The following is a 114,830-nucleotide window of genomic DNA, read 5'->3' on the forward strand; positions in this document are numbered from 1 at the left end:
CTTGCGCACGCGCTCCGGATCGGCACCCGAACGCGACGCGAACAGCAGGGCTTCGGCCACCGCTTCGATATTCAGCGCGACGATGATCTGGTTTGCGACCTTGCAGGTTTGACCCGCGCCGTTGTCGCCGATCAGCGAGATGTTCTTGCCCATCAGTTCGAACAGCGGCTTGGCCAGCGCGAAGGCTTTTTCCGGACCGCCGACCATGATGGTGAGCGACGCTTCACGCGCGCCGACTTCGCCGCCGGACACCGGTGCGTCCAGGTAATCCACGCCGAGCGCGTTGATCTTTTTCGCGAAGTCCTGCGTGTCGAGCGGCGAGATCGAGCTCATGTCGATCACGAGCTTGCCTTTGGTGAGACCGGCAGCGACGCCGTCGTCGGCGAACAGTACGTTGGCGACGTCAGGCGTGTCCGGCACCATGATGATGACGATATCGGCAGCTTGCGCGACGGCCGTCGAATCCGCGACGACGGTGGTGGTCTTGCCCAGATCTTCCGGCACCGGATAGGCGCCGTTCACGAACAGTGAATGACCGCCCTTGATGAGGTTGCGCGCCATGTGCGCGCCCATGATGCCGAGGCCGATGAAACCGATCTTTGCCATGTGTCTGAATCTCCAGTGTGTTTGTTCGGGGCGCCCCGTGCGTTGCGCCGGGGCGTGATACTGCGCGATCGAAGCGCGTGGCGCCGCTCGATCAGGCTGCGGCGTGGGCTGCGCCGCGGGTTTGTCCTGCCACGCTCTGCACCCAGCCGAGGCCGGCGGCGGTGGTGGTACGCGGCTTGTATTCGCAGCCGATATAGCCGTCATAGCCGAGCGAGTCGAGCAGGTCGAACAGGAACGGGTAGTTGATTTCGCCGGTGCCCGGTTCGTTGCGGCCGGGGTTGTCGGCGAGCTGGATGTGGGCGATCTGCGGCAGATTCTTTTTGATCGTCGCGGCGAGTTCGCCTTCCATCCGTTGCATGTGATAGATGTCGTATTGCAGGAACAGATTGTCCGAGCCGACCGCGCGAATCACGTCGAGGCCTTCGCTCGAGCGGTTCAGTGCGAAGCCGGGGATGTCGTAGGAATTGCACGGCTCGACCAGCAGCTTGATGCCCGCTTTTTTCAGCTCGCCCGCGGCGAAACGCAGATTCTCGACGATCGTCGTGCGCGCCTTGTCCGCGTCGACGCTCGCACCCGGAATGCCGACGAGGCAGTTCAGTTGCGGCACCTTCAGTGCCTTCGCGTACTCGATCGCGCGGCCCACGCCTTCCTGAAATTCGCTGACGCGATCCGGCAGGCAGGCAATGCCGCGTTCGCCCGCTTCCCAGTTGCCGGCCGGCAGGTTGTGCAGCACGAGCTTCAGACGGTTCTGCTGCAAACGCTCGCTCAGTTCCGCGATCTGATACGGATACGGAAACAGGAATTCGACGGCATTGAAGCCCGCGTCCGACGCTGCCGCGAAGCGGTCGAGGAACGGGAGTTCGTTGAACAGCATGGTGAGGTTCGCTGCAAATTTCGGCATGGTGCGTATATCTCGCTGGTCGGTCAGGGGAGTGCTTCGCGGGCGCGGCATATCGATGCCGCGCCGCGCTCATGTGCTGCAAAAAAGGCGAGTGGTGCTGCGCAAACTCAGTCGAGGATGCTGATTGCCGTCGGCGCATCCGCGCGCTTTTCGGCCAGCTCTTCGAACTCGTTGATGGCGTCGATCTCGGTGCCCATCGAGATATTGGTGACGCGTTCCAGAATCACTTCGACGATCACCGGCACGTTGAACTCGGAGAGCATGGATTGCGCTTTTTGCAGCGCGGGCTTCAGTTCTTCCGGCTTGAACACGCGGATCGCCTTGCAACCCAGACCTTCCGCCACGGCGACGTGGTCCACGCCATAGCCGTTGGTTTCCGGCGAGTTGATGTTCTCGAAACCGAGTTGCACGCAGAAGTCCATATCGAACGCGCGCTGTGCCTGACGGATCAGGCCGAGGTACGAGTTGTTCACCACCACGTGCACGTACGGCAGCTTGAATTGCGCACCGGCCGCGAGTTCTTCGATCATGAACTGGAAGTCGTAGTCGCCGGACAGCGCGACGATCGGACGTTGCGGGTCTGCGGCGCGCACGCCGAGCGCAGCCGGAATCGTCCAGCCGAGCGGGCCGGCCTGACCGCAGTTGATCCAGTTGCGCGCCTTGTACACATGCAGGAATTGCGCACCGGCGATCTGCGACAAACCAATCGTGCTCACGTAGCAGGTATCGCGGCCGAACACCTGGTTCATCTCTTCGTACACGCGCTGCGGCTTCATCGGCACGTTGTCGAAGTGAGTCTTGCGGTGCATGGTCTGCTTGCGTTGCTGGCAATCGGCAACCCAGGCGGCGCGATTCTTCAGCTTGCCCGCGGCCTTCCATTCCTTCGCCACTTCGACGAACAGTTCGAGCGCGGCTTTCGCATCCGAGACGATGCCGAGGTCCGGTCCGAACACGCGGCCGATCTGCGTCGGCTCGATATCGACGTGCACGAACTTGCGGCCCTTCGTGTAGACCTCGACGCTGCCCGTGTGACGGTTAGCCCAGCGATTGCCGATGCCGAGCACGAAATCGGAGGCGAGCATGGTCGCGTTGCCGTAACGGTGCGAGGTCTGCAAGCCGACCATGCCGGCCATCAGCGGATGGTCGTCGGGAATCGCGCCCCACGACATCAGCGTGGGAATCACCGGCACGCCGACGGTTTCGGCGAATTCGACCAGCAGGTCTTCGGCTGCCGCGTTCAGCACGCCGCCGCCGGACACGATCAGCGGTTTCTCGGCGTCGTTGAGCAGGGTGAGGGCGGCTTCGATCTGCTTGCGCGTCGCTTTCGGCTTGTAGACCGGCAGCGGTTCGTAGGTGTCGATGTCAAACTCGATTTCGGCGAGCTGCACGTCGATCGGCAGGTCGACCAGCACCGGACCCGGACGGCCCGAGCGCATCAGGTGGAAGGCCTGCTGGAACACACGCGGCACGAGTGCCGGCTCACGCACGGTGACGGCCCACTTGGTGACCGGCTTGGCGATCGATTCGATATCGACGGCCTGGAAGTCTTCCTTGTAGAGACGGGCGCGCGGCGCCTGACCCGTGATAGCGAGAATAGGGATCGAGTCGGCCTGAGCGGAATACAAACCGGTGATCATGTCGGTGCCGGCAGGGCCCGACGTGCCGATGCACACGCCGATGTTGCCCGGCTGGGCACGCGTGTAGCCCTCGGCCATGTGCGACGCGCCTTCGACGTGGCGCGCGAGCACGTGGCTGATATTGCCGGCTTTGCGCATGGCCGAATAGAACGGGTTGATCGCAGCGCCCGGCACGCCGAATGCGGTGTCGATGCCTTCTTTTTCGAGCACCAGCACGGCTGCGTCGACGGCTCTCATCTTGGCCATGAATGTCTCCTGAATGTCTTGGGGTGTGCGGAAATCAAGGTGTTGGATGCACTTTAGGACGCCTCCAAAGGTTTGATAAGATCAGTCCGGGTCGCTTATTTCGAAACAAAAAGTATGGAATAGCGGACGCGGCCGTTTGCATGGAAGCGCGGCGGCAGAACAGAGGAGACAGAAAATGGATCGTTTCAAGCAGATCGAAACGTTCGTGCGCGTTGCGGACGCGGGCAGCCTGGCGGCCGCGGCGCTGGAAGAGGGCGTCTCGCCGGTGATTCTCGGGCGTCGTATCGACGCGCTGGAGAAGCGCCTCGGCGTCAAGCTGATGTACCGGTCGACGCGCCGTCTGGTCGTGAGCGAAGACGGCGCTGCGTTTCTGGAGCGCTGCCGCGGCCTGCTCACCGAATGGGATCAGGCGGAAAACGAGCTGAGCGCCGGGCGTCGCGCGGTGAACGGGCATCTGATCGTGTCGGCGCCGGCCGCCTTCGGGCGCAAGCACGTTGCGCCGCTCGCACCGGCTTTTCTCGCCGACAAACCCGAATTGCAGGTCTCGTTCAACCTGACCGACCGGGTGGTCGATCTGGTGCGCGAAGGCTACGATCTGTCGATCCGGATCGGCGGCGCGGTCGATCCGAACTTCGTCGCCGTCAAGCTGGCGACCAACCGGCGCGTGGTGTGCGGCACACCGGAGTATTTCCGGCGGCACGGCAAGCCGAAAACGCTCGAAGACCTGCCGCAGCACAACTGCCTCGCGTTCAATCTGCAGGGCGGCCAGAACCGCGGCTGGTATTTCCGCCGCAACGGCAAACTGGCCACGGTGCGGGTCGGCGGCACGCTCGATTGCAACGACGGCGAACTGCTGCACCGCTGGGTGTCCGAAGGACTTGGACTGGGCTGGCGCTCCACATGGGAGATCCAGCAGCAACTGGCGCGCGGCGAACTGGAAACGGTGCTCGACGAATTCGCTCTGCCGGACTACGACATCCTCGCGGTCTATCCGCAGCAGCGCTACGTGCCGGCCAAGGTGCGTTACTTCATCGATTACCTCAAGGAGGTCTACGCGGACGACAGCTACTGGAATCGTCCGACGTATTAGGCGTGGTGCTCCGGCTTTATCCGCCAGGATGGATTTTTTCGGCAATCTCGCGCCGTGGCGGGAATAAACTCGAAGGGCGGCCGGTTATGAAGGTGAGGGCGGCGTGAATCAATCGCGTCGCCGTACAGCGTAGCCGCAATGCCCTGGAGGGCCGAGGTGGTCCAGATCGATTCGAACGCAAGCCGAAGCGGAAACGCCGGCGCCGCGCGCGCCGCGGATTGCGCGCAGCCGGCGCCTGAAAGCGATGCCGCGCGCAGCCGCCGCTTTCAGCAACTGGCGCTGCCGCATCTCGACGCCGCGTACAACCTCGCGCGCTGGCTGAGCGGCAACCCTAGCGACGCCGACGACATCGTGCAGGAAGCGTTCATGCGCGCGTTCCGTTTCTTCGACACCTTTCGCGGCGACTCGGCACGGCCGTGGCTGCTGGCGATCGTGCGGCGCACCTGGTACACGGAATGGCGCAGACGGGCGTCGTCGCAGGAAGTGGTCGAGTTCGATGACACCATGGACGATGCCACGTTCGAAGGCTGGAGCAATAGCGGCGGCGACGATCCGCAAACCCTGCTGATCCGCGACGAAGACGCGAAACAGGTGCACGAAGCGCTGGCGCAACTGCCGGTGGAGTATCGCGAGGTCATGATCCTGCGCGAGCTGGAAGAGATGGGGTATCGCGAGATCGCGATCGTCGCCGACGTGCCGATCGGCACCGTGATGTCGCGACTCGCGCGTGGCCGCCGCAAGCTGGCCGCGCTGCTCACGGCGCCTGCCGGCGGCAAGTCCGGCTCGGGTCGTGCGAAGTCCGCAGGCTCCGGCGCCGATGGCCGGCCGCCGCGCGATCCACCGCAGCAGGCGCATCACGGCCCGCCTTCGCACGACGCCGCGCGCGCTGCGGGCGAGGGCAAGACGGAATCCGGCGGCGCGGCGCGCGCCGCTTATACACCAACGTGTCCGGGGCCGACCGCCTCGGTCACGCCGCTCCGGGCGGTCTCGAACGCCCGGCCACCCAACACGTCCGGCGGAACGGCCGCCGGCTTCGCTCAGGAGACGCCAGATGGACTGTAACGAAGCGCGGCCGCTCCTCGATGCGAGCGCCGATCGTGAATTACCCGCACCGGATGCGCTGCGCGTGCAGCAGCACATCGAAAGTTGCGCTGGCTGTCGCCGCGAAAGCGAGAGCCTGCAGGCGTTGAGCCGGGCCATGCTCGCCGCGCCGTATCACCGGGCGCCGGAGTCGTTGCGCGCCAGAATCGTCGCGGGGCTGCCGTCGACGGAAGAGGCCGTGCCGGACCCGGAGCCGGCGAGACCGGCGCCGCGTCCGCGACGCCGGTTTGCCTGGCTGGAGAGCTGGCGCAACGGCGGAGGGCGTCAGGGCGGCCGTGGCGCAGGCTTCGGCGGTCTGGGCGGATTAGGCGGTCTGGGCGGCATTAGGGGCGCGGGCGGTTCGGGCGCGCTGGGTGTCAACGGCTGGCTCGGCGCGCTGGTGATCGCGCTCGGCGTGGCGGCCGTGGGCGCCGCGCTGAGCCTGCATCGCAGCGCGGACACTTCGCCGTTCGCCGACGAACTGATCGAGAGCCATGTGCGGGCGCAGGTGTCCGGGCGGGACATCGACGTGATTTCGACCGACCGGCATACGGTGAAGCCGTGGTTCAACGGCCGGCTCGACTATTCGCCGCCGGTCGAGGACCTCGCCACCAAAGGCTTTGCGCTGGAAGGCGGCCGGCTCGATTACCTGGCGCATCAGCGGGTCGCCGTGCTGGTCTATCGCTACCAGAAGCACGTGATCGACGTGTACGTCTTTCCGCAGACGTCCGGCGGCACCGCGCGCGGCCCTGACGGCACCTTGCCGGCGGCGCTCGGGCGGGAAGGCTACTCGATCGCGCACTGGAACGCCGAAGGCATGACCTGGTGGGCGATCTCCGACGCCGCGCCGGACGCGCTGACAGGCCTGGAAAAGGCCCTGAAAGAGCGTCTGCAAAGCGGCAGCGAGCGCACGGAGGCGGGGTCGTAAGGGCGCCGGCGGGCTGCGGGACGACGGGTTTCGAGTGGGGCGCGGCGGGCAGCCACGGCGCAATGCCGTCGTTTCCCGGCCTGCGACCCGTCGTCCAGCTAGTCGGCTGAGTACCTAAACCCTTGAAAACACAACCGAATCGAGCGCTCGATTTACGGGATAACTTGCAACCCGTCCCTATTCGCGTTACACTCTTTGGCTTCTCACTTGCCGCACCGGTTCCGACGCCCGGGTGGCTTTAATCCACAAGGAGTGTGTATGCGTCATTATGAAATCGTCTTTATCGTGCATCCCGATCAGAGCGAGCAAGTGCCCGCCATGATCGAGCGTTACAAGAGCACGATCACCTCGCACGGTGGCCAGATCCACCGCATCGAAGACTGGGGCCGTCGCCAACTGGCCTACATGATCGAGAAACTCGCGAAGGCTCACTACGTCTGCATGAACATCGAATGCGACCAAACCACGCTCGACGAGCTGGAACACGCATTCAAGTTCAACGACGCTGTTCTGCGTCACCTGATCGTCAAGATGAAGAAGGCCGAAACCGGCCCGTCGCCGATGATGAAGGAAGTGCAGCGCGAAGAAGCCAAGAAGTCGGCTGCTACGCAACCGTCCGAAGCGCAGGCTTAAGACACATTATTTAAGCTACCAGATCAAGCGTCGCTTTTGCCGAAGGGTACATGAACCGGTTGCAACTTACGGCCAGCGTCGTCGAACGCGAACCGGTGCGGTACACCCCCGCCGGCGTTCCGATTGCAGGCTGCACGTTGCATCACCGCACGGAAGTCGTCGAAGCCGGGATTGCCCGGCAAGTCGAACTGACCATGCAGGCGGTAGCCGCAGGCGAGGCGAGCGGTAAGCTGGAAAGCTGTCAGATGGGCGTCGAAACGCTCTTCACAGGCTTCCTGGCAAAAAAGCACCGCAACGCAAGAACTCTGGTATTTCACATCACAGCATTGCAGGACATTGGAAAGGACTGAACATGCCCCGCCCGACTGGTAAGAAATTCGACAAGCGTCGTCAGCAACAAAATCCGCTCTTCAAGCGCAAGAAGTTCTGCCGTTTCACGGCCGCTGGCGTCGAATACATCGACTACAAAGACCTCGAAACGCTGAAGGACTTCATCGGCGAAAACGGCAAGATCACGCCGGCGCGTCTCACGGGTACGAAGTCGCACTATCAACGCCAGCTGGATACGGCAATCAAGCGCGCACGTTTCCTCGCGCTGGTGCCGTACACCGACCAGCACAAGGCCTAACCCGACGACGCGATAAGGAGTATCGGAATGCAAATTATTCTTCTGGAAAAAGTCGTCAACCTGGGCAATCTGGGCGACATCGTCAAGGTGAAGGACGGTTACGCACGTAACTTCCTGATCCCGAACAAGCAGGCTCGTCGTGCAACGAAGGAAGCTCTGGCTGAATTCGAAGTTCGCCGCGCTGAACTGGAAAAGGTCGCTGCTGAAAAGCTGGCCGCTGCTCAAGCTCAAGGCGAAAAGCTGGCAGGCTCGACGATCCAGATCGGTCAGAAGGCTGGCGTCGACGGCCGTCTGTTCGGCTCGGTGACGAACGGCGACATCGCCGACGCACTGGTCAAGCAAGGCTTCGCAGTGGAAAAGGCGCAAGTGCGTCTGCCGGAAGGCCCGCTGAAGATCGTCGGCGAGCACCCGGTTCAGATCTCGTTGCACACCGACGTGGTTGTCGAAGTGAACGTGGCTGTGATCGGCGAACACGTCTAAGCCAGACGCGTCCGCGCATCAAATAGTATTGCCAGCGAAATTCGACCTGGTCGAATTTCGCTGGCGCGAGGCAGGGGCCGGGTAACCGGCCCCTGCCTTTTTTGTGCTTCGTTTTTAGCGTCTCAGTTGCCCGCGCATCGTCGATTTACCCGATAATTCTTCCCATGAACGCACCCGCCAAAGATCCCCAACTCGAGTCGCTGAAAGTCCCGCCGCATTCGATCGAAGCTGAACAGTCGGTGCTGGGCGGCTTGCTGCTCGATAACGCGGCATGGGACCGAATTGCCGACTTCCTCTCGCAAAGCGATTTCTATCGCTACGATCACCGCATCATCTTCGAACATATCGGCAAGCTGATCGCGGCGACGCGTCCGGCCGACGTCATCACTGTGTACGAGGCGCTCGGTACGTCGGGCAAGGCGGAAGAGGTCGGTGGTCTCGCGTATCTGAACGCGTTGGCGCAGAACACGCCGAGTGCCGCGAATATCCGTCGTTACGCGGAAATCGTGCGCGATCGCGCCGTGTTGCGCCGGCTGGTGTCGGTCGCCGATGAAATCTCGGCCGACGCGTTCAACCCGCAGGGCAAAGAAGTCCGCCAGTTGCTGGACGAGGCTGAGTCGAAAGTGTTTTCGATTGCCGAAGACGGGGCGCGCGGCACGCAAGGTTTCCTGGAAATCGGCCCGCTGCTGACGGAAGTCGTCGAGCGGATCGACACGCTGTACCACACGGCCAATCCGAGCGACGTCACGGGTACGCCAACGGGCTTCGTCGATCTGGATCGGATGACGTCGGGCATGCACGGCGGCGAGCTGATTATCGTGGCCGGCCGTCCGTCGATGGGTAAGACGGCGTTTTCGATGAATATCGGCGAATATGTGGCGGTTGAGTACGGGTTGCCGGTTGCCGTGTTTTCGATGGAAATGCCAGGTAGCCAACTCACCATGCGTATGCTCGGCTCGGTCGGCCGCCTCGACCAGCACCGCATGCGAACCGGCCGCCTGACCGACGAAGATTGGCCGAAGCTCACGCATGCCGTGCAGAAAATGAGCGAGGCACAGATTTTCATTGACGAAACCGGCGGTCTGAATCCGATGGAACTGCGCTCGCGCGCCCGCCGTTTGTCGCGGCAGTGCGGCAAGCTCGGCCTGATCATCATCGACTATTTGCAGCTGATGAGCGGTTCATCGTCTGGTGAAAATCGTGCAACCGAGATTTCCGAAATCTCTCGTTCGCTGAAAAGCCTGGCCAAGGAGCTCGACGTACCGGTGATCGCGTTGTCGCAGCTGAACCGTGGTCTGGAGCAGCGTCCGAACAAGCGGCCAATCATGTCCGACTTGCGTGAATCGGGCGCTATCGAACAGGATGCCGACGTCATCCTGTTCATTTATCGCGACGAAGTCTACAACCCGGATAGCCCCGACAAGGGCACGGCCGAGATTATTATCGGCAAACAGCGGAATGGCCCGATCGGACCCGTTCGGCTCACGTTCCATGGTCAATTCACGAAGTTCGATAATTTTGCGGGCGCGCAGAATTTCTATAGCGACTGACGCAGAAGTAAAGAGATAGTTGGCGCGCCTGTTGTAACGGCGCTTCCAAAGTGCGGTCGGGAGCCTGCAACGGTACAATGTGGCGGTTTTATGTCAGCCATAATGTGACCAATTTTCGGGATCCCAATGTTCGGTCGATTCATGCCCACCGAGGGCAAGTTTTTTGAAATTTTCAATGCACATGCAACGTGCATCGTCTCGGCAAGCCGCGAACTCGAGCTGCTGATCGACAACCTGCAGGACGCGGAAACCCACAAGCAGAACGTGCAGAAGGCCGAAAAGGCCGCCGACAAGCTCACGCACGAAACCATCGACCTGCTGCACAAGACGTTCATCACGCCGCTCGACCGCGACGAGATTCACAAGCTCATCACTACGATGGACGACATCCTCGATTTGATGGAGGACGTCGCCACCGCCATTTCGCTGTACGACGTGCAAACCGTCACGTCCGAGGCGAGCCAGCTGGCCCATATCTGCACGGCGACATCCGAGCGCGTGCAGTACGCGGTCAGTCTGCTGTCCGACATGAAGCAGGCAAGCCAGATCCTGAAGGCCTGCGAAGAAATCGACCGTCTGGAATCCGAAGCCGACCGCGTGCTGCGCTCGGCCATGTCCAAGCTGTTCCGCGAAGAAGACAACGTCAAGACGCTGATCAAGCTGAAAGCGATTTACGAACTGCTCGAAACGATCACCGACAAGTGTGAAGACGTGGCGAACATCATCGAAGGCATCGTGCTGGAAAACGCATAATGCAATCGATACAACTCGCTATCTGGGTCGTGGCCGGCCTGGTTGCCGTCGCGCTGATTTTCGACTTCATGAACGGTTTTCACGACGCGGCCAATTCGATCGCAACGGTCGTGTCGACGGGCGTCCTCAAGCCGCAGCAAGCGGTGGCGTTTGCCGCGGCGTTCAACGTCATTGCGTACTTCGTGTTCCACCTCAAGGTGGCCGCAACCGTCGGTAAGGGCACGATCGACCCGAATATCGTCGACCATTACGTGATTTTCGGTGCGCTCGTCGGCGCGATCGGCTGGAACATCATCACCTGGCATTACGGCATTCCGTCCAGTTCGTCGCATGCGCTGATCGGCGGTCTGGTGGGCGCGGCGCTCGCCAAGTCGGGCTGGGGCTCGCTGAATTTCGACGGCCTCATGAAAACGGTCGCGTTCATTTTCATTTCGCCGCTGCTCGGCTTCGTTCTCGGTTCGTTCTTCATGCTCGCGGTGTCGTGGATCTATTTCCGCACGCCGCCGAGCAAGGTCGACCGGCGTTTCCGGCGTCTGCAACTCGTGTCGGCGGGCTTGTATAGCCTTGGTCACGGCGGCAACGACGCCCAGAAAACCATCGGCATCATCTGGATGCTGCTGATCGCCACCGGCTACGCGTCGTCTATCGCCGACTCGCCGCCGCTCTGGGTCATCGGCGGCTGCTATCTGTCGATGGGTATCGGCACGCTGTTCGGCGGTTGGCGGATCGTTCGCACGATGGGCCAGAAGATCACGAAGCTGAAGCCGGTCGGCGGATTCTGCGCGGAAGCGGGCGGGGCGATCACGCTGTTTACCGCGTCGTGGCTCGGCATCCCGGTGTCCACCACGCACACCATTACCGGCGCGATCGTCGGTGTGGGTGCAACGCAGAAGCTCAGCGCCGTGCGCTGGGGCGTGGCCGGGAACATCGTCTGGGCGTGGATTCTGACCATTCCGGCGTCCGCAGCACTGTCGGCGGCGGGTTGGTGGCTGGGCCACCGTTTCCTGTAAGCAGGCAACACCGGTTCGATTCATTCAAGGCACCGGGTTTTCAGGTCTTAGTCGAAACGCACTGAGGCTGCGAAACCCGGCCTTGAAGTCCGCGAGCGTACTGACGTACTCAAGCGGCTCATCTGAAATCAGCGCACGAAGGCGCACTCAAATCAGCGGCGCACTGCCTCCATCCATCGGGATAATCGCGCCCGTCACATAGCTCGCACGGCGGCTCGCCAGAAAAAGTGCGACGTCGGCAATCTCCTCCGGTTTTGCATAACGGCCCAACGGCACTTTCGACTGGCCGCGCGCGAGCGCTTCCGCGCTGTCGATGCCTTGTTGCGACGCTTCCAGTTTCACGGCTTCCTCGACGCGCTCGGTCAGCGTCGAACCGGGATTGATTGCATTGATGCGAATGCCATAGCGCGCGTAATAGTGGGCGAGGCCGACGGTGGCGAGCATCAGCGCCGCGTTCGCCGCACCGCCGGCGATGTGGATATCGCTCGCGATCTTGCCGCCCATGCCGATGATATTGACGATCGTCCCCGGTTCCGCGCCGCTGTCGCGCTTGATGCGCTCGGCCATCCGGCGCAGGACTTCCTGCTGCGGATAGATGTAGGGGAAATATTTGGCTTCCATGGTGGCGCGGAAGGCGTCGGCGTCGAGCGTTTCGGGATCGTAGCGCCGCGCGGCGCCCGCGCTATTGACCAGCACGTCGATCGGGCCGACGGCGGTGCTCACTTCTTCGACGATATCGGCCGCGCTGTGCGGATCGTGCAGATCCGCGCGCGTGCGATGCACGTGCAAGCCTTCCGCCTGCAGTTGCTCGTAAGCCCGCGCGAGATTGGCGGGGTCGCGCGAGACGATCGCGACTTTCGCGCCTTCGGCGGCAAACGCGCGGGCGCACGCCAGGCCGATCCCTTTGCTGCCGCCGGTGATCAATACCACTTTGCTTTTCAGTCCGAGGTCCATCGTCACCACCTGCTGTCGGAAGAATATCGATGACGATAGCAGATCGGTGGCTTCGCTGTGAGAGGCGGTTTTGTCATCAGCGTGGCGCGTGCGGCGTGCCGCGACGAGCTAGAAATTGCCGTTGGCGAAGCGGGCGATCGGATCGTCGTTGGTTTGCGTGGGAGCAGGGAGGGCGCGCGACGCGGTTGAGGCGCGCATGATCTGCACGTTGCCGCTTTCGCCGGTCTGAGTCGTGGAGTCTGCCTGCTGCGCTTGTTGCGCCTGGCGAGCCTGACGGGCCGCCGCTACCGACGACGACGGAGGCGGCTCGAACGCGTCGGCGGCCGCGTCGATCGGGTCGGGGGCGTTGCGGGTCGTAACTGTCGGCGCAACGGGGCGCATCGTCGCCGCTTGCTGCGGGACACCAGCGCTGGTGACGTTGTCATAGCCGTTGCCCGCGGCCGTGGCGCCCACCGTTTCCGGTGACACCGCACCCGCCGCGCGTGCCTGCATTTGTGCGGCGCTCAGACCCGGAGGCGGCGGCTCGAACGGATCGGCCTGCTTCGGCGCAGTGGTCGCCATGGCGGGTTGTGCGTTCGTCGAAATCAAAGGCTCGCGCGGTGCGGTAGGCGCATTGCTGGAATACGCGGCAGCCGCTGCCGGATTGCCCGTCGTGCCGGCATAGGCTGAAGCCGTGCGCGCAGCGGCCGGCGCTGGCCGTTCGGGTTGCGGTGCGGCTGCCTGCAAACTCGGGGTGTCGAACGGAGCCGGTGTAGATGGCGCGGTGGCCGGCGCGGCGACGCGGCGAATGCCGTCGAATCGCTTGGCCCAATATGGGTTCGTCAGATAGTCGAGCCGAACGGTGCCGCCCGTCGACGGCGCGTTCACGAAGCGCAGCTTGCCGACATAAATGCCGACGTGCGAATGCGCGCGCCCGGTCGTATTGAAGAAAATCAGATCGCCCGGCGCGATGCCGTCCGGTTCGATGGATTCGCCGCGGCCGCTCATGTCGGCCGTGGTGCGCGGCAGATTGACCGACGCGGCGCGTAACACAACATAACGAACCAGGCCGCTGCAATCAAAGCCGCTATCGGGCGTATTACCGCCCCAGCGGTACGGAATGCCGACCAGACTCATCGCCTGAATCGAGATTTCTTCACGGCCGACACTGTGATCGACGAAGTTCGGAAAGCCCGGCGGCGGCGCATGATACGCGCCGTTCGCGACGACCACCGACGACCCCGCGCGCGACAACGTCTTCTGCGGCGCGCCGGCACATGCGGCGAGCAGCAGAGCGGTCAGCAGCGAAAAGGCGAGTCGACGCATAAAGACGGGGCGAGCGGTAAACGCTCGTTTAACGGCAGACGATGTCCGGATGGTAGCCCTTCGCCGCGTCATCCGGCAAGAATTCTTCACAACTTACTTGAAGTTCGTGCGCTAAGTGTTGCCCGGAATCACGCCCGTCCGGTGACGGTACAAGAAAAAAGCCGCCTCCGGCGTGAACCGGGGGCGGCTTCGAACTCAAGCCAAGGATGAGGCTAAGGCGTTGTAACTTAAAGGATTTCCGATGCGTAGTCGGCGAGGCGCGAACGCTCGCCGCGCGCCAGCGTCACATGCCCGCTGTGCGCCCAACCCTTGAAACGGTCGACCACGTACGTCAGGCCCGAACTGCCTTCCGTGAGGTACGGCGTGTCGATCTGCGCGATATTGCCGAGACAGATGATCTTCGTGCCCGGACCGGCGCGCGTGACCAGCGTCTTCATCTGCTTTGGCGTCAGGTTTTGCGCCTCGTCGATGATCAGATACTTGTCCACGAACGTGCGGCCACGCATGAAGTTCATGCTCTTGACCTTCAGGCGCGAGCGGATCAATTCCTGCGTGGCGGCGCGGCCCCATTCACCGGCAGCGTCGTCGGTTTTTTGCAGGACTTCGAGGTTGTCGTCGAATGCACCCATCCACGGCTGCATTTTTTCCTCTTCCGTACCCGGCAGGAAACCGATGTCTTCACCCACCGGCACCGTGGCACGCGTCACGATGATCTCGTTGTAGCGCTTGTCGTCGAGGACCTGCGCGAGGCCTGCCGCGAGCGCGACCAGCGTCTTGCCGGTGCCGGCCTGACCCAGCAGCGTGACGAAGTCGATCTCCGGGTTCATCAACAGATTCAGCGCGAAGTTCTGCTCGCGGTTGCGCGCCGTGATGCCCCACACGTTGTTCTTGTGATGGCCGTAGTCGCGCAGCGTTTGCAGAAGCGCCGTCTTGCCGTTCAGTTCACGCACCAGCGCATGGAACGCGGGTTCGCCGTTCTGCGGTTCCAGATAGACGAACTCGTTGACCAGCATCGAGGCGCACAGCGGACCCGTCACACGGTAGTACGTGGTGCCGGTTTTGGTGTCCTGCCAGCTCTCCATGCCCTTGGCATGCTTGGTCCAGAAATCTTGCGGCAGCGCACGGATGCCCGAGTACAGCAGGTCGCTGTCTTCGAGAACCTGGTCGTTGAAATAGTCTTCGGCCGGCAGGCCGAGCGCGTGCGCCTTGATGCGCATGTTGATGTCTTTCGACACCAGCACGACCTGGCGATCCGGCCGGTCGCGCTGCAACGCGCGCACGACGCCGAGGATCTGGTTGTCGGCCTTGCCCTCGGGCAGGCCTTCGACCGGCTCGATTGCGGCGAGCGTGGTCTGGAAGTACAGACGCCCGGACGCTTCGCGGCTGCCCAGACGGGCGAGCGAAATGCCATCGGACATGTTGCCGGCGTTGGCCACCAGCGCGTCCAGCGTGCGGCTCACCTGGCGCGCGTTACGCGCGACTTCCGACATGCCTTTCTTGTGGTTGTCGAGTTCTTCCAACGTCATCATAGGCAGATAGACGTCGTGTTCCTCGAAACGGAACAGGCAGCTCGGATCGTGCATCAACACGTTGGTGTCGAGCACGAACAGCTTCTGAACTTCGACCGGATCGGCCGACGATCCGCGTTTGCGGCTCGTCGTGCGCGTGCCGGGCGCAGCCGCCGCAGTTGCGGTGACGGGCTGCTTCGCGCCCGGCGTGCGGGCAACGACCGGCTCGGGCTGAGCGACGGGTTCGGCTTCCGGCGCGGCCTTGCTCTTCGGACGCGCGGGAGGAACCGGCTGCAACAGCGCGGCGGTCTGCTTCGATTTACGCGAGCGCGACGGCGCCTGTTCAGCGGCTGCGGCTGCCGGTGCGGCAGCGGAAGACACCGGCACGGGACGCAACGTGGTCGCGGCATTGGCGGCGTGCGCCATGGGCGTGGCGACATTCGCGCGACCGTAATCGGCCGACTCTGCGGCAGCCCCTTCGTTGGCCTGTTTCTTCGCGGCGGAGCGCGCCGGCGTGGCGGCTTTGGCCTTGTATTCGTCAGGCGGCAGGAGATTGCCGAGCTTGCTGGGGGGGGTAGGCAAAGGCATGGTTTCCCTCTAAATAATCGGGTCGCATTTCGTGCGCCGCCTGTCGCATTCTGCCGGTGCCAGTGAATGCGCACGCAGTTTGCGCCCGGAGGCGCGCATTCGGTCTAGAGATGCCGGTTCGCCTGGTCTTCGATCGGCTCCTTAACGGAAGCGTTTGGCCGAGTGAACGAACGGCCGCGCGCAATTGAAAAAGCCGCCGCCCCGGCGTACGGGGCAAGCGGCTCGCCTACGGTCATCGCGTTGCGCCTCACGACTTCGACGGCGCCGGTAAAACGGCCGCCAAGTCTGGCGCAGCAACGGAAGGAATGGGGTGGACAGGCACTCATTGCAACCCAATATAACGCGCCTCACAGCGCTTGTACAGCCTCCAGAATGTCGTCGACGTGACCTGGTACTTTCACGCCACGCCACTCCTGGCGAAGCACGCCTTCGGCGTCGATCAGGAAGGTGGAACGCTCGATTCCACGCACTTCCTTGCCATACATTTTCTTCATTTTGATGACGCCGAAGAGCGCGCACAGCGTTTCGTCCTGATCGGAGATCAGCGGGAAGGGCAGTTCGAGTTTCGCCTTGAAATTGTCATGTGAGCGCAGGCTGTCGCGCGACACGCCGAGGATTTCCGCGCCGGCTTTCTTGAACTTCGGATAGAGGTCGCGAAACTGCAGTCCTTCGGTCGTGCAGCCCGGTGTGTTGTCCTTCGGATAAAAATACAGCACCACCTTCTTGCCCCGCAGCTTGGACAGCGTGATCTCGCCGCCGGTAGCGGGGGCGGTGAAGTCGGGGATGGGTTGGTCGACTGCGATGGGCACGAGGTTCTCCGGTTGTTATGGCTCGCGTCGCTGGATTGGCTGCGGCGGCGCGGGCCGGCATCGAGGCTTTCTTGGGGGAGTCCGGCCGCGGCGCGGAGGCTTCTCGCGCGGCGGCCGTTCGTCAGGCACGGCGAGGGCCGGCCCGTCAGGGCTGGACGATCAGTTCGCCGGAGCGGCCTGGAATTTCGCCCCAGGTAACAGGGTACGATGGCAGCGTGTCGCGGTCTAGCGCGGCGTAGTAATCGCCCATGGTCGCGAACGTGTGACCTTGCGCCCGCCAGCCTTCGAGCAACTGTTCGAAAACCGGCGCGAGCTTCTGCCCTTCGAGCTCTGCATGCAGGGTGAACACCTGATCGTGCGGATTATTCCGCGTGCGCTCGAGAATCGAATCGGCCACGTTGTGCAGATCGACACCGTCCACGCCGAGCACTTCGTCGAGCGTGGGCAGGGTGGTGGGCATCTGCACGTGAGAAAGCGTCTTGCCGTCGACCACCGGCAGATACGGCGAGTGACCGCGGCCGTCCGAGGCGTAGCGCATGCCCCAGGCGTCGATCTGCTCGAACGCGTGACCGTTCATCTGCCAGCCCGCCGCGCCGTGCGTGACCGGCGGCGCGCCGAAAATCGCGACGAAGCGGTCATGGCTTTTCTGCATCTGCGCAGCCGTCCACGCGCGGTCTTTCGAACGCACGTTGTCCTGCCAGTAGACGTGGTCCCACGTGTGAATGCCGCACTCGAAACCGGCTTCGTGGATGGCGCGCATTTCCGCACCGGTCTTCGCGCCGATGTCCGGGCCGGGCAGCAGCACGCCGTACATCAGCTGCTTGACGCCGTAATGCTCGACCACCGACGTGCGCGACACTTTCTGCAGGAACCCCGGCCGCAACACGCGACGCATGGCCCAACCGGTGTGGTCGGGCCCGAGGCTGAACAGGAAGGTGGCGCGCGCCTTGAAACGGTCGAAGATACGCGCGAGGTTCGGCACGCCTTCGCGGGTGCCGCGCAGCGTGTCGACGTCGATCTTCAGAACGATACGAGCCAAGGATCAGCCCTTATTGCTGTTCGACGAGTGCGCGTGCTTCGCCGACGTGGCCACGATACGCTTCGAAAATCTTGCGCAGCGCTTCGTCGAATGTCGACTTCGGCGCCCAGCCGAGTTCCTGCATCGTGTTGTCGATCTTCGGCACGCGATTCTGCACGTCCTGGTAGCCCGCGCCGTAATACGCACCCGACGACGTTTCGACCAGTTGCACCTGCTTCGCGGTCTCGGCGTATTCCGGGAATTCCGCGGCCAGCGCCAGCATCTTGTGCGCGAGCTCGCGCACGGAGAAGTTGTTGGTCGGGTTGCCGATGTTGTAGATCTTGCCCGTGGCGACGCCGTCCTTGTTCTCGATGATCTTCATCAGCGCGCCGATGCCGTCGTCGATATCCGTAAACGCACGTTTCTGCGCACCGCCGTCGACGAGGCTGATGTTTTCGCCGCGCACGATATGGCCGAGGAACTGCGTGACCACGCGCGAGCTGCCTTCCTTCGGCGTGTAGATCGAGTCGAGCCCCGGGCCGATCCAGTTGAACGGACGGAACAGCGTGAAGTTCAGGCCTTCCATGCCGTAACCCCAGATCACGCGGTCCATGAGCTGCTTCGAGCACGCGTAGATCCAGCGCGGCTTGTTGATCGGACCGTACGACAGTTGCGACTCTTCCGGGTCGAACTGCTCGTCCGTGCACATGCCGTAGACCTCGGAGGTGGACGGAAACACCAGATGCTTGCCGTACTTCACGGCCGAGCGGACGATCGGCAGGTTGGCTTCGAAGTCGAGTTCGAACACGCGCAACGGTTGCTTCACGTACGTAGCCGGCGTGGCGATCGCGACCAGCGGCAGGATCACATCGCACTTCTTGATGTGATATTCGACCCACTCCTTGTTGATCGTGATGTCGCCTTCGAAGAAGTGCATCCGCTCATGGTTGACCAGGTCACCCAGACGTTCGGTCTGCATGTCCATCCCGAAGACTTCCCAATCGGTCGTTTCGAGAATGCGTTTGGACAGGTGGTGGCCGATGAAGCCGTTCACACCCAGAATCAGGACTTTTTTCATGAATGACGGGGAGTTTGAATGAGCTGGGCGAATTCGGCCGGGGTGACGACGGTTTCGTTACCGCCGTGCTGGCGCCGCAATTCGTGGATGGCGATCGCGCGGCCGTCGCCGCATATCGCGAAAATGGCATTATCGCTTACGTGCAGGCCCGGCGGCAAATCCGAACGCAGCGCGCCAGGCGCGGCCAGCCGGGCGCGAGCGATCACGAAGCGCTCGCCGTCGAGGTCGGTGAACGCGCCCGGATAGGGCGGCGCGACCGCGCGGATCAGGTTGTAGACCTGCTGCGCCGGTTGGGTCCAGTCGATGCGTCCGTCTTCGGGCTTGCGTCCGCCGTAGTAGCTGCCGTGCGCGAGGTCGTTCGGCAGATGCGGCGCTTCGCCCGCCAGCAAAGCCGGCAGCACGCGCCACAGCGTCTGCTCGGCGGCGACCGTGACCTTGTCGAACACCTGGGCCGCGGTGTCGTCCGGCAGGATCGGCACGGGCGTCTGCGCGATGATCGCGCCCGCGTCCGGCTTCGCGGCCATTTCGTGCAGCGTGGCGCCGGTTTCCGTTTCGCCGTAAATCACCGCCCAGTTGGTCGGCACGCGGCCGCGGTATTTCGGCAGCAACGAGCCGTGCATGTTGTAAGCGCCCCGTGCAGCGAGCGCGAGCAGATCGACCGGCAGCATGTGCCGGTAATAGAACGAGAAGATGAAGTCGGGCCGCGCGGCGCTGACCGCTTCGCGCAACTCCGCGCTCTTCGGGTCGGACGGCGTCACCACCTTGATGCCGTGCTCGGCCGCGACCGAGGCGACGCTGCCGAACCAGATGTTCTCGGTCGGGCTGTCTTCGTGCGTGACCACCAGCGCCACGTCCACGCCGCGCGCGAGCAGCACCTGCAGGCAGCGCACGCCGACGTTGTGATACGCGAATACGACGGCGCGTGGCTTCATGGATTCGGGCCCTGATCGAGGAGCGGCGCGGCCTGGACGGCCTGCACGACCGTCTGGCGCGGCGTTTCGGTGACGGTGGTGCCGTCGCGCTGTTCGAGAATGGTCTGCACCAGATAACGCGGACGCGCGCGCACCTGCTGATAGATGCGGCCGATGTACTCGCCGAGCAGGCCGAGCGCGAAGATGATCACGCCGAGCAGGAAGAACATCACGGCGAACAGTGTGAACACACCTTGCACTTCCGCGCCGATGATGAAGCGGCGAATCAGCAGCAGCACGAACAGCGCCGCGGACCCGAGCGACAGGATCACGCCGATGAACGACAGCCATTGCAGCGGCACCACGGAGAATCCCGTAACGAGGTCGAAATTCAAACGGATGAGCGAATACAACGAGTACTTCGATTCGCCGGCGAAACGCTCTTCGTGCGCGACCTCGATCTCCACCGGATTCTGCGCGAAGGTGTAGGCGAGCGCCGGAATGAAGGTGTTGATTTCGCCGCAGCGATTGATCGTGTCGATGATGTGCCGGCTGTAGGCGCGCAGCATGCAGCCCTGGTCGGTCATCTTGATGCGGGTGATGCGCTCGCGCAGACGGTTCATCGCGCGCGACGCCTTGCGGCGCCACAAGCTGTCCTGGCGTTGCAGACGGATCGTGCCGACGTAGTCGTAGCCTTCGCGCATCTTGCTGACCAGCTTGCCGATTTCTTCCGGCGGATTCTGCAGGTCGGCGTCGAGCGTGATGACGATCTCGCCGCGCGATTGCTCGAAACCCGCGAGAATCGCCATGTGCTGACCGTAGTTGCCGTTCAGCAGGATCACGCGGGTCGTGTCGGGACGCGCGCGGAACTGCTCGGCGAGCAGGGCGGCGGATCTGTCGCGGCTGCCGTCGTTGATGAAGATGACTTCATAGGCGGTGCCGAGCGCGTCGAGCGCCGGGTAGAGGCGCGCAAACAGCGCGGCCAGTCCGGCTTCCTCGTTGTACACCGGGATGATGATCGACACTTCCGGTGCGACGGCGCGATGTTCCGAATAAATCATTTCCGCTTATTTTCCGTATTGTTCGCAAATTTCATTGACCGCCTGGCAGACCCGTTGCACGTCGCCTTCGTTCATCAGCGTGAAGAGCGGCAGCGTGACGGTGGTGGCGCCGAAGCGCTCCGCGTGCGGGAACATGCCTTCCTTGAAGCCGCGTGCACGGTACAGCGAGAACAGATGGATCGCCGGATAGTGCACGCCCGAACCGATGCCGCGCTCTTTCAGCTGACCCATGAAGCCGGCGCGGTCGATCGAGAGCCTGTCGAGCGGCAGCGTGATCTGAAACATATGCCAGTTGCTGTTTTCCGTGTCAGCAAACGGCAGGCCGACGCCCAGCTTCACGGCCGCGCCGCCTTCCAGACCCGCGAAATACGCGCGCACGAGCTTTCTGCGCTGAGCGACGAAGCGCTCCAGATGCGGCAGCTGGCCGAGGCCGACGCGGGCGGCGACGTCGGTCAGGTTGTACTTGCCGCCGAGCACGTCGCAGTCCATGCCGTCGAAACCCGTGCGGGTGATGCCTTGCAGGCGGTATTTCTGGGCGAGGACCGCTTCTTCCTCGTTGTTGAGCACGAGGGCGCCGCCTTCCACGGACGTGAGATTCTTGTTCGCGTGGAAGCTGAACGACACGATGTCGCCGAGCTTGCCGATACGCTCGCCTTTCCAGGTCGAGCCGAACGCCTGCGCGGCGTCTTCGATCACGCGCAGCTTGTGGGCGCGCGCGATGGCGTACAGGCGGTCCATGTCGACCGGCAGGCCGGACAGGTACACCGGGATGATCGCCTTGGTGCGCGGCGTGATGGCTTTTTCGAGCAGGTCGAGGTCGATGTTGCGCGTGACCGGGTCGATGTCGGCGAACACCGGCGTCGCGCCGACTTCGTAGATCACGTTGCTGGTCGACACCCACGAGGCGGGGGTGGTGATGACTTCGTCGCCCGCACCGACGCCGGCGATACGCAGTCCGATTTCGAGCGTCGCCGTGCCGGAGTTGAAGGTGCGCACCGGACGGCCGCCGCAGAACTCCGACAGCGCCGCCTCGAATTTCTGGTTTTGCGGACCGGTGGTGATCCAGCCGGAACGCAGCACGTCGGCCACGCCCTGAATCGTTTCTTCATCGATTTCCGGCTTGACGAACGGCAGGAAAGGCAAGGACGGGACGGTTGACTGGCTCATGAATGCTTGGCTCGTTTGAATGGGGCGCAACCCGCGGGGCGCGAAGTAAAGCACAAAATACGCGCAAACCCAAGGTGCGGCAAAAAAGGCGCAACCGCGGAGCATACCGCGGGCTTCCTTACCTCTGGCTTAGCTCGCCGCGCCGGCCGGCTTACCGTGTCTTGCGCCGGGGCCGTTGTGGCGAGCCGCAGTCAGTGCCGGCAAAACTGCAACAATTCGTGTCCGGCGGAACCCGCCGGGGCTTTGTGCGCCTAGCTGCGCGCCAGTACGACCACGCCGATCAGGATGATGCCGATGCCGACCAGCTTCTGCACCGACATCACTTCGCCGAACAGATACCACGCCGCGATTGCGTTGACGACATAGCCGAGCGACAGCATCGGATAGGCGATCGACACGTCGACCCGCGACAGCCCGACCACCCACACCGCCACGCTGATCACATAACAGGCGAGCCCGCCGATGATAGGCGGCTGCGTCGCGAGGCGAAAGGCGATGGGCAGGATGTTCGCACGGGTGAATTCGAAGTGTCCAACGGCATTCGTTCCGGCTTTGAGCAACAACTGCGCGCCGGCGTTCAACGTCACGCCCGCGAGAATGCAAAAGAGGGAAATCGGGTTCATCGAACGGTCAGATCCTGAGATGGGGTCATTGTTGGGGTTTTTCCATGGGCGCGGCGCTCGCAGACTGCGGCGCGGCCGCGGCGGACGTTCCCGACGCTTCCGACGCTTCCGATCCGCCAGCCGCGGCGGCCGGCTTCATCACCACGACCCGGCGGGAATCGCGCGCGACCACCTGCATCGGCAGGCCTTCCTTGAGCAGCCGGTCGTAGGTGGGCGGTGGCAACAGCGCGAGCGCGTAACGCTCGGCCTTCCAGCGTTCCACCCATGCGTCGACGGTCGGCACCCACTTCTGCGGCTCGACCGACACGCCGAAGGCCAGTTCGTCCGGATGTTCGACCATGATCATGGTGTGGTCGACGTAGAACGGCAGTGTGTGATCGAGCACGCCGACCGAATAGAACGGCGTATCGGCCGGTTCCTTCGCCAGCTCGGCCTTGATGGCGGGAGCGAGCGGGGCGCCGGAGCTGAGCTGCCCGAATACGTCGTGGCCCGTGCCGGCAATGGTGCCGAGCAGCAGCCAGCCTGCGCCGAAGGTCGCGATCGCGCCGAGAATGCCGGCGCGGCTGCGGCGGTTCAGCCGCAGGGCGGCGAGCGTCAGCACGAAGGCCACGCCGAGCGCCGCCAGTACCCAGACGCGGTATTCGATATACAGCTCGGTCGGATTGCGGGCGTTGCCCAGTCGCGACAGAAACAGCGCCGCAAACGCCGCCGCCACGAAGAACAGCGCATAGCCGGCCAGATGGCGGCGCAACTGGTCGCGCGACACGAGCGGCAGATACATGCCGATCAGCAGTGCGATGGGCGGCGCGATCGGCAGCGTGTAGGAGAGCAGCTTCGAATGCGAGGCGCTGAAAAACAGGAAGATGAAGACGCTCCAGACCAGCATCAGCGTGACCGGCGCGAAGCCGTTCGGCTGACGCGGCAGGCGCCACGCATGCCGCACGCTCTGGACGGTGACGGAGAGCCACGGCAGAAAGCCGACCAGCAAGACCGGCACGAAGTAATAGAACGGCCCCGGGCGGTTCTGTTCCGGCGTCAGATAGCGCTTGAACTGCTGGACGATGAAGAAGAAGTTCAGGAATTCCGGATTGCGTTGCTGCACCAGCACGAACCACGGCGTGACGATCACGAAGAAGATGATCAGACCGCCGATCAGATGCAGACGCTTCCAGAGCGCCCAGTCACGCGCGAGGAACGTGTACAGCACCAGCACCGCGCCCGGCAGGATCAGGCCGACCAGCCCTTTGGAGAGCACCGCCAGCGCCATCGAGCCCCAGCACACCCACATCCAGACGCGCACGCTGCCGGTCGGCAGGTTGGGGCGCTGGGCGAGCAGCAAGGCGCACAGGGTGAGTTCCATCCAGAACGACAGGCCCATGTCGAGCGTGTTGAAGTGCCCCATCAGGTTCCAGTAGGGCGACGTGGCCAGCACGATGGCCGCGAACACGCCGGTGGCCGCGTTGAACACGCGCGCGCCCGTGAAGCCGATCAGCAGCACGCCCGCGAAGCCCGTGAGCGCGGTATAGAGCCGCGCCTGCCATTCGCCGACGCCGAACCACGCGAACGTGAGCGCGTTGGCCCAGGTCTGCAGCGGCGGCTTCTCGAAGTATTTGTAGCCGTTGTAGCGCGGCGTGATCCAGTCGCCGGTGACGAACATCTCGCGCGCCATTTCGGCGTAGCGGCCTTCGTCGCTCGGCAGCAGATGGCGCCAGCCGAGCGGCACGAACCAGATCACGGCAAGGGTCAACACCAGCAGCAGGATCGTGGTGCGGTTGAGCGGTAGCCGGGTCGGCGTATCGTTCATGAATGTCAGCCTGTTGGGCGACGCCGGATGGCCGGCGCGGCGGGGTTGTGTGGCAGGGCGGACGGCGGCTTGCGCCGCCCGCATTGCGGCAGTGCGGCGCCCGGACGCGAGCGCGCGACGGTGACGCGGGCTTGCATCCGGGCGCGGGCGATGCGCCGATGGCGCGCAGTGTACGTGATCGTTCGTGACGCGGCGAGCGTGCGGCATCCGGTGCTACGGTCTCGTCGCGCCGGTCGGGCACGTACGCGGCCCCGGCGGCGCGCCGTTCGCGCTGCCGGCCAGACCGGCGCAAGCCGCGCGGCGACGCTGCCCGCTATGCCTCGATCAGCAGGGCGGCCGCGACTTTGCGGCCTTCGGCCATCAGAATGTTGTAGGTGCGGCAGGCCGCCTTGAAGTCCATGGTTTCGACGCCGATCCGTTTGGCGGCCAGCGCGGCGGTGAGACGGGGATGCGGAAAGCGCAGCCGTTCGCCGCTTCCGAACACCACCACTTCGGGCGCGGCGTCGATCAGCATGGCAAAGTGCTCGGCGCTGAGGTCTTCGAAAGACGAAACCGGCCAGGGGACGACCGGCGTCTCGGGCATCACGAGGATGCTGCCCGTATGGCGGACCAGATTGATCTCGACGTAGTCGGCGCCGTAGCCGGTGACGGTGTTCAGGGCGCCGCTGGAATCCTGATGTAATTTCAAATTGATTGTCCGAAGTCGTCGTGAGACATCATGCGGGTTGACGGCCTGACCTGCGACAATGGCAGTTGCTCAGCGCGATGCGCAGGACGCGTGCGGATCGCGTGATGAACATGCCGCGAGCGTGAAGCGAGCATTGAACCAACGCCGCGCGGCACGCAAACCGGGCACGCGAGCGACAGAAGCGGCCAAAAAGCCTGCCGATGGTGTTGGTGCATTGCGGAAGTCGGCCAAAATCCGCTAAATTATAACTTTTTAGCCGCCTTGCGGCGCCCCTCGCTTCATGCGCCGCCACAAGCCGCGCCGAGGCGACCGGCGCGGCCCACCGGCTACCTGCCCTGGTTCCGACCGCGTTTTCCCGCTTTTCGCGGGCTTCGTCCAGTTTCGTCCGTTCTCGGGTCTATCCGGCGCAATCCGCCGGCAGTCACGCGAAGCGGCAGACGAAGGCGGCTCTATCCGCGTCTGGCAGCCATGTTATCTGGCGGCCGCGCACGCCCGAATTCTCCGTAACGGCGAACTGGCCCGGCCCGGCGTGATGGCCGCCCAGCTTGTTCGCCCAAGCCTACCAACCAGGATGAAGTGCCCGCCGTGAAACCCATTCTCAAATCCAACAAGTTGTTGAATGTCTGCTACGACATCCGCGGGCCCGTCCTCGAACACGCCAAGCGGCTCGAAGAAGAAGGCCACCGCATCATCAAGCTGAATATCGGCAACCTGGCGCCGTTCGGTTTCGACGCGCCGGACGAGATCATTCAGGACATGATCCTGAATCTGCCGGGTTCGTCCGGCTACTCGGACTCGAAGGGCGTGTTCGCCGCGCGCAAGGCGATCATGCATTACACCCAGCAGAAGGGCGTGCACGGCGTCGAGCTGGACGACATCTACATCGGCAACGGCGCCTCCGAGCTGATCGTGATGGCCATGCAGGGCTTGCTGAACGACGGCGACGAAGTGCTCCTGCCCGCGCCCGACTACCCGCTGTGGACTGCCGGCGTGAGCCTTTCGGGCGGCACGCCGGTGCATTACATCTGCGACGAATCGAACAGCTGGATGCCCGATCTCGACGACATCCGCGCGAAGATCACGCCGAACACGCGTGCGCTCGTCGTCATCAACCCGAACAATCCCACGGGCGCGCTGTATTCGGACGAACTGCTGCTCGGCCTGATCGAGATCGCGCGCCAGCACGGCCTGATCATTTTCGCCGACGAGGTCTACGACAAGATCGTCTACGACGGCAAGGTGCACACGTCGATGGCCGCGCTGTCCGAAGACGTGCTCACCGTCACGTTCAACAGTCTCTCGAAGAGCTACCGTTCGTGCGGTTATCGCGCGGGGTGGATGTTCATCTCGGGCCTGACCGGCGAAAACCGCCGCACCGCCAAAGACTATTTCGAAGGGCTCGGCATTCTCGCCTCGATGCGCCTGTGCCCGAACGTGCCGGGCCAGTACGCCATCCAGACGGCGCTCGGCGGCTACCAGAGCATCAACGACCTGATCGTGCCGAGCGGGCGTCTCTACAAGCAGCGCGAACTCGCCTACGACATGCTGACCGCCATTCCCGGCGTAAGCTGCGTGAAGCCCGAGGCGGCGCTGTACATGTTCCCGCGCCTCGACCCGAAGATTTACCCGATCAAGGACGACCAGCAGTTCATTCTCGACCTGCTGCTCGAAGAGCGCGTGCTGCTCGTGCAGGGCACGGGTTTCAACTGGAAAACGCCGGACCACTTCCGCGTGGTGTTCCTGCCGAACGTCGACGATCTCGCCGATTCGATCAACCGGATCGCGCGCTTCCTCGACGGTTACCGCAAACGTCACACGGCATAGCGCACAATGAGGCATGCGGCGCCGCTTCGGGCGCCGTGCGTCGCGCTCGCCACCTGTTTCTTTTAATCATCTACTCGAAAACACACGCTGCATGGAACCGATCAAAGTTGGACTGCTGGGCTTCGGCACGGTAGGCAGCGGCACCTTCACGGTACTGCGCCGCAATCAGGAAGAAATCAAACGCCGCGCCGGTCGCGGTATCGAGATTGCGCGCATCGCCGTGCGTAACCCCGCCAAAGCCACAGCGGCGCTCGGCAGCGCCGCCACCAGCGTCGCGCTCACCGACGACTTCAACGCCGTGGTCGACGATCCGTCGATCGACATCGTCGCGGAAATGATCGGCGGCACCGGCATCGCGCGCGACCTCGTGCTGCGCGCGATCAACAATCGCAAGCACGTGGTCACGGCCAACAAGGCGCTGCTCGCGGTGCACGGCACGGAGATTTTCGAAGCGGCGCGCGCCAACGGCGTGATGGTGTCGTTCGAGGCGGCGGTGGCGGGCGGCATCCCGATCATCAAGGCGTTGCGCGAAGGTCTGACGGCCAACCGCATCCAGTACATTGCCGGCATCATCAACGGCACGACGAATTACATCCTCTCGGAAATGCGCGATCGCGGCCTCGATTTCGCGACCGCGCTGAAGGCGGCGCAGGAACTGGGCTATGCCGAAGCCGATCCGACCTTCGACATCGAAGGCGTCGACGCCGCGCACAAGGCAACCATCATGAGCGCGATCGCGTTCGGCGTGCCGGTGCAGTTCGACAAGGCCTACGTCGAAGGCATCAGCAAGCTGGCCGCCATCGACATCCGTTACGCGGAAGAACTCGGCTACCGGATCAAGCTGCTGGGCATCGCGCGCCGCTCGGATAAAGGCATCGAATTGCGCGTGCACCCCACGCTGATTCCCGAGAAGCGGCTGCTTGCCAACGTGGAAGGCGCGATGAACGCGGTGGTCGTGCATGGCGACGCGGTGGGCACCACGCTGTACTACGGCAAGGGCGCGGGCGCCGAGCCGACGGCGTCGGCGGTGGTTGCGGATCTGGTCGACGTGACGCGTCTGCACACGGCCGATCCGGAGCATCGCGTGCCGCATCTGGCGTTCCAGCCGGATAGCCTGTCGAGCACGCCGATTCTGCCGATCGACGAAGTGACGAGCGGTTACTACCTGCGTCTGCGTGTGGCCGATGTGACCGGCGTGCTGGCCGATATCACGCGCATCCTCGCCGACACCGGCATCTCGATCGACGCGCTGTTGCAGAAGGAATCCGAGCAGGTCGACGCGAACGGCAAGGGCGAGACGGACATCATCCTGATCACGCACGAGACGGTCGAAAAGAACGTCAATGCGGCGATCCAGACGATCGAGGCGCTGAAGACCGTTGTCTCGCAAGTTACCAAGCTGCGCATGGAAGCGCTGAACTAGGCCGAACTATGAACTACCTCTCCACGCGCGGCGCCGGAGCCGGCGAGCGCCACACGTTTTCCGACATCCTGCTCGGCGGTCTCGCCAAAGACGGCGGGCTGTATCTGCCGGCCGAGTATCCGCGCATCAGCGCCGACGAACTGACGCGCTGGCGCACGCTGCCGTACGCCGATCTGGCGTTCGAAATCCTGTCGAAATTCAGCGACGACATTCCCGCCGAAGACCTGCGCGCGCTCACGCGCAAAACCTACACGGCGCAGACGTATTGCAATGTGCGCGACGAAGAAAGCGCCGAGCAGATCACGCCGCTGAAAACGCTGGGCGTCGAAAACGGCGCGCCGCTGTCGCTGCTGGAACTGTCGAACGGTCCGACGCTCGCCTTCAAGGATATGGCGATGCAGCTGATCGGCAATCTGTTCGAGTACACGCTCGCCAAGCACGGCGAGACGCTCAACATTCTGGGCGCGACGTCGGGCGACACCGGCAGTGCGGCCGAATACGCCATGCGCGGCAAGAAGGGCATCAGTGTCTTCATGCTGTCGCCGCACAAGAAAATGAGCGCGTTCCAGACCGCGCAGATGTACAGCCTGCAAGACCCGAACATCTTCAACATCGCGGTAGAAGGCGTGTTCGACGACGCGCAGGACATCGTCAAGGCCGTCTCGAACGATCACGCTTTCAAGGCGAAGCACAAGATCGGCACGGTCAATTCGATCAACTGGGCGCGTGTGGTTGCGCAGGTCGTGTATTACTTCAAGGGCTATTTCGCCGCCACGAAGTCGAACGACGAACGCGTATCGTTCACTGTGCCGTCGGGCAATTTCGGCAATGTGTGCGCGGGTCATATCGCGCGCATGATGGGCTTGCCGATCGAGAAGCTGGTGGTTGCCACGAATGAAAACGACGTGCTGGACGAATTCTTCCGCACCGGCATCTATCGCGTGCGCAAGGCGGCCGAGACGTATCACACCACTAGCCCGAGCATGGACATTTCGAAGGCGTCGAACTTCGAGCGTTTCGTGTTCGATCTGCTGGATCGTGACCCGGCGCGTGTGCTGCAACTGTTCCGCGACGTCGAGGAAAAAGGCGGTTTCGATCTGGCCGCGAGCGGCGATTTTGCGCGCGTGCAGGAATTCGGTTTCGTGTCCGGCCGCAGCAGCCATGAAGACCGCGTGGACGCGATCCGCGACGTGTTCGAGCGCTACGACACGATGATCGACACCCACACGGCCGACGGCCTGAAGGTGGCGCGCGAGCATCTGCAAGCGGGCATCCCGATGATCGTGCTGGAAACCGCGCAGCCGATCAAATTCGGCGAAACGATTCGCGAAGCCTTGCTGCGCGAACCGGAACGTCCGGCCGCGTTTTCGGGGCTGGAGTCGCTGCCGCAGCGTTTCGACGTGCTGCCGGCGGACGCGCAACGCGTGAAGGACTTCATCGTCGCCAAAGTGGGCGCCTGATGCAGCAATAACCGGAGAGGACCGGCGAGAGGCGGGTCCTCGACCGTATGGCGGCGCGCAGCCTGAGGCCGGCGCGCCGTTCACGTTTGTTCCGGACGCTACACGTTGCGACAGGTTTCCACCGGTTCCAAGCGTCTGCGCAACGCGAACCGTAAGCGCAGACGCAAAAACCGGCAGCACCCGCCGCGCTCAAAGCATAAAACTCCTCCATAACGCGCCGCTGCCCAGGCCATGCCCCTCGACCGCTACAATATTCTTTTAACCAGCGGCTCGAACCAGCGATGTCCACACCCACGCCACGTGCGCCGATGCTCTCCACCGCCGAAGCCCTCGCGACGCTGCTCAGCGCCGCGCGCCCGATTGCGGGCACGGAAACGATCTCCACGCTGGATGCGTTGAATCGCGTGTTGACGGCCGACGTGACGTCGCCGCTCGACGTCCCGCCGATGAACACGAGCTCGATGGACGGCTACGCGGTCCGCGTCGCCGACCTCGCGAATCCGACTGGCGCGGGCGATGCCCAGTTGCCGGTCTCGCAACGCATTCCTGCCGGCCACGCGCCGCAGCCGCTGGCGGCGGGCACGGCGGCGCGCATCTTCACGGGCGCCACCGTGCCGCCCGGCGCCGACGCTGTCGTGATGCAGGAGCAGGCCGAGGCGGCGGGCGACGCCGTGAAAATTCTCCACCAGCCTCAGCCGGGCGAATGGATCACGGCGCAGGGCGCGGACATCCGCCAGGGCTCGGTAATCCTGCCGGCCGGCACGCGCCTGACGCCGCAGGCGCTGGGGCTGGCGGCGTCGGTGGGCTGCGCGCAGTTGCAGGTGCGGCGGCGCGTCAAGGTGGCGGTCTTTTTCACCGGCGACGAACTCACCATGCCTGGCGAGCCGCTCAGACCGGGCGCGATCTATAACTCGAACCGTTTCACCTTGCGTGGCTTGCTCGAAAAGCTAGGCTGCGACGTCACGGACTACGGCATCGTGATCGATAAACTCGACGCGACCCGCGCGACCTTGCGCGAAGCCGCACAAGCGCACGACCTGATTCTGACGTGCGGCGGCGTGTCGGTCGGCGAGGAAGATCACGTGAAGCCGGCAGTCGAGGCGGAAGGGCGTCTGGCGATGTGGCAGATCGCGATGAAGCCGGGCAAGCCGCTCGCCTTCGGCGCGGTGCGGCGCGCACAGCAAAACGTGTCGGGCGGCGGAGCCGACGCGTCGCAGGAAACGTTTTTTATCGGTTTGCCCGGCAATCCGGTGTCCAGTTTCGCCACCTTCCTTCTGTTCGTCCGGCCGTTCATTCTGAGTCTGGCCGGTGTGCAAAACGTGGCGCCGCGCGCGCTGTCCCTGCGCGCCGATTTCACGCAGCGCAAGGGCGACCGCCGCAACGAGTTCCTGCGCGCGCGTGTCAACGAGGCGGGCGGTCTCGATCTGTTTGCGAACCAGAGTTCCGCGGTCCTGACTTCGACCGTCTGGGGCGATGGGTTGATCGACAATCCGCCAAATCACGCGATCAGCGCCGGCGAGACCGTGCGCTTCATTCCTTTTTCCGAATTGCTGAACTGAGGCCGCGCGGCCCACGACGTCCCGATGAAAATCCAGCTGCGATATTTTGCGAGCGTGCGCGAAGCGCTCGACACCACCGACGAAACCGTCGACCTGCCCGACGGCATTGCCACCGTGGGCGACGTGCGCGCCTGGTTGCGCGTGCGCGGCGGCATCTGGGCCGACACGCTCGCCGAGGGCCGCGCCTTGCGCATGGCGTGCAATCACGTCATGACGGACGCCGGCACGCGCATCACCGACGGCTGCGAAGTCGCATTCTTCCCGCCCGTCACCGGCGGCTGACGTCGGTTGTCGATCAACGACAACCGGCTGTCGGCGTTGTTCTGCGTTGCCATTGTCCCTTCGAAGGAAAGACCCATGCCCGTTCGTGTTCAAACCGAAGATTTCGATCTCACGACCGAGGTGGCCGCCCTGCGGGCGCGCAATCCGAAAGTCGGCGCGGTGGCGTGCTTCGTCGGCACCGTGCGCGACCTGAACGAGGGCAGCACAGTCGAGACGATGGAGCTCGAACACTATCCGGGCATGACGGAGAAATCGCTGGAAGCGATCGTCGTGAGTGCGCGCGAGCGCTGGCCGGGTGTCGAGGTGCTGATCGTGCATCGGGTCGGCAAGCTCTATCCGCTCGACCAGATTGTGCTGGTCGCGACCACGGCGTCGCATCGCGGCGAAGCCTTCGCTTCGTGCGAATTCGTGATGGACTATCTGAAGAGCGAAGCGCCGTTCTGGAAGAAGGAAAAGACCGAGCAGGGCGAGCGCTGGGTGGACGCGCGCGTCACCGACGACGCCGCGCTGGCCCGCTGGGGCATCGAGTCGGGCAATCGGCCGGCTGAATGAGCGGCCGGGCGCACGGTCGAAGTGCGGGTGATCGTCACTCGTCCCGTGACTTGCCGATGATGCGCGTAGGGAACGGTTCGGCAGGCCGCCGGCCAGCGGCCGTAGCACCGGGCGCAGGCTCGTCGTTCGCACCTTCATCGCGCGGACGACGGGGCGCCACGCGCTCGAGCAACGCCTGTTGCTCGTCGGGAATCCGGTAATCCCAGCCAAATCGGCTCAATTGCAAACTCTGCGCGATCCGCAGCGCCGGTTCCATGAAGCGGACTGCCGCCGCCGGCACGTAGCGCGACTCCACGGTATCCAGGAACAGATAGAGCCAGCGGCTGAAATGCTGCGGCTCAATGCCTTCGAGCGGCTGGTGCGCCTGCTGCACATTGCCGCGGTACTGCTTCGCGCCGAGCACGAGGCTCGCCCAGAAGGTGCACATCTTCGGCAGATGATCGTCCCAGCGACCCGCCAGACTCGCGTCGAAGACGGGGCCCAGCAAGGGGTCGGCGCGGACGCGGTCGTAGAAGCCGTAGACCAGCTCGCGGATATTCGCTTCGGTGGGTTCGGCGGCGCGTTCGCTGGCCGGGGCAGGTGGAAAAGACGGCTTCATGCGGATTCCAGAAAATGCTTTAATTCAATGAGCATAGCCGCGGGCTCGGTTTATTCCTTCGCGAACTCATGCAAAAAGCGTTGAATCCGGGCGAAGTAGACGGTATATGCCCCGCTTATCGTATGAATGATCCTGACAGGAAGCGCTACCATCACATTTAGAAAACCAATCCCGGCCCGTTGGCGCAGAATAATAAATAATGCGCGGCGCCTGCATCTTATGGCGAAGCGGCGGTCTCCGGCAACCCTTGCATCGACGCGGTTATCCCGGATCGCGGCTTGCGCTTAACGCGATACGTGGACTTATGAGACTGACCGATTACACGGATTACTCACTGCGCGTCTTGTTGTATCTTGCCGTGCGCGGCGAGGGCTTGTCGACAATCCAGGATATCTCGGATGCGTACGGCATCTCCAAGAACCATCTGATGAAAGTCGTCCAGCAACTGGGCGAACTCGGCTGGGTCGAGACGGTGCGTGGGCGCAATGGCGGCCTGCGCCTTGCCGAGCAGACCAGTTCGCTGACCGTCGGGCAGATCGTGCGCGCGACCGAAAGCGATTTTGCGCTCGTTGCCTGCTTTCCCGACCAGCACGGCGAGCGCCGCGCCTGCGTGATCACGCCGCAATGCCGTTTGCGCAATGCGCTGGAGGCGGCGCGTCATGCATTCTTATCGGAACTCGACCGGCACACCATCGGCGAAATGGCCACGCCGAGCGGCCCGCTGGCGGCGCTGCTCGGGCTGAGCACGATCATTCCGGTGATTCCTGTCGCGGCGCCGGTCAGCGAAAGCCCGGCACCGGCAACCTGAACAGGGCGGCGCGGAAGCCCGCGCAAGTTCCGACGCATCAAATGTCAAATAGTTGTTGTCCAATGCAAAAAAGCGCTTGAAACCTGCGTAAAACGCCTCATTTTGGTGGTAATTGAAATTGGAGGTCTCTTGATGAGAATCGACAAACTTACCACTAAGTTCCAGGAAGCACTGGCCGATGCGCAGAGTCTTGCCGTCGGTCATGACAATCAATACATCGAACCCGTTCACGTCCTGTCCGCGCTCGTCGCCCAGCAGGATGGTTCGGCTCGCTCGCTGCTCTCGCGTGCCGGCGTGCACGTGCAGGCCTTGCAAACCGCGCTGAACGACGCCATCACGCGCCTGCCGCAGGTGCAAGGCACGGACGGCAACGTGCAGATCGGCCGCGAACTCACCGGTTTGCTGAATCAGGCCGACAAGGAAGCGCAAAAACTCAACGACACCTTCATCGCGAGCGAGATGTTCCTGCTCTCCGTCGCGGACGACAAAGGCGAGGCCGGCCGCATTGCGCGCCAGCACGGCCTGTCGCGCAAGTCGCTCGAAAGCGCGATCGCGGCGGTGCGCGGCGGCTCGCAGGTGCATAGTCAGGACGCCGAAAGTCAGCGCGAAGCACTGAAGAAATACACCGTGGATCTGACCGAGCGCGCGCGGGCCGGCAAGCTCGACCCGGTGATCGGTCGCGACGACGAAATCCGTCGTTCCATCCAGATCCTGCAACGCCGCACCAAGAACAATCCGGTGCTGATCGGCGAGCCGGGCGTGGGTAAGACCGCCATCGTCGAAGGTCTGGCGCAGCGCATCGTCAACGGCGAAGTGCCGGAAACGCTCAAGGGCAAGCGCGTGCTGTCGCTCGACATGGCGGCCTTGCTGGCGGGCGCCAAGTACCGCGGCGAATTCGAAGAACGCCTGAAAGCCGTGCTGAGCGACATCGCTAAGGACGAAGGCCAGACCATCGTCTTCATCGACGAAATTCACACGATGGTGGGTGCGGGCAAGGCTGAAGGCGCGATGGACGCGGGCAACATGCTCAAGCCGGCGCTTTCGCGCGGCGAGTTGCATTGCGTCGGCGCGACCACGCTGGACGAATACCGCAAGTACATCGAAAAGGACGCCGCGCTCGAGCGCCGCTTCCAGAAAGTGCTGGTCGACGAACCGACGGTGGAAGCGACCATCGCGATTCTGCGTGGCTTGCAGGAGAAGTACGAACTGCATCACGGCGTCGATATCACCGACCCGGCCATCGTCGCCGCGGCCGAACTGTCGCATCGCTACATCACGGACCGTTTCCTGCCGGACAAGGCCATCGACCTGATCGACGAAGCCGCTTCGAAGATCAAGATGGAAATCGATTCGAAGCCCGAAGAGATGGACCGGCTGGATCGCCGTCTGATCCAGTTGAAGATCGAGCGTGAAGCCGTCAAGAAGGAAAAGGACGAAGCGTCGCAAAAACGCCTGCAACTGATCGAGGAAGAAATCGAGCGGCTGAACCGCGAATATTCGGACCTCGAAGAAATCTGGACCGCCGAAAAAGCAGCGGTGCAGGGCAGCGCGCAATTGAAGGAAGAGATCGAGAAAACGCGTGCTGAAATTACGCGTCTGCAGCGCGAAGGCAAGCTCGAAAAAGTAGCCGAGTTGCAGTACGGCAAGCTGCCGGGTCTGGAAGCGCAGTTGAAGGAAGTGACGCAGGCGGAGGCTCAGGAGCAGAACAATCCGACCCGTCCGCGTCTGTTGCGTACGCAGGTGGGCGCCGAGGAAATCGCGGAAGTCGTGTCGCGTTCCACCGGCATTCCGGTGTCGCGCATGATGCAGGGCGAGCGCGAAAAGCTGCTGCAGATCGAAGAGAAGCTGCACGACCGCGTGGTCGGGCAGGACGAAGCGATCAGCGCCGTGGCTGACGCGATCCGCCGTTCGCGCGCGGGTCTGTCCGATCCGAATCGTCCTTATGGTTCGTTCCTGTTCCTCGGACCGACCGGCGTGGGCAAGACGGAGTTGTGCAAGGCATTGGCCTCGTTCCTGTTCGATTCGGAAGATCACCTCATCCGTATCGACATGAGCGAATTCATGGAGAAGCACAGCGTCGCACGTCTGATCGGCGCGCCGCCGGGCTACGTGGGTTACGAGGAAGGCGGCTATCTGACTGAAGCCGTGCGTCGCAAGCCGTACAGCGTGATCCTGCTCGACGAAATCGAGAAGGCTCACCCGGACGTGTTCAACGTGCTGCTGCAGGTGCTGGACGACGGTCGCATGACCGATGGCCAGGGCCGCACCGTGGACTTCAAGAACACGGTGATCGTGATGACGTCGAACCTCGGTTCGCAGGTGATCCAGTCGATGGTGGGCGAGCCGCAGGAAGCGGTGAAGGACGCAGTGTGGGAAGAAGTGAAGCTGCACTTCCGGCCTGAATTCCTGAACCGGATCGACGACGTGGTGGTGTTCCATGCACTCGATCGCTCGAACATCCAGTCGATTGCGCGGATTCAACTGCAGCGTCTGCACGAACGTCTGGCCAAGCTCGACATGCAACTGGTCGTCTCGGACGAAGCGCTGGAGCACGTCGGCAAGGTCGGCTACGATCCGCTGTTCGGCGCGCGGCCGTTGAAGCGTGCCATCCAGCAGGAGATCGAAAATCCGGTCGCGAAGCTGATTCTGGCCGGCAAGTTTGGTCCGAAGGACGTGATTCCGGTCGAAGTGGAAGACGGCAAGCTGGTGTTCGAACGCGTCGTGCATTGATCGGCGCGCGGGTTTTGCGGTAACACGCAAAACCGTCAAACAAAAACGGCAACGAAGGCGACTTCGTTGCCGTTTTTTTTCGCCCGCGCGATGGTGCGGAGCGCAGGTATGTGCGTGAACTAAATGGGACTTAAGCGTTGCCCTTGCCGAACAGCGCCGACAGGCCGCCGAGCGCGCCGAGGACGGTAGTCGAGTTCAGCTTGCCTTCCGCTGGAACTTCGCCTTCCGGCGTGGCTGCGTTGACGACGTGCGGCAGGATTTGCGAGAGCAGACCCGTGACCTGGTCGGGCTGCACGCCGGCCTTGGCGGCGAGATTCGTGACGGTATCGGAGCCGAGTACGCTGTGCAGCGCGTCCGGCGCGATCGGTTGATTCTCGCCGTTGCTGACCCACGAGGTCACGACGTCGCCGAGGCCTTTCTCCTTGAAGCGGTCGATCAGACCGTTCAGGCCGCCCGGCTGATTGTTGACGAATTCCAGTGCCGCGCTGACCAGGGCTTGCTGGCCACCGCCTTCGGGCGATTTGCCGATCAGGGATCCGATGGTGTCGAGTAGGCTCATGACGGTCTCTCTTGAATGCCGGTTCGTGGATGACGAATCAGCGGGTGAAAACGCCACGCGGTTGCGTGGCGTCGGTGGAGGAAGGCGGGCGGGCAGCGGGCGGTTTCGTCGATCGCCGGTCACGACGCGTGGCCATGACCTGTGTTCGACGGAACCGGCGTCGCGCTGCCTTGCGCCGACCCGTTTCAGGCGCCCGAGGCCGCCGCGGCCGATGCGGCCTTGCTCTTCTTGGCCTTTTTCTTCGAAGCCTTGGTGCCCGAGGCGTCGGCCGGCGCGCTTGCGGCTGCGGTCGGCGCGGCCGTGGCCGGCGCCGTTGCGGCTGCATCGGACGCGGCCTTGCTCTTCTTCTTCGACTTCGATGCTTTGGTGCCCGAAGCTTCAGCGGGAGCGGCAGTCGTGGCAGTGGTGGCGGGCGCGGTGGCGGCAGGGGCCGCGGCCGGCGCGGCCTTGGTGCTTGCCGTGGCCGATTTTGCAGCCGGCTTGACGCCGGCCGGCGGCGCGGACGAGCCGTTGATCGTCAGGCCGGCGGCCTCGAGATTGGTCACGGATTTCGTGCCGATGCCCTTGACGCGCGCAGCGAGGTCGTCGGCGTCCTTGAACGGTCCGTTCTTGGTGCGTTCGTCGATGATCGCCTTCGCATGGACGGGCCCGATACCTTTCACCGATTCGAGCGCGGCCTGGTCGGCGGAATTCACTTCGACTGCGGCCGCGAATCCAGCCGACAGCGACAAAGCCAAAGCGACGCAAAGCATTAAAAGCTTCTTCAGCATGGCAAGTACTCCATTGAGGGCAAAAAAGTTAGCCGCAAAAAGACAACAAGCAAAGAAAAAGCGAACAGAAAAACACGCAACAAAACAGACGAATTAGTTTGTCAGGGGCGCTGCGCTTAAGCATAGGATAAATTGCGCGCCCTTAATTGCAATCGCCGACGATTTATACCGGCCGATTCATGACAAGTAAATCAGCGTGGACAATATTTAACCTTTTGCCCGGAAGCGATAAGTGTTTATACGTGCGCGATGAATGCGCGCGCATTTCGAAAAAATGACAACGGTGTGCGCTTGACTTAGAGTGCACTCGAAGCCCTAACCTGAGTTCCGTCATGTCGAAAGCACTCACCATCGGTCAGGTCGCCGAGACCATCGGCGTCTCCACTCACACACTGCGTTATTACGAGCAGGCGGGTCTGATCCGGGCGGTCGGGCGCACGCAGGCAGGTCACCGCCTGTACTCGCCCGCCGACCTCGACTGGCTGCAATTCGTGATGCGTCTGAAAGCGACCGGCATGCCGATCGCCGGAATGCAGGCTTTCGCGGCGTTGCGGGCTAACGGTGAGCCTACGGTGAGCGAGCGTCGCCAAATGTTGGTGGCGCATCGCGACGCGGTTTTGGCGCGGATCGCCGGGTTGCAGAGCAACCTGGGCGCGATCGTCGACAAGATCGCGTACTACGAGGCCATCGAGCGGGCCGCCGATCGCGATTCGACAGGACACATCGACGACAATCAATCGCCTACGGAACAGGACAGGGAATCGCCATGGAATACGCACACAACGAACGCTACGCCCGAGGCTGGGACAAGCTGAAGGAAATCGACGGCTCGACCGGCGAGCAGGTGATCGCCGCGCTCGCTCCGATCGCCCCTGACTTCGGCCGTCTGCTGATCGAATTCGGTTTCGGGGACATTTACAGCCGTCCGCAACTCGATCTGCGCGCGCGGGAAATTGCGACGATTGCATCGCTCGCGACGCTCGGTTGCGCGCAGCCGCAACTGAAGGTGCACATCGAGGCCGCCTTGAACGTCGGATGCACGCGGGAGGAGATCGTCGAGGTGTTCATGCAGATGGCGCTCTACGCGGGATTTCCGGCGGCGCTGAATGCGCTGTTCGCAGCGCGCGAGATTTTCGAGCGGCACGATCGGATGGCAGATGAGGTGCAGGCGGCGTGAGATCGGGGAGGGCGGCTGACGGGTTACAGCCGCTTTTTCTGAACGCTTAATACGCAACTAACGGTCGGGTTGACTAGGCGACTGTGAGTGGAGGTTTGCCGGCGCTTGCGGTTGATGTTGCTGCGTCAGTGGGTGTTACTGCGGTTTTGCAGGAAGCGGGGGTGTTGGCGTCAGGCTGTCTCGCCCTTATGCCGTCGTGCTTTCATCCTGCCATGCACCGCCACTCGCCGCGAGCGGCCCAAACTCGTGCCGTCTCCCGCCAACGCAACGCGTCGGCGCTCTCGATCAGACGCTCGAATCCGCCAACGGCGCTTGCGCCGTCAGATATCGCTTGCTCACGGTGCGCCAGTACAACAGTAGGCCGATCCCGGCGATCGCCAGGCTCGCCGTATTCGCGACCCAGAACCCGCGCGCGCCCGTCAGCCATTCCGGCACGACGCCGCCGACGTCGAAGCCGAGCAGATAGCCGCCGCCCAGCCCGACGCCCCACAACGCCACGGCATAGATCACGGTCGGCACGACAGCCACCTTGTAGGCGCGCAGCACGAAGGCCGTGGTGATCTGCAGCGAGTCGAACAGGTGGTAACACGCGACGATCAGCACGAGCGGCATCGCAGCCGCCGCGACCTGCGCATCGGGCGTGTAGCCATGGATGACGTACGGCCGCAGCAACAGCAGGATCGCCGCATAACAGCAGGCGATCGAGACCGCCATGACGATGCCGTGCCGCGACAGCGTGCGCGCGGCTTCGTCGCGATGCGCGCCGAGCGCCTGGGCGACGAGTGTCGACGACGCAATGCCGATCGACAGCGGCGTCATGTACAACACCGCGCCGATGTTGCCGGCGATCTGGTGTCCCGCGAGCGTGGTCGTGCCGAAGCGCGCGATGAACAGCGCCATGAACGTGTACGACGTGACTTCGATCAGATAGGACAGTCCCATCGGAATGCCAAGCCGCAACTGCGCCGCCTGACGGCGCCAGACCGGCCAGCAGAATCGCGAAAAGATCGCGAACGGCGTGAACACCTCGACACGCGTCAACAGCAGCATGCCGAGCGCCGCGAGCGCCCAGTTGATGATGATGCTGGCGAGCGCGCAGCCCGGACCGCCGAGCGCCGGCACGCCGAGTCCGCCGAAGATGAACCACGTGTTGAGCGGAATCTTGAGCAGCAAGGCGCCGATCTGCAGGATCATGACGAGCCGTGGTTTGCCCACGGCGTTCGTGAGCGAACTGTAGACACGGAAGGCGAGGCTCGCCGGCAGACCGAACGAGAGAATGCGCAGATAGGCGACCGTGCGCTCGTGCAGCGCCTCGGACACGCGTGCAAGACGCAATGCCGGTCCGGGAAAATACAGGATCAGAAAGCCGAGCACCGTCAATGCGAGCGCGAGCCAGAGTGCCTGGCGCACTTCCTCGCCGATCTCGGTGTAGCGCCGCGCGCCGTAGAGTTGCGCGGTAATCGGCTGCAACGCGGTCAGGATGCCGGTCAGCCCGATATAGACGGAAATGTAGATCGACGAGCCGAGGCCGAGCGCAGCGAGATCGACGGCCGAATAGCGGCCGACCATCGCCGTGTCGATCACGCCGAACGCGATGATCGCCAGTTGGCCGATCAGCACGGGCCAGGCCAGCGCGGCGATTTTCCGGACGTCGGAGAACATGGTCAGTCGGGCTTCTTGTGCCAGTTGCGCCGTTTGACCGGCACGGGCGGCTTCGGGCGATCGATGCGCACGTACAGGCGGAAGCGTTCGTCGCGGTCGGCCACGCGGCGGCCTTCCCACACCAGCTTCCAGATGAAGTCCGACATCGCGCTCGGGTCGCCGAAATCCTGCGTGTCCTGACGCAGAATCACGTCGCAATCCTGATTGAACGAGAAGTGCATGTCGCCGAAATAAGCGAAGGTCGCGATCTGCGCGTTACCCAGACGCACCGGCGAGATGCAGGTGTAGTCTTCGGGCAGATGGCTGGCGATCTGTTCCGCGACGTCCTTATAGGTGCGGCTATAGTTGACGACCGGCAGCCACAAGGTCATCAGCAGCACCCACATCAGCGTCGTGCCGGCGCTCGAGAGCACCACGCTGCGCCACAGAACCTTCGGGTGACGCGCGAGGCGCCATTGCACCAGCACGAACCAGCAGATCGTCACGGCAACGGCGCAGACGAACGACAGGATCTTGAACTGCGGCGCAAATCCCGGCGCGAGACGCGCGAGGTTGCGCGCGATCGGATGCGGGAAGCCGGTCAGTCCCGCGATGTACACCAGCCACACGAAGCTGCCCAGCACGGTGAAGCTCATCAGCGCGAACCAGTCGATCGCGTTGATCGCGCCGCGCTTGAGCGTAGGCAGCGCGAACGCTGCCAGCACCGCGAGCGGCGGCAGCAAGAGCATGTAGAGCCGGTTCGACTGATGGCTTTGCAACACCACCAGCGCCAGCAGCGGACCGACCACCGAAAGCGGAATCGCGACGTGCGGCGCGCGCCGCAGGCCGGCCCAGCTGAACCAGGCCCAGATGGCGAGCGGCCACGCCGGCCACGTGAACAGCGGCAGGTTTTTCAGCGCATACGCCGCCACGGATCCGGGCGGCCCCGCGAACGACATCACGCTCACGTGCACCCACTGGTTCAGATACCAGACGGCGTCGTCGGGAAACGCGGCAAGCGCGGCGATCGGCCACGCGACCGACAGCACCAGCGCCACCGGCAAGCCGGCCAGCAGCAGCCAGCGCGAGCGGGTTTCGCGCACGATCAGCGTCATGGCCAGCGTGCCGAGCAGCAGTGCGCCGACCAGCACGGGACTGCTTGCCAGCGTGACGAGTCCGAGTGCGAGACCCCAGATCAGCGCGCCCTGGATGGGCTTGTCGATCATCCGCACGAGCCCGTACACGAGCATCGCAATGCCGACGAACTGCGCCAGCTGCGGCGTGGTTTCGTGACCGCGCTCGGCGAGACCGAAGCAGGCGAGCAGGATCAGAAGGGCGCCGTCGGCGAGGGTGCGGCCGTAGTCGCGCGGCTCGGGCTCGCCGCCGAATGCATATTTGAAGGGCTGGATTTCGGCGCGCCGGCCGAGCAGGTAAGCGGCGTACCAGACGAACGCGCAGGCCGCGCAGAACAGGATGCCGGTGAAGACGCGCGAGGCGTTGCTGGCGTCGACCCACGGCGCGAGTGCGCGAATGGCGCTGGCGCCGAGCCAGTAGCCGAGCGGGCCGTCTTCCGTCATGTATTTGCCGACCAGGTTCGGCAGCAGCCAGTCGTGGGCGCTGCCGTTGGCCATGGTCCACATGACGCCGAAGCCGGCTGCGTCCTCGTTCTTCCACGGATCGCGGCCGAACAGGCCGAAAAAGGCGTAGACGATACAGATGGTCAGCAGCAGCCAGCGCGGCAAGGCACTGGTCGCAGAGGCAGTGAGGCGAACGGCAGGTCTCATGCGGTATGTTGATCTTGGATAAGCAATGCAGCCGGGACCGGACGGAATGTCCGGCTGGAATGGCCAATTCTGAGCATCCGGCATTGTAGTCGTGCCGTGCGATGCGCGTCACGGCCGGTAACGGCGCGCAACGAGGTTGACACGTCAGAAACACCGCCCCGGACGTGGGTGAGGCAGCGTGCGCGCGCGGGGCGTCTGGCGGCGCAAACGCGTCACGTCGACAGCAACCGTGTCCTTCGACAGGCGACAAAAAAGGGCAGCTCGCGCTGCCCTTTTTTGTTGCTGCTTCGTTGCCGGTCGAAACCCGCAACGAGGCGCGTATTACTTCGCTGCTGCCTTGCCGGTAGCGCGCGAACCGAACTTCTTGTTGAACTTCTCGACGCGGCCAGCCGTGTCCATGATCTTTTGTTGGCCGGTGTAGAACGGATGCGATTCCGACGACACTTCGATCTTGGCGAGCGGGTAGGTCTTGCCGTTGAATTCGGCGGTTTCACGCGTCAGGATGGTCGAGCGCGTGACAAACTTGAAGTCGATCGACATGTCGACGAACAGGACTTCGCGGTAATCCGGGTGAATGCCTTCTTTCATGGTCTTTCCTTTAATCTGGCGGTAGCCAACCCGCGTGCAGTCACGTTGATGTGAACCGCATCTAGGCGCGAGCCACTTGCCTATGGTCGAAAAACGGCGATTATGCCAGAAAATCAGTCGGTTGGCGATCTTTCCGGCACCTTTTTATGCGTTCGCCGCGTCGGGCCGGCGGGCCCGCACGCCAATGGCGGCGGGCCTCAGGCGGGCGCGAAGCTCAATCCGGCGCGCGCCGGGTCCTGACGGTAAAAACGGGCGAGCAACCGGTACAACTCGGGATATTCGGCCTCGAAAGCCTGCGGCTTGACGAACAGCGCTTCGCTGCAAACGGCAAAAAATTCCGAGGGATGGTCGGCGGCATACGGATCGATCAGCGAATCGCGCTCGAACCGCGCCCAGCGCCGCTCCGGCACGGCATCGACTTTCGCGCAGAAATGGTCGTAGGCATGGTCGAACACGTCGGCCCAGGCTTGCGAGTCGAGCGGTGCATGCCAGCGGCGCATCAGCGGCGGATGGCCGTCCGCGTCGCCGTTGAGCATGTCGATCTTGTGCGCGAATTCGTGGATCACCACGTTGTAGGCGTCGCTGCCGTCGGTCATCTGCGCGTCTTCCCACGACAACACCACCGGACCGCCTTCCCATGCCTCGCCGCTCGCGTCGTGTTCGACTTCGTGCACGACGCCGTCTTCATCCTCCACCGTCTTGCGAATCACGAACTCGCCGGGATACACGATCACGCCGACCCAGCCGCGATACAGGTCGAGGCTGAGGTTCAGCACGGGCAAACAGGCTTGCGCGGCGATCGCCACGGTCATCGCGTCGGTCAGTTCGAGTTCGTGCGCGGTGGAGAACTCCTTCTGCGCGATGAAAAGGCTGCTCAGTTCGCGTAGCCGTTCGAGATCCGCGGAATCCAGGTGCGCGAGAAACGGCAGGCCCGTTAGCGTGGTCTGCCAGAGTGCATCGTCGATGGCGTACTCGCGCAGCGCGCGTTCGCGGCGACGCGTGCCGAGCCATTGAGTGAGTTTCGAAAGCATGGCGGGATCACACCCTTAGTCGATCTGTTTTTGCCAGGCGGCGAACACGCCGCCGCAAATTGCAATGCCGATCAGAAAATAGAATCCGTCGAGCGAGGTCAGAAAGCTCGCCTGCTGCGTCACTGTACGGCTCATTTCGACGATCGCCAGCGCGTGCGCCTCGGACGGCGGCCGCCCGGCGCCGGTGAAGCCGCTAGTCAACGTGGCGAGCGCGTTCTGGAACACAGGATTGTACGGATTCACGAACTCGGCGAGGCGAGTTTGATGCAGCGCCTGACGATGCTGCTCGACGATAATCACCGACGCCGTTGCAAACGAAATGGTGAGTTGCCGCACGATGTTTTTTAACCGGTAGCCGTGCGTGAATTCCTCGATAGCGAAGATTCTGAAGGTGAGATTGGCGACCGGCAACACGATGAACAAGAGCAGCAAGCCGCGTAACAGCAATGGCACGAGCAAGGCCGCTTCGCCCACGCCCGGCGACATTTGCGTCATCCAGGCCGCCGCGAACGCGGCCACCGCAAAGCCCGGCACGATGATCCACTTCTTGCGCGGCAGGAGCTTCGCGTAACGCAGATAAACGAAAAGCGCACTTGCGGAAATCAGCGACGTCGCGCCGACCAGGCGGCCTGTATTTTCCACGGGATAACCGAGGCCGCTCTCCAGAAACCGGGAGATCAGATAGCTGAACGCAGTGGAGATGTAGTAGTAAAACATGTACAGCACGAGGCCGGCCTGAAACGTTTTTTCGCGCAACGCGTGCAGGCGCACGAGCGGGCTGGGATGATGCCACTGGTGATAGACGAACCAGCCGAGCGCGCCGATGCCGGCCACCGTCAGCAGCATCAGACCTGGCGAGGCGCTGAACAACTGGAAGCGCACCTGTTGCATGACGATCTGCAATGCGCCCTGTGCGAAAGCAAAGATGAGATATGGCCAGAAATGCGCCGAGCCGCGTTCTTCGGGCAGTCGATTGCCCGAGTTGGGCAAGGCCAGCAGCGCCAGCGCTGCAAACAGCACGCCGAGCGGCGCGGTGCAGGCGAACAGCGCGCGCCAGCCGAAATGCCCCACCATCTGACCGCCGAACAACGGCGCGAGCGCGCTGCTCAGCACGATCAGCAGCAGGAACGCACGCGTCGCCGCGGGGCGTTGCTGCGGCGTGAAACTCATCTGGATCAGGATGCGGCAGGTGCCCATCATCGGACCGATGAAGTAGCCCTGAAAGCCGCGCGCAAAGGCGAGTTCGATCGACGACTCGCAGAGCGTCGCCGCGATCGCGCCGGCGGCATAAAGCAGCATGCAGCCCGCGACGTAGCGCCGGTAGCCGACCCGCTCGACCCACCATTGCTGCTGAAGAATGCCCAGCACCGCGGCGACCGCGTACGTGCTCGACGCCCACACCAGTTCGTCCGGCGACGCATTGACGCCGCCCGCGATGTAGCTCGTGAAAAACGAAAAGATCGCGTTATCGAAATAGTCGAGGCCGGTGACGACGGCCAGCACCCAAGGAAAGAAATCGCCGCGCAGCTTGTCGACGCTGAACAGCGACGCGCGGGACGACGCGGCATTCATGCGGACGCATCCGGATCGGGCGAGCTATCGGGAGTGAGGTCGCCCGCAGTCTTTTTGCGTCGCGCCCGTGGTGTGGCAACGGCCTGAGCGCGGGCATTGCGGCGCTGTTCGAGCAGCGCGTCGGCGTTTTCGCCCGCGAGACGGCGCTCCAGATAGTCGAGATCGGGACTCAGTTCGGCGCGCAGTTTTTGCGCTTCCTTCAGTTCGCGGCGCATCGATTCGATGCGCGTGTCGAGTGCCTGTACCTGCTGCGCAATCGCGTCGCGAATCTGTCGCAGCGACTCCGCGGAATAGCGGTGACCGCCTTCGACCGGTTCCAGTGGACGCTTCAGCATTTCGGTGATGCCTTGCAGCGAAAAACCGAGCGAGCGCAGCCGAAGAATGCGGCCGAATCGCTGCAGGTCTTCTTCGTCGTAAAGCCGGTAGCGGCCTTCGCTGCGAGTAGGCGAGGCGAGGCCGCGTTCCTCGTAGTACTTCAAGGTGCGCGGCGTGACGCCGAGGCGTTCGGCGGCGTCACGCACAGTCAGCAGCGCGGGTGTGTCTTTCGACATGAAATGGACGCATTCGTGGAGGCGAGTCCAAATTATAGTGCAACGTGTACGTTCACGTACAGGTTTGAAGCTAAACGCCGCGTTGATGTTGCCTTGATGCCGGTGTCGTACACGCCGTAGGGACGAAAAAAAACCGCTCGCGTGGTGCGAGCGGTTTTCTGTTCGGTGCGAACGTGGTGGGGTGGCTTAGCTGCCGCCGCCTCGACGCATCATGTCGAAGAATTCGGAGTTGCTCTTCGTCTGGCGGATCTTGTCGAGCAGGAATTCCATCGACTCGACTTCGTCCATGTCGTGAATGAACTTGCGCAGCACCCAGATCTTTTGCAGCACTTCGGGCTTGATCAGCAGTTCTTCACGGCGCGTGCCGGACTTGTTCAGGTTGATCGACGGATAGACGCGCTTTTCAGCAAGGCGACGTTCCAGGTGCACTTCCATGTTGCCGGTGCCCTTGAACTCTTCGTAGATCACGTCGTCCATGCGGCTGCCGGTTTCGATCAGCGCCGTACCGATGATGGTCAGCGAACCGCCTTCCTCGATATTGCGGGCCGCGCCGAAGAAACGCTTCGGACGTTGCAGCGCGTTGGCATCCACACCGCCCGTCAGCACCTTGCCCGAGGCCGGCACGACGGTGTTGTAGGCGCGCGCGAGACGCGTGATCGAGTCGAGCAGAATGACCACGTCGTTCTTCATTTCGACGAGGCGCTTGGCCTTTTCGATCACCATTTCGGCAACCTGCACGTGACGCGCAGCCGGTTCGTCGAAGGTGGAGGCGATCACTTCGCCAGCCACCGAACGCTGCATTTCGGTCACTTCTTCAGGGCGTTCGTCGATCAGCAGCACGAACAGCACGACGTCGGGATGGTTCTGCTTGATCGCGTGTGCGATGTGCTGAAGCATCACGGTCTTGCCCGACTTCGGCGACGCCACCAGCAGGCCGCGCTGGCCTTTGCCGATCGGCGCGATCATGTCGATGATGCGGCCCGTGACGTTTTCTTCGCCGCGCATTTCACGTTCGAGCAGCAGCACCTTGTTCGGGTGCAGCGGCGTCAGGTTTTCGAACATGATCTTGTGCTTCGAGGCTTCCGGCGGCTGGCCGTTGACCTTGTCCACCTTCACCAGCGCGAAGTAGCGCTCGCCGTCTTTCGGCGTACGCACTTCACCTTCGATCGTGTCGCCCGTATGCAGGTTGAAGCGGCGGATTTGCGACGGGCTGATATAGATATCGTCCGTGCTGGCGAGGTACGAGGTTTCCGGCGAACGCAGGAAGCCGAAGCCGTCCGGCAGCACTTCGAGCGTGCCGTCGCCGAAAATCGTGTCGCCCGTTTTGGCTCGTTTTTTTAGAATGGCGAACATCAATTCCTGCTTGCGCAGGCGGTTCGCACTTTCGATCTCGAGGCCATTGGCCATCTCGATCAATTCGGACACGTGCAGAGTCTTAAGCTCGGATAAATGCATACGGAGAACCCGCAGGAGAAGGTGCGACGAAATGAAATCTGGGAGGAGAGTGAGCGGAACCGCTCAAGGACTTACACGTCTTTTCGACGTTTTGCGGATTCTAGCATAGCACACGCCAATTTCCGTCAGTGCGGCGGCATGGCATCTTATTCCTGGGCGTGTTGTCGTCTGACAACACGCCGGACCGGGCGCGCCAGCGTAAGCGGCGCGCCGATGCTTACGCTATTACAGGTTGCCGTCGAGGAACGCGGTGAGTTGCGACTTCGACAATGCGCCAACCTTCTGCGCGGCGACAGCGCCATTCTTGAACAGGATCAGCGTGGGGATGCCGCGCACGCCGAACTTGACCGGCGTCGACTGATGTTCGTCGACATTGATCTTGGCGATTTGCAGGCGATCGGCGTAATCCTTCGCGACTTCGTCGAGGATCGGCGCGATCATCTTGCACGGACCGCACCATTCAGCCCAGAAATCGAGCAGCACGGGTTTATCGGATTTCACGACGTCCTGTTCAAACGACGCGTCGCTAATATGCTTGATTGATTCGCTCATTGTATGAATACCTCTATCGGATCGAGGCCCGCCTGAATTGCTCGCCACGATACATCAATACCTAGGGAAACTTCTGTTCGCTTTGCCGCAATCACGGCCCGCCGGCACATGCCTGAAAAGCCGTCCGGCTGTTTCAGGCATGTGCGGAAAGCGCGCGATTGCGGGTCATCCGTACATCAGTTTAGCTTAATTCGCTATGCGTTGCCGGTGGCGATAGTAGTCATCAGGGGCGGTGGGGCCGACGGCCGCCGATGAAGTGCCGCGCCGTTCCAATCGTTGCTACGTCTCCTATCTGGTGGCTCGCGAGACGAACTCAAGGGCCTGCGTGTCGCACGGCGAGGTGCCGTGCGAGTCGCCGGCGGCAAGCGGGGGAGTGCGTGCGGACACGGGCGTCGCGACGCTGGTTTGCTCGCGCAGCAGCGCTTTGCTCGTATTAACAGTCGCATTGTCGGCCGCGCGGTGATAGAATGTTTTGTGACGGGCCTCCTCGCATGGAGGGATGGTCAACCTGGTCAGGTCGGGAACGAAGCAGCCACAGCCGTTTTCCACCAGTGCCGAGGGTCAGGCTCGTCACCTTCCTCTTTCTTCCGCTGTACTCTGTTTTATCTCCGGGCGACTCAGCCTTCGGTTCATCTCCATCCTCACTGTACCTCCGGCTTTTCCGTTCGATTTTGTCTTGAGCGTTTGCCCGGCCCAAGCTCGTGCCGAGCGTCTGTCTCGATTGCTAAATACCGGGCGCAGCGGCTATTTTTTTCTATCGGTTCGTTAGCCAGTTTCAATGGGGCGGCGGCGTGCATTCGCGGGCCGTCGAATCGGTTTGGCGCGGCATCGTTACTGATACAATTTCCGGATGACCTATCAAGTTCTCGCACGCAAATGGCGGCCGAAGGATTTCGCTTCGCTCGTCGGACAGGAGCACGTGGTGCGCGCGCTCACGCACGCGCTCGACGGCGGCCGTCTGCACCACGCTTATCTGTTTACCGGCACACGCGGGGTCGGCAAGACCACGCTGTCGCGCATCTTCGCAAAAGCGCTGAATTGCGAAACCGGCGTGACGTCCACGCCGTGTGGCGTGTGTCGCGCGTGTCGCGAGATCGACGAAGGCCGGTTTGTCGATTACGTCGAGATGGACGCGGCGAGTAATCGCGGCGTCGACGAAATGGCCGCGCTGCTCGAGCGCGCCGTGTACGCGCCGGTGGATGCGCGCTTCAAGGTCTACATGATCGACGAAGTGCACATGCTCACCAACCACGCCTTCAACGCCATGCTGAAGACGCTGGAAGAACCGCCGTCGCACGTCAAGTTCATTCTGGCCACCACCGATCCGCAGAAGATTCCGGTCACGGTCCTCTCGCGCTGTCTGCAGTTCAATCTGAAGCAGATGCCGGCCGGCCATATCGTCTCGCACCTCGAACATATTCTCGGCGAAGAAAAAGTGCCGTTCGACGTGCAGGCGCTGCGCCTGCTCGCGCGCGCGGCCGACGGTTCGATGCGCGACGCGTTGTCTCTGACCGATCAGGCGATCGCCTATTCGGCCAATCAGGTCGACGAGGAAGCGGTGCGTGGCATGCTCGGCGCGCTCGACCAAAGTTATCTGATCCGCCTGCTCGATTCGTTGGCCGACGGCGACGGCGCAGCCGTGCTCGCCGTGGCGGAAGAAATGGCGTTGCGCAGTCTCTCGTTCTCGACCGCCTTGCAGGATCTGGCGAGCTTGCTGCACCGGATCGCGTGGGCGCAGTTCGCGCCGTCGTCGGTACTGGAAGAGTGGCCGGAGGCGGCCGATTTGCGGCGCTTCGCCGAAGCGCTCAGCGCCGAACAGGTGCAACTGTTCTATCAGATCGCGACCATCGGTCGAAGCGAACTGGGCCTCGCGCCAGACGAATTCGCCGGCTTCACCATGACGCTGCTGCGCATGCTCGCGTTCGAACCGGCGCCCACGGGCGGCGGTGGCGGGGCGCCGGCGCGTCCGGCCGGGTCTGCGGGAGCCGGGGGCGCGAAGCGCGCCGGCGCGCCGACGGTCGCGGCACAAGGTTCGGCTTCAGGTTCGGCGCCTGGTTCGACGCAAGCAGCGGCACGCGGCGCGGCGCCCGTGGCCGCAGCGGATCGCGCTGGGAGTGCCGCCACGAACGAAGCCGCACCTGTGCCGCGCGCACAAGCTGCCGATAGCGCGGCGCGCAACGTCGAATCCGCTCAGAACACGCCGGCACCGAAGGCCGACGTGGCGTCCGAGCCGGACACCCCGGCGGCCCGCGTAAGCACGCCGACACAGTCCGCAAGTGTTTCGGCACAAACGGCGCCGGACTCGCCGTCAGCCGATGCGCAGCAGATTTCAACTGGGGTCGCTTCAGATCCGACGCCTGCGCGTGAAGCGTCGGCGCAAGCTGCCCCGGCCCGCCCGCTGGCACCCTGGATGGACGAGCCGTCGGCCGGCGCGACCGCGAGCGAAGCGTCCACCGCCGTCACGCAGCAGAATGAAGCGCCCGAGTCGCCGCTCACCGCGCCTGCCGCGGCGGCGTTCGCGCGAGCCGAAGAGGCTGCGCCCGACGCGCCGTCGGTGGAACCGGCTTCCGCGCCGTCCGCAGACGCACCGCGCCGGGCAGGCGGTGCGAGCGCGGCGCTCGACGTATTGCGCAGCGCAGGCCTCAAAGTGTCGTCCGACCGTGGCCGCGCCACGGCTGCCGCAGCGGCGAAACCGGCTGCGCCTGTCACGCCCAAGCCGGTCGCCCCGCGCGTCGTGGTGCCCGTGCCGACACCCGGCGCTCCGCGCCGCGCGCAGCAGGCCGAAGCCGCACCCGCCGCACCCGCAGCGTCGGCTGCACGCTCGCCGTCGCCATCGGCTGCGCGTCACGGCGGCGATCAGAACGGCTCGTCGACCCCGCCGTGGGACGACATTCCGCCCGACGACTACATGCCGCTGTCGCCCGCCGACGAAGGCTATTACGACATGCCCGAAGACAACTTCGTGCCGGTCTTCGATAGCGGCCCGGACGACGTTCGCGTGAGCGCCGCCGCGCCCGCCGCACCGACGCCCGTGGTCGACAAACGGCCGCTGCCGCCCGCCGTGCCGCTCGATTCGTTGGGCTTCACGGGCGACTGGCCCGCGCTCGCCGTCGATCTGCCGCTCAAGGGCATCTCGTATCAGCTCGCGTTCAATAGCGAGCTGATGGCGCTCGAAGGCGACACGCTCAAACTGAACGTGCCGGTGCCGCAGTACGCGGAAGCGTCGCAGGTGGCTAAACTGAAAGTCGCGCTGGCCGACAAGCTCGGCCGCAGCGTCGAGGTGCTGGTCGAAGTCGGCGCGGCGCGTCGCACGGCGGCCGCGCTCGACGCGGCCCAGCGCGCCCAGCGTCAGCAGGAAGCGGAGCGCGAGATCGGCGCCGATCCGTTCGTGCAGTCGCTGATTCGCGAGTTCGGCGCGAGCATCGTGCCGGGTTCGATCCGCCCGATTACGCAGGACGCAAGCGCCGGCGGCGCGTCGTCCGCTCATTGATTCGTCGCGCCTCGCGGCGCACCGATTTCCCGATTTCACGCTATCAAGAAGGAGCATGTCCATGATGAAAGGTCAACTCGCCGGGCTGATGAAACAAGCCCAGCAGATGCAGGAAAACATGAAGAAGATGCAGGAGCAGCTTGCATTGATCGAAGTCGAAGGGCAGTCGGGCGCCGGTCTCGTGAAGATCACGATGACCTGCAAGAACGACGTGCGCCGCGTGTCGATCGATCCGAGCCTGCTCGCCGACGACAAGGACATGCTGGAAGACCTCGTCGCCGCTGCATTCAACGACGCCGTGCGCAAGGCCGAAGCAACCGCGCAGGAAAAGATGGGCGGCATGACTTCGGGCCTGCCGCTGCCGCCGGGCTTCAAACTGCCGTTCTGAACCCGGTGCCGCCGATGGGCGGCGCACGGCGAGCGCGACGGAATAAGCCGCGGCGTGACCCGTGCGTGTCCGTCGCGCAGTCTGCAGTCTGTGCTGTTCGCGTTGTTCGTGCCGTCTACGCGGCGCGTTTGAGTTGGCGCCAGTAGCTACCGCCTTGCGAGCAGCGCGGCGGCTTAACGGCTCATCGGCTGAACGAACGCCAGAATGAATTTGCCATGCGGCAAATTCAGGTCTGGCGTTCCGGCCGGTCTGTAGTTGCAGTCGTAGTCGTCGTTAATTCGTAGTCAATCTGACAGAACCTACCGCGTCGTTCCCGGATTGCCGGGCGATTCCCGGACAAACCACTTCGACGCCGCCGATTCCGCATGAAACAACCTTCCGCCTTGTCGGCGCTCGTCGAAGCGCTACGCGTACTGCCCGGTGTCGGGCCGAAGTCCGCGCAACGCATGGCTTATCACTTGATGCAGCACGACCGCGAGGGCGCCGAAAAGCTCGGCCGCTCCTTGCTGTTCGCGACCGAGCATCTGCAGCACTGCGAGAAGTGCAACACCTTCACCGAGGCGCAGATCTGCGAAGTCTGTCTCGACGAAGAGCGCGATCCGTCGCTGCTGTGCGTGGTCGAGACGCCGGCCGATCAGATCATGCTCGAACAGACCATGACTTATCGCGGCCTCTATTTCGTGCTGATGGGGCGGCTGAGTCCGCTCGACGGCATCGGCCCTAAAGAAATCCATTTCGACCGGCTCGTCAAACGGGCGTCGGACGGTGTCGTCAAGGAAGTCGTGCTTGCGACCAATTTCACCAACGAAGGCGAAGCCACCGCGCATTACCTCGGACAAACGCTCAAGGCGCGCGGGCTCGCCGTCACGCGTCTCGCGCGCGGCGTGCCGGTGGGCGGCGAACTCGAATACGTCGACGCGGGTACGATCGCCCGCGCGATGCTCGACCGGCGTTCGATGTAACGCCGGCGAGCGTCCCGCGCGGCGTCGCGAACAGAACATAGAGGAGACATATGAGCGTCAATTCCGACTCCGGCGCGCGCGCCGCTTCTGAGGCACAAACCAGCGAAGCACAGCCCGGCCAGACCCAGCCCGGCCCTCTCGCCGGCGTCAAGGTTCTCGAACTCGGCACCCTGATCGCCGGCCCGTTCGCCGCGCGCTTTCTCGGCGAGTTCGGCGCGGACGTCATCAAGATCGAAGATCCGAAAGGCGGCGACCCGTTGCGCAAATGGCGCAAGCTCTATCCGGAAGTCGGCGGCACCTCGCTGTGGTGGGCCGTGCAGGCTCGCAACAAGAAATCCGTCACGATCAATCTGAAAGCGGAAGAGGGTAAGGAGATCGTGCGGCGTCTTGCCAAGGAAGCGGACATCGTGGTGGAGAACTTCCGGCCGGGTCTGCTGGAAAAGCTCGGGCTCGGTTACGACGTGCTGTCGGCGGACAATCCGGGGCTCGTCATGGTGCGTCTGTCCGGCTATGGGCAGACCGGTCCGTATCGCGACCGGCCGGGATTCGGCGCGATCGCCGAATCCATGGGCGGCTTGCGTCACATTACCGGCTACCCGGACTTGCCGCCGCCGCGTATCGGCATCTCGATCGGCGACTCCATCGCCGCGCTGCATGGCGTGATCGGCGCGTTGATGGCGCTGCATCACAAGCAGGTGAACGGCGGCAAAGGTCAGGTCGTGGACGTCGCGCTCTACGAAGCCGTGTTCAACATGATGGAGAGCGTGGTGCCGGAGTACGGCGTGTACGGCATGGTGCGTGAGCGCACCGGCGCTTCGTTGCCGGGCATCGTGCCATCGAACACCTATCCGTGCCGCGACGGCAGCATCGTGATCGGCGGCAACAGCGATCCGATTTTCAAGCGTTTGATGGTCGCCATCGAGCGCGACGATCTCGCCAATGACCCGGCGCTTGCGCATAACGACGGCCGCGTGCCGCGCACCCAGGAAATCGACGGCGCGATCGCCGCCTGGCTCGCCACGCGCACCATCGACGAAGCGCTGGCGGTGCTCAATGCCGCCGACGTGCCGGTCGGCCGCATCTTCAGTGTCGCGGACATGTTCACCGACCCGCAATTCATGGCGCGTCAGATGATCCAGCGCTTCAAGTGGCAGGACGGACACGAAATCACCTTGCCGGCAGTCACGCCCAAGCTCTCGCAGACACCCGGCGAAACCCGCTGGCTGGGTCCCGAACTGGGTGAACATACCGATGAAGTCCTGCAATCGCTAGGTTATGATGCAGACCACATCGCAAGGTTGCACGCGCAACAGATCGTGTAAGCGCGGCACTGCGGTAAGAGATAAAAGCACGGCGAAAACGCCGGACCACAAAGTTGGAGACTCGAGACCATGCAACGCCGAACCTTCCTCGCCGGCAGCGCCGCTTTCGCGGGCGCTGCACTTGCCGCCACGCCGCTCTCGTTCGCTCAGGGCAAACCCGAAACCCCCAAAGTCGCGATTGCCGTCGGCGGTAAGAATCTGTTCTATTACCTGCCGCTCACCATCGCCGAGCGTCGCAATTACTTCAAGGACGAAGGCCTCGACGTCGAAATCTCCGACTTCGCGGGCGGTTCGCAGGCCTTGAAGGCGGCGGTCGGCGGCAGCGCGGACGTCGTCTCGGGCGCGTTCGAGCACACCTTGCTGTTGCAGGCGCAGAAGCAGTCGTTCCGCGAGTTCGTGTTGCAGGGCCGCGCGCCGCAGATCGTGCTGGCGGTGTCGAAGAAAACCATGCCGAACTACAAGTCGATCGCCGATCTGAAGGGCAAGAAGATCGGCGTCACCGCGCCGGGTTCGTCCACCTCGATCATGGCGAGCTTCGTGCTGGCGAAAGCCGGGCTCACGGCGAAAGACGTGTCGTTCATCGGCGTGGGCGCCGGCGCGGGCGCGATCGCGGCCTTGCAGTCGGGACAGGTCGACGCGATCGCCAATCTCGATCCGGTCATGACCAAACTCGAGCGCACCGGCGAGATTCGCGTGGTGTCCGACACGCGCACGCTGGCCGACACGCGCAGCGTGTTCGGCGGCGATATGCCGGCCGGTTGCCTCTACGCGTCGCAAAGCTTCATCACGAAAAATCCGACCACCACGCAGGCGCTGACCAACGCGATGGTGCGTGCGCTCAAATGGCTGCAGACGGCCACCGGCAGCGAACTCATCAACACGGTGCCGGAAGGCTATCTGCTCGGCGACCGCGCGGTGTATCTCGACGCGTGGCAGCACGTCAAGGAAGCCATGTCGCCCGACGGCCTGATGCCGGCCGACGGTCCCGCGACCTCGCTGAAGACCTTGCAGGCTTTCGACCCGAACGTGCAGGGCAAGCCGATCGATCTGTCGAAGACGTGGACCAACGACTTCGTCAAGAAGGCGCTCACGACCGTCAAGGCCTGAGCATCGGGGCGTTCGCCTTCCCGATAACCGACCTACCGAAACCGATTTCGAAGCGAGTCGAACGATGACCGTTGCCGCTCTGGCGCTCGAGAACATCACCTGCACGTTTGCCGCGCGCGACAACCGCGCGCAGCGCTACACCGCCGTCAAGGACACGACCTTGCGCATTGCGCCGGGCGAGTTCGTGTCGGTGGTCGGGCCGACCGGCTGCGGCAAGTCCACCTTGCTGAACGTCGGCGCGGGTCTGCTGGGTCCGTCGTCGGGCACGGTCAGCGTATTCGGCGAGCCGCTCGCCGGCATCAACCGGCGCGCCGGCTACATGTTTCAGGCCGACGCGCTGATGCCGTGGCGCTCTGCCATCGACAACGTGATGGCCGGTCTGGCGTTTCACGGCGTGGCGCCCGCCGAAGCGCGCAGCAAGGCCGACGAGTGGTTAAAGCGCGTGGGCCTCGGCGGTTTCGGCGACCGTTATCCGCATCAACTGTCCGGCGGCATGCGCAAACGCGTCGCAATGGCGCAGACGCTGATTCTCGACCCCGACATCATCCTCATGGACGAGCCGTTTTCCGCGCTCGATATCCAGACGCGTCAGCTGATGGAAAACGAGTTGCTCGACCTGTGGGCCGCCAAACGCAAGGCGGTGCTCTTCATCACGCACGATCTGGACGAGGCGATCGCCATGTCGGATCGCGTGGTGGTGTTGTCGGCGGGGCCGGGCACGCATCCGATCGGCGAATTCACGATCGATCTGCCGCGTCCGCGCGACGTCGCCGAAATTCGTGCGCATCCGCGTTTCGTCGAATTGCATGCGCAGATCTGGAGCGTGCTGCGCGACGAAGTGCTCAAGGGTTATCAGCAGCAACTCACGGCAGTGTGAGCGCGCCCGCGGGGCGAATCTCCGCCGCCGGCGTTCAACGGGTCGTGCATCGATCAATCGAGTAAGGCAAACCGAGTCATGTGGAAGACGTTGCGCCCGAACCGGGCGAATCTGGTGATCTGGCAATGGCTGCTGCTCGTACTGTGCTTCGTGCTCTGGTACGTGCTGACGAGTCCGACCTTGCTGCCGGCGTTCTATTTCGACGATCCGAACAAAGCGGCGTTCTTCTTCGGCGAGCCGCAGAAGGTGCTGCAACGCATCTGGGAATGGTTCACCGGCGGCGAAATCTATCTGCATCTCTGGATCACGCTGGTCGAGACGGTGCTCGCGTTCGTGCTCGGCACGGCCTTCGGTCTGGGTGTCGGTTTGTGGCTCGCCTTGTCGCCGCTCGCGAGCGCACTGTTCGATCCGTACATCAAGGCGGCCAATTCGATGCCGCGCGTGATTCTCGCGCCGATCTTCGGCGTGTGGTTCGGGCTCGGCATCTGGTCGAAGGTGGCGCTCGGCGTCACGCTGGTGTTCTTCATCGTGTTCTTCAACGTCTACCAGGGCGTGAAGGAAGTCAGTCCGGTCGTGCTCGCGAACGCGCGCATGCTCGGCGCAAATCGCAAGCAACTGCTGCGTTTCGTGTATCTGCCGAGTGCGATGAGCTGGGTATTTTCGAGCCTGCATACGTCGGTGGGTCTGGCCTTCGTCGGCTCGGTGGTCGGCGAATATCTCGGCTCGGCGCGCGGCGTCGGCTATCTGATCCTGCAGGCCGAAGGCACCTTCGACATCAACACGGTGTTCGCGGGCATCCTGGTGCTGACGGCGTTCGCGCTGATTCTCGATGCGATTGTCGGCATCGGCGAGCGGCGGCTGATGAAGTGGCAGCCCAAGACCGGCGATACCGAAAAGCTGTAGTTCCCCGATCCGCTTCGGGCAAAAAGAACGGCGCACGGTTGCAGAACCGCGCGCCGTTTTTTCAGGCAGCCGGCGTTACGGTGTGATGACGACCTTGCCGATCACGCGGCGTTCAGCCATGTCGCGCAGCGCGCGTGGCGTGTCGTCCAGCGAATAGCGCGCCGACACGTAAGGCTTGAGCTTGCCTTCGCCGATCCAGCCCGTCATCTGTTCGAACGCGGCGTGATTGCGTTGCGGTTCGCGTCTCGCAAAGTCGCCCCAGAATACGCCGACCAGACTCGCGCCCTTGAGCAGGGTGAGATTCAGCGGCAGCTTCGGGATCTCGCCGTTCGCAAATCCGACCACGAGATAACGCCCACGCCAGCCGATGCTGCGAAACGCCGGTTCCGCATAAACGCCGCCGACCGGATCGTAAATCACGTCCGGACCGCGGCCGTCGGTCAGCGCCTTGATGCGTTCGCGCAAATCTTCGCTGCTGTAATTGATCGTGGCGTCCGCGCCGTGCTTCACGCAGACGGCAAGCTTCTCGTCGCTCGACGCCGCCGCGATGACGCGCGCGCCGAGCGCCTTGCCGATTTCGACCGCCGCCAGTCCGACGCCGCCCGCCGCGCCGAGCACCAGCATGGTTTCGCCCGCCTGCAACTGCCCGCGATCGACCACCGCATGATGCGACGTGCCGTAAGCCAGCGTGAAGGCCGCGGCCAGGTCGAACGGCACGCCTTCTGTCAGCGGCACGCACGCCGCGGCCGGCGCGACGGCCTGCTCGGCGAATCCGCCCGAACCGGTGTACGCGACCACGCGCGAGCCTGGCTTGAACTGGGTGACATCCGCGCCGACCGCGCGCACGACACCCGCGACTTCCGAGCCGGGCGTGAAGGGCAAAGGCGGCTTGAACTGATATTTGTTTTCGATGATCAGGACGTCGGGAAAATTGACGGCCGCGGCTTCGACGTCGATCACGACATGGCCCGGCGGCGCCTCGAGATCCGGCAACTCCTCGACGACCAGGCTCTCGGGCGGCCCGTACTGATTACAGCGAATCGCGCGCATCGTGTCTCCTCATGAATGGTGGGCAAAGCGCGGCCGACGCGAGGGGGCCGGCGTCGCCGTCCTGCGCGGGGCAGGCATGTCGAGTGTAAAACAATCAGTACGATCGTGCGGTTCCACGGGAGCGGCGGCCACCGCGCGCATGGACGCGCCGCGTGCACGCCACGCGCTTGCGGCATGCTTACGGTGCCTTCAAGGTGTACTCGCCAGATGCCGGCGACGGCGGCGTGGCGTGCACTTTGCATATCGCGTGCGCGGCGTCCGCCGTGTCGTTCGCGCGTCTTCTTTCCTCGGTTACAATCGCCGCATGCGAATCCTACTCAGTAACGACGACGGTTATCTGGCGCCTGGTCTTGCCGCGCTTTACGAAGCGCTCAAGCCGATCGCGGACGTCACCGTGATGGCGCCCGAGCAGAACTGCAGCGGCGCATCGAATTCCCTCACGCTGTCGCGGCCGCTGTCGGTGCTGCGTTCGGCCAACGGCTTCTATTACGTGAACGGCACGCCGACCGACTCGGTGCACATCGCGCTGACGGGCATGCTGGACCACACCCCGGACCTCGTCGTTTCGGGTATCAACAACGGTCAGAACATGGGCGAAGACACGCTCTATTCGGGCACCGTCGCGGCCGCCACCGAAGGCATCATGTTTGGCGTGCCGGCCATCGCTTTTTCTCTGGTCGACAAAGACTGGGTTCATCTCGACAGCGCGGTGCGGGTCGCCGCGGAAATCGTCGCGCACTACCTCGAACAGCCGCTCAGAGGGCATCCGCTGCTGAACGTCAACATTCCGAATCTGCCGTACGAGCAACTCGGCGAGTGGCGCGTGACGCGACTCGGCAAACGGCATCCGTCGCAGCCGGTGATCCGCCAGACCAATCCGCGCGGCGAGCCGATCTACTGGATCGGGCCGTCCGGCAGCGCGCGCGACGCGAGCGAGGGCACCGATTTCCACGCCGTCGCCAACGGTCACGTATCGATCACGCCTCTGCAACTCGACCTGACCCACACGCAGATGCTGCCCGCGGCGCGCGACTGGGTGCGCTCAGGCAGCGGTGCTTCATGACGAACGAGCGCGCAAAGCGCTTTCCGCTCGGCCTCGAAGACCTGGTGCGCGAACCGCGCCGGCCTGAAGGACGTCCGGGCGAAGTGCGCGCAGCCGCGCTCGCCGCGAGTGCGGCGCTGAACGCGCGCAAGCAGCCGGCAAAAAATGCGCCGCTCGGTTCCACCGGCAAGCCGGTGCAGATGCAGTCGCCGGCGCGGCCGACCGGCACGGCGCAACCGAAGATGCAGCCGCAGGGAAAAGCGCTCGGCCAGCCGCAAGCCAGAACGCAGCAATCCGGCACGCAGTCCAGTCAGGCTGGTGTGAAACCCAGCGCGCAGCTTCAGTCGCCGGGCCGGGCGCAGACGCCGTCGCCCTCCAAAGCCGTGACGTCGGTGACGGGCGCGCGCTCGGCGCCGCGTCCCGCCACCGCGCCCAACGTCGCTTTGAATGGCGCGTTGTCGCTGACTTCGGAACGGGTTCGCGAACGGATGGTCGAACGCCTGCGTGCCAACGGCGTGACCGATCCGCGCGTGCTGAACGCGATGGCGGTCGTGCCGCGCCACATGTTCGTCGATCCGGGTCTCGCGGCTCAGGCTTACGAAGATGCGGCGCTGCCGATCGGTCACCACCAGACGATCTCCAAGCCATCGGTGGTCGCGCGCATGATCGAACTCGCGGCGGCCGGGCGCGCGCTCAACAACGTGCTGGAGATCGGCACGGGTTGCGGTTATCAGGCGGCGGTGCTGAGCCAGGTCGCGCGCGACGTTTACTCGATCGAGCGCATCAAGCCCTTGTCCGAGCGCGCGAAGATCAACCTGCGGCCGTTGCGCATTCCGAACATCCGCCTGCATTACGGCGACGGTCGCCTCGGTTTGCCTTCGGCGGCGCCGTTCGACGCGATCGTGATCGCGGCGGCCGGCCTCGACGTGCCGCAAGCCTTGCTTGAACAACTCGCGATCGGCGGCCGTCTGGTCGCGCCGGTCGGCTCGCAGGAAGGCCAGAACCAGGTGCTGACTCTGGTCGAGCGACTCGGACCCGCGCAGTGGCGCGAGTCGCGGCTTGATCGCGTTTTCTTTGTACCCTTAAAATCCGGAGTGATTTGACACCGATGAGTATGTTGCGCGCGATGCAGAGAACCACACTGAATGTGCCCATGACCGTAACCCAGCGTAGCGTGTGCGTGCTCGCCTTGTCCCTGTTGATGACGGCTTGTGCGAGCCGGCTCGATCAGGCGCCCGTCGTCGATCGCTCCGGCGGCACGGTGCTCGGCACGCAGGCGGCGCAGCAGCCGGCGGTGCCGCTCGGTCCGCCGCCGCCGGGTTATTACCGCGTCAAGCCAGGCGATACGCTATATCGGATCGCACTTGAAAACGGCCAGAACTACCGCGATATTTCGGCGTGGAACAATCTCACGAATCCGAATCAGATCGAAGTGGATCAGTTGCTGCGCGTCGTGCCGCCGGGCGCGAACACCGCCGCGCTCACGCCGGGCGTCGCCACCGCGCCGATCGGCAGCGGTGGTGCGGTGCAAAGCGCGCCGCTCGGCTCGACCAACGGCACGCCTGCGGCAGCCGGTGTCGCGGCGCCGCCGCTCTATAGCTCCGCGGCGAACAACGCCGTGACGCCGCCGCCCGCGAACGGCGCGAGCGACACGTCGACCGGTGCGTCCGGCAATATCGCGTTTGCATGGCCGGTGCGCGGGCCGCTACTCGGCACGTACAACGATTCGACCAACAAGGGCGTCAATATCGGCGGCGCGGCGGGCGATCCGGTGAAAGCTTCGGCGGACGGCCGTGTGGTTTATGCCGGAAATGGGCTGCGTGGTTACGGCAATCTCATTATCATCAAGCATGACGCAACTTATCTCACCGCGTATGCACATAACCGTGCTTTGATGGTAAAAGAGGGGGACGCAGTGACCAAGGGGCAGAAAATCGCCGAAATGGGAAACAGCGATGCCGACCGTGTGATGTTGCATTTCGAAGTTCGCCGGCAGGGTAAACCTGTCGACCCACTGAAGTATTTGCCGCCGCAATAAGCGATACGACCATGCCGAAATCGAAGCGCCGCCTGCCGCAAGCCGAGTCCGAGACGACCAGCCGTGCCACGTCCGCTTCGATGGACGAAGGCAGCGCTTCTGAAGTGGAAGAAGAGATCGCGGAAGAACGCGATCTCGACGAGCGTCAGAGTGGCGCGGACGAGCCCAGCGAGACCCGCGAAGCCGCGCCCGACGCCGACGATTTCCGCGCACTGCTGCAGGCCGAACTCACGGCCGACACAATTCAACACTATTTGAACCGCATTAGCGTCAAGCCGCTTCTCACCGTCGAGGAAGAGCAGAAATACTCACGTCTCGCCAAGGCGGGCGAGTTCGAAGCGCGCCAGGTGATGATCGAGCGCAATCTGCGCCTCGTCGTCAGCATCGCGAAGGGTTATCTGAATCGCGGCGTGCCGCTGCTCGATCTGATCGAAGAAGGCAACCTCGGGCTGATGCACGCCATCGAAAAATTCGATCCGACGCGCGGTTTCCGGTTTTCCACTTACGCCACCTGGTGGATCCGCCAGAGCATCGAGCGCGCCATCATGAATCAGGCGCGCACCGTGCGCTTGCCGGTTCACGTGATTCGTGAGCTTAATCAGGTGTTGCGCGCCAAGCGGCACCTCGAGAAGAACTCGATGAATTCGGGCGAGGCGGCCGAACGCCGCGACGCCAGCATCGACGACATCGCTTACCTGACCGGCAAGACCACCGACGAAGTCACCGATATTCTCGCGCTGAACGAGCACACGGCCTCGCTCGACGCGCCGCTCGATCTCGACCCGGCGAGCAGCCTGCTCGACCTGTTGTCCGACGACCAGAGCCAGTCGCCCGATGCCGAAGTGCAGCACCGCGAGCTGGAAACGCTCACGCGCGCGTGGCTTGCGCGGCTGTCCGACAAGCATCGGCATGTCATCGAACGGCGCTTCGGGCTAAACCATATCGAGCCGGCCACGCTCGAAGAACTCGCCGACGAAATGGGCCTCACGCGCGAGCGTGTGCGCCAGATCCAACAGGAAGCGCTAGTGCGGCTCAAGCGTTTCTTTGCCTCCAACGGTGTTCGGAAGGACGCCGTTCTATAACCTGATGACACCGATTCTTGTATTCGACATCGAGACGATTCCCGATGTCGCCGGCATTCGCCGCCTCGAAGATTTACCCGCCAGCCTGACCGATGCCGAAGTCGCCGAGCACGCCTTTGCCGCGCGCCGCGAAAAAACCGGCGGCAGCGATTTTCTGCCGCACCATTTGCAGCGCATCGCCGCAATTTCCTGCGTGTTTCGCGACAACAACGGCTTCCGCGTGCGCTCGCTCGGCACGCTGGAAGACGGCGAGGCCGCGCTCGTGCAGTCGTTCTATCGCGTGATCGAAAAATACACGCCGCAACTCGTGTCGTGGAACGGCGGCGGTTTCGACCTGCCGGTGCTGAATTACCGCGCGCTCGTGAACGGCATTCCCGCCTACCGTTTCTGGGATCTCGGCGAAGACGACCGCGAGTTCAAGTGGAACAACTACATCAGCCGCTATCACGCGCGTCACACCGACCTGATGGACGTGCTGGCCATGTATCAGGCGCGCGCCAATGCGCCGCTCGACGCGCTCGCCAAGATGTGCGGTTTTCCCGGCAAGATGGGCATGGACGGCAGCCAGGTGTGGCAGGCCTACCAGGACGGGAAGATCGAGGAAATCCGCAATTACTGCGAGACCGACGTCGTCAATACGTATCTGCTGTATTGCCGCTTCCAGCTTATCCGCGGCGCATTTTCGGCGCAGGAGTATGCTGACGAAATCAATCTGGTCAAGAATGCGCTGGCGCTCGAAACCGCGCCGCAATGGGCCGAATACCTGGCCGCGTTCGACCAGTAGGTTCAGGCGCGGCGCCGTGCCGGATGGCCGGCAACGTCGGCGCTTCGTCTACAATCTCGCCTTTCCCCAAGTCTGTCAGGAAGTCGCAGGTGTCCCGAACTGCCCCACAACGTCGCGCGCCCAAGCGCCAGAAGGCGCCTCCGCCGGTCAAGGCGCGCGTTATCACCGGCAACGAGCCGGTCATCGAAATCGTTTCGCTCGATATGGAAGCGCGCGGCGTGGGCCGCATCGAAAGCGAAGACGGTACGCCCGGCAAGGTGATTTTCGTCGAAGGCGCGCTGCCCGGCGAGCGCGTCAGCTATTCCACGCATCGCAGCAAGCCTAAATTCGAGCAGGCCGAGGTCGTGCAGGTGTTTCGCGAGAGCGTGATCCGCACCAAGCCGAAATGCGCGTATTTCGACGTGTGCGGCGGTTGCTCCATGCAGCATCTGGACATTCGCGCCCAGGTCGCCGTCAAGCAGCGCGTGCTGGAAGACAATCTTCAGCATCTCGCCAAGCTGCGTCCGGAAACGGTGTTCCGGCCGATTCACGGGCCGTCCTGGGGATACCGCTATCGCGCCCGTCTGGCGGTGCGTTATCTGCCGGAAAAGGGCGGCATGCGCATCGGCTTCTACGAGAAAAAGAGCAGCTACATTTCGGACATGAAGAGCTGCGAGATTTTGCCGCCGCACGTGTCCGCGCTGCTGATGCCGCTGCGCTTCATGGTCCGCAAGCTGTCCATCCACGACCGCATGCCGCAGATCGAACTGGCGGTCGGCTCCTCGGTCACCGCGCTGGTGCTGCGCAATCTCGAACCGCTCACCGCCGCGGACGAACAGGTGCTGCGCGATTTCGCCGACGAGCACAAGATCCAGTGGTGGCTGCAGCCCGGCGGTCCGGACACGGTCGCACCGTTCCATCCGCTCGACGCGCAACTCGACTACACGCTGCCGGAATACAACATCCGGATGCCGTTCAAGCCGACCGACTTCACTCAGGTCAACCACCAGATCAACCGCGTGCTGGTAAGCCGCGCGCTGCGCCTGCTGGCGCCGGCGCCGACCGACCGGGTGCTCGATCTGTTCTGCGGAATCGGCAACTTCACGCTGCCGCTCGCGCGGATTTCGAAGGAAGTGGTGGGCATCGAAGGCAGTGAAACGCTGACCACGCGGGCGCTCGCCAATGCCGGCCTGAACGGCGTGGCGGGCCATACCTCGTTCGCGTGCCGCAATCTGTTCGAAGTCACCGCCGACGACATGCGCGCGCTCGGCCACTTCGACAAATTCCTGATCGACCCGCCGCGCGAAGGCGCGCTGGCGGTCGCGAAAGCGCTCGCGGAAATCGCGCAAAGCGGCGACGGGCCGCTGCCGAAGCGGATCGTCTACGTGTCGTGCAATCCGTCCACGCTGGCACGGGACGCGGGCCTGCTGGTGCACGAGGCGGGTTACCGGCTGGTCGGCGCGGGCGTGGTGAACATGTTCCCGCATACCTCGCACGTGGAGTCGATTGCCTTGTTCGAACGGGCCTGAGCCTGAGCACGTTGCGCCGGCGCGACCCATAAACCGGCGCATCAACAAAAACGCCACGACTCAGTCGTGGCGTTTTCATTTGCAGCGAGCTTTCAGTGCATGGCCAGGCTTAGAACTGCCACCACGATTTTTGCGCGCCGGGTCGCGGATGACCCGTGACGTACGGGCTGTCCGGGAACGTGCCGGCCAGCACGCGCTTCGTGTCGTCGGCGAGTTGCGGCTGATTCAGCTTCTCGTACGACAGCATCATGATGTGCAGCGCGTCTTCGATGGCCGGAGCGTTCTTGTATTCCTTCAACGCCAGTTGTGCGCGGTTGATGGCGGCGACATAAGCGCCACGGCGATAGTAGTAATCCGCCGCGTGAACCTCGTGCGACGCCAGCGCGTTCACGATATAGCGCATGCGTTGTGCCGCATCCGGCGCATACTTGCTGTTCGGGTATTTGTCGACCACGACCTTGAACGCGTCGTACGACTCGCGCAGCGACTTCGGATCGCGCTCGCTCATGTCCTGGCCGGAGAAGCGGCCGAACAGACCGAGGTCGTCGTTGAAGTGGATCATGCCTTTCAGGTAATACGCGTAGGCGATGTCCGGGTGATCCGGGTGCAGCTGGATGAAGCGGTCGATCGCCTGGTCGGCGGCGGCGTTTTCGTTGTCTTTCCAGTTGCAGTACGCAACGTTGATCTGGGCCTGCTGGGCGAAATGGCCAAACGGGTCGCGGCCTTCGAGCATCTCGAAGTACTTGGCGCACTTGCCGAAGTCACCACCCGAGAGAGCGTCGTTCGCCTCCGTATATAATTTGTTGTTGTTCCACGTAGCCGTTTCGTCGGTCTTTTCCGGCAGGCCGTGACAGGCCGCAACAACGGCAACGGCTGCGGCACACGCAATGTATCCGGCCACTTTCCGGGCCGCCTTCTTGATGGCCGCCAAATTGATCGCCGCTTTAGTGATGGTGTTCAAGGCTCGCATTTTCCAGTCTAGCTTTACGTCCAGGTGACCCAGACTCAATGACCCGCTCAAATACTCCTGGTACCGCAACCGGTGCCGGGAATAGCAACAAAGATTATAGCGTAAGCGCTGACCCCTCCGACGCATTGGACGTCGACTCGATCGACGACGATCTCGGCAGCGACGCGCTCGCCGGCACCGTCACGCCAGGCGTCGCCCAGGCCGTCGAAAGCCGCGTGGCGGACGAATCCCCGCGCAGCGTCGTGGTGCCGGACGAACTCGCCGGCGAGCGTCTGGACAAGGTGCTCGCGCGAATCTTTCCGGAGTTTTCACGCAATCGCCTGCAAAGCTGGATCGAGGCCGAGCGCGTGCGTATCGACGGCAAACCGGCGAAGATCCGCCAGCCGGTGCCGCTCGGCGCCACTATCGAACTCGTGCCGGACCTGCTGCCCGAGCAACTCGCGTTCACGCCCGAGCCGGTGCCGCTCGACATCGTCTACGAAGACGACACGCTGGTGGTGATCAACAAGCCGGCCGGCATGGTCGTGCATCCGGCGGCCGGCAACTGGAGCGGCACGGTGCTCAACGGTCTGCTGTATCGCTACGGCGAGGCCGCGGCGGGGCTGCCGCGCGCGGGCATCGTGCATCGGCTGGACAAGGAAACCTCGGGCCTGATGGTGGTGGCGCGCACGCTCGAAGCGCAAACCGATCTCGTGCGGCAACTGCAGGCGCGCACGGTGAAGCGCCGCTATCTCGCGCTGGTGTGGGGCAACATGCCGGAAGAGGGCACCATCGACGCGCCGATCGGCCGCGATCCGCGCGAGCGCACGCGCATGGCCGTGGTCACGAGTGCGTCGGGGAAAGCCGCGCGCACGCATTTCCGGCGCGTCGATACGGCGATCTGGCAGCGTCAGCCGGTCACCGCGATCCATTGCGACCTGGAAACCGGCCGCACCCATCAGATTCGCGTGCATTGCGCCCATATCGGCCATCCGCTGCTGGGCGACCCGGTGTACGGACGCGCGCGTGGCAAGCGCTCGGTCACGCCGTTGCCGGACGGCTTCGCGCGCCAGGCGCTGCACGCGTGGCGGCTGGGTCTGATTCACCCGCAAACCGGCCGCACGATGCAATGGCGCGCCGATGCGCCGGAAGACATGCAGGTGTTGTCGGCGGCGCTGGGTCTTGGACGCGACGATGCGGGCGAGTTCGACGAGACGTATTACGAAGAAGACGGCTACGAAGACGACGACCTCGACGCCTACGAGGGCGATGACGGCGAAGAGGGCGAAGAGGGCGAAGAAAACGAAGACGGCGGCCACGACCACGACGAGGACGACCGCGCATGAGCTTCCCCGATCTGAGCTTCGACGATGTCGTGCAGCCCGCGTGGAACGTCTCGCCGCGCGTGCGCGCGCTGGTCACGACGCGTGACGGCGGGGTCAGCGAGCCGCCGTTCGGACGCTGGCGCGATGGCGTCGACCAGCCGGGCGGACTGAACCTCGGCATGAAGTCAGGTGACGACCCGGCCGCGGTCGCGGCGAATCGCGCGCGTCTGCTGAAGCTGGCGAACGTTCAGGAAGCTGCGTGGCTCGAGCAGATTCACGGCGCGGGCATCGTGCGCGCCGAAGATGTGCTGGCGCACGCGCACACCAGCGGCACACCCACCCGCGCGGACGCCAGCGTGACCGCTCGCAGCGGCACCGTCTGCGTCGTGATGGTCGCCGATTGCATGCCGGTGCTGCTGTGCGACGAAGCGGGGCGCGCAGTCGGCGCGGCGCATGCGGGTTGGCGCGGCCTCGCGGCCGGCATCGTCGAGCAGACTGCCGAGCGTGTCGCCGAACTCGCGGGTGTCGACGCGCGGTCCTTGCATGCGTTTCTCGGTCCGTCGATCGGACCCGAGACGTTCGAAGTCGGCGCAGACGTGCGTGACGCCTTCATGAACGGCGTCGGCGCCGCACAACGCGAAGCGACGTCCAGCGCGTTCGTCACGCATCCACACAACCCAGACAAATACCTCGCCGATCTTCCCGCGCTCGCGCGCCTGCGTCTGCAAAAACTGGGCGTGACGGACATCGTCGGCGGCGATCTGTGCACGGTCACGCTGCGCGAACGCTTCTATTCCTACCGGCGCGATCGCGTGACCGGACGCATGGCCGCGCTGATCTGGCTCGACGACGCAGCACCGGCCAGCGCGCGCTGATTCTTCATCGTCAAACGCAGGCATCCCATGCGTTCGGGCGCGTGCGAACAGCCGTTCGCCGCGTCTGACGAATCAGCGTATGCGGGTTTGTTGGGAGGCGGCGGCACGGCAAATTTGCTGCGCCGCCGTAAATGTCCGACCACGCACGGATATGCCGGAAAAAGCCCGTCTTCGCGAATGGATGGGCGCGCATAAGCCCATGCAAAATGGGAGTTTTTTCGCCGACGCCGACGCGTCGCCGTGCCGACCTAGAAGCGCGATCTGCTACACAGGGAAAACGATAATTAAAAAACTATCGCACTGCGGCAAAATCGGGAACAAGCATTGACATGGCTTGCGATGGGGAGCAAGAATGTTCCTCACGGCTCCTCGTGCAAGGGACAGGGCGTGACGAGGTCGCGAGCATTCGCCCACGCGCGCACGAACCTGCCTCTCCAACCCGTCCGCAAGGACTTACCGGTCAAAAGCAGGTATGGCAGCATCACATTCCTCAGCTTCCCCCAGCACCGACTCCTCAACGGAGCAGACGCAGCAGACCGGTACGAGCGGCGCTATGCCGGCCGCCGGCATGCAGCAATTGTTCGACGCATGGATGAACGCATGGCGCACGCTCGGCGCACCCGCAGGCGGCAGTGCGCTGCCGGGTTTTCCGGGTTTGCCGGGTTTGCCTTTCGCAATGCCGCAGATGCCGCAAATGGGCATGCCGCCGATTCCGTCCATGCCTTCCTTCGCCGGCATTCCCGGCATGCCCGACTTCAGCAAGCTCGCAGCAGGCGCGCTGCCTTCCATGCCCTCGCTACCGTCCATGCCGCTGTTCGCCGGGCTGAACGTGCCGAGCGCGGCCATTCCCGCCGAGCGTCTGCAGAAGCTGCAAGCCGACTACTCGCGTGAAGCCATGGAGCTGATCCAGCAGTCCACCGGTTCGGCGGTCAAGGCGCCCGAACTCAAGGACCGCCGCTTCAGCGCCGACGCCTGGAGTGCGACGCCCGCGTATGCCTTCACGGCAGCCTGGTACTTGCTGAACGCACGCTATCTGCAGGAAATGGTCGACGCGCTCGACACCGAACCGAAAGTGCGCGAGCGCATCCGTTTCGCGGTCCAGCAATGGACCGCGGCCGCGTCGCCCAGCAACTTCTTCGCGCTGAATCCCGAGGCGCAAAAGACCTTGCTCGACAGCCACGGCGAGAGCTTGCGCCAGGGCGTGATGAACCTGCTTGCCGACATGCAGCGCGGCAAGATCTCGCAAACCGACGAATCGCGTTTCGTGGTCGGCGAGAACCTCGCGAACACCGAAGGCTCGGTGGTGTTCGAAAACGACCTGATCCAGCTGATCCAGTACAAGCCGCGCACGGCCACCGTGCGCGAGCGGCCGCTGCTGATCGTGCCGCCTTGCATCAACAAGTTCTACATTCTCGATCTGCAGCCTGAGAATTCGCTGGTCGCGCACGGGCTCGATTCGGGGCATCAGGTGTTCCTGATTTCGTGGCGCAATGCCGATGCCTCGATCGCCCACAAGACGTGGGACGACTACATCGGCGAGGGCGTGCTCAAGGCCATCGAAACGGTCAGCAAGATCAGCGGGCGCGAGCAGATCAATACGCTCGGCTTCTGCGTCGGCGGCACGATGCTCGCCACGGCGCTGGCGGTAGCGGCCGCGCGCGGCGAACATCCGGCGGCGTCCATGACCCTGCTTACCGCCATGCTCGATTTCACCGACACGGGCGTGCTCGACATCTTCGTCGACGAAGCCCACGTGCAGATGCGCGAGCAGACCATCGGCGGCAAGAACGGCGCGCCGGGTCTGATGCGCGGCCTCGAATTCGCCAACACGTTTTCGTTCCTGCGGCCGAACGACCTCGTGTGGAATTACGTCGTCGACAACTATCTCAAGGGCCGCACGCCGGTGCCGTTCGATCTGCTCTACTGGAACAGCGATTCGACGAGCCTGCCTGGCCCGATGTACGTCTGGTATTTGCGCAACACGTACCTCGAAAACAGGTTGCGCGAGCCGGGTGCACTGACCACCTGCGGCGAACCGGTCGACCTCACGAAGATCGACGTGCCGACCTTCATCTACGGTTCACGCGAAGACCATATCGTGCCGTGGGAAACGGCCTATGCGTCGGTGCCGTTGCTGAGCGGGCCGCTGAAATTCGTGCTCGGCGCGTCGGGCCATATCGCGGGCGTGATCAATCCGCCGGCGAAGAAGAAACGCAATTACTGGGTGCTCGAAGGCAATCCGAAAACGCTGCCGGAGAAACCGCAGGAATGGTTCGGCGAGGCGAGCGAAGTCGCGGGCAGCTGGTGGCCCGAATGGACCACGTGGCTCGACCAGTATGGCGGCAAGAAAGTGAAGCCGCGCGCGGAGCCGGGTTCGAGCGAGTTTCCGGTTATCGAGCCGGCGCCTGGGCGTTACGTGCGGCAGCGTGAATGAGGCAGTGAACAGGACGGTGTACGACGAGTGAGCGCCGGCTGAACGCCTGACGGTTCAGCGGTGCAGAAGCAGCAAGATTTTTTTAACTTGACGGGCAGCGGCGCAGCAGGCCGACATGCCCGGAGGATATGGAAATGACTGATGTAGTGATCGTATCGGCCGCCCGTACGGCAGTTGGCAAATTCGGTGGATCGCTGGCGAAGATCGCGGCGCCGGAACTCGGTGCCACGGTAATTCGCGCCGTGCTCGAACGCGCGGGTCTGAAGCCCGAGCAGGTCAGCGAGGTGATTCTCGGCCAGGTGCTCACGGCGGGCTCCGGCCAGAATCCGGCGCGCCAGGCAGTCATCAAGGCGGGCTTGCCCACGGCCGTTCCCGGCATGACGATCAACGTGGTGTGCGGCTCGGGCCTGAAGGCAGTGATGCTGGCGGCCAACGCGATCATCGCGGGCGACGCCGACATCGTGGTGGCCGGCGGCCAGGAAAACATGAGCGCCGCGCCGCACGTGCTGCCGGGTTCGCGCGACGGCTTCCGCATGGGCGACGCGAAGCTGGTCGACTCGATGATCGTCGACGGCCTGTGGGACGTGTACAACCAGTATCACATGGGCGTGACGGCGGAAAACGTCGCGCGCGAATACGGCATCACGCGCGAGCAGCAGGACGCGTTCGCGGCGCTGTCGCAGAACAAGGCGGAAGCCGCGCAGAAGTCGGGCCGTTTCGACGACGAAATCGTGCCGGTCGAGATTCCGCAACGCAAGGGCGATCCGGTGCGTTTCGCCACCGATGAATTCGTGCGTCATGGCGTGACGGCCGAATCGCTGGCCGGGCTCAAGCCGGCCTTCTCGAAGGAAGGCTCGGTCACGGCGGCGAACGCGTCGGGTCTGAACGACGGCGCGGCGGCGGTGCTGGTGATGTCGGCGAAGAAAGCCGAAGCGCTCGGTCTGAAGCCGCTGGCGCGCATCAAGGCCTACGCCACCTCGGGTCTCGATCCGAAGGTGATGGGCATGGGTCCGGTGCCGGCGTCGCGCCGCTGCCTCGAACGTGCGGGCTGGACGGTCGACGATCTCGACCTGATGGAAATCAACGAAGCCTTTGCCGCTCAGGCGCTCGCCGTGCATCAACAGATGGGCTGGGACCAGTCGAAGATCAACGTGAACGGCGGCGCTATCGCCATCGGTCACCCGATCGGCGCGTCCGGTTGCCGGATCCTCGTCACGCTGCTGCACGAAATGCAGAAGCGCGACGCGAAGAAGGGCCTGGCTTCGTTGTGTATCGGCGGCGGCATGGGTGTCGCGCTGGCGCTCGAGCGGGCATAAGCAGAGTGGTTGTGCGCCACGCGGCGGGTGCGTGGCGCGTGGTGAGCAGTCGCCTCGTCAGCCGGTCGCCCGGCGGCAGTGGAGATGAAGTACAAGGCGAGGAAAGAGGCAGCCGGTCGGCGCCTCGAAAACGAAAAACGGAGTGTAGTTTATGACACAGCGAATTGCGTACGTAACGGGCGGGATGGGCGGCATCGGCACGAGCATTTGCCAGCGGCTGCACAAGGAAGGCTTCCGGGTGGTCGCCGGTTGCGGCCCGAACTCGCCGCGCCGCGTGAAGTGGCTCGAAGAGCAGAAGGCGCTGGGTTACGACTTCGTCGCGTCCGAAGGCAATGTCGGCGACTGGGAGTCCACCAAGGCCGCGTTCGACAAGGTCAAAGCCGAAGTCGGCGAGATCGACGTGCTGGTGAACAATGCGGGTATCACGCGTGACGTGGTGTTCCGCAAGATGACGCATGAAGACTGGACGGCGGTGATCGACACCAACCTGACCAGCCTCTTCAACGTCACCAAGCAGGTGATCGACGGCATGGTGGAGCGCGGCTTCGGGCGCATCATCAATATCTCGTCGGTGAACGGTCAGAAAGGGCAGTTCGGCCAGACCAATTACTCGACGGCGAAGGCCGGCATTCACGGCTTCACGATGGCGCTCGCACAGGAAGTCGCAACCAAGGGCGTGACGGTCAATACCGTGTCGCCGGGTTATATCGGCACGGACATGGTCAAGTCGATCCGCCCCGACGTGCTGGAAAAAATCGTCGCGACGATTCCGGTGCGCCGTCTCGGTCAGCCGCAGGAAATCGGCTCGATCGTGGCGTGGCTCGCCTCGGACGAATCGGGCTTCTCCACCGGCGCGGATTTTTCGCTCAACGGCGGTTTGCATATGGGCTGAGTCGACGGCGCGCCGCTCACAAGGCGGCGCGCCCGGCTCGGATGGTTAGGACGGCGTCTGTCCTGCGCGGTGGCCCGATTGCGCAGTTGGCATGGCGCCGTTTCCGCGCTCAACTCGCGCTCAAAGGCGTTACATGACCACTACTACAAAGAAAATAGCCGAACGGTTGATCAAGAAGTATCCGAATCGCCGGCTCTACGATACCGAGACAAGCACGTACATCACCCTCACCGATGTGAAGCAGCTCGTGCTGGATCAGGAGGATTTCAAGGTCATCGATGCGAAGAGCAACGAGGACCTGACGCGCGCCATTCTGCTGCAGATCATTCTCGAAGAGGAAAGCGGCGGCTTGCCGATGTTCTCGTCGTCGATGCTCTCGCAGATCATCCGCTTCTACGGTCATGCGATGCAGGGCATGATGGGCACGTATCTGGAGAAGAATATCCAGGCCTTCATCGACATTCAGGCGAAGCTCGCCGACCAGTCGAAGAATCTGTACGAAGGCAAGGCGATGAATCCGGAAGTCTGGTCGCAATTCATGAACATGCAGGCGCCGATGATGCAGGGCATGATGACCAGCTACATCGAGCAGTCGAAAAACATGTTCGTGCAGATGCAGGAGCAGATGCAGAACCAGGCGAAGTCGATGTTCGCGACTTTCCCGTTCGTGCCGGGCGGTCCGGCGAATGCCGCCAATCCCGGCAGCGCGCCGCTCACTCCGCAAAACAATCCGGAAGCGGAAAAGAAGTAAGCCTGCCGCGCCGCGCGGTTTCATCGGCGCGTGGGCACGACACCCATGCTGCGTTTTCGTCCGCGTGATCGCCGCGTGATCGTCGTGTCACTGCGGCGGCGGGCGTCAGGCAAGCCACGGCGGCTTCGCGCCCTCGCGCGGTAGAATGCAGGGCTGTGTGCGCGGGGCGTGTTGCGTAGCGAAGGTCGACGATCTTCGCTTGCGGACTCCCGGCGCATGGTCGCCATTCGTCGCCGTCGCCACCGCTGTGCGCCTGCCAGCGTCATTTTCTATGTCATCCGCCATGCACGACACGCGCCCGATGCAGGCCAGCCCGGCTGAATTCGTCCGCGCGGTCGATCCCGACTTTTCCGGCTCTCCGAGCCGCCTTTCGAAGCGCGTTCATACGGCGCTCGCACGCGCATGAGCCGCCTTTTTCTCGCGCCGATGGAAGGGCTGGCCGACTACGTCCTGCGCGACGTGCTGACCAGCACGGGCGGATTCGACGGCTGCGTGTCCGAGTTCGTGCGTATTACCGGCTCGATCCTGCCGGAGCGCGTCTACGAGCGCGACACCCCCGAAATTCTGCATGGCGGACGCACGCCGGCCGGCACACCCATGGTGATCCAGCTGCTCGGCAGCGATCCCGCGTGGATGGCGCTGAACGCGGCGCAGGCCGCAGCGCTGTCGCCGTATGGCGTCGATCTGAACTTCGGCTGTCCCGCGAAAGTGGTCAACCGGCACGGCGGCGGCGCCATGCTGCTGGCCGAACCGGAGCAGCTGAACCGGATCGTGGCGGCCGTTCGCGCCGCGGTGCCCGCCGGGATCGCCGTGACGGCCAAGATGCGGCTCGGCGTGTCCGACACGTCGCTGGCGATCGACTGCGCCACGGCGCTGGCCGAAGGCGGCGCGCAGTCGCTGGTGGTGCACGCGCGCACCCGCGACGACGGCTACCGGCCGCCCGCCCACTGGGAATGGATCGCGCGCATCGACGACGCCGTCGACGTGCCCGTCACCGCCAACGGCGAAGTCTGGACCGCGGCCGACTGGGCGCGCTGCCGCGCGGTGAGCGGCTGCCGCGACGTGATGATCGGACGCGGCGCCGTGTCCGATCCTTTTCTCGCGCTGCGTATCCGGGGGCACATGGAGCCGACGCCGTCGGCGCAGGAATGGCCCATGGTGCTGGGCCATATTGCAGGCTATCTGACGAAGCTCGCCAGCCGCGTTGCGTCGCGTCACGAGCATGGCCGCGTGAAAATGTGGCTCAGCTATCTGAAGCGGACGTGGCCGCAGGCCGCCGAACTGCACGCCGCGATCAGGCGGCTTCACGATTCGCGCGATATTCTCGCGGTGATCGAGCAGGCGCTCGACACCTATGGTCGCGTAGCCGGCCCGCGAGTCGAGGCGGCCGGGCGGGGTGAAACGGTCATGGATCAAGGCTCGCGCGAGGCCAGCGAGCCGGCGATTGCGGGCTAAAATTCAAAGACTTACGAGCGGTCGCCCGGCCGAACCGCTACAATTCAAGGTTTAACGTCTTCAAGCGGTCCCCCCATGTCTGCCTCACCCACGATTGCCCCGAATTCCCCGACCGCCGCGCCGAAAGTCGGTTTCGTTTCGCTCGGTTGCCCGAAAGCGCTGGTCGACTCCGAACAGATCATCACGCAGCTGCGCGCCGAAGGCTATGAGATCTCCGGCACGTACGACGGCGCCGACCTCGTGGTCGTCAACACCTGCGGTTTCATCGACGAAGCCGTGCAGGAAAGCCTCGACGCGATCGGCGAAGCGCTCCACGAAAACGGCAAGGTGATCGTCACCGGCTGCCTCGGCGCGAAGAAAAGCGGTAGCGGTTCGGGGCTGATCGAAGAGGTTCATCCGAAGGTGCTGGCCGTGACCGGTCCGCACGCGGTCGGCGAAGTGATGCAGCATGTCCACACGCATCTGCCCAAGCCGCACGATCCGTTCGTCGATCTGGTGCCGGCCGCCGGCGTGAAACTCACGCCACGCCACTACGCGTACCTGAAAATCTCCGAAGGCTGTAATCACCGCTGCACGTTCTGCATCATCCCGTCGATGCGCGGCGACCTCGTGTCGCGCCCGGTCGCGGAAGTCATGCTTGAAGCGGAGAATCTGTTCAAGAGCGGCGTCAAGGAATTGCTCGTCATTTCGCAGGACACGAGCGCGTACGGCGTCGACGTCAAGTACCGCACGGGTTTCTGGAACGGCAAGCCAATCAAGACGCGCATGACCGACCTCGTCGGCGCGCTCGGCGAACTGGCGGCGCAATATGGCGCGTGGGTTCGTCTGCACTACGTGTATCCGTATCCGAGCGTCGACGAAGTCATTCCGATGATGGCCCAGGGCCCGTACAAGGGTCACGTGCTGCCGTATCTCGACGTGCCGTTCCAGCACGCGCATCCGGAAGTGCTCAAGCGCATGAAGCGCCCGGCCAATGCCGAGAAGGTCATGGAACGCGTCAAGGCATGGCGCGAAATGTGTCCTGACCTGACCATCCGCAGCACTTTCATCGCCGGTTTTCCGGGCGAGACCGAAGAACAGTTCGAAACGCTGCTCGACTTCATCCGCGAGGCGGAACTGGATCGCGTCGGCTGCTTCGCCTATTCGCCGGTCGAAGGCGCCACGGCCAACGAACTCGACGGCGCGTTGCCCGACGAAGTGCGTGAAGCGCGCCGCGCGCGTTTCATGGAAGTCGCCGAAGAAGTGTCGGCCAAACGCATCGCGAAGAAGGTCGGCAAGACCCTGAAAGTGCTGGTGGACGAAATCAACGCCGACGGCGGTATCGGCCGCACAGCGGCGGACGCCCCCGAGATCGACGGCGTGGTGTACATCGCGCCGGCCACGAAGGCTTCGAAGCGCTACAAGGTCGGCGATTTCGTTTCGGTGAAGATCACCGGCGCCGACGGCCACGACCTGTGGGGCGAGGTCTAAGTCATGGCGGTCAGCATGGAACGCACGCCGGAGATTCTCGCGCTCGGCGAGGCGATGATTGAGTTCAACCAGTCGGCCAAAGACCAGCCGAACTATCTGCAAGGTTTCGGCGGCGATACCTCGAACTTCTGCATCGCGGCGGCGCGCCAGGGCGCCCGCACCGGCTTCGTGTCGGCGGTCGGCAGCGATCATTTCGGGCGCCTGCTGATCGATCTGTGGGAGCGTGAGCAGGTCGATACGTCGCTGGTCCGCGTGGACGCACAGGCGCCCACGGGCGTCTACTTCGTGTCCCACGGTCCCAACGGCCACGCGTTCGATTACCTGCGCGCCGGCTCGGCCGCGAGCCGCTACGCGCCGCACGATCTGCCGCTCGAGGCGATCGCCGCGGCCAAGGTCATCCATCTGTCCGGCATCAGTCTCGCCATCGGCGTGAACGCGTGCGACGCGGCGCTTGCCGCCATTCAGCATGCACGCGCGAACGGCGTACGCGTGAGCTTCGACACCAATCTGCGGCTGAAGCTGTGGCCGCTCGCGCGCGCACGCGCCGTGATGCTGGAAGCGATCCGTCACACGGACATCTGCCTGCCGAGTTGGGACGACGTCACCGAACTCACCGGCCTCACGGGCCGCGACGAAATCGTCGATTTTCTGCTGGCGCAGGGGCCGCGCGTGGTCGCGCTCAAGCTCGGCAAGGAAGGCTCGTATATCGCTACGCCCGACGAGCGGCGCGTCGTGCCGGGCCACGCCGTCAACGCGCTCGACGCAACCGGCGCGGGCGACTGCTTCGGCGGCGCGTTCATCGCGCGCATCGTGGCCGGCGACGATCCCTTCCAGGCAGCGCGTTATGCTAACGTCGCTGCGGCGCTGTCCACGCAAGGCTATGGCGCGGTCGCGCCGATTCCGTCGCGCGCGACGGTCGAACACATTCTGGCGGGCTGACACGAAGCGCTGCAACGTACAGCCGGCAGTCCGCCCAAACAGCCAATCTTGAGAGACTAAGGAGGAGCGAACGATGCAACGGGAAGTCGTAGTGGTGAGCGGTGTGCGTACGGCAATCGGCGGATTCGGCGGCAGTCTGAAAGACTTCGCGCCTACCGATCTGGGCGCGCGCGTCGTGCGCGAAGCGCTGTCGCGCGCCAGCGTGTCGGGCGACGAAGTCGGCCACGTGGTGTTCGGCAATGTCGTGCACACCGAACCCAAAGACATGTATCTGGCCCGCGTCGCCGCGATCAATGGCGGCGTGGCGCAACACACGCCCGCGCTCACCGTGAACCGGCTGTGTGGTTCCGGCTTGCAGGCCATCGTTTCGGCCGCACAGAGCGTGCTGCTCGGCGACGCCGACATCGCGATCGGCGGCGGCGCGGAAAACATGAGCCGCGCGCCGTATTCGATGCCCGCCGCGCGCTTCGGTCAGCGCATGGGCGACGCCCGTCTCGTCGACATGATGGTCGGCGCGCTCAACGACCCGTTCCAGTCGATCCACATGGGCGTGACGGCCGAAAACGTCGCGCGCAAATACGACATCTCGCGTGAACAGCAAGACGCGCTCGCGCTCGAATCGCATCGCCGCGCGGCCAACGCCATTTCGAACGGCTACTTCAAGGACCAGATCCTGCCGATCACGATCCCCTCGAAAAAGGGTGACGTCGTATTCGACACGGACGAACACGCGCGATTGAACGCGAGCGCGGAAGACTTCTCCAAGCTGAAGCCGGTGTTCGCGAAAGAAAACGGCACGGTGACGGCCGGCAACGCGTCGGGCATCAACGACGCCGCCGCAGCCGTCGTGCTGATGGAGCGCGGCGTCGCGCAGCAGCGCGGTATCAAGCCGCTCGCGCGGCTCGTTTCGTACGCGCATGCCGGCGTCGATCCGGCCTACATGGGCATCGGCCCGGTGCCGGCGACGCGCAAGGCGCTGGAACGCGCCGGGCTGACGGTCGCCGACCTCGACGTGATCGAGGCGAACGAAGCCTTCGCTGCGCAAGCCTGCGCGGTCAGCAAGGAACTGGGCTTCGATCCGGCCAAGGTGAATCCGAACGGCTCGGGCATTTCGCTGGGCCACCCCATCGGCGCAACCGGTGCGGTGATCACGGTCAAGGCGTTGTACGAATTGCAGCGCATTGGCGGACGCTATGCGCTGGTGACGATGTGCATCGGCGGCGGCCAGGGCATCGCCGCCATCTTCGAGCGCATCTGAAGGCGCGGCGTCACGGCAATCTCGTAGCAGGCAACAAAGGAAGTCACGGATGCAGAAATCGAACGCGATGAAGGGCACGGCAGGTCGGCGTGGTCAGGTTGTTTCACGAGTCCCTGTGCTCCGGCATGCCGTGAGTGCCGTCGCGCTCATGTGCGCGGGCGTGATGACGTTTTTGCCCGCGCAGGCATGGGCCGAAAGCGACGCCGTCAAGGAACTGGCGGCGCCGCCCCCGATCCAGTTGCCGCTCAAGCCGAGCCCCGAATTCGCCCGATTCCCGCGCTATGCCGGCATGCTGGGTTCGCGTCAGATCGTCTTGCGACTCGGCGCGAAGACGGACGACCCCGCTGGCGTTCACGGCGAATATCAGTACACCGATACCGGCGAGGTCATCCTGATCGCGGGCGACCGCGACGGCGACACGCTCGAAGTCGAAGAATCGAACGACGGCACGCACATCACCGGCAACTGGGTCGGCAAATTTGCCGCGGACGGCTCGGTGCAAGGCGAGCGCATGAACGTCGACGATTCCGATCCGCGCGACTTCGATCTGAAACCGCTGGCGGCTGGGCAGGCCGTGCCGCCGCCGGGTGCGCCGGCCGTGGCCGCGTCCGCGCCGGATGCCAAGGAGGGCGCCACGGCGCCCAGGCCGTCCTCGGGTAGCGGGCACGCCGTCGGCGGCGTCAGCAACCTGCAAACCGGCGAGTGACGCGCAGCGCGCGGGCCATTGCCGCTCGCGCCACCGCCGCACTTCGCTTCCGTACGACACTCACCGACCTTCATCATGACCCAATCCAAACTCAAATGTGGCCTGCAAACGCGCATCGTGCGCGCCGAAGACCAGCTGACGCCGGGCTTCGAATCGTTTTCGATGCCGGTCACGCGCGCGTCGACGGTCGTGTTCCCCGACCTCGCTACCATGCGTGCGCTCGACTGGAAGAACGACGCGCAATGGCGCTACGGCCTCCACGCGACACCCACGTCGCTCGCGCTTGCGCAGCGGCTCGCCGCGATCGAGGGCGGCAATCATGCGCTGTTGCAGCCGTCGGGTCTGTCGTCCATCTCGAACGTGTACTTCGGGCTCGTGAAGTCCGGTGACGACGTGCTGATTCCCGATAACGTCTATTCGCCGAACCGCGATCACGGCGACTGGCTGGCGCGCGATTTCGGCGTGACGGTGCGCTATTACGACCCGATGATCGGCGCCGGCATCGACGCGCTGATCCAGCCGAACACGCGTCTGATCTGGCTGGAAGCGCCCGGTTCGGTCACCATGGAAGTCGCCGACATACCCGCCATCACGGCGGCTGCACGCGCGCGAAACGTCGTCACGGCAATCGACAATACGTGGTCGGCCGGACTCGGTTTTCGTCCGTTCGATCACGGCGTCGACATCTCGGTGCAGGCGCTGACCAAGTATCAGTCGGGCGGCGGCGATGTGCTGATGGGCGCAACGATCACGGTCGACCGCGAATTGCACCTCAAGCTGAAGGCGGCGCGCATGCGCATGGGTGTCGGCGTGTCGTCGGACGACTGCTCGCTCATCCTTCGCAGTTTGCCGAGCATGAAGTTGCGCTTCGAACAGCACGACCGCTCGGCGCTCGGTCTCGCCAACTGGCTAAAAACACGGCCGGAAATCGCCGCCGTTCTGCATCCGGCTCTCGCCGACTGTCCCGGCCACGAGTTCTTCGAGCGTGATTTCACGGGCGCGGGCGGCCTGTTTTCCGTCGTCTTCGACGGACGTTTCAGCGCGGCGCAGATCGACACATTCTGCGAGTCGCTCGAACTGTTTTCGATCGGCTGGAGCTGGGGCGGCGCGCACAGCCTCGTCATGCCCTACGACGTCGCGTCCATGCGAACCGCCGGCAACTGGCCGCATCGCGGCACGCTGGTGCGCTTCTATATCGGCCTGGAAGAAGAGGCCGATCTGCGCGCGGACATTGAACACTGTCTGGCTGCGCTCGCGTGAACGGCGTCTGATTTTTCTCTGGCGCACACCATCTGGTGCAGACGCTTCGAAGCCCATCGGCACTCGTGCCCGATGGGCTTTTTTGTTGGACAGTTGATAAGCAAACCTGACCATTCGGCCGACTGGTCGGCGTTCTGTTTCGAACTTACGATAGCGCACATCCTGTTCAACGGCGTGTCACGCAATGGTGAGTATCGATGAATCTGTTCTTCTGGGCGTTGCTGAATCTTTTCGTGCCGATCTTCGGCCCGATCTTTACGCTGGCGCTCATGGCGCCTACACACGGCCGAGCCATCGCATGGCGCTTGATCCGCGCGTCGGTGCGAGATGGTCAACTGTTCTGGTGTGCGATCGGTTTGTGTGCGGCGGCACTTTATGAGGCGATGACGGCGTTCGAACGGGGGCGCGTAGGAGTGCTGGTGCTGGAGGCGAGTGTTTTCGCGCTGGTCATGCTGGCGTTTATCTCTTCGATGCTGGTGACTTCGCTGTCGCTCAAATTATGCGAGGCATATCCGAGCCGCGTAACACAAGGGCAAGCACAACGCGACATCTGGGCCGACCGGTTGCCGGCGATAAAACTCTCGGTCGTGGTGACCTTGCTGGCCTCGATTATCTCCGGCGGTCTTCATTTCTATCTCGACTGATTTTTTCAGGATGAGCCGCCATTTATACTAGGACACCTAACGGAGATGGTTATGCCAAGTTTATATAAGTATCTGCAATCCGAGCGCAATCGTGAGTGCTTCGAGTCGTTCATGATGGGGCTTGCATTTGGCACTGTCATTATGTTTATGGCCGTGCTCATTATCGACTGGTGCAACAGGTGAAACCAGGTCGCGCCGGTCATGTCGTGGGTCATATCGATCCATCGTGGCCGGCGCAACCTCCGATCTTCAGAACAGCCGCAGCAGCCCGTCCAGTCCAACATAGTTGAACGCTACGCTCGCCGCCTCGCGTACCACCGGCTTCGCACGAAACGCTACCGACAATCCCGCCGCTGCCATCATCTTCAGATCGTTCGAACCGTCGCCCATGGCAATCGCGCGAGTCGTCTCAATGCCCAGTTGTGCGCAAGTCTCGCGCAGCGTGCGTGCCTTCACGTCGGCGTTGACTATCTCGCCCAACACCTGGCCGGTCAGCTTGCCGTCCACGATTTCCAGCGTGTTGGCGCGCGTGAAATCGAGTCCGAGTCGTGCCTTCAGTTTCTCGGTGAAGAACGTGAAGCCGCCCGACACCAGCAAGGTCTTCAGGCCGGCGGCCTTCGCGCCTGCCAGCATTTTTTCCGCGCCGGGCGAGAGTTGCAGTCGCTCTTCATAAACCCGTTCGAGTGCGCTGGCGTCGAGACCTTTGAGCAAGGCCACGCGACGCGTCAGGCTTTCGTTGAAGTCCTTGATCTCGCCGCGCATCGACGCTTCCGTGATGGCTGCCACTTCCGCCTTCAGACCGCAGAAGTCGGCGATCTCGTCGATGCACTCGATCGTGATCAAGGTCGAGTCCATGTCCATGGCAACCAGACCGAAGTCGTTCAGCGGGCGTCCCGCTTCGACAAACGCGTAGTCCAGTTGATGCGTGCCGCAATACACGTCGAGATCGGGGCGCTGGGCGATATCGGCATCGGCGATACGAATCGCTTGCGGGTCGATGGCGATTGCATGCGAGCCGCGTGCAAGTGCGACGAGCGCTTTGTGATGATCGGCGGAAAGAGGCGCGGGACTTTGGATGACGAGGTTCATAGGTAAGGCGGCAAAGCGAAAGAGGGCGGGCGCGCGACGCGCGGACAATCCCGCTATTGTAACGGCTCGCCGACGCGTGGTTTGAGGCCAAGGCTCGACGCTGTGGCGGCAAATTGGGCAATACGTGCCGCGTCGCTTAGTGCCATCCTGCTTTTAACCCCGCTGCTCGTCGTTCATGGTTCACCCCCGCCGCGCTCCGTATCTTTTGCCGACTTGACGCAAGTCTTACAACCGCTTGCACGTGCCCTGCGCCCGCCGCTGGCACCGCGCGATGCACTGGCCCGTCTGCGGGTGACGCGTCGTGACCGTGCGATCCATGCCGGCCGCCGTGGCACGCTTGCTGCTTCACCGAAGGTCTTAGGCCTTGGGGAGCGGACGATGGCACACATGATCTGGAAAGGCGCAATCAGCTTCGGCCTCGTCCACGTACCGGTGCAACTCTATCCGGCAACGCAGTCGGAGAAGGTCGGTTTCAATCTGCTCGACAAGCGCACGATCGATCCGATCGGCTACAAGCAGATCAACAAGCGCAGCGGCAAGGATGTGGCGCGCGAGAACATCGTGCGCGGATTCGAATATGAGAAGGACAAGTACGTCGTGCTGTCGGACGACGAAATCCGCTCGGCGAATCCAGAGTCGACGCAAACCGTCGACATTCTCGCTTTCGTCGACGCGCCCGATATCTCGTTCCTCTATCTCGACACGCCGTATTACCTCACGCCCGATCGCAAGGGCGAGAAGGTCTATGCGCTGCTGCGCGAAGCCATGAAGGCATCGGGCAAGATCGGCGTGGCGAACGTGGTGCTGCACAACAAGCAGCATCTCGCCGCGCTGATTCCGGTCGGACCGATGCTGGCGCTCAACACGCTGCGCTGGGCCGCCGAGGTCCGCGATTTCGACGAATTCAAGGTGCCCGCGGACGGCGTGAAAAAAGCCGGCGTGACGAGCCGCGAACTCGATATGGCGAAAAAGCTGATCGAGGATATGAGCGACACGTGGAACCCGTCGGACTATCACGACACCTTCCGCGACGACATCATGGCGCTGGTGGAGCGCAAGATTCACGAAGGCAAGACCGAAGAAATCACGGAAGTCGAAACGCCGCGCGAATCGCGGCAGTCGGCTGATATTCTCGATTTGTCTGATTTGCTCAAGCGCAGCTTAGGACGAGGCGGCAAAGGCAAGCCGGCTGCCGGCTCGCGCAAAGCGGCCGCGGACGACGAGGATGAGGACGAAGCCGACGACGAAGACGACGACACGTCGGATGACGCATCGCCGGCCAGAAAAAAGGTTTCCGCAAAAGCGCCGGCGCGCAAAACGTCCACGCGATCCGCCCCAAAGACCGCGGCCCGTAAAACGTCGGCCCCGGCTACGCGCGGTGCGAATCGCGGTGTTGCCGCCAAAGCCGCGCCGGCGGCGCGCAAGCGTCGCGCGGCGGCCTGATCTTCGGGCACGCGCGCCGGATTCTTCATGAACTCGCCATGAACGACAGGCTCGATCTCTACAAGCGCAAGCGCCGTTTCGATGAAACGCCGGAGCCGTCGGGCGTGGCCGCGCGTCGCAAAACGCGCGACAAGGCTGCCGCCGATGCCGCGTTGTCCTACGTGATTCAGGAACACAACGCGCGTCATCTTCACTACGATTTCCGGCTCGAATTGAACGGGAGTCTGCTGTCGTGGGCGGTGCCGAAGGGACCGAGTCTCGATCCGTCGGTCAAACGCCTCGCGGTGCATGTCGAAGATCATCCGCTGGAATACGGCTCGTTCGAAGGCGAGATTCCGCCGGGCAATTACGGCGCGGGTTCGGTGCTCGTGTGGGACCGCGGAACGTGGGAGCCGGTCGGCGGCGCTGCTCAGGCAGCGAAAGACTACGCCGGCGGCAAGCTCAAGTTCAGGTTGCACGGGGAAAAACTTCAGGGCGGCTGGACGATCGTTCGCAGCCGCATGCGCGGCAGCGGCGACAAGGAGCAATGGCTGCTCATCAAGGAACGCGACGACGAAGCGCGCGACGAAAGCGAATACGACGTGCTGAAAAAGCGGCCCGGCAGCGTACTGGCCGGCAAGGCGACGCGCAAAGCCGCATCCAGAGCGAAAGCCGGTACGACCGCGGACGCGCGCGCCGCTTCCAAAGCCAGCACGAGCGCCAGATCCAAAAAACCTGCGACGCGACGCGCCGACCCCAAGCAAACCGACATCGTCGCCACGCGCAGCACGGATTCGCTGCGCGAGCTGGCCGCTGCGCCCGCCATTCAGGGAGCGGTCAAGGCGGCATTGCCCGCTTCGTTCAAGCCGCAACTGGCCACGCTCGTCGACGCGGCGCCGCCGGGCGATGCCTGGTCGTACGAGATCAAGTTCGACGGATATCGCGTGCTGGTTCGCATCGACCGTGCGGGCAAGCGTGACGCCGTGAAAATTTTCACGCGAGCCGGCAACGACTGGACCGCGAAGTTCAGCAAGCAGGTAAAGGCCTTCGATCGCCTCGATATCGAGCGCGCCTGGCTCGACGGCGAAGCGGTCGTGCTCGACGCGAACGGCGTGCCGAATTTTCAGGCGCTGCAGAACGCGTTCGACGCGCATCGTCCGCAAGACATTGTCATCTATCTGTTCGACGTGCCGTTTCTGAACGGCTACGACTTGCGTGGCGTGCCGCTCGAACAGCGCCGCGCCATTTTGCGCGCGCTGCTCGACGCGGACGACGACAGCGTGCTGAGATTTTCGAACGACTTCGACTTCAGCGCCGACGATCTGCTGAAGAGCGCCTGCGACATGGCGCTCGAAGGCATCATCGGCAAGCGGCGCGATAGCGCTTATACGTCAGGACGTTCGCAGGCGTGGATCAAGCTCAAGTGCCGACGGCGCCAGGAGTTCGTGATCGGCGGCTATTCGGAACCGGCCGGCAGCCGCGCGGCGTTCGGCGCGCTGCTGCTCGGTGTGTATGACGAAGACGGCAAATTGCAGTATGCCGGTCGCGTCGGCACGGGTTTCGATGCGGCGCTATTGCGCTCGGTGAAAAAAGCGCTCGACGCTCACGAAACGCAGCGCATGCCGTTTGCCAGCGCCCCGCGCGAGCGCAGCCGGACGCCGGTGCATTGGGTCGAACCGAAGCTGGTGTGCGAATGCAATTTCGCGGAATGGACCAGCGAGCGCATCGTGCGACAGGCGTCGTTCGTCAGCCTGCGCGACGACAAACCGGCGCGACAGATCGTCAAGGAAGCACCTCGTCAAGGAGCCGACGTGGAACAGCACAACGACACCGTGTCAGATGACGCCGCTAGCGGCGCAGCCAAACCGCGTACAACGAAAAAAGCCGGTACGGTTAAGGCGAAGTCTGTTGATGCGGCTGCGCCGAAGACGACGGCGAGAAAGAGCGCAGCGAAGAAGGCGGCAGTCACCAAGGCGACGTCCAGTCCGACATCAAGCCGGAAAGCAGCCACAACCAAAGCGGCAACAACGAAAGCAGCAACAGCGAAAGCCGCAACCAAAACAGCCACAACCAAAACAGCCACAACCAAAACAGCCACAACCAAAACAGCCGCAACCAAAACAGCCGCAACCAAAACAGCCGCAACCAAAACAGCCGCAACCAAAACAGCCGCAACCAAAACAGCCACAACCAAAACAGCCGCAACCAAAACAGCCGCAACCAAAACAGCCACAACCAAAACAGCCACAACCCAAGACCGCATCGAAATCGCCGGCGTGCGCGTGTCCCATCCCGATCGTGTCATCGACACCCGCAGCGGGACGCGCAAGATCGACCTCGTGCGGTACTACGAATCCGTGGCTGAGTGGATGCTGCCGCATGTGCAGGACCGTCCGGTGTCGCTCGTGCGCGCGCCGGAAGATATCGGCGGCGAACTGTTCTTCCAGAAACACAGCCAGAAGCTGTCGATTCCGAATGTCACGCAGCATCCGGGACTCGATCCGGGACATCCGCCCTTGATCAGCGTCGACACGGTCGAGGCGCTGGTCGGCGCGGCGCAGATGGGCACGGTCGAATTTCATACGTGGAACGGCGTGGTGTCGAACCTCGAAAAGCCCGATCGCATGGTGTTCGATCTCGACCCCGATGCATCGCTCGGCTGGGAGCGCATGATCGAGGCCGCGCAACTCACGCGCTCGCTGCTCGAAGAACTCGGCCTCGTGTCGTTCTGCAAGACGAGCGGCGGCAAAGGCTTTCACGTGGTCGTGCCGCTCGCGAAGCAAGCCGGCTGGGACGAGGTGAAGGAGTTCTCGCAGGCGGTCGCGCAGCATATGGCAAGCACCTTGCCCAAATACTTCAGCGCAAAGATGGGCGCGCAGAACCGCAAACAAAAAATCTTCGTCGACTATCTGCGTAACAACCGCGGGTCGAGCACGGTCGCGGCGTTTTCGTCGCGCGCACGGCCGGGGCTCGGCGTTTCCGTGCCGCTGGCGTGGGACGAAGTGCCTCACACCACGAGCGGCGATCAATGGAACATCGACAACCTGCACGAACGTCTCGCGGATCTCAAGCGTGATCCGTGGGCGGATTATGCCGGCACACGTCAGCGTATTACCGCTGCCATGAAAAAGCGGCTGGCCGGCGCGGCATGAATGTGAATCCTGCCGGTTTCGACCGTGACCCCAGCCGCGTGCAGACATGCCTCACGGCATGTCTGCACCTCATTCCATGAATACAAAAAGGAGCAAGCCATGAAGACTTCCGCCCAATCGTCGGACGGCGACAAGCAAGCCGATCCGCACGCGAAAAAAGAGCCGCGTTCCATGCAGGAGGCGTCCGCGCCGCTGCCGCATGAAGCCGATCAGAATCCGGAGTCGCAACACGAAGACGGTCCACGCGATGTCGGCAAGCAGGCGCATCGCGACCTCGAACGCGGGCTGAAAGACACGGACCGTCGCGGCGGCGACGAGTACCAGAAGAAGACGCAGAACGACGCGCATACCGACGTGAACGCCGACAGTCAGTCGAGCGGCAAGCCGGCAAAAACCGCGGGCAAGCACTGAGCGATGGTCGTGCCGCGCACGGCCGGCTCATGCAGTTGCGGGTAGCGTTACCGTGGCGCTATGCCGCTTGCACGGACTCGCCGCGTCTCATTGCGACGCGTCGGGCTGACGGTCCCAATACGGCGGATCGCCGAAGTGTCCGGCGAGAAACTCGATGAACGCGAGCGTCTTCGGCGGCACGAATGCGCGGCTCGGATAGACCGCCCAGATCGCCACGTTCTCCGCGAGAGGATAGGCGTCGAGCACGCTGACAAGTGCGCCGCTGCGCAAATGCGGCGCCACGTCCCACGTCGATTTCAATGCGATGCCGAAGCCGTCGAGCAAGGCATCGCGGATCACTTCGCCGTTGTCGGTGACGAGCCGGCCGCTCACGCGCACGTCGAGCGGTCCCGCGGGCGTGACGAAGGCCCAGTCGCGCTGATCGGACAGGATGATGCACTCGTGCCGCGGCAATTCCGACGGATGATGCGGCGTGCCGTGCGCCGCGAGATAAGCCGGCGACGCGCAGATCACGCGGCGATTCACGGCGAGGCGCCGCGCCACCAGCGACGAATCTTTCAGCACGCCAATGCGGATCGCCACGTCGATGCCGGCGTCCACCAGATCGACCAGTTGATCGGTCAGTCTCAGATCGACGCTGACGCCGGGATAGCGCCGCAAGAATTCGCTGATGACCGGCGAGACATGCTGACGTCCGAACGAGGAGGGCATCGACACGCGCAGCCGGCCTTGCGGCTCTGCCTGCGCGCGACCGACCGACGCGCGTGCGGCATCGGCGGCGTCGAGCAGGCTCTGGGCGCGCGTCATGAACACTTCGCCGTCCTGCGTGAGACTGATCCGGCGCGTGGTTCGATGCAACAGCCGTGCGCCGAGCAATTTTTCCAGCTGCGCGATCCGCGAACTCGCCACGGCCGCCGAGAGGCCGAATTCCCGCCCCGCCGCCGATACGTTGGCGAGCAGGGCCGCCCGCACGAACAGCGCGACGTCGAGCAGATCGAGCCGCTCGCGCGCGTCGGGCGTGGTGGACATGGCGCGAGCCGCGTCCGTGGGAAGGTCCTGACTCATTATCTGGATTTTCAAAAAGATGTTTCAGTCATTATGGCTGTTTTCGAAGAGGAAAGATGGCTCTACGATGACTTCATTCCAACCTCTTCGATATTCAAAACCAGGAGCCTGTCATGAAAGCCGTAGGTCTTTACCGCTATTTGCCGATCGACCAGAACGAATCGCTCGTCGACGTCGAAATCAGTCAGCCGGAGGCGACCGGACGTGACCTGCTCGTGAAGGTCGAAGCGATCTCGGTCAATCCGGTCGACACCAAAGTGCGCGCGCCGAAAGAGACCGTCGAAAAAGCGCCGCGCGTGCTCGGCTGGGACGCTGCCGGCACGGTCGCCGCGGTCGGTCCGGAGGTGACCTTGTTCAAGGTGGGCGATCCGGTGTTTTACGCGGGCAGCATCACGCGGCCCGGCGCGAACAGCGAGTTTCATCTGGTCGACGAGCGCATCGTTGGGCGCAAACCGGCGTCGCTCGATTTCAGTCATGCCGCCGCCTTGCCGCTGACGGCGATCACCGCATGGGAAGCGCTGTTCGACCGGCTCGGCGTGTCGCCGCAAGGCGCGCACGAAGGCCGCACGGTGTTGATCGTGGGCGGCGCGGGTGGTGTCGGCTCGATCGGTATCCAGCTCGCCAAACAGCTTGCGAAGCTGACGGTGATCGCAACGGCCTCGCGTCCGGCGTCCGCGAAATGGGCGAGCGAACTCGGCGCGGATCACATCGTCGATCACTTCGGCGACGTGCCCGCGCAGTTGAAGCAGATCGGGATCGACCAGGTCGATTACGTGCTGATCTTCAACGACACCGACCGTCATTTCCCGATGGCCGCGCAGATCATCAAGCCGCAAGGCGGCATCTGCTCGATCGTGGAAAACAGCAAGCCCGTGCCGGTCGAATTGCTGAAGGCAAAGAGTGCGGCGTTTCACTGGGAATTCATGTTCACGCGCTCGATGTTCGGCACGCCCGACATGATCGAACAGCACAAGCTGTTGACGGAAGTGGCGCGTCTCGTGGATTCCGGTTTGCTGCGCACCACGGTCGGTCAGGACCTCGGCACGATCAACGCGCAGAACCTGCGTCGCGCGCATGCGTTGCTCGAAGAAGGGCGCGCGATCGGCAAGCTGGTGTTGACCGGTTTCTAGCCGGCTGCGTTATCCGCAGGGCCGCGTGACGGGAAAACTGCGTCGGCGCAAGCGGGTTAACACCCGCTTGCAACGCAGCGCGCGCGGCGCCGCTTGGCGTTAGACTGACAGGGCAGCATGCTCAAACAGTTGCGTGTCTCGCGGCTCGCCCGGCGAGTGAACCTCCGGGCGATGTGCAGGCAGTAGCGCTTTCAGCGAGCGCGCAGCGGCACAACAAGGAGGTGACAGTATGCGCTCCAGCTTCAGACTCTCCGCCGTTTTCGCCCGCGTTCCGGCCGTTGCAGCGTTTGGCACGACGCTCGCCGCGACGTACGCGCTCTCGCTCGCGCCCGCGTTGTTCGCCCCGGCCGCCGAGGCCGCCACACCCATCACGGTCACGTCGCAGTCCGCGCTGGACGGCCCGATCCGCTACACGGTTCGCGTCACGTCCAAGCAGTTCGGCAACTCGCAGGAGACCCGCACCATCCGTTCGGGTGAGTCCGACGACTTCACGTGGAAGACCGTTCCGCCCGGCGGTCCGGTGCCGGGCACGGATGCCTGCCCGAACTACGCCTCGCTACCCATCGACACCAACGGCGCGATGATCCGTCAGACGCAGATCCGCTTTGCGCCGGTGGTAGGCGGCGATGGAACCGCGACGGTGCAACTGAACTTCCAGGCGCAGACGCCGCACGGTGTCAAAACCGTGACAGCGGGCGGCAAAACGCTCAAGTGTCCGAACGACGTCACTGTCAGTCAGATTTTGCGCTTCACGATGCCGGTGAACGGCAGCACCAAGACGCTGACGCTCAACGACGGCACGGAAGTCACGGTGACGGCCAAGCGCTGAAAGGCCCGGCTCTGAGGCGTGGGCGCGCCGTGTCGTGTCGTTCGATGTCGTTCAGCGCTGCGACGTGGCCCGCTCGACCAGCCGCGCCGACAGAAAGCGGTGCTCCGCCGAGAACAGCCGCCGATAGGTCAGCAGCACCGCGCCCACCGTGCCCAGCGCCGACGCCGCCGCGATCAGGAACATGATGACGATCTGATAACGCACGGCCTGTAGCGGCGACTGGCCGGCCAGCACCTGACCCGTCATCATGCCGGGCAGACTCACCACGCCCACCACGGCCATCTGGTTGAGCGTCGGCATCATGCCCGCGCGCACCGCCTGACGCGCGGGCGCCTGCGCCGCTTCCCAGCGCGTGGCGCCGAGTGCGAGCGCCATGTCGACGCGATCGCGCCGCGCCGTCAGTTCCTCCGTCATCCGTTCGATGCCGAGCGATACGCCCGTGAGCGTATTGCCTAGGATCATGCCGAGAATCGGAATCGCGTATTGCGGCTCGTACCACGGATGAATGCGGATCACCACGAACAGGCCGACCGCCGCCACGAGCCACGAACTGACCCAGATCGACAGCACGCTGTCCGCGCGTTGTCCGGCATAGGTGCGGCTGCCGCGTCCCGCGCCCGCGAAGCCGGCGATCAGCGTCATCACGATCATCAAAGGCAGGACGACGAACCAGTGGTCGTACCGGAACACCCAGCCGAGCACGTAGCCGATCGCCAATAGCTGCACGATGGTCCGCAGCGCAGCCCAGGCGAGCTTGCGTTCGAGATCGAGTTTGAGCGCGACTGAAATCGCGCCGTTCACAACGATCAGCAACGCGGCGATCGCGACGTCCCAGAGACTCAGATTCTGCAAGGTCATTGTGGCGTTTCCTCGTGAGTCTGCGCCGCGCTGGACTCGTCCAGCACGCCGGCGCGCATGGTGAGGTGACGGTCGCTCATGCGTGCGGCCTGCGCCGGATCGTGCGAGACCCATATCGATGCATGGCGTCCGCGTTCGGCATCGAACCAGGCCTGCACCAGCGCTTCGATGGCATGCGACGACTCCGGGTCCAGCGAGGCCGTCGGTTCGTCGAGCAGCAGCACTTCGGGCGTGAGTTGCAACACGCGGATCAGCGCGGCGATCTGCGCCTCGCCGCCCGACAGTTCGCTCGCCCGCTGATCGAGAAAGCCGTCGCCGCGACCGGCCTGCTTCGCGAGACTCGCGGCGCGCGCGCGATCGAAACGCACGTCGCGATAAGCGCGCAATTCGAACGGATAGCGGAGGTTGTCTTCGACGCTACCGTCGAGCAGCGCGGGACGCTGCCGGATATACGCGACATTGCGCCGGTAACGTGGGATGGAAGCACGTTCGACCGGCGCGCCATGCCATGCGATGCGTCCTGCATCAATTGGATCGAGCAGCGCGAGCGCGCGTAAAAACACGCTTTTGCCGGAGCCGGACGGGCCGGTTATCGCGACCCGGTCGCCGGCATGGAGGCCGAAGCGGGTAGGTTGCAGCAACATCTGGCCGCGCAGCGCGTCGCGTCGGGTGATGCCGTCGGCGAGGACGATGGGAACATCGGTCATGAGTCGGAAAAGTGGCGTCGGTAAGGTGGGGGAATAGATGCTCTTGAATGTAGCGGCACTGTAGCGCACCCATGCCACGCGGCTCGACGGGATCAACACCGCCGTGGCCAGCCTTTTGTCAGGCATGTAACGTGCTGCCCGAAGCTCAATAAGAACGAAACCGCGGAGCCTTTGCAATGGCAGTGTCGAGCACGACAGGAAGACGAATTGCAAAAATCATCGCATGGTTGGTGGCGATCATCGTCATTCTGATCGTTGCGTTGACCATCTTTATTCTCACCTTCGACTGGAACCGGGCCCGCCCGTGGGTCAACGACAAGGTCACTCAGGCGATCGGCCGTCCTTTCGCGATCAATGGCGATCTGAAAGTGGGCTGGCGGCATCCGGTGGGCGAGACAGGCTGGCGCGGCTGGGTGCCATGGCCGCGATTCTCGGCCGCCAATATCACCGTCGGCAATCCCGACTGGACCAAACAGCCGAACTTCGCCTCGCTCGACGAAATCGATTTCCAGGTCAAGGTGTTGCCGCTGCTCGCGCACGACATCGTCATTCCGAGCATCAACCTGGTCAATCCTTCGGTCGATCTCGAACGGCTGCTCGACGGACGCAACAACTGGACGTTCAAGCTGCAGGCGTCGAGCGGCCCATCGGAATGGAAGCTCGATCTGCACGATATCGCGTTTGCCAAGGGTAACGTGGCCTTGTCGGACCAGCAGAAGAAGGTCGATCTGCAGATGGCGATCGACACGCTCGGCCAGCCGATTCCCATCGGCGAGGCGATGAAGCAGCAGGAAGCGGCGTCGCGCAGTGCGTCGGCCGAAGCGATCGGCAAGGCCGGTGCGAGCAAGCTGACGGCACAGGCGAATGCGGCCGCGGCTTCCGAGGCGTCGGCGGCGGCCGCCGCAGCGGCGTCGGGTTCGGCGTCGTCGGAGGTCAATGCGTCGGAGACGACGGCGGCCACTGGGGCGTCGGGCGCACTGACGGCGGGCGGCGCGAGCGGCGCGAGCGCGGCGGCGTCGGGCACGTCTACCACGGCCTCGGGCGCGAGCGAGACTGCAAGTGGAACCGCGAGCCGAACCGACATCCCGCCTTACGCGATCGGCTGGACCGTCAAAGGCACGTATAACAAGACGCCGGTGTCGGGCAGCGGCAAGGTCGGCGGCGTGCTGGCCCTGCAGGATGCCAACCGGCCGTTCCCCGTGCAGGCCGACGTGAAAGCCGGCGATCTGCATGTCGGCCTCGTCGGCACGATTACCGACCCGGCGCATCTGGCCGCCGTCGATCTGCGCCTCTGGCTGCAGGGCAACAGCATGGCGCGCCTGTATTCGCTGACCGGCGTGACCTTGCCGGACACGCCGCCGTACGCGACCGAAGGGCGCCTCGTCGGCCAGTTCAAGCAGGGCGGGAATGTCTTCAAGTATGAAAACTTTACAGGCCGCGTCGGCGGTAGCGATCTGAACGGCTCGCTGACCTACACGGCGCGCGAGCCGCGGCCGCTGTTGCAGGGCGAACTCGTGTCGCATCTGCTGCAGTTCTCCGATCTGGCGCCGGTGATCGGCGCGGATTCGAACGCGAGCAAGGCCAAACGCGGCGACGCCACGGCGCAGCCGAGCAACAAGGTGTTGCCGGTCGAAGAATTCCGCACCGACCGCTGGAAGGCCATCGACGCCGACGTGAAGTTCACCGGCCGCCGCATCGTGAAGGACACGAATCTGCCGATCACCGATCTGTACACGCATGTCGTGATGACCGATGGCGTGCTTTCGCTCGAGCCGCTGAAGTTCGGCGTCGCGGGCGGCTCGCTCGCGTCGAATATTCATCTGGACGGCAGCACGACGCCGCTGAAGGGACGCTTCGCGACCTCGGCGCGGCATCTGAAGCTCAAGCAGCTGTTCCCGAACTTCAAGACGATGCAGAACGCGTTGGGCGAAATCAACGGCGACGCCGCGCTGACGGCGACCGGCAATTCGCCGGCTGCGCTCGCCGCCACCTCGAACGGCGAAGTGAAGGCGCTCGTGACCGACGGCACGGTCAGCCGTCTGCTGATGGAAGCGGCCGGCCTGAACGTGGCGAACGTGGTCTACGAAAAGCTGTTCGGCAATCGCGACGTGAAGATCAACTGCGCCGCGGCGGACTTCGTCGCGACCAACGGCGTACTCGACTCACGCGTGTTCGCGCTCGACACCGACGACGCGGTCATCAACATCGACGGCAACGTGAATCTGCGCGACGAGTCGATGGATCTTGGCGTGCATCCGCATACCAAGGGATTCCGCGTGTTCTCGCTGCGCTCGCCGCTGTACGTGAAAGGCACGTTCAAGGACCCGCACGTCGGCGTGAACGCGGCGGCGCTGGCCTTGCGTGGCGGCGCGGCCGTGGGTCTCGGTCTCATCAATCCGTTCGCCGCGCTGATTCCGCTGCTTGCGCCGAGCAACAACAAGCCGCTGCCGTGCGACCAGTTGCTCTCGCAGGTTCGTCAGGCGCCCACGGCGCCGCCGCCCGGCGTCAAGCAGGCGCCCAAGCCGGCGATTTCGCTCGACGGCGCGCCGGTGAACAAGTCCTCGGGCAGCGCGTCGGCGCCGTCGAAGGCGCCCGCGCGTGCCAACAGCACGCCGCGTCAGCCGGCGACGATGTCGCCCGCCAGCGCGGCCGAATACAAAGGGAGCTGATCATGTCGCCATTCATTTCGCTACTGCCGGCAGGATGGGTCGAATGGGCGTTCGGCGGCGGCCTCTCGCTGATCTTCCTGTGGGCGATCAGCGTCGCGCCTGCGCGAGGCGACGTGAATGAATTCGAAAGGGAAGACGTGCGGGTGTCGGGCGCTTACAGAAACTAGCGGCACGCACGAAACGAAAAACCGGCGGCGGCAGATTGCCGGCGCCGGTTCAAAAAGAATGGTGAATTACCTGACGGACCTACCGCAATGATCGCGGTGCGGCATCGCCGGCGGCGTCCTGCCGCCGCACGCCACGGCGAGCGCCGACTCGGGTGGCACCGAACTCCGGAAGAATCTTGCCGCGGGCGCGGCTGGCGAACACCAGGAAGCCGAAGCCATCCGCTTCATACCAGTAGCCGCCGTTTTCGAGGCCGTCGAGCGGTTGCTCCAGCGCGTTGGTAATCGACTCGATGCAGCGACGACGCAATTCGGCTGGCGCGGGGTAGGGAGGTTGTGCTCCGCGCACGCTGCATAGCAGGACGTCGAGCCCAGGCAACACGTGCGCATACAACACCGGTTCGTCCTGCGCGCGGGCGCGCGCAATTTTGGTGTCGAGCTGACCGAACGGTTTGAAATGCCGTAGCACCGCGAGGAACGACTCATCGCCGTCCACCTTCGCGCGCCTACGCTTTTTCGGGAAGGACATAAAAATTCGCCTGAAAAAGAATTGCAAGAAACGCAGCGTCCTCATGCGACCACTCCCGGCTTCGCGCGCCGCTCGTCGATCTTTTATAGCATACGACAAGGCCGGATTCACGGTGATTCGACGACTTCGCCGCCCCACCGCTTCCCGCACGAATCATGCCGAATCGCCTCGCCGCACGCTTTCGCTTCCCAACACATCTGTCTCCATCATAGACTCACGTGCTGCCGAAAAAACATCTTGCACCAATAAAAAAGTCATTTTTATGTGGGCAAGCGCATCTTGCCACTGCATTGAAATATCTCACATTCACGTCGATAATGGCCCGTCCGGTTGCATTGCACCGTGCGGCAGCGTGCCTATCTATCTGGCATGACGCGCAAGGTGCGCGTGAACGCCGGCGCCGGTTGTCCTCACGCGTAGTCGCGGCTTGAACGATCCTTCGGGCGAACATGAAACTCTTCACCAAGGGTCTGCTGCTGATCGCAGTGCCGAGCGTGGTCGAGCTGGCGCTCCTGGGCGTCGTCTTCGATACCCAGCAGCAGACGGCACAAGCCGCGCAGTGGGTCGCCAACAGCAAGCAGATTCTTTACCAGTCGTCGGCCATCGTCGAGCCGCTGCTGCGCCAGGCGGCGCGCGTGCGCACGGCCATGGTCGTCGGCGATCCGTCGTTCATCGACCGTCGCAGTGTCTGGGTCGATCTCGGCGACCGCCTGTCCAACCTCGCCAGCCTCGTGGCCGATACGCCGCAACAGGCCGAGCGCGTGCGTAAAATGCAAGTCGCGATCGACGCCTATCGCACGCAAACGGCCGAGATTTCACAGGCGCTGCACGAGGGCGGCAATGCCCGCGCGTTCGCTGCGCTGGAGACGGGGCCGCTGCCGCAGCAGGTCGCCCTGTTTCGCGACGAACTCAGCGCGTTTGCAACCGAGGCGACGCGCCTCGACGCCGAGCGCGGCGCTGCGCTTGCGCGTCGGCGGGCGCGTCAGCAATATGCGCTGATCGCCGCGGTGCTCGGCTCGATGCTGATCTGGGCCGGCACGGCGGTGATGTTTTCGCGCGGCATCGGCCGTCGGCTGGCGGTGCTGACGGACAACGCCGAGCGTCTGGGCAGCGGTCGCGCGCTGGCGGCGCCGTTGTCGGGCAACGACGAAATCGCCTCGCTCGACGCGGTGCTGCACCAGACCGGCGCGCGTTTGCGCGCAGCGGAAAACGATCAGGCCACGCTCAAGGCGCGGCTCGAAGCGCGCGCCAAAGAACTGGCGGGCGTCAACGAAGAGTTGCGCCAGGAAACGCAAGACAACGAAATGTTCATCTACAGCGTGTCGCACGATTTGCGCTCGCCGCTGGTGAATCTGCAAGGCTTTTCGAAAGAGTTACAGGTCTCGTGCGACGAACTCGACAGCATGGTCGCGCAGGCGAATCTGCCGGACAGCGAACATCGGCGTCTGACGCATATTCTCGACGGCGACGTGCGCGAGTCGCTGCAATATCTGCGCACCGCCGTGACACGGGCCGCAGCTATCATCGACGCGCTGTTGCGTATTTCACGCGCCGGGCGGCTCGAATACCAGTGGCAACGCGTGAGCGTGGGGCGCGCGGTGGGACGCGTGGTGGACGCATTGCAAGGTGCGATCACCCAGCGTGCGGTGGTGGTCACCGTGCGCGAGTTGCCGCCCGCCTGGGGCGATCCGGGCGCCATCGAACAGATATTCGGCAACCTGATCGGCAATGCGCTGAACTATCTCGATCCGGCGCGTAACGGGCGCATCGAGATCGGCGCGCTGGACTCGGAGCCGGTGGACGAAACGGAGCCGCGCGCGCTGCGCACGCGCACGTATTACGTGCGCGACAACGGTCTCGGCATTCCGGCCGCGTATATGTCGAAAGTGTTTCGCGCGTTCCAGCGTCTGCACGGCGACGTGGCGAACGGCGACGGCATCGGGCTCGCGGTGGTGAGGCGCATGGTGGAGCGGCATGGGGGCCGCGTGTGGGTGGAGTCGGCGGAGGGTGCGGGGTCGACGTTTTTCGTCGTCCTGCCGGAACAGCCGACGCGTCTCTGAGCGGCTTCGGGCGTCGGGATGCCTGAAGCTTGCGTGAGCGGCGCGGCGTGCGAGAATCTGGAACGCCTGATTCCAACGGATCGTTAGCACGGAGCGGATATGAGTCAAGGGAAAACGGTCAGCATCGTGCTGATCGAAGACGACGACGGCCACGCCACGTTGGTGGAGCGCAATCTGCGCCGTGCCGGCATTTCCAACGGGTTCGTGCGCTTTCACGACGGCCAGCAGGCGCTCGACTATTTCTTCGGACCCGCGCCGACGGACGCCGCCGCGAACGGTCTGCCGGCACGCGAAGATCTGACGAATTTCGTCGTGCTGCTGGACCTGAAAATGCCGCGCGTCGACGGTTTCGAGGTTCTGCGGCGTCTGAAAGAATCGCCGCTGACGGCGGCCGTGCCGGTGATCGTGCTCACCACCACGGACGACCCGCGCGAAATTACCCGCTGCTACGAACTCGGCTGCAACGTCTATATCACCAAGCCGGTCGAATACGATGCGTTCATCGAAGCGGTGCGCCGTCTCGGCTTCTTCCTGCAAGTGGTCAAGCTGCCGCCGGGGCACCGATTCAGCAAGCCGTAGCCGTCGCGCTGCGGCGAAGGCGCGCCGAAAGCGCCGTATGACAACATAATCACATCAGACCTAGCCAGAGAAGACTTCGCATGACCGAAGAAGTGTCCACGCAACCCGCGGCCTACGTGCTGGTCGTCGATGACGACGAAGGCATCCTGCGGCTCGCGCGCAAGTCGCTCGAGCGGGCAGGCTGCCGCGTCGCGATCTGCAACAGTGTGGAAGCGGCACGCGAACGGCTTGCCGCCGGAGGCCCCGATCTGCTGGTGCTCGATTACCAGTTGAGCGGCCCGGAAACCGGCCTCGATTTCTTCCGGCGCTTGCGCACGGAAGGCGTGCGGATCCCGGCCATTCTCGTGACGGGTTTCACCGACGAATCGCGCGTGATCGAAGCATTGCGCGCCGGGGTGTCCGACGTCGTGCCGAAATCCGGCGATTATCTCGACTATCTGCCCGAAGCCGTCGAGCGCGTGCTGTCGCAGGTGCGTCTGCAGAAGGCCTCGGACGAAGCCTTGCTGCTGCGCGATCGCGAACAGCATTACCGCACGCTCTCGGAAGCGTTGCCGCATCTGGTATTGACCTGCAACGCGGCGGGCGACTGCGATTTTCTGTCCAAGCAATGGTTCGACTACACCGGGCTCGCCGAAAGCAGTTCGTTGGGTCTCGCGTGGCTCGACGCCGTGCATCCGGACGATCGTGAGCAGGTTCGGCAAAGCTGGCTCAAGGCGGTGTCGAGCGGGGCGGCCGATTACCGCCACGAATTGCGCATCCGCCGTCACGATGGCGAATACCGCTGGTTCGACGCGCGCGCGGTTGCCATGCGCGACGCCGACGGCACGGTCAGGAAGTGGTTCGGCAGTTGCACCGACATCCATACGCAGCGCGAGGCCATCGAGGAACGCGAACGTCTGCTTGCGTCCGAGCAGGCCGCGCGGCAAACCGCCGAGGACGCCAACCGGGCGAAAGACCGCTTCCTCGCCATGCTGTCGCACGAGTTGCGTACGCCGCTCACGCCGGTGCTGGCCGGTGCCAGCGTGCTCGAAATGATTCCCGGCATGCCCGAACAGGCGCGCGCGAGCGTGCGCATGATCCGCCGCAACGTCGAACTCGAAGCACGCTTGATCGACGATCTGCTCGACCTGACGCGCGTGGCGAACGGCAAGCTGCGGCTCTCGCTCGAAACGGTGGACGTGAACGACGTGATCGACAGCGTGCTCGAACTGTTTCGCAGCGAAATTCAGGTCAAGCAGCAGGACGTGCACATCCAGAAGCTGGCCCAGCATCACTACGTGCTGGCCGATCGCGCGCGCCTGCAGCAGATGTTGTGGAACCTCATCCGCAATGCCGCCAAGTTCACGCCCGACGGCGGCCATATCTACGTCCGCACGCGCGACGAACGCATGCACGTGCAGATTTCGGTCGAAGACACGGGCATCGGCATCGAGCCCGAACAGATCGGCAAGCTGTTCAATGCGTTCGAGCAGGGCAACCAGAACATGACGCGACAATTCGGCGGCCTCGGTCTCGGTCTCGCGATTACCAAGGCGCTGACCGACGTGCACGGCGGCACCGTCACCGCGCAGAGCCCCGGTGCGCACTGCGGCGCCACCTTCACCATCACGCTTCCGACCGCCGCTGCGCCGCTCGAAACGACGCCGGTGGTGGCGGCCAGCGAAGTGCACGCCGCGAGTCTGTTGAACATTCTGCTGATCGAAGATCACGAAGACACGGCCGAGGTCATGGCGCAGCTGATTCGCACTTTGGGTCACGATGTCACGGTCGTAGGCCGGGTAGACGATGCCCTGGCGGCAACCCAGTTGCAGGAATTCGATCTGGTAATCAGCGACGTGGGTTTGCCCGACGGCACCGGCCTCGATTTCGTCAAGGCGTTCCGCGAGCGCTCGGACGTGCCGGCGGTCGCCCTGACGGGTTTCGGCACCGACGAGGACGTGCGCCGTTGTCTGAGCGCGGGCTTCAGCTCGCATCTCACCAAGCCTGTCAATTTCGGCCAGCTTGAAACGATGATCGACAGCGCGGCGAGCGTGAAGGCGCAGAAAGAGGCGTAGCGTTGCGCCATCGCGCGCGAGGTGCTGGACATGAAAAAGGCCTGCTGTGTGAATCGCTCACACAGCAGGCCTTTCTGTTTGCGCCAATAGCTGCCCGTTACGGACGCGGCGCACCCTTCAACGAATCGCGAATCTCGCGCAACAGCAGCACGTCTTCAGGCGTGGGCGGTGGCTCGGCCGGCGCGGCTTCAGCGGGCTTGCGCAGATTGTTGATGAACTTGACCATCAGAAAGATGATGAACGCGAGAATCACGAAGTTGATGGCGACCGTAATGAACGAGCCATAACCGAACACCGCGACACCTGCTGTTTGCAGGTCTTTATACGATTCGGGACTGCCTTTGAAACTCGGCGGGATGTCGCCGAGACGGATGAACTTGTTGGAGAAATCGAGGCCGCCCGTAGCGACGCCGACAACCGGCATGATCAGGTCTTTCACAACTGAATTGACGATGGTGGAAAACGCGCCGCCGATAATCACCCCGACCGCGAGATCCATTACGTTGCCCTTGAGGGCGAATTCCTTGAATTCCTTGACCATGCTCATACAGGTTCCTCCCAGAAGTCGATGGGTCAATGATACCAACCTGATAAGGATAGGCTAGTCTTTTGGCCGGGAATGTGAGGATTGATTTTTATTCTGGAAAGTGTGACTCACCATGACGCGCATGCTCGATGTGCGTGGCAAAAGTGACCGGGTCGGTGTTGGTGCCGCAAAGCAGAACGCCCACGCGTTTGCCTTGCAAGGTTTCGCGCAGCGGTCCGAGCAAGGCCGCGGTAGCAGCGGCACAAGCGGGCTCGACGGCCAGCTTCAGTTGTCCGAACAAGGTCAGCATGGCCGAGCGCAGCTGGTTGTCGGATACGGTGACGAGCTGGTCGATATGGCGGCGACACAGTTCGTAGCTGTATTGCTCGGTATGCGGCGCGGCCAGCGAATCGGCGATGGTGTGCATGTGACCCATCTTGATGGTGTGATTGGCCGCGAAACTCTTGCCCATTGCGTCCGAGCCTTCGGGCTCCACGCCATACACATGCACGTTCGGATTGGCGAGGCGCATGGCGGTGGACACGCCGGCCGCAAGCCCGCCGCCGCCGATGGGCACGATCACCGCGTCGAGATCGGGCGTTTGCGTGGCCCATTCGTAGCCGAGCGTGGCCGAACCCAGCACCGTGCGATAGCCGTTGAACGGATGCACGAACACGCGGCCTTCTTCGGCTTCGATGCGACGCACGAGATCGAACGCTTCGGCGATGTTGTCGGCGAATACGATGTCGGCGCGATACTGCCGGCACAGCGCGATGCGCGCAGGGTTCGCCGCGTGGAACAGCACCACCTTCGCGCTGATGCCGAGGCGCATGGCCGCGTACGCCACGGCCACCGCATGATTGCCGCCCGACACGCACGTGACGCCCGCGCTGCGTTGCGCTTCGTCGAGTGCGAGCAGGTTGGTGAACGCGCCGCGCGCCTTGAAACTGCCGCTTGCCTGCAACAACTCGAACTTGAAATTGACCACCGTGCCTTCGAGCGACGGGAAGTCCTGCCGGTCGAACACCGGCGTTCGCACGACCCACGGCGTCAACGCAAAATGCTGCGTGGCGATGTCGTCCAGCGTGGGGATCGGCTCGCCGTCGATCGTGTGGTCGGTGTGCTGCGGTGTAGCGGTTGACATGGCTTTGAGCGCGCGGCTAGGCGTGTTGCAGTGGATTGCCTCGATATGTCTATGACTCGTTTCGGCGCGCGCAGTTTCAGTGCGCGTGGGCCTCGACCGACATGCTGTGAATGAATTTCTGCAGGAAGCGCTCGCATGCCACGAGTTGATCCAGCGCCACGAATTCATTGGCCTTGTGCGCCTGCTGGATGTCGCCGGGGCCGCACACGATGCTCGGAATGCCGGCCAGCGAGAACAGACCGGCCTCGGTGCCGTACGCGACTTTGCGCTTGTCCTGATCGGCGGTGAGCGCGCGCACGAGTTGCGTGATGGCCGCTTGTTCAGACGAATCGAGCCCCGGCGCCGCGGCGATTTTGGTGATCTCGATCGCGGCGGAAGGATGCTCGCGCAACATCTTCGGCAGCAGCGTTTCGCGGGCGTACTGGTCGATGCGCGCGAAGATCGGTTCCGGGTCGAGCGTGGGCAGATTGCGGAATTCGAACTGGAATTTGCACTCGGCCGGCACCGTGTTGATCGCATTGCCGCCCACGATCGTGCTGGTTTGCGCGGTCGTGAAAGGTACGTCGTAGAGTTCGTCGAACGGGCCTTGCTCGCGGAACTGATCGGCCATGTCGCGGATATAGCAGATCAGGCGCGCGGCGTATTCGATGGCGTTCAGGCCTTTCGGCGTGAGCGACGAATGCGCCGCCTGGCCGCGCACGCAGCACTGATACGCATTGATGCCCTTGTGCGCCACGATCGGCCGCATGCTGGTCGGTTCGCCGACGATGCAGCCGTCCGGTTTCACGCCGCGCTTCATCAGATCGGCGATCAGGAGCGGCGCGCCGGCGCAGCCCACTTCTTCGTCGAACGAGAGGGCGAAGTGAATCGGCCTCGCGAGTTTGGTGCGCTGCATCTCGGGCACCATCGCGAGCGCCGCGCCGATGAAGCCTTTCATGTCGCAGGTGCCGCGACCGTAGAGTTTGTCGCCGCGCACTTCGGGCTTGAAGGGATCGCTGTCCCATTGCTGGCCGTCCACGGGCACGACGTCGGTGTGGCCCGAGAGCACCACGCCGCCGCTGGTTTCGCCGTCGTGGGCGGGAATCGTGGCGAACAGGTTGGCCCATTTGCCGTCGCGCTGGTCGTGCGTGAGGGTGGCTTCGATGCCGACGGCGCGCAGTTCGTCGCGCACGGTTTCGATCAGGCCGAGATTCGGATTGCGGCTCACCGTGTCCATCGACACGAGGCGGGTGACCCAGGGGAGCGAGGCGGGATTTGCAGCAGATGAGGCTTGAGCGGAGGCGGGTGTTGACGAGGACTGCGCTGAATCAGCGACGTAGGACATGACAAGACTCCAGCTTTTAAGTCTTTCGATCATACCCAAAAAAAATCGCCCCGTATGCTGCGGAACGCGTTTGCGCACCGCAGCATGAGCGAAAAACGGCCAGACGTAGCGCGTTTTTATCGTGCTGCGCCGACGGCCATGTCAGCGCAGCGCCACGTCGAGCTTAGCGCGCCGCGGCGGGAGAAGCGGTGCCGCGACTCGGCGTGCCGAGCGCGCGCAAGGTTTCCTTCACCGTCGCCACGCGCACGGCGAGGTCGGGGCTGCGGGTTTCGATGCGCAGCTTGTCCTGACCGGCGAGCTTGATGTGCTTGTGCTTCTGCACCATCTCGATGATCCGCATGGCGTCGATCGGCGGATTGGGGATGAACTGCAAGCCGATCACCGCTTCGCCCGCGTCGATCTTCGAAATGCCCAGCGGCTTCGCGGCAAGACGCAGACGATGCGTTTCCACCAGCGCATGCGCTTGCGGCGGCAACTTGCCGAAGCGGTCGATCAACTCTTCCTGGATGCTGTCGATCGAATCGCTGTGTTCGCAATTGGCGAGCCGCTTGTAGAGCGACAAACGCTCCTGCACGTCGCCGCAATAGTCCGCCGGCAAGATGGCGGGCGCATGCAGGTTGATCTCGGTGGTAGCGGCGAGCGGCGCGGTGAGATCGGGCTCCTTGCCTTCCTTGAGCGCTTTCACGGCGTCGTTGAGCATGTCCGTGTAGAGCTGGAAGCCGATCTCGTGAATCTCGCCGGATTGCTTGTCGCCCAGCACTTCGCCCGTGCCGCGAATTTCCAGGTCGTGCATGGCGAGATAGAAGCCCGAGCCGAGTTCTTCCATCTGCTGGATGGCTTCGAGACGGCGTTGCGCCTGCTTGGTGAGACCTTGCGGGTCATGCACGAGCAGATACGAATACGCCTGGTGATGCGAGCGGCCCACGCGGCCACGCAACTGGTGCAATTGCGCAAGGCCGAATTTGTCGGCGCGGTGAATCAGGATGGTGTTCGCGCTCGGCACGTCGATGCCGGTTTCGATAATGGTCGTGCACAGCAGAACGTTGGCGCGTTGCGCGACGAAATCGCGCATCACGCGTTCGAGTTCGCGTTCGTGCATCTGGCCGTGAGCGACTGCGATGCGTGCTTCGGGCACGAGTGCCTCGAGCATCTGCCGGCGGTTCTCGATGGTCTCGACCTCGTTGTGCAGGAAGTACACCTGACCGCCGCGCTTGAGCTCGCGCAGCATGGCTTCGCGAATCACGCTGTCTTCTTCGCGACGCACGAAGGTCTTGATCGCGAGGCGCTTTTGCGGCGCGGTGGCGATGACCGAAAAATCGCGCAGTCCTTCGAGCGCCATGCCGAGCGTACGCGGGATCGGCGTGGCGGTGAGGGTGAGCACATCCACCTCGGCGCGCAAGGCCTTCAGCGCCTCTTTCTGACGCACGCCGAAGCGATGTTCTTCGTCGATGACCACGAGGCCGAGGCGCTTGAACTGCACGTCGGACGACAGCAGCTTGTGCGTGCCGATCACGATGTCCACGGTGCCTTCGTTGATCTGCTGGATCGCCGCGCTCACTTCCTTGGCCGACTTGAAGCGCGAGAGTTCGGCGATGCGTACCGGCCAGTCGGAGAAGCGGTCCGTGAAGGTTTGCGTGTGCTGTTCGGCAAGCAGCGTGGTGGGCGAGAGCAGGGCGACCTGCTTGCCGCCCATCACGGCGATGAACGCGGCGCGCAGCGCGACCTCGGTCTTGCCGAAACCGACGTCGCCGCACACGAGACGGTCCATCGGTTTGCCGCTCGTCATGTCGCCGATCACGGCGGCGATGGCCGCCGCCTGGTCGGGCGTTTCCTCGAAGCCGAAGCTCTCGGCGAACTTCACGTAGTCTTTCGGTTCGAGCGGGAACGCGTGACCTTCGCGCGCGGCGCGGCGCGCGTACAGGTTCAGCAGTTCGGCCGCGGTGTCGCGGATCTGCTGCGCTGCCTTGCGCTTGGCCTTTTCCCACTGGCCGGAACCGAGCGAATGCAGCGGCGCGCTTTCCGGATCGGCGCCGCTATAGCGCGAGATCACGTGGAGTTGCGCGACCGGCACGTACAGCTTGCTCTCGCCCGCGTATTCGAGGTGCAGGAACTCGGTCTCGCCCTCGCCGAGGTCCATGGTCACGAGGCCCATGTACCGGCCGATGCCGTGCTGCGAATGCACGACCGGATCGCCGACCTTCAGCTCGGACAGATCGCGCACCATCGAATCGACGTTGCTCGCCTGTTCCTGGCGGCGGCGTCCCGCGCGGCGCGCGAGCGGCCCGTAAATTTCCGTTTCGGTGATGATCGCAATGCCGTCGACCGGCACGGCAAAGCCGTTGGCGAGCGGCGCGACGCCCAGCGAGAAACGCGCGTCGCTGCTCAGCCACTCCTGGAAACTGTCGCTCGACGTGGGGCGCAGATGATTGTCGGCCAGCAGTTGCAGCAGCGTTTCGCGCCGTCCCGCCGATTCGGCGGCGAACAGCACGCGGTTCGGCGTGCTGTCCAGATAGGCGCGCAGGGCGGCGATCGGATCGTCCGCGTGACGGTCGATCGCCAGATTGGGCAATGGGATCGACCAGCCGCCGCCCGCGTTGGCGGGCAACTGAAGGCGCGCGAAAGGCTTGGCGAAAGTGAAGAAGTCTTCGTCTGTCAGGAACAGGCGCTTCGGTTCGAGAATCGGCCGGTCGCGGTCGTGCGAGAGGAAGTTGTGGCGCTGCTTCGTGTCGTTGGTGAAGCGCCGGATCGCCGCGTCCAGATCGCCGACGAACGCGAGTTGCGCGCCTTCCGGCAGATAGTGGAACAGCGTGGCCGTTTCCTCGAAGAAAAGCGGCAGATAGTATTCGATGCCGGCCGACGGCACGCCGTTGCCGATGTCTTTATAGATCGACGCGCGGCTCGGGTCGCCCTCGAAGGTCTCGCGCCAGCGGCTGCGAAAGGCCGTGCGCGCGGCTTCGTCGAAGGGAAACTCGCGGCCCGGCAAGAGGCGCACGTCTTTGACCGGATACAGGCTGCGCTGCGTGTCCGGGTCGAACGCGCGGATCGAGTCGACCTGGTCGTCGAACAGGTCGATCCGGTAGGGCAAGGGCGAGCCCATCGGGAAAAGATCGAGCAGCGAGCCGCGTACGCAGTATTCGCCCGGACGCACCACCTGGCTCACGTGTTCGTAGCCGGCGAGCGTCAACTGTGCCTTCAGCTTGGCTTCGTCCAGACGCTCGCCTTGCGAGAACGCGAAGGTATAGGCCGCCATGAACGACGCCGGCGGCATGCGGTAGAGCGCCGTGGTGGCGGGCACCAGCAGGATGTCGCAGCGGCCTTCGCCGAGGTCGTGCAGGGTGGCGAGACGCTCGGAGACCAGATCCTGGTGCGGCGAAAAGGTGTCGTAAGGCAGCGTTTCCCAGTCGGGCAGCAGGCGCACGCGCGCTTCCGGGGCGAAAAAGCCGATTTCCTGCGACAGGCGCTGCGCGTCGACCGCGCTTTCGCAGACGACCGCCAGCAGCGGCACCTTCTCGCGGTAGGCGAGATGGTAGCGGGCGATCAGCAGCGCGTCGGACGAGCCGTGCGTGCCGTCGAAGGCAAAACGCTGGCCGGCCTTGACGAGCGCGACGGGCGGGGAGAACTGCGATGATGCGGCGATGTCTGGCATAGAAGGAAAAAGCGGCCTCGGGCTCACACGTGAGCGGCAAGTTTACGCGTGTCGGGGCGTGGATGCGAAGGACCTATTATAAAATCCGTCCTTTACTTTGACCTCGCGGCATCCGCACTCGTGACTTCCCGTCTTTTTGCCCTGATTCCGTGCGCTGGCACCGGCAGCCGTTCCGGCGCCGCGATGCCCAAACAATACCGCACTGTCGCCGGTCGCGACATGTTGCATTATTCGCTGGCGGCGTTCGACGCCTGCAGCGAGTTCGCCCAGACGCTGGTGGTGATCGCGCCGGACGACCAGCACTTCGACGCCCGCCGCTTCAACAACCTGCGTTTTGCGGTGCGTCGCGCGGGCGGGGCCTCGCGTCAGGCGTCGGTGCTCAACGGTCTGCACGCGCTGGCCGAGTTCGGTGCTCACGACGACGACTGGGTGCTGGTGCACGACGCCGCGCGTCCCGGCATCACGCCGGCGCTGATCCGCACGCTGGTCGGCGCGCTCAAGGACGACGCCGTGGGCGGCATCATGGCTCTGCCGGTGGCCGACACGCTCAAGCGTATCGACGCGGCGTCCACCGACAACCGGATTGCCCGCACCGAAGCGCGCGACGGACTCTGGCAGGCGCAGACGCCGCAGATGTTCCGCATCGGCATGCTGCGCGAGGCGATTCTGCGGGCGCAGGCCGACGGTCACGATCTGACCGACGAGGCGAGCGCGATCGAATGGCTCGGTCATGCGCCGAAGCTGGTGCAGGGCAGCTTGCGCAACTTCAAGGTCACTTATCCGGAAGACTTCGATCTGGCCGAGGCAATTCTCAGCCGGCCGGTTGCGGCTTCGTGATCTGTCTTTGGTCAGGATCCGGTGCCGGTCTCATCGGCGTGGTTCACTGACCTGTTTCGCTCGCTCATTTTGCTGAATTATTTTTGGTGAACAACACGGACTCATTGCATATGGATTTCAGAATTGGCCAGGGGTACGACGTGCATGCGCTCGTGCCGGGACGTCCGTTGATCATCGGCGGCGTGACGATTCCCTACGAACGCGGTCTGCTCGGACATTCGGATGCGGACGTGCTGCTGCACGCCATCACGGATGCGATTTTCGGCGCGGCGGCGATGGGCGACATCGGTCGCCACTTCTCCGATACCGATGCGAAATTCGCCGGCGCGGATAGCCGTGTTCTGTTGCGCGAATGTTTTGCGCGCGTGAAGGCGGCGGGCTTTTCGATTGCCAACGTCGATAGCAGCGTCGTGGCGCAGGCACCGAAGCTCGCTCCGCATATCGACGGTATGCGTGCGAACATCGCGGCGGACCTCGAACTGCCGCTCGATCGCGTCAACGTGAAAGCGAAGACCAACGAAAAGCTCGGCTATCTCGGCCGAGGCGAGGGTATCGAAGCCCAGGCGGCCGTGCTGCTCATCAAGAACTGATCTTTTTGGTTTGCTGTGCGCGCGTCCCGCCCGAATGGGTTGGGCGCGCACGCCGTTGCACGCGCCGCTGCGCACGCCGTTGCACGCGCCACTGCGTACGCCACTATTTCCCTTCCGCGGCGATACATTGCGCGGTGGCGTTGACCACCGCGGCGATCCGTCCCACGTCGCGCAGTTGCGTCGAACTCATGCCTTCCGCCACCAGCGTATCGAAGTGCGATTTCACGCAGAAGTGACATTTGCCGATAATCGATGCCGCCAGCGCATACATCTCGAAGCGCCGCTTGTCCACGCCGCCGTGCGACGCATAGGCATTCATGCGCAACTGCGCCGGCTGCGACTTGAGGTCCGCGCTGCCGGTCATCTCGACGTACGGATACCAGACATTGTTCATGCCCATCAGCGCGGCGGCGGTGAGGGCGCCGTTGGTTTCTTCCGGCGAGAGCACGCCGCCATTGCGGATCGCGTCGACGATCACCGTGCTTTTCGCGGCGAACGCCGCGGCGAGCGCCACGCCCACCGCGTCATTGCCTTCGAGCGACGAGCGCGCGATGGTGCCGTCCAGATTCAGCCGGATGTCCTTGGCATAGTCCGGGACGAGCGCCTTGATGGAAGACAGGAATTCCATGGCCATCTCCTTTGCGTGTGTCGATAAAAAAAGCCCGCGGCTCCTGCGAGCTCGGCGGGCTTCCGACGGCGCGGCTTAAAGCGTGGCGCCGCCCACCGAACGGTTGCAAGGACACAACTCGTCGGTTTGCAGACCGTCGAGAATGCGCAGCACTTCTTCGGGATTGCGGCCCACGTTCAGGTTGTTCACCGACACGTGCTGGATCGTGTTGTCCGGATCGATGATGAAGGTGGCACGCAGCGCCACGCCGGCTTCCTTGTCACGCACGCCGAGCTGGTCGATGAGTTCGCCCTTCACGTCACCGAACGCATAGTGGTTCAGCTTGCTCAGGTCCTTGTGCTCGCGACGCCACGCCAGCTTCACGAACTCGTTGTCGACGCTGCCGCCCATCAGCACGGCATCGCGTTCTTCGAAGTCTTTGGCGAGCTTGCCGAATTCGACGATTTCGGTCGGGCACACGAACGTGAAGTCTTTCGGGTAGAAGTAGACGATCTTCCACTTGCCCGGAAACGACTGCTCCGTGATTTCTTCAAATGCCGACACGCCGTTTTCTTCGTGATGGTTAAAGCCCGGCTTGGCAGCAGTGACGGTGAACGCTTCGACTTTATCGCCAACGGTTTTCATGCGAATGCTCCTTCGTGAGAGGAAAAAAACAGCATGCTCAAGGCTACGAGCCCGATATAACGAGCGCGTTACAGGTTCTGACTATAGTTGCCGGGAATTGTTCGGCCAGTAGTTTTTGGCTACCGGGCTGAGGAGTTGGTATCCAACGCAACGATCGGTTGCGGCGCGACGTGCTGGGGATTGGGGGGGTGAAAGCGCCTGAAGGTGCGTCGACGGTGCGTATGAAGGTGCGTGTGACGGTGCGTATGCAGGCGCGTATGAAGATGAATACGCAGGCACGTACGAGGGTGATATGCCGGTGCACGTCCAGCTGCGCATTCTTTGCGCGAAGGACTGCGCAAAGAATGCGTCCTGGGTAGGTTGCGCTCAGGCGCCCTTGGCGAGCGGGAACTCGATGGTGACTTCGAGCCCCGGTCCCGGCGTGCGATTGCGCAGCCGCAGCGCGCCGCGATAGCGGCCCACCAGCCGTTGCACGATGGCCATGCCGAGACCCGTGCCGTTGGCCTGGGTGCGCGCCGTATCCACGCGATAGAACGGCCGTGTGACGAGTGCCAGCTGATCTTCGGGAATGCCGGGGCCGCCGTCGACCACGGACAGCTCCACCCGCGAATGCGACACGCGTGTTTCGAGAATCACGTGCGGAATGCCGTCGCCGTCGCTCAGACCGTATTTGCGGGCGTTTTCCAGCAGATTGCCGACCACGCGCCGCATATCGGTTTCGTCGGCTTCGATGACGGCCGACGGCGCGAGGCGCGTGATCAGGCGCATGCTGTCTTCGCTCTGCATGCGCGCGGCGAGTTCGCCCGCGATCACGGAGAGATCGACCGGTTCCGGCGTGCGCTGCACGGGCCGCGCGTAATCGAGGAAGCGGCCGATGATCATGTCCATCTGTTCGATGTCGTCCACCATGGCATCTTTGGTGGACTGGTCCGACGGGCTCATTTCGGTTTCGAGCCGCAGACGCGCGAGCGGCGTGCGCAGATCGTGCGAGATACCGGCGAGCATCAGCGCGCGGTCGGCCTCGAGCTGTTCGAGATCCTGGACCATCTGGTTGAAGCTTCGATTGGTTTCGGCGGCCACCCCCATGCCGCGTTCGGGCAGGGGCTCGGGCGACTGCCCGGAGCCCACCTTCCGCGCGGCCATGGCGAGGCGCGCAAACGGCCGGTTCACCAGACTGGTGATGAACGCCGCGCCGAACAGCGACAAACCGAGCGCGAACACGCCCCAGCCGGCCCACTGCAAACCGGTCGCGTTATCGAGCTGATCGCGGTCGAGCGCGACCCAGTAGTCGTCGTCGTCGATCTTGAAGCTGATCCAAACGCCTGAGATGTCGTTGACGCTCTGCGCGATGACCGTGTCGTCGCCGAGGCGTCCGCGGATGTCGTGTTCGATCAGCCGGTTCAGCATTTCGTCCGGCTGGAGCTTGTACTTGTCGGTGGTTTCGCGTGGGTAGACGCGCACGCCTTCATTGCTCTCCAGATCCTGCAGCAGCGCGCGCCGCAGGTCGGGATCGGAATAGAGGAGTGCGGTGCGCGTGAGCTTGACGATGGCGACCAGTTGCAAGGCCACACGCTGCGCGCGCGGCTCGCGTTCGATCATCCGGAAGCTCTGCGACCACGCGGCGAGACTCACTGCGATCAACAGTGCGATCAACAGAAAGGTCCGCCAGAAAAGGCCACCGAACGCGAGCGTCAGGAGGCGCCGGTCGATCCGCATGGGCCCTTCTTATCGGCAACTATCGTGGTGGGGACCGACGCGGGCGCTTCGTATTGCACCGAAGCCCGCGCGTTCGCGCGCGGACCCGGTTGGACAGCCAAAGCGCTTACATCAGTCGACACAGGAGGTGAAAACAAACTCAGGCTGCACCGTCGGGAATGAACACGTAGCCGAGACCCCAGACCGTCTGGATGAAACGCGGACTGCCCGGATCAGGCTCGATGAGCTTGCGCAGACGCGAAATCTGCACGTCGAGACTACGGTCGAACACTTCGTATTCACGGCCGCGCGCGAGTTCCATCAGCTTTTCACGCGAGAGCGGTTGACGCGGATGACGCGCGAACACCTTGAGCACCGAGAACTCGCCCGTGGTGAGCGGAATTTCCTGGCCGGCCTTGGTGAGCGTGCGCGTGGCGAGATTGAGTGCGAACTCGCCGAACTCGAATACTTCGGTGGTCTCCGACGGCGCGCCCGGCAATTCCGAGGGCGACTGACGGCGCAGCACCGCGTGAATCCGTGCAACCAGTTCGCGCGGATTGAACGGCTTGGGCAGATAGTCGTCGGCGCCCATTTCGAGCCCGACGATACGGTCGACGTCTTCACCCTTGGCCGTCAGCATGATGATCGGCGTACGGTCGTTGCTGCCGCGCAGACGGCGGCAGATCGACAGGCCGTCCTCGCCGGGCAGCATCAGGTCGAGCACCAGCAGGTCGAAACGCTCACGCACCCAGAGCTTGTTCATGGACGGCGCATTCTCGGCGACATAGACATTGAAGCCCTGTTCACCGAGGTAGCGGCGCAGCAGATCGCGCAGGCGTGGATCGTCGTCGACGACGAGGATTTTCGAAGGGTTTTTAGTTTCCATGGTCGGCATCTTAGCGCGATTAGAAAGGGGTGCGCGGTTGCATCATTTACCGGGTTACAGTCAGTTACAAAATTTACCCGCACTGTGGCACGACGTAAAGCACGCGCAGGTAGACTCCTTTACTGAATGCGGCTGTTCGGTGGATACTTCACTCGACTAAAACTCTCGCACCCGGCTCGTTACCGGGGTTTGCATACGCATTTGAGGTAGCCGGTTGCCGCGCCACGAAGGGAACAACATGAAGGGAGGGGTTTGGCCGAATGTGCGCCTGAGCGTCATTGCGCTGGCAGTTGCCGGCACGCTCGCGGGCTCACTGGGACCAACGCTCGCCCACGCCCAGCCTTCAGCCGACAGAGCAGCGAACGTACGCGGCTCGCATCCGGGTAACGGCCGGACCAACCGCCATGATCCGAACGTCGAGCGTCCCGCTTCTGACGTCATGTTGCGCACCGCAGTTCCCCCCGATCTCGATCAACGTCGCCGTGACGGTCATATGACGCCCGACGAACGGCGTTTGTTACGGCAGCATATCGAAGACGCCGTCCGTGAACTGTATAAGCGTTAGCGATTTTCGTGCCTGCTGCACTGCGGCGAGTTCTCGCCCGCGGTTCGCCTGAAAGATTTCGTTTCACTTCTGCGTCAACTATCCCGTCCGTTCTGTCGTTCAATCGACATGGCACTGTGCACATCGCACGAGTGCACGTTATTTCCACGACGCTTCGTGAACGGGACTGCGATGATCAAACGGCCGACAACAGGTAATCGCGGGCACAGGGTTGCAGTAACTGTTACAGCGACCATTACCATTTTGTGCAGTGGCCCGGTCTTCGCTCAGGAAGGCCAGCCCGCAGCTTCCCATGCCAACGCGCATGCCGGCGCTCAGAACGTCTCCAGCATTTCCTCCAGCGGTCCTTCCAGCGCAGCGCATCCGAAGCGTCGTGCCGGTGCCTCCGTGGCGCAGGCATCGAACAGCGCGCAGGATCTGCTCGACGCCGACGACGCCCGTTTCTTTCTGACCCGTGTGGGCTTTGCGCCGGACAGCGCCGAACTCGCGCGATACGTCGGACTCACGCGCGAGCAGGCCGTCGATAAAGTACTGGCATCCACCCGGACCGAAGCCGTCACGCCGCTGCCGGACTGGGTGCTCGAACCCGTTCCGGCTCGCGAAGTGCGCAAGGCGTGGACGGTCGATCAGCGTCGCGACGATCAGCGTCTGCGGGTTCAGCGTTACGAAGTATTACGCGCGTGGTGGGTGCGCGAGATGCTGACCACGCCTTCGCCGCTCACCGAGCGCATGACGCTCTTCTGGCATAACCATTTCACGTCCGGTCAGGACAAGGTGCCGTTTCCGCAACTGATGGCGCAACAGAACATGCTGTTGCGGCGGGACGCGCTCGGCAACTTCGGCGACCTGCTGCATGCGGTCGCGAAAGATCCAGCGATGCTGCGCTATCTCGACGGCGCCAGCAATCGCAAAGGCAGGCCGAACGAAAACTTCGCGCGCGAGGTGATGGAACTGTTCTCGCTCGGCGAAGGGCATTACAGCCAGCAGGACGTGTCGGAGGCCGCAAGGGCGTACACCGGCTGGAGTCTCGATCCCGACACCGAAGCCTACGTGTGGCGCGCCAATCAGCACGACGACGGCGTCAAGACCGTGCTTGGACGAACCGGTGAGTTCGACGGCGATCAGGTGCTCGACATTCTGCTCGCGCAGCCGGAGACGGCGAGCTTCGTGACGGCCAAGCTGTGGCGCGAGTTCGTCTCCGACACGCCGGACCCCGCCCGCATCGCGCCGATCGCCGCGCAGTTCCGCGCGAGCCACTACGACATCAAGGTCGCGTTGCGCGCGCTGATCCTGAGCGACGCCTTCTGGCAGGACGACGATCGCGGCGTGCTGGTGAAGTCGCCGGCCGAGTTCGTGGTGGGAACCTTGCGCGCCTTCGACATCGGCTACGACAACACGGCGCCGTTCGCCACGCAGATTCGCGCGCTCGGCGAGAACCTGTTCTATCCGCCGAACGTCAAAGGATGGCCGGGCGGCACGACGTGGATCAACAGCTCCACGCTGCTCGCACGCAAGCAGTTCGTCGAGCAGCTGTTCCGCGCAACCGAGGCGGTGGGTCCGAAGCGCGCGGATGCCAGCATGGGCGGCACGCAAACCGGCCAGCCGATGCGGCGGGCGGCGGCGCGTATCGGCGCAATGGGGCGGGGCGGAGTACGCTTCGACATCGACACCTGGCTCACGCACTACAACACGACGCCGACGGCGAAGCCGGGTCTGTCGGCCGAACTTCAGATGCAGCACGCCGTGCTGCCGCTCGCGCCGGTCGACGCCATCGAAACCGGTTCGACAGCGAGCGCGTATCTGCAGGCATTGCTGATGGACCCGGCTTATCAGCTCAAGTGAGCCGGCTCAAATTGGCCCGCCAGACAATAGAACGAGGTGCAGCATGAAGAGACGCCATTTCCTCTCGATAGGCGCAGCCGCCGGGGCAACGCTCTGGCTGCCGCGCGCGTTCGCCGCTCAGGCCTCGATGGGCGCCGGCGGGGCTCGCTATAGCGGCTACGGCAATCTGCTGATCCTCGTCGAGTTGAAGGGCGGCAACGACGGCCTGAATACCGTGATACCGTTCGCCGACCCTGCGTACTATCAGCTGCGCAAGAACATCGGCATCAAACGCGAGCAGGCCATCCAGCTCGACGAGCGCACGGCGCTTCATCCGTCGTTGCAGGCGCTCATGCCGCTCTGGCAGAGTCAGCAGCTCGCGATCGTGCAGGGCGTGAGCTACGCGCAGCCGAATCTGTCGCACTTCCGTTCCATCGAAATCTGGGACACCGCGTCGCGCTCCGATCAGTATCTGCGTGAAGGCTGGCTCTCGCGCGCTTTTGCGCAGACGCCGGTGCCCGCGGGTTTCGTCGCCGACGGCGTGGTGATCGGCAGCGCCGAGATGGGTCCGCTCGCCAACGGCGCACGGGCGATCGCGCTCGTCAATCCGGCGCAATTCGTGAAGGCTTCGCGACTCGCCACGCCGGTGTCCTTGCATGAGCGCAATCCGGAGTTGGCGCATATTCTCGACGTGGAAAACGACATCGTCAAAGCGGCCGACCGTCTACGTCCCACCCAGGTGCAGGCGCCATTGAAGACGGCATTTCCGGGCGGCGCGTTCGGTACGTCGGTCAAGACCGCGATGCAGGTGCTCGCCGCCGGCGACGCGCAAGGCAAGATTGTTCCGGCCGACGCCACACAGGGCGTCGCGGTGATCCGTCTCACGTTGAATGGTTTCGATACCCACCAGAATCAGCCGGGGCAGCAGGCTGCGTTGCTGCGGCAACTGGCCGAAGGTCTGGCGGCCATGAAGTCGGCGCTCGTCGAACTTGGCCGCTGGGACGATACGCTCGTGATGACGTATGCC

At 63.7% G+C, this 114,830-nt stretch carries 102 protein-coding genes and 1 other RNA gene (2 of these 103 running past the window's edge); 62 read left to right on the top strand and 41 right to left on the bottom strand.

Features of this window, described 5'->3' with window-relative positions; all coding sequences use genetic code 11:
* The 3 genes from P3T18_RS18710 to gcl all read right to left on the bottom strand — a co-directional run.
* Positions 1-606 carry the 5' portion of a 2-hydroxy-3-oxopropionate reductase gene (locus P3T18_RS18710; protein WP_429301440.1) on the bottom strand. 303 nt of this gene lie to the left of the window's left edge, so 606 of the gene's 909 nt are visible here — the first part of the coding sequence; it begins with the start codon at positions 604-606; its stop codon lies beyond the left edge, outside the window.
* A 91-nt stretch (positions 607-697) separates the two neighbouring features.
* The gene (gene hyi, locus P3T18_RS18715; RefSeq protein WP_429301441.1) at positions 698-1,507 is read right to left on the bottom strand and encodes a hydroxypyruvate isomerase; all 810 of its coding nucleotides are present in this window, start codon (positions 1,505-1,507) and stop codon (positions 698-700) included.
* Between the two features lie 107 nt (positions 1,508-1,614).
* Positions 1,615-3,390 (bottom strand): glyoxylate carboligase, encoded by a 1,776-nt coding sequence (gcl, locus tag P3T18_RS18720; protein ID WP_429301442.1) that lies wholly within the window; start codon positions 3,388-3,390, stop codon positions 1,615-1,617.
* Positions 3,391-3,565: 175 nt separating this feature from the next.
* Between gcl and P3T18_RS18725 the strand changes: the two genes are divergently transcribed.
* From P3T18_RS18725 to P3T18_RS18770, 10 genes are all read left to right on the top strand, one after another.
* On the top strand, positions 3,566-4,480 hold the full coding sequence (locus tag P3T18_RS18725) for a LysR family transcriptional regulator (protein ID WP_429301443.1): 915 nt from the start codon (positions 3,566-3,568) through the stop codon (positions 4,478-4,480).
* 156 nt (positions 4,481-4,636) lie between these two features.
* The gene (locus P3T18_RS18730) at positions 4,637-5,542 is read left to right on the top strand and encodes an RNA polymerase sigma factor (protein ID WP_429301444.1); all 906 of its coding nucleotides are present in this window, start codon (positions 4,637-4,639) and stop codon (positions 5,540-5,542) included.
* Positions 5,532-6,488, top strand: coding sequence for an anti-sigma factor family protein (locus P3T18_RS18735; RefSeq protein WP_429301445.1), 957 nt, complete (start codon positions 5,532-5,534; stop codon positions 6,486-6,488). The genes P3T18_RS18730 and P3T18_RS18735 overlap by 11 nt, the downstream gene beginning before the upstream one ends.
* A 258-nt stretch (positions 6,489-6,746) precedes the next feature.
* Entirely contained in the window at positions 6,747-7,121 is a 375-nt protein-coding gene (gene rpsF, locus P3T18_RS18740; RefSeq protein ID WP_006048823.1) for a 30S ribosomal protein S6, read from the top strand.
* A 50-nt stretch (positions 7,122-7,171) separates the two neighbouring features.
* Positions 7,172-7,471, top strand: a complete 300-nt coding sequence (gene priB / locus P3T18_RS18745; RefSeq protein WP_007182110.1) for a primosomal replication protein N — start codon at positions 7,172-7,174, stop codon at positions 7,469-7,471.
* A gap of 2 nt (positions 7,472-7,473) precedes the next feature.
* The gene (rpsR, locus tag P3T18_RS18750) at positions 7,474-7,749 is read left to right on the top strand and encodes a 30S ribosomal protein S18 (protein WP_115782831.1); all 276 of its coding nucleotides are present in this window, start codon (positions 7,474-7,476) and stop codon (positions 7,747-7,749) included.
* A 27-nt stretch (positions 7,750-7,776) separates the two neighbouring features.
* A complete protein-coding gene (gene rplI, locus P3T18_RS18755; protein WP_429301446.1) occupies positions 7,777-8,229 on the top strand; it encodes a 50S ribosomal protein L9 in 453 nt (150 codons plus the stop codon).
* Between the two features lie 164 nt (positions 8,230-8,393).
* Positions 8,394-9,779 (top strand): replicative DNA helicase, encoded by a 1,386-nt coding sequence (locus P3T18_RS18760; RefSeq protein WP_429301447.1) that lies wholly within the window; start codon positions 8,394-8,396, stop codon positions 9,777-9,779.
* Between the two features lie 126 nt (positions 9,780-9,905).
* Positions 9,906-10,532, top strand: coding sequence for a DUF47 domain-containing protein (locus tag P3T18_RS18765; protein WP_429301448.1), 627 nt, complete (start codon positions 9,906-9,908; stop codon positions 10,530-10,532).
* The gene (locus P3T18_RS18770) at positions 10,532-11,542 is read left to right on the top strand and encodes an inorganic phosphate transporter (RefSeq protein WP_429301449.1); all 1,011 of its coding nucleotides are present in this window, start codon (positions 10,532-10,534) and stop codon (positions 11,540-11,542) included. Before P3T18_RS18765 ends, P3T18_RS18770 begins: the two co-directional genes overlap by 1 nt.
* 147 nt (positions 11,543-11,689) lie before the next feature.
* Here the strand turns inward: P3T18_RS18770 and P3T18_RS18775 are convergent, their stop codons facing one another.
* The 12 genes from P3T18_RS18775 to P3T18_RS18830 all read right to left on the bottom strand — a co-directional run bounded on the left by P3T18_RS18775 (position 11,690) and on the right by P3T18_RS18830 (position 25,056).
* The gene (locus P3T18_RS18775) at positions 11,690-12,496 is read right to left on the bottom strand and encodes an SDR family NAD(P)-dependent oxidoreductase (RefSeq protein ID WP_429301450.1); all 807 of its coding nucleotides are present in this window, start codon (positions 12,494-12,496) and stop codon (positions 11,690-11,692) included.
* A 108-nt stretch (positions 12,497-12,604) separates the two neighbouring features.
* Positions 12,605-13,801, bottom strand: coding sequence for an NlpC/P60 family protein (locus tag P3T18_RS18780; RefSeq protein ID WP_429301451.1), 1,197 nt, complete (start codon positions 13,799-13,801; stop codon positions 12,605-12,607).
* Positions 13,802-14,028: 227 nt separating this feature from the next.
* The gene (locus P3T18_RS18785) at positions 14,029-15,897 is read right to left on the bottom strand and encodes a PhoH family protein (RefSeq protein ID WP_429301452.1); all 1,869 of its coding nucleotides are present in this window, start codon (positions 15,895-15,897) and stop codon (positions 14,029-14,031) included.
* 347 nt (positions 15,898-16,244) lie between these two features.
* A complete protein-coding gene (locus P3T18_RS18790) occupies positions 16,245-16,706 on the bottom strand; it encodes a peroxiredoxin (protein ID WP_429301453.1) in 462 nt (153 codons plus the stop codon).
* A 145-nt stretch (positions 16,707-16,851) separates the two neighbouring features.
* Positions 16,852-17,745, bottom strand: a complete 894-nt coding sequence (locus P3T18_RS18795; RefSeq protein WP_429301454.1) for a polysaccharide deacetylase family protein — start codon at positions 17,743-17,745, stop codon at positions 16,852-16,854.
* Between the two features lie 10 nt (positions 17,746-17,755).
* Positions 17,756-18,802 (bottom strand): bifunctional UDP-4-keto-pentose/UDP-xylose synthase, encoded by a 1,047-nt coding sequence (locus P3T18_RS18800; protein WP_429301455.1) that lies wholly within the window; start codon positions 18,800-18,802, stop codon positions 17,756-17,758.
* Positions 18,799-19,734 carry a formyltransferase gene (locus tag P3T18_RS18805; protein ID WP_429301456.1) on the bottom strand — a complete coding sequence of 312 codons (936 nt, stop codon included), beginning with the start codon at positions 19,732-19,734 and terminating at the stop codon, positions 18,799-18,801. The genes P3T18_RS18800 and P3T18_RS18805 overlap by 4 nt, the downstream gene beginning before the upstream one ends.
* The gene (locus P3T18_RS18810; RefSeq protein ID WP_429301457.1) at positions 19,731-20,774 is read right to left on the bottom strand and encodes a glycosyltransferase; all 1,044 of its coding nucleotides are present in this window, start codon (positions 20,772-20,774) and stop codon (positions 19,731-19,733) included. The genes P3T18_RS18805 and P3T18_RS18810 overlap by 4 nt, the downstream gene beginning before the upstream one ends.
* A gap of 6 nt (positions 20,775-20,780) precedes the next feature.
* Complete coding sequence (locus tag P3T18_RS18815; protein WP_429301458.1) at positions 20,781-21,941, bottom strand: DegT/DnrJ/EryC1/StrS family aminotransferase; 1,161 nt, start codon at positions 21,939-21,941, stop codon at positions 20,781-20,783.
* Positions 21,942-22,192: 251 nt separating this feature from the next.
* Entirely contained in the window at positions 22,193-22,564 is a 372-nt protein-coding gene (locus tag P3T18_RS18820) for an SMR family transporter (protein WP_429301459.1), read from the bottom strand.
* 25 nt (positions 22,565-22,589) lie between these two features.
* Entirely contained in the window at positions 22,590-24,368 is a 1,779-nt protein-coding gene (locus P3T18_RS18825) for a glycosyltransferase family 39 protein (RefSeq protein ID WP_429301460.1), read from the bottom strand.
* 313 nt (positions 24,369-24,681) lie between these two features.
* A complete protein-coding gene (locus tag P3T18_RS18830; RefSeq protein ID WP_429301461.1) occupies positions 24,682-25,056 on the bottom strand; it encodes an Mth938-like domain-containing protein in 375 nt (124 codons plus the stop codon).
* A 576-nt stretch (positions 25,057-25,632) separates the two neighbouring features.
* On the opposite strand from P3T18_RS18830, the gene P3T18_RS18835 reads away from it, so the two are divergent.
* The 6 genes from P3T18_RS18835 to P3T18_RS18860 all read left to right on the top strand — a co-directional run bounded on the left by P3T18_RS18835 (position 25,633) and on the right by P3T18_RS18860 (position 32,156).
* On the top strand, positions 25,633-26,880 hold the full coding sequence (locus tag P3T18_RS18835; protein ID WP_429301462.1) for a pyridoxal phosphate-dependent aminotransferase: 1,248 nt from the start codon (positions 25,633-25,635) through the stop codon (positions 26,878-26,880).
* 91 nt (positions 26,881-26,971) lie between these two features.
* Positions 26,972-28,303, top strand: coding sequence for a homoserine dehydrogenase (locus tag P3T18_RS18840; RefSeq protein WP_429301463.1), 1,332 nt, complete (start codon positions 26,972-26,974; stop codon positions 28,301-28,303).
* Between the two features lie 8 nt (positions 28,304-28,311).
* Positions 28,312-29,763 carry a threonine synthase gene (gene thrC / locus P3T18_RS18845; RefSeq protein WP_429301464.1) on the top strand — a complete coding sequence of 484 codons (1,452 nt, stop codon included), beginning with the start codon at positions 28,312-28,314 and terminating at the stop codon, positions 29,761-29,763.
* A gap of 308 nt (positions 29,764-30,071) precedes the next feature.
* A complete protein-coding gene (locus P3T18_RS18850; RefSeq protein ID WP_429301597.1) occupies positions 30,072-31,322 on the top strand; it encodes a molybdopterin molybdotransferase MoeA in 1,251 nt (416 codons plus the stop codon).
* A gap of 24 nt (positions 31,323-31,346) precedes the next feature.
* Complete coding sequence (moaD, locus tag P3T18_RS18855) at positions 31,347-31,604, top strand: molybdopterin converting factor subunit 1 (RefSeq protein ID WP_429301465.1); 258 nt, start codon at positions 31,347-31,349, stop codon at positions 31,602-31,604.
* Positions 31,605-31,679: 75 nt separating this feature from the next.
* The gene (locus P3T18_RS18860; protein ID WP_429301466.1) at positions 31,680-32,156 is read left to right on the top strand and encodes a molybdenum cofactor biosynthesis protein MoaE; all 477 of its coding nucleotides are present in this window, start codon (positions 31,680-31,682) and stop codon (positions 32,154-32,156) included.
* A gap of 34 nt (positions 32,157-32,190) precedes the next feature.
* Here P3T18_RS18860 and P3T18_RS18865 read toward each other — a convergent pair whose 3' ends face one another.
* The gene (locus P3T18_RS18865) at positions 32,191-32,754 is read right to left on the bottom strand and encodes a group III truncated hemoglobin (protein WP_429301467.1); all 564 of its coding nucleotides are present in this window, start codon (positions 32,752-32,754) and stop codon (positions 32,191-32,193) included.
* A 304-nt stretch (positions 32,755-33,058) separates the two neighbouring features.
* Here P3T18_RS18865 and P3T18_RS18870 point away from each other — a divergent pair, with 304 nt between their 5' ends.
* Positions 33,059-33,562: an Rrf2 family transcriptional regulator gene (locus P3T18_RS18870; protein WP_429301468.1), complete on the top strand. Its 504-nt coding sequence runs from the start codon at positions 33,059-33,061 to the stop codon at positions 33,560-33,562.
* Positions 33,563-33,694: 132 nt separating this feature from the next.
* Positions 33,695-36,292: an ATP-dependent chaperone ClpB gene (gene clpB / locus P3T18_RS18875; protein ID WP_429301469.1), complete on the top strand. Its 2,598-nt coding sequence runs from the start codon at positions 33,695-33,697 to the stop codon at positions 36,290-36,292.
* A 130-nt stretch (positions 36,293-36,422) separates the two neighbouring features.
* Here the strand turns inward: clpB and P3T18_RS18880 are convergent, their stop codons facing one another.
* Positions 36,423-36,851 carry a YidB family protein gene (locus tag P3T18_RS18880; RefSeq protein WP_429301470.1) on the bottom strand — a complete coding sequence of 143 codons (429 nt, stop codon included), beginning with the start codon at positions 36,849-36,851 and terminating at the stop codon, positions 36,423-36,425.
* 185 nt (positions 36,852-37,036) lie between these two features.
* The gene (locus P3T18_RS18885) at positions 37,037-37,621 is read right to left on the bottom strand and encodes a ComEA family DNA-binding protein (protein WP_429301471.1); all 585 of its coding nucleotides are present in this window, start codon (positions 37,619-37,621) and stop codon (positions 37,037-37,039) included.
* 332 nt (positions 37,622-37,953) lie between these two features.
* Here P3T18_RS18885 and P3T18_RS18890 point away from each other — a divergent pair, with 332 nt between their 5' ends.
* On the top strand, positions 37,954-38,436 hold the full coding sequence (locus P3T18_RS18890; protein ID WP_429301472.1) for a MerR family transcriptional regulator: 483 nt from the start codon (positions 37,954-37,956) through the stop codon (positions 38,434-38,436).
* On the top strand, positions 38,388-38,798 hold the full coding sequence (locus P3T18_RS18895; protein WP_429301473.1) for a carboxymuconolactone decarboxylase family protein: 411 nt from the start codon (positions 38,388-38,390) through the stop codon (positions 38,796-38,798). The genes P3T18_RS18890 and P3T18_RS18895 overlap by 49 nt, the downstream gene beginning before the upstream one ends.
* Before the next feature lie 285 nt (positions 38,799-39,083).
* Here the strand turns inward: P3T18_RS18895 and P3T18_RS18900 are convergent, their stop codons facing one another.
* The 8 genes from P3T18_RS18900 to trxA all read right to left on the bottom strand — a co-directional run bounded on the left by P3T18_RS18900 (position 39,084) and on the right by trxA (position 47,972).
* Positions 39,084-40,460 carry an MATE family efflux transporter gene (locus P3T18_RS18900; RefSeq protein WP_429301474.1) on the bottom strand — a complete coding sequence of 459 codons (1,377 nt, stop codon included), beginning with the start codon at positions 40,458-40,460 and terminating at the stop codon, positions 39,084-39,086.
* Positions 40,461-40,462: 2 nt separating this feature from the next.
* Positions 40,463-42,223 carry an ArnT family glycosyltransferase gene (locus tag P3T18_RS18905; protein WP_429301475.1) on the bottom strand — a complete coding sequence of 587 codons (1,761 nt, stop codon included), beginning with the start codon at positions 42,221-42,223 and terminating at the stop codon, positions 40,463-40,465.
* A gap of 321 nt (positions 42,224-42,544) precedes the next feature.
* Entirely contained in the window at positions 42,545-42,811 is a 267-nt protein-coding gene (locus P3T18_RS18910) for a type B 50S ribosomal protein L31 (protein WP_074763880.1), read from the bottom strand.
* Between the two features lie 197 nt (positions 42,812-43,008).
* Positions 43,009-43,842 (bottom strand): zinc-dependent peptidase, encoded by an 834-nt coding sequence (locus tag P3T18_RS18915; RefSeq protein WP_429301476.1) that lies wholly within the window; start codon positions 43,840-43,842, stop codon positions 43,009-43,011.
* A 15-nt stretch (positions 43,843-43,857) separates the two neighbouring features.
* Positions 43,858-45,414, bottom strand: coding sequence for an MFS transporter (locus P3T18_RS18920; RefSeq protein WP_429301477.1), 1,557 nt, complete (start codon positions 45,412-45,414; stop codon positions 43,858-43,860).
* Positions 45,411-45,965: a MerR family transcriptional regulator gene (locus P3T18_RS18925; RefSeq protein ID WP_429301478.1), complete on the bottom strand. Its 555-nt coding sequence runs from the start codon at positions 45,963-45,965 to the stop codon at positions 45,411-45,413. The genes P3T18_RS18920 and P3T18_RS18925 overlap by 4 nt, the downstream gene beginning before the upstream one ends.
* A 186-nt stretch (positions 45,966-46,151) precedes the next feature.
* Positions 46,152-47,420: a transcription termination factor Rho gene (gene rho / locus P3T18_RS18930; protein ID WP_006048863.1), complete on the bottom strand. Its 1,269-nt coding sequence runs from the start codon at positions 47,418-47,420 to the stop codon at positions 46,152-46,154.
* Positions 47,421-47,645: 225 nt separating this feature from the next.
* Positions 47,646-47,972 (bottom strand): thioredoxin TrxA, encoded by a 327-nt coding sequence (trxA, locus tag P3T18_RS18935; protein ID WP_054039468.1) that lies wholly within the window; start codon positions 47,970-47,972, stop codon positions 47,646-47,648.
* A 476-nt stretch (positions 47,973-48,448) separates the two neighbouring features.
* Between trxA and ffs the strand changes: the two genes are divergently transcribed.
* From ffs to P3T18_RS18975, 8 genes are all read left to right on the top strand, one after another.
* Positions 48,449-48,547, top strand: an RNA gene (gene ffs / locus P3T18_RS18940) — signal recognition particle sRNA small type.
* 275 nt (positions 48,548-48,822) lie between these two features.
* The gene (locus tag P3T18_RS18945) at positions 48,823-51,462 is read left to right on the top strand and encodes a DNA polymerase III subunit gamma/tau (protein ID WP_429301479.1); all 2,640 of its coding nucleotides are present in this window, start codon (positions 48,823-48,825) and stop codon (positions 51,460-51,462) included.
* 61 nt (positions 51,463-51,523) lie between these two features.
* Positions 51,524-51,850: a YbaB/EbfC family nucleoid-associated protein gene (locus tag P3T18_RS18950; protein ID WP_429301480.1), complete on the top strand. Its 327-nt coding sequence runs from the start codon at positions 51,524-51,526 to the stop codon at positions 51,848-51,850.
* 365 nt (positions 51,851-52,215) lie between these two features.
* Positions 52,216-52,812 (top strand): recombination mediator RecR, encoded by a 597-nt coding sequence (gene recR / locus P3T18_RS18955; protein ID WP_429301481.1) that lies wholly within the window; start codon positions 52,216-52,218, stop codon positions 52,810-52,812.
* 50 nt (positions 52,813-52,862) lie between these two features.
* Complete coding sequence (locus tag P3T18_RS18960) at positions 52,863-54,134, top strand: CaiB/BaiF CoA transferase family protein (RefSeq protein WP_429301482.1); 1,272 nt, start codon at positions 52,863-52,865, stop codon at positions 54,132-54,134.
* 69 nt (positions 54,135-54,203) lie between these two features.
* On the top strand, positions 54,204-55,241 hold the full coding sequence (locus P3T18_RS18965; RefSeq protein WP_429301483.1) for an ABC transporter substrate-binding protein: 1,038 nt from the start codon (positions 54,204-54,206) through the stop codon (positions 55,239-55,241).
* 64 nt (positions 55,242-55,305) lie between these two features.
* A complete protein-coding gene (locus P3T18_RS18970) occupies positions 55,306-56,118 on the top strand; it encodes an ABC transporter ATP-binding protein (protein WP_429301484.1) in 813 nt (270 codons plus the stop codon).
* A 78-nt stretch (positions 56,119-56,196) separates the two neighbouring features.
* Positions 56,197-57,021: an ABC transporter permease gene (locus P3T18_RS18975; protein ID WP_429301485.1), complete on the top strand. Its 825-nt coding sequence runs from the start codon at positions 56,197-56,199 to the stop codon at positions 57,019-57,021.
* Positions 57,022-57,096: 75 nt separating this feature from the next.
* Here the strand turns inward: P3T18_RS18975 and P3T18_RS18980 are convergent, their stop codons facing one another.
* Positions 57,097-58,071, bottom strand: a complete 975-nt coding sequence (locus tag P3T18_RS18980; protein WP_429301486.1) for an NADPH:quinone oxidoreductase family protein — start codon at positions 58,069-58,071, stop codon at positions 57,097-57,099.
* A 304-nt stretch (positions 58,072-58,375) separates the two neighbouring features.
* Here P3T18_RS18980 and surE point away from each other — a divergent pair, with 304 nt between their 5' ends.
* From surE to rlmD, 6 genes are all read left to right on the top strand, one after another.
* Positions 58,376-59,134 (top strand): 5'/3'-nucleotidase SurE, encoded by a 759-nt coding sequence (gene surE, locus P3T18_RS18985; protein WP_429301487.1) that lies wholly within the window; start codon positions 58,376-58,378, stop codon positions 59,132-59,134.
* On the top strand, positions 59,131-60,216 hold the full coding sequence (locus P3T18_RS18990) for a protein-L-isoaspartate(D-aspartate) O-methyltransferase (protein WP_429301488.1): 1,086 nt from the start codon (positions 59,131-59,133) through the stop codon (positions 60,214-60,216). The genes surE and P3T18_RS18990 overlap by 4 nt, the downstream gene beginning before the upstream one ends.
* A gap of 5 nt (positions 60,217-60,221) precedes the next feature.
* Positions 60,222-61,151, top strand: a complete 930-nt coding sequence (locus P3T18_RS18995; protein ID WP_429301489.1) for a peptidoglycan DD-metalloendopeptidase family protein — start codon at positions 60,222-60,224, stop codon at positions 61,149-61,151.
* 11 nt (positions 61,152-61,162) lie between these two features.
* Positions 61,163-62,233 (top strand): RNA polymerase sigma factor RpoS, encoded by a 1,071-nt coding sequence (gene rpoS / locus P3T18_RS19000; protein WP_429301490.1) that lies wholly within the window; start codon positions 61,163-61,165, stop codon positions 62,231-62,233.
* 4 nt (positions 62,234-62,237) lie between these two features.
* A complete protein-coding gene (locus tag P3T18_RS19005) occupies positions 62,238-63,017 on the top strand; it encodes a 3'-5' exonuclease (protein ID WP_429301491.1) in 780 nt (259 codons plus the stop codon).
* Between the two features lie 89 nt (positions 63,018-63,106).
* Positions 63,107-64,525, top strand: coding sequence for a 23S rRNA (uracil(1939)-C(5))-methyltransferase RlmD (gene rlmD, locus P3T18_RS19010; RefSeq protein WP_429301492.1), 1,419 nt, complete (start codon positions 63,107-63,109; stop codon positions 64,523-64,525).
* Between the two features lie 109 nt (positions 64,526-64,634).
* Here the strand turns inward: rlmD and P3T18_RS19015 are convergent, their stop codons facing one another.
* A complete protein-coding gene (locus P3T18_RS19015; protein ID WP_429301493.1) occupies positions 64,635-65,495 on the bottom strand; it encodes an outer membrane protein assembly factor BamD in 861 nt (286 codons plus the stop codon).
* A gap of 38 nt (positions 65,496-65,533) precedes the next feature.
* Between P3T18_RS19015 and P3T18_RS19020 the strand changes: the two genes are divergently transcribed.
* The 13 genes from P3T18_RS19020 (at position 65,534) to P3T18_RS19080 (ending at position 80,799) form a co-directional block, all read left to right on the top strand.
* Positions 65,534-66,820, top strand: a complete 1,287-nt coding sequence (locus P3T18_RS19020; RefSeq protein WP_429301494.1) for an RluA family pseudouridine synthase — start codon at positions 65,534-65,536, stop codon at positions 66,818-66,820.
* Entirely contained in the window at positions 66,817-67,674 is an 858-nt protein-coding gene (gene pgeF, locus P3T18_RS19025; protein ID WP_429301495.1) for a peptidoglycan editing factor PgeF, read from the top strand. Before P3T18_RS19020 ends, pgeF begins: the two co-directional genes overlap by 4 nt.
* A gap of 568 nt (positions 67,675-68,242) precedes the next feature.
* Entirely contained in the window at positions 68,243-70,108 is a 1,866-nt protein-coding gene (gene phaC, locus P3T18_RS19030) for a class I poly(R)-hydroxyalkanoic acid synthase (protein WP_429301598.1), read from the top strand.
* A gap of 134 nt (positions 70,109-70,242) precedes the next feature.
* A complete protein-coding gene (locus P3T18_RS19035; protein ID WP_429301496.1) occupies positions 70,243-71,424 on the top strand; it encodes an acetyl-CoA C-acetyltransferase in 1,182 nt (393 codons plus the stop codon).
* A gap of 151 nt (positions 71,425-71,575) precedes the next feature.
* Positions 71,576-72,316: a 3-ketoacyl-ACP reductase gene (locus P3T18_RS19040; RefSeq protein ID WP_429301497.1), complete on the top strand. Its 741-nt coding sequence runs from the start codon at positions 71,576-71,578 to the stop codon at positions 72,314-72,316.
* A 133-nt stretch (positions 72,317-72,449) separates the two neighbouring features.
* Positions 72,450-73,067, top strand: coding sequence for a polyhydroxyalkanoate synthesis repressor PhaR (phaR, locus tag P3T18_RS19045; RefSeq protein ID WP_429301498.1), 618 nt, complete (start codon positions 72,450-72,452; stop codon positions 73,065-73,067).
* 402 nt (positions 73,068-73,469) lie between these two features.
* On the top strand, positions 73,470-74,522 hold the full coding sequence (locus P3T18_RS19050; protein ID WP_429301499.1) for a tRNA dihydrouridine synthase: 1,053 nt from the start codon (positions 73,470-73,472) through the stop codon (positions 74,520-74,522).
* A 75-nt stretch (positions 74,523-74,597) separates the two neighbouring features.
* Entirely contained in the window at positions 74,598-75,992 is a 1,395-nt protein-coding gene (rimO, locus tag P3T18_RS19055) for a 30S ribosomal protein S12 methylthiotransferase RimO (protein WP_429301500.1), read from the top strand.
* A gap of 3 nt (positions 75,993-75,995) precedes the next feature.
* Entirely contained in the window at positions 75,996-76,931 is a 936-nt protein-coding gene (locus P3T18_RS19060; RefSeq protein WP_429301501.1) for a sugar kinase, read from the top strand.
* A gap of 73 nt (positions 76,932-77,004) precedes the next feature.
* Positions 77,005-78,189 carry a beta-ketothiolase BktB gene (gene bktB, locus P3T18_RS19065; protein WP_429301502.1) on the top strand — a complete coding sequence of 395 codons (1,185 nt, stop codon included), beginning with the start codon at positions 77,005-77,007 and terminating at the stop codon, positions 78,187-78,189.
* Positions 78,190-78,238: 49 nt separating this feature from the next.
* Positions 78,239-78,895 (top strand): hypothetical protein, encoded by a 657-nt coding sequence (locus tag P3T18_RS19070; protein WP_429301503.1) that lies wholly within the window; start codon positions 78,239-78,241, stop codon positions 78,893-78,895.
* 75 nt (positions 78,896-78,970) lie between these two features.
* The gene (locus tag P3T18_RS19075) at positions 78,971-80,155 is read left to right on the top strand and encodes a cystathionine beta-lyase (protein ID WP_429301504.1); all 1,185 of its coding nucleotides are present in this window, start codon (positions 78,971-78,973) and stop codon (positions 80,153-80,155) included.
* A 197-nt stretch (positions 80,156-80,352) separates the two neighbouring features.
* Positions 80,353-80,799: a hypothetical protein gene (locus P3T18_RS19080; RefSeq protein ID WP_429301505.1), complete on the top strand. Its 447-nt coding sequence runs from the start codon at positions 80,353-80,355 to the stop codon at positions 80,797-80,799.
* Positions 80,800-81,048: 249 nt separating this feature from the next.
* On the opposite strand, the gene serB is transcribed toward P3T18_RS19080, so the two are convergent.
* Complete coding sequence (gene serB, locus P3T18_RS19085) at positions 81,049-81,888, bottom strand: phosphoserine phosphatase SerB (RefSeq protein WP_429301506.1); 840 nt, start codon at positions 81,886-81,888, stop codon at positions 81,049-81,051.
* Between the two features lie 378 nt (positions 81,889-82,266).
* Here serB and P3T18_RS19090 point away from each other — a divergent pair, with 378 nt between their 5' ends.
* From P3T18_RS19090 to P3T18_RS19100, 3 genes are all read left to right on the top strand, one after another.
* Complete coding sequence (locus P3T18_RS19090; protein WP_429301507.1) at positions 82,267-83,331, top strand: Ku protein; 1,065 nt, start codon at positions 82,267-82,269, stop codon at positions 83,329-83,331.
* 38 nt (positions 83,332-83,369) lie between these two features.
* On the top strand, positions 83,370-86,462 hold the full coding sequence (gene ligD, locus P3T18_RS19095) for a non-homologous end-joining DNA ligase (protein WP_429301508.1): 3,093 nt from the start codon (positions 83,370-83,372) through the stop codon (positions 86,460-86,462).
* 99 nt (positions 86,463-86,561) lie between these two features.
* Positions 86,562-86,873 (top strand): hypothetical protein, encoded by a 312-nt coding sequence (locus tag P3T18_RS19100; RefSeq protein ID WP_429301509.1) that lies wholly within the window; start codon positions 86,562-86,564, stop codon positions 86,871-86,873.
* A gap of 87 nt (positions 86,874-86,960) precedes the next feature.
* Here the strand turns inward: P3T18_RS19100 and P3T18_RS19105 are convergent, their stop codons facing one another.
* Positions 86,961-87,938, bottom strand: a complete 978-nt coding sequence (locus tag P3T18_RS19105; RefSeq protein WP_429301510.1) for a LysR family transcriptional regulator — start codon at positions 87,936-87,938, stop codon at positions 86,961-86,963.
* Positions 87,939-88,051: 113 nt separating this feature from the next.
* On the opposite strand from P3T18_RS19105, the gene P3T18_RS19110 reads away from it, so the two are divergent.
* A complete protein-coding gene (locus P3T18_RS19110; RefSeq protein WP_429301511.1) occupies positions 88,052-89,068 on the top strand; it encodes a zinc-binding alcohol dehydrogenase family protein in 1,017 nt (338 codons plus the stop codon).
* 229 nt (positions 89,069-89,297) lie between these two features.
* On the top strand, positions 89,298-89,897 hold the full coding sequence (locus P3T18_RS19115; RefSeq protein WP_429301512.1) for a DUF6013 family protein: 600 nt from the start codon (positions 89,298-89,300) through the stop codon (positions 89,895-89,897).
* A 51-nt stretch (positions 89,898-89,948) separates the two neighbouring features.
* Here P3T18_RS19115 and P3T18_RS19120 read toward each other — a convergent pair whose 3' ends face one another.
* Both P3T18_RS19120 and P3T18_RS19125 read right to left on the bottom strand, forming a co-directional pair.
* Positions 89,949-90,755 (bottom strand): ABC transporter permease, encoded by an 807-nt coding sequence (locus P3T18_RS19120; RefSeq protein WP_429301513.1) that lies wholly within the window; start codon positions 90,753-90,755, stop codon positions 89,949-89,951.
* A complete protein-coding gene (locus P3T18_RS19125; RefSeq protein WP_429301599.1) occupies positions 90,752-91,462 on the bottom strand; it encodes an ABC transporter ATP-binding protein in 711 nt (236 codons plus the stop codon). Before P3T18_RS19125 ends, P3T18_RS19120 begins: the two co-directional genes overlap by 4 nt.
* A gap of 176 nt (positions 91,463-91,638) precedes the next feature.
* Here P3T18_RS19125 and P3T18_RS19130 point away from each other — a divergent pair, with 176 nt between their 5' ends.
* Positions 91,639-94,131: an AsmA family protein gene (locus tag P3T18_RS19130; RefSeq protein ID WP_429301514.1), complete on the top strand. Its 2,493-nt coding sequence runs from the start codon at positions 91,639-91,641 to the stop codon at positions 94,129-94,131.
* A gap of 2 nt (positions 94,132-94,133) precedes the next feature.
* Complete coding sequence (locus tag P3T18_RS19135; protein WP_429301515.1) at positions 94,134-94,298, top strand: hypothetical protein; 165 nt, start codon at positions 94,134-94,136, stop codon at positions 94,296-94,298.
* A gap of 79 nt (positions 94,299-94,377) precedes the next feature.
* Here P3T18_RS19135 and P3T18_RS19140 read toward each other — a convergent pair whose 3' ends face one another.
* Positions 94,378-94,869 carry a hypothetical protein gene (locus tag P3T18_RS19140; protein ID WP_429301600.1) on the bottom strand — a complete coding sequence of 164 codons (492 nt, stop codon included), beginning with the start codon at positions 94,867-94,869 and terminating at the stop codon, positions 94,378-94,380.
* Between the two features lie 404 nt (positions 94,870-95,273).
* Between P3T18_RS19140 and P3T18_RS19145 the strand changes: the two genes are divergently transcribed.
* From P3T18_RS19145 to P3T18_RS19155, 3 genes are all read left to right on the top strand, one after another.
* Positions 95,274-96,884: a sensor histidine kinase gene (locus tag P3T18_RS19145; protein ID WP_429301516.1), complete on the top strand. Its 1,611-nt coding sequence runs from the start codon at positions 95,274-95,276 to the stop codon at positions 96,882-96,884.
* 99 nt (positions 96,885-96,983) lie between these two features.
* Positions 96,984-97,463, top strand: a complete 480-nt coding sequence (locus P3T18_RS19150; protein ID WP_429301517.1) for a response regulator — start codon at positions 96,984-96,986, stop codon at positions 97,461-97,463.
* A gap of 80 nt (positions 97,464-97,543) precedes the next feature.
* Entirely contained in the window at positions 97,544-99,517 is a 1,974-nt protein-coding gene (locus tag P3T18_RS19155) for a response regulator (RefSeq protein ID WP_429301518.1), read from the top strand.
* Positions 99,518-99,614: 97 nt separating this feature from the next.
* Here the strand turns inward: P3T18_RS19155 and mscL are convergent, their stop codons facing one another.
* From mscL to mfd, 4 genes are all read right to left on the bottom strand, one after another.
* Positions 99,615-100,064 carry a large conductance mechanosensitive channel protein MscL gene (gene mscL / locus P3T18_RS19160; protein ID WP_429301519.1) on the bottom strand — a complete coding sequence of 150 codons (450 nt, stop codon included), beginning with the start codon at positions 100,062-100,064 and terminating at the stop codon, positions 99,615-99,617.
* 88 nt (positions 100,065-100,152) lie between these two features.
* The gene (locus tag P3T18_RS19165) at positions 100,153-101,187 is read right to left on the bottom strand and encodes a threonine/serine dehydratase (RefSeq protein ID WP_429301520.1); all 1,035 of its coding nucleotides are present in this window, start codon (positions 101,185-101,187) and stop codon (positions 100,153-100,155) included.
* A 76-nt stretch (positions 101,188-101,263) separates the two neighbouring features.
* Complete coding sequence (gene argE / locus P3T18_RS19170; protein WP_429301521.1) at positions 101,264-102,511, bottom strand: acetylornithine deacetylase; 1,248 nt, start codon at positions 102,509-102,511, stop codon at positions 101,264-101,266.
* A 163-nt stretch (positions 102,512-102,674) separates the two neighbouring features.
* Positions 102,675-106,157, bottom strand: a complete 3,483-nt coding sequence (gene mfd / locus P3T18_RS19175) for a transcription-repair coupling factor (RefSeq protein ID WP_429301522.1) — start codon at positions 106,155-106,157, stop codon at positions 102,675-102,677.
* Between the two features lie 120 nt (positions 106,158-106,277).
* Between mfd and ispD the strand changes: the two genes are divergently transcribed.
* Complete coding sequence (gene ispD, locus P3T18_RS19180; protein ID WP_429301523.1) at positions 106,278-106,994, top strand: 2-C-methyl-D-erythritol 4-phosphate cytidylyltransferase; 717 nt, start codon at positions 106,278-106,280, stop codon at positions 106,992-106,994.
* 110 nt (positions 106,995-107,104) lie between these two features.
* On the top strand, positions 107,105-107,584 hold the full coding sequence (gene ispF / locus P3T18_RS19185; RefSeq protein ID WP_429301524.1) for a 2-C-methyl-D-erythritol 2,4-cyclodiphosphate synthase: 480 nt from the start codon (positions 107,105-107,107) through the stop codon (positions 107,582-107,584).
* 103 nt (positions 107,585-107,687) lie between these two features.
* Here ispF and P3T18_RS19190 read toward each other — a convergent pair whose 3' ends face one another.
* From P3T18_RS19190 to ompR, 4 genes are all read right to left on the bottom strand, one after another.
* A complete protein-coding gene (locus P3T18_RS19190) occupies positions 107,688-108,212 on the bottom strand; it encodes a carboxymuconolactone decarboxylase family protein (RefSeq protein WP_429301525.1) in 525 nt (174 codons plus the stop codon).
* A gap of 75 nt (positions 108,213-108,287) precedes the next feature.
* Positions 108,288-108,836 (bottom strand): peroxiredoxin, encoded by a 549-nt coding sequence (locus P3T18_RS19195; RefSeq protein WP_429301526.1) that lies wholly within the window; start codon positions 108,834-108,836, stop codon positions 108,288-108,290.
* 366 nt (positions 108,837-109,202) lie between these two features.
* Complete coding sequence (locus tag P3T18_RS19200; protein ID WP_429301527.1) at positions 109,203-110,552, bottom strand: ATP-binding protein; 1,350 nt, start codon at positions 110,550-110,552, stop codon at positions 109,203-109,205.
* Between the two features lie 139 nt (positions 110,553-110,691).
* Entirely contained in the window at positions 110,692-111,426 is a 735-nt protein-coding gene (ompR, locus tag P3T18_RS19205) for a two-component system response regulator OmpR (protein ID WP_006048917.1), read from the bottom strand.
* Between the two features lie 229 nt (positions 111,427-111,655).
* On the opposite strand from ompR, the gene P3T18_RS19210 reads away from it, so the two are divergent.
* The 3 genes from P3T18_RS19210 to P3T18_RS19220 form a co-directional block, all read left to right on the top strand.
* Complete coding sequence (locus tag P3T18_RS19210; protein ID WP_429301528.1) at positions 111,656-111,982, top strand: hypothetical protein; 327 nt, start codon at positions 111,656-111,658, stop codon at positions 111,980-111,982.
* Between the two features lie 171 nt (positions 111,983-112,153).
* A complete protein-coding gene (locus tag P3T18_RS19215; protein ID WP_429301529.1) occupies positions 112,154-113,824 on the top strand; it encodes a DUF1800 domain-containing protein in 1,671 nt (556 codons plus the stop codon).
* A gap of 43 nt (positions 113,825-113,867) precedes the next feature.
* Positions 113,868-114,830, top strand: partial view of a DUF1501 domain-containing protein gene (locus P3T18_RS19220; RefSeq protein ID WP_429301530.1) — the 5' portion only. Its footprint extends 264 nt past the window's final position; 963 of the gene's 1,227 nt are visible here — the first part of the coding sequence; the start codon lies at positions 113,868-113,870; the stop codon falls past the right edge of the window.

It is taken from the genome of Paraburkholderia sp. GAS199 (genome assembly GCF_050436585.1).
Taxonomy (GTDB): Bacteria; Pseudomonadota; Gammaproteobacteria; order Burkholderiales; family Burkholderiaceae; genus Paraburkholderia.

What these genes read in the sequence shown, in the direction of transcription:
- hyi (WP_429301441.1), bottom strand. Translation starts at nt 1,507, where the DNA reads ATGCCGAAATTTGCAGCGAACCTCACCATGCTGTTCAACGAACTCCCG.
- gcl (WP_429301442.1), bottom strand. Translation starts at nt 3,390, where the DNA reads ATGGCCAAGATGAGAGCCGTCGACGCAGCCGTGCTGGTGCTCGAAAAA.
- P3T18_RS18725 (WP_429301443.1), top strand. Translation starts at nt 3,566, where the DNA reads ATGGATCGTTTCAAGCAGATCGAAACGTTCGTGCGCGTTGCGGACGCG.
- P3T18_RS18735 (WP_429301445.1), top strand. Translation starts at nt 5,532, where the DNA reads ATGGACTGTAACGAAGCGCGGCCGCTCCTCGATGCGAGCGCCGATCGT.
- rpsF (WP_006048823.1), top strand. Translation starts at nt 6,747, where the DNA reads ATGCGTCATTATGAAATCGTCTTTATCGTGCATCCCGATCAGAGCGAG.
- priB (WP_007182110.1), top strand. Translation starts at nt 7,172, where the DNA reads ATGAACCGGTTGCAACTTACGGCCAGCGTCGTCGAACGCGAACCGGTG.
- rpsR (WP_115782831.1), top strand. Translation starts at nt 7,474, where the DNA reads ATGCCCCGCCCGACTGGTAAGAAATTCGACAAGCGTCGTCAGCAACAA.
- rplI (WP_429301446.1), top strand. Translation starts at nt 7,777, where the DNA reads ATGCAAATTATTCTTCTGGAAAAAGTCGTCAACCTGGGCAATCTGGGC.
- P3T18_RS18760 (WP_429301447.1), top strand. Translation starts at nt 8,394, where the DNA reads ATGAACGCACCCGCCAAAGATCCCCAACTCGAGTCGCTGAAAGTCCCG.
- P3T18_RS18765 (WP_429301448.1), top strand. Translation starts at nt 9,906, where the DNA reads ATGTTCGGTCGATTCATGCCCACCGAGGGCAAGTTTTTTGAAATTTTC.
- P3T18_RS18770 (WP_429301449.1), top strand. Translation starts at nt 10,532, where the DNA reads ATGCAATCGATACAACTCGCTATCTGGGTCGTGGCCGGCCTGGTTGCC.
- P3T18_RS18775 (WP_429301450.1), bottom strand. Translation starts at nt 12,496, where the DNA reads ATGGACCTCGGACTGAAAAGCAAAGTGGTATTGATCACCGGCGGCAGC.
- P3T18_RS18780 (WP_429301451.1), bottom strand. Translation starts at nt 13,801, where the DNA reads ATGCGTCGACTCGCCTTTTCGCTGCTGACCGCTCTGCTGCTCGCCGCA.
- P3T18_RS18785 (WP_429301452.1), bottom strand. Translation starts at nt 15,897, where the DNA reads ATGCCTTTGCCTACCCCCCCCAGCAAGCTCGGCAATCTCCTGCCGCCT.
- P3T18_RS18800 (WP_429301455.1), bottom strand. Translation starts at nt 18,802, where the DNA reads ATGAAAAAAGTCCTGATTCTGGGTGTGAACGGCTTCATCGGCCACCAC.
- P3T18_RS18805 (WP_429301456.1), bottom strand. Translation starts at nt 19,734, where the DNA reads ATGAAGCCACGCGCCGTCGTATTCGCGTATCACAACGTCGGCGTGCGC.
- P3T18_RS18810 (WP_429301457.1), bottom strand. Translation starts at nt 20,774, where the DNA reads ATGATTTATTCGGAACATCGCGCCGTCGCACCGGAAGTGTCGATCATC.
- P3T18_RS18815 (WP_429301458.1), bottom strand. Translation starts at nt 21,941, where the DNA reads ATGAGCCAGTCAACCGTCCCGTCCTTGCCTTTCCTGCCGTTCGTCAAG.
- P3T18_RS18820 (WP_429301459.1), bottom strand. Translation starts at nt 22,564, where the DNA reads ATGAACCCGATTTCCCTCTTTTGCATTCTCGCGGGCGTGACGTTGAAC.
- P3T18_RS18825 (WP_429301460.1), bottom strand. Translation starts at nt 24,368, where the DNA reads ATGAACGATACGCCGACCCGGCTACCGCTCAACCGCACCACGATCCTG.
- P3T18_RS18840 (WP_429301463.1), top strand. Translation starts at nt 26,972, where the DNA reads ATGGAACCGATCAAAGTTGGACTGCTGGGCTTCGGCACGGTAGGCAGC.
- thrC (WP_429301464.1), top strand. Translation starts at nt 28,312, where the DNA reads ATGAACTACCTCTCCACGCGCGGCGCCGGAGCCGGCGAGCGCCACACG.
- P3T18_RS18850 (WP_429301597.1), top strand. Translation starts at nt 30,072, where the DNA reads ATGCTCTCCACCGCCGAAGCCCTCGCGACGCTGCTCAGCGCCGCGCGC.
- moaD (WP_429301465.1), top strand. Translation starts at nt 31,347, where the DNA reads ATGAAAATCCAGCTGCGATATTTTGCGAGCGTGCGCGAAGCGCTCGAC.
- P3T18_RS18860 (WP_429301466.1), top strand. Translation starts at nt 31,680, where the DNA reads ATGCCCGTTCGTGTTCAAACCGAAGATTTCGATCTCACGACCGAGGTG.
- P3T18_RS18865 (WP_429301467.1), bottom strand. Translation starts at nt 32,754, where the DNA reads ATGAAGCCGTCTTTTCCACCTGCCCCGGCCAGCGAACGCGCCGCCGAA.
- P3T18_RS18870 (WP_429301468.1), top strand. Translation starts at nt 33,059, where the DNA reads ATGAGACTGACCGATTACACGGATTACTCACTGCGCGTCTTGTTGTAT.
- clpB (WP_429301469.1), top strand. Translation starts at nt 33,695, where the DNA reads ATGAGAATCGACAAACTTACCACTAAGTTCCAGGAAGCACTGGCCGAT.
- P3T18_RS18880 (WP_429301470.1), bottom strand. Translation starts at nt 36,851, where the DNA reads ATGAGCCTACTCGACACCATCGGATCCCTGATCGGCAAATCGCCCGAA.
- P3T18_RS18885 (WP_429301471.1), bottom strand. Translation starts at nt 37,621, where the DNA reads ATGCTGAAGAAGCTTTTAATGCTTTGCGTCGCTTTGGCTTTGTCGCTG.
- P3T18_RS18890 (WP_429301472.1), top strand. Translation starts at nt 37,954, where the DNA reads ATGTCGAAAGCACTCACCATCGGTCAGGTCGCCGAGACCATCGGCGTC.
- P3T18_RS18895 (WP_429301473.1), top strand. Translation starts at nt 38,388, where the DNA reads ATGGAATACGCACACAACGAACGCTACGCCCGAGGCTGGGACAAGCTG.
- P3T18_RS18900 (WP_429301474.1), bottom strand. Translation starts at nt 40,460, where the DNA reads ATGTTCTCCGACGTCCGGAAAATCGCCGCGCTGGCCTGGCCCGTGCTG.
- P3T18_RS18905 (WP_429301475.1), bottom strand. Translation starts at nt 42,223, where the DNA reads ATGAGACCTGCCGTTCGCCTCACTGCCTCTGCGACCAGTGCCTTGCCG.
- P3T18_RS18910 (WP_074763880.1), bottom strand. Translation starts at nt 42,811, where the DNA reads ATGAAAGAAGGCATTCACCCGGATTACCGCGAAGTCCTGTTCGTCGAC.
- P3T18_RS18915 (WP_429301476.1), bottom strand. Translation starts at nt 43,842, where the DNA reads ATGCTTTCGAAACTCACTCAATGGCTCGGCACGCGTCGCCGCGAACGC.
- P3T18_RS18920 (WP_429301477.1), bottom strand. Translation starts at nt 45,414, where the DNA reads ATGAATGCCGCGTCGTCCCGCGCGTCGCTGTTCAGCGTCGACAAGCTG.
- P3T18_RS18925 (WP_429301478.1), bottom strand. Translation starts at nt 45,965, where the DNA reads ATGTCGAAAGACACACCCGCGCTGCTGACTGTGCGTGACGCCGCCGAA.
- rho (WP_006048863.1), bottom strand. Translation starts at nt 47,420, where the DNA reads ATGCATTTATCCGAGCTTAAGACTCTGCACGTGTCCGAATTGATCGAG.
- trxA (WP_054039468.1), bottom strand. Translation starts at nt 47,972, where the DNA reads ATGAGCGAATCAATCAAGCATATTAGCGACGCGTCGTTTGAACAGGAC.
- P3T18_RS18945 (WP_429301479.1), top strand. Translation starts at nt 48,823, where the DNA reads ATGACCTATCAAGTTCTCGCACGCAAATGGCGGCCGAAGGATTTCGCT.
- P3T18_RS18950 (WP_429301480.1), top strand. Translation starts at nt 51,524, where the DNA reads ATGATGAAAGGTCAACTCGCCGGGCTGATGAAACAAGCCCAGCAGATG.
- recR (WP_429301481.1), top strand. Translation starts at nt 52,216, where the DNA reads ATGAAACAACCTTCCGCCTTGTCGGCGCTCGTCGAAGCGCTACGCGTA.
- P3T18_RS18960 (WP_429301482.1), top strand. Translation starts at nt 52,863, where the DNA reads ATGAGCGTCAATTCCGACTCCGGCGCGCGCGCCGCTTCTGAGGCACAA.
- P3T18_RS18965 (WP_429301483.1), top strand. Translation starts at nt 54,204, where the DNA reads ATGCAACGCCGAACCTTCCTCGCCGGCAGCGCCGCTTTCGCGGGCGCT.
- P3T18_RS18970 (WP_429301484.1), top strand. Translation starts at nt 55,306, where the DNA reads ATGACCGTTGCCGCTCTGGCGCTCGAGAACATCACCTGCACGTTTGCC.
- P3T18_RS18975 (WP_429301485.1), top strand. Translation starts at nt 56,197, where the DNA reads ATGTGGAAGACGTTGCGCCCGAACCGGGCGAATCTGGTGATCTGGCAA.
- P3T18_RS18980 (WP_429301486.1), bottom strand. Translation starts at nt 58,071, where the DNA reads ATGCGCGCGATTCGCTGTAATCAGTACGGGCCGCCCGAGAGCCTGGTC.
- surE (WP_429301487.1), top strand. Translation starts at nt 58,376, where the DNA reads ATGCGAATCCTACTCAGTAACGACGACGGTTATCTGGCGCCTGGTCTT.
- P3T18_RS18990 (WP_429301488.1), top strand. Translation starts at nt 59,131, where the DNA reads ATGACGAACGAGCGCGCAAAGCGCTTTCCGCTCGGCCTCGAAGACCTG.
- P3T18_RS18995 (WP_429301489.1), top strand. Translation starts at nt 60,222, where the DNA reads ATGAGTATGTTGCGCGCGATGCAGAGAACCACACTGAATGTGCCCATG.
- rpoS (WP_429301490.1), top strand. Translation starts at nt 61,163, where the DNA reads ATGCCGAAATCGAAGCGCCGCCTGCCGCAAGCCGAGTCCGAGACGACC.
- P3T18_RS19005 (WP_429301491.1), top strand. Translation starts at nt 62,238, where the DNA reads ATGACACCGATTCTTGTATTCGACATCGAGACGATTCCCGATGTCGCC.
- P3T18_RS19015 (WP_429301493.1), bottom strand. Translation starts at nt 65,495, where the DNA reads ATGCGAGCCTTGAACACCATCACTAAAGCGGCGATCAATTTGGCGGCC.
- P3T18_RS19020 (WP_429301494.1), top strand. Translation starts at nt 65,534, where the DNA reads ATGACCCGCTCAAATACTCCTGGTACCGCAACCGGTGCCGGGAATAGC.
- pgeF (WP_429301495.1), top strand. Translation starts at nt 66,817, where the DNA reads ATGAGCTTCCCCGATCTGAGCTTCGACGATGTCGTGCAGCCCGCGTGG.
- phaC (WP_429301598.1), top strand. Translation starts at nt 68,243, where the DNA reads ATGCAGCAATTGTTCGACGCATGGATGAACGCATGGCGCACGCTCGGC.
- P3T18_RS19035 (WP_429301496.1), top strand. Translation starts at nt 70,243, where the DNA reads ATGACTGATGTAGTGATCGTATCGGCCGCCCGTACGGCAGTTGGCAAA.
- P3T18_RS19040 (WP_429301497.1), top strand. Translation starts at nt 71,576, where the DNA reads ATGACACAGCGAATTGCGTACGTAACGGGCGGGATGGGCGGCATCGGC.
- phaR (WP_429301498.1), top strand. Translation starts at nt 72,450, where the DNA reads ATGACCACTACTACAAAGAAAATAGCCGAACGGTTGATCAAGAAGTAT.
- P3T18_RS19050 (WP_429301499.1), top strand. Translation starts at nt 73,470, where the DNA reads ATGAGCCGCCTTTTTCTCGCGCCGATGGAAGGGCTGGCCGACTACGTC.
- rimO (WP_429301500.1), top strand. Translation starts at nt 74,598, where the DNA reads ATGTCTGCCTCACCCACGATTGCCCCGAATTCCCCGACCGCCGCGCCG.
- P3T18_RS19060 (WP_429301501.1), top strand. Translation starts at nt 75,996, where the DNA reads ATGGCGGTCAGCATGGAACGCACGCCGGAGATTCTCGCGCTCGGCGAG.
- bktB (WP_429301502.1), top strand. Translation starts at nt 77,005, where the DNA reads ATGCAACGGGAAGTCGTAGTGGTGAGCGGTGTGCGTACGGCAATCGGC.
- P3T18_RS19070 (WP_429301503.1), top strand. Translation starts at nt 78,239, where the DNA reads ATGCAGAAATCGAACGCGATGAAGGGCACGGCAGGTCGGCGTGGTCAG.
- P3T18_RS19075 (WP_429301504.1), top strand. Translation starts at nt 78,971, where the DNA reads ATGACCCAATCCAAACTCAAATGTGGCCTGCAAACGCGCATCGTGCGC.
- P3T18_RS19080 (WP_429301505.1), top strand. Translation starts at nt 80,353, where the DNA reads ATGAATCTGTTCTTCTGGGCGTTGCTGAATCTTTTCGTGCCGATCTTC.
- serB (WP_429301506.1), bottom strand. Translation starts at nt 81,888, where the DNA reads ATGAACCTCGTCATCCAAAGTCCCGCGCCTCTTTCCGCCGATCATCAC.
- P3T18_RS19090 (WP_429301507.1), top strand. Translation starts at nt 82,267, where the DNA reads ATGGCACACATGATCTGGAAAGGCGCAATCAGCTTCGGCCTCGTCCAC.
- ligD (WP_429301508.1), top strand. Translation starts at nt 83,370, where the DNA reads ATGAACGACAGGCTCGATCTCTACAAGCGCAAGCGCCGTTTCGATGAA.
- P3T18_RS19100 (WP_429301509.1), top strand. Translation starts at nt 86,562, where the DNA reads ATGAAGACTTCCGCCCAATCGTCGGACGGCGACAAGCAAGCCGATCCG.
- P3T18_RS19105 (WP_429301510.1), bottom strand. Translation starts at nt 87,938, where the DNA reads ATGAGTCAGGACCTTCCCACGGACGCGGCTCGCGCCATGTCCACCACG.
- P3T18_RS19110 (WP_429301511.1), top strand. Translation starts at nt 88,052, where the DNA reads ATGAAAGCCGTAGGTCTTTACCGCTATTTGCCGATCGACCAGAACGAA.
- P3T18_RS19115 (WP_429301512.1), top strand. Translation starts at nt 89,298, where the DNA reads ATGCGCTCCAGCTTCAGACTCTCCGCCGTTTTCGCCCGCGTTCCGGCC.
- P3T18_RS19120 (WP_429301513.1), bottom strand. Translation starts at nt 90,755, where the DNA reads ATGACCTTGCAGAATCTGAGTCTCTGGGACGTCGCGATCGCCGCGTTG.
- P3T18_RS19125 (WP_429301599.1), bottom strand. Translation starts at nt 91,462, where the DNA reads ATGACCGATGTTCCCATCGTCCTCGCCGACGGCATCACCCGACGCGAC.
- P3T18_RS19130 (WP_429301514.1), top strand. Translation starts at nt 91,639, where the DNA reads ATGGCAGTGTCGAGCACGACAGGAAGACGAATTGCAAAAATCATCGCA.
- P3T18_RS19135 (WP_429301515.1), top strand. Translation starts at nt 94,134, where the DNA reads ATGTCGCCATTCATTTCGCTACTGCCGGCAGGATGGGTCGAATGGGCG.
- P3T18_RS19140 (WP_429301600.1), bottom strand. Translation starts at nt 94,869, where the DNA reads ATGAGGACGCTGCGTTTCTTGCAATTCTTTTTCAGGCGAATTTTTATG.
- P3T18_RS19145 (WP_429301516.1), top strand. Translation starts at nt 95,274, where the DNA reads ATGAAACTCTTCACCAAGGGTCTGCTGCTGATCGCAGTGCCGAGCGTG.
- P3T18_RS19150 (WP_429301517.1), top strand. Translation starts at nt 96,984, where the DNA reads ATGAGTCAAGGGAAAACGGTCAGCATCGTGCTGATCGAAGACGACGAC.
- P3T18_RS19155 (WP_429301518.1), top strand. Translation starts at nt 97,544, where the DNA reads ATGACCGAAGAAGTGTCCACGCAACCCGCGGCCTACGTGCTGGTCGTC.
- mscL (WP_429301519.1), bottom strand. Translation starts at nt 100,064, where the DNA reads ATGAGCATGGTCAAGGAATTCAAGGAATTCGCCCTCAAGGGCAACGTA.
- P3T18_RS19165 (WP_429301520.1), bottom strand. Translation starts at nt 101,187, where the DNA reads ATGTCAACCGCTACACCGCAGCACACCGACCACACGATCGACGGCGAG.
- argE (WP_429301521.1), bottom strand. Translation starts at nt 102,511, where the DNA reads ATGTCCTACGTCGCTGATTCAGCGCAGTCCTCGTCAACACCCGCCTCC.
- mfd (WP_429301522.1), bottom strand. Translation starts at nt 106,157, where the DNA reads ATGCCAGACATCGCCGCATCATCGCAGTTCTCCCCGCCCGTCGCGCTC.
- ispF (WP_429301524.1), top strand. Translation starts at nt 107,105, where the DNA reads ATGGATTTCAGAATTGGCCAGGGGTACGACGTGCATGCGCTCGTGCCG.
- P3T18_RS19190 (WP_429301525.1), bottom strand. Translation starts at nt 108,212, where the DNA reads ATGGAATTCCTGTCTTCCATCAAGGCGCTCGTCCCGGACTATGCCAAG.
- P3T18_RS19195 (WP_429301526.1), bottom strand. Translation starts at nt 108,836, where the DNA reads ATGAAAACCGTTGGCGATAAAGTCGAAGCGTTCACCGTCACTGCTGCC.
- P3T18_RS19200 (WP_429301527.1), bottom strand. Translation starts at nt 110,552, where the DNA reads ATGCGGATCGACCGGCGCCTCCTGACGCTCGCGTTCGGTGGCCTTTTC.
- ompR (WP_006048917.1), bottom strand. Translation starts at nt 111,426, where the DNA reads ATGCCGACCATGGAAACTAAAAACCCTTCGAAAATCCTCGTCGTCGAC.
- P3T18_RS19210 (WP_429301528.1), top strand. Translation starts at nt 111,656, where the DNA reads ATGAAGGGAGGGGTTTGGCCGAATGTGCGCCTGAGCGTCATTGCGCTG.
- P3T18_RS19215 (WP_429301529.1), top strand. Translation starts at nt 112,154, where the DNA reads ATGATCAAACGGCCGACAACAGGTAATCGCGGGCACAGGGTTGCAGTA.